Source organism: Clostridium sp. HCS.1, from assembly GCF_047900555.1.
Taxonomy (GTDB): Bacteria; Bacillota; Clostridia; order Clostridiales; family Clostridiaceae; genus Clostridium.
The window spans coordinates 480,686-596,028 of record NZ_CP170704.1 but is presented as its reverse complement, the minus strand read 5'-3'; the positions used below and the strand labels follow the sequence as shown (position 1 = coordinate 596,028).

Here is a 115,343-nt window from a genome sequence, read left to right as displayed (position 1 = left end):
TATAGATATTCTAAGTATGGTATACTTTTCAAGTTATATTTCATAATGAAATTTCTCTAAGATAAACTTATTGTATCTGCAACCTATTATGTAATTAACTATTTTTATAAGAATTTGATTTTATGATATCAATTATAATATAAAAAGTTCACTTTCTTGTTACTTTCTTTGTTAGTATAACAGGAGTGAACTTTTATTAATTTTAATTTAATTATAATATTTAAAGATATATTAAGTATGTAAATATTACTGCAGTTCCTATAAGAATAATAAAATCAATAATTACTAATTTATATTCTTTCTTTATAGCTGATATTATAAGTGTAATAATGCTTAATCCCATATTTATTAAAGCTAAATAAACATTAGTGAATAATCCTCTAATAAATATAGATTCTAATATATACATTGCTGTAACTATAAATAGGATACTATGTGTTATCTTAATGCTATTACTTTTACTAAAAAAACTGTTTTCACTCATGATATTTCACCACCTTATATAAATTACTTAGTTTATATTATAAATAAATATAAAGTTCTGTTATATTTATCTTTCTGTAATTATACAATAAAAAACAATATTTTTATTAATTATATACTATTCCTTATCTACCAAATGTATTTAGTAATGCATGTGCTAACATTGAAGAATACACATTTTTATTTTTATATCTAAAAAAGCCTAAAGCAGCTCCAAATAATAGACCAGTTATTACCTTCCAAAACATTATATTTAATATATTGGCATTTGGTGATATTATACTAGCTCTCCACATTACTGTATCAATATATCCTAGATGCCATATTCCAAATATAATAGTTGAAATTATATATGCCCACAAATCATTTTTTATAATGCTAATTTTCTTATAAATATAGCCTCTAAATATTATTTCTTCAAATATAACAGTAATAATTGATCCATATATTAAGCTTAATATATCATATAATGAATAACTTTTTGTAATTATTGGCGTTGTAAAAATAATTGTAAATAATATTATTGAAGTTACTATATACTTCCAATTAAAATTCTTAGGAAAAATATCTAATTTAAGTTGTTTCTTCTTTATGACAATAATGCTAAATATAATTATTATAATCATATATATTGATGAAACTATAACATCTATCATTAAGTTTCTATCTAAGAAAAGAAAGACTAAAGATTTAAACCCTATTCTTGTTATCTGTAGTATAGTTAGCCATAATATTATATTTATTATTTTTTTCATATATAACATCCCCAATTTTATCTATATATACCATTTTACTCTTGTTTTTATCTTTTTTAGTGTAAAATTAAATTAAAGATTAATAATTTTTTTTAATCTCTTATAAGTGAAGACAACCTATAGTAATAAAAGAATGTTGAGGTGGAGATAAAATGAATAAAAAAGATTTAGTTGAAAATTGGTTAAAAGAAGAACAGGTAGCCCATATAAAAGGATGGGATTTCTCACACATCCATGGCAAATATGAAGAAGAAAATGATCTTCCATGGGATTACAAAGAAATAGTCGAAAGTTATATAAAGCCAGAAACTTATTTACTTGATATAGATACTGGTGGTGGTGAATTTCTTCTATCCTTAAACCATTCAAATAAAAGAACAAGTGCAACAGAGGGATATGCTCCAAATGTGCAACTTTGTAAAGAAACATTATTACCATTAGGAATAGATTTTCGAGAAGCAGATGGTAGCAGCATTTTACCCTTTGAAGATGAGCAATTTGATGTGGTAATTAATCGACATGGAGACTTTAATCCGAATGATATTTATCGTGTTTTGAAATCAGGTGGAATATTTATTACAGAACAAGTAGGTGCAGAAAACGATAGAGAATTGGTAGAATTACTTCTTACTAATGTTCCTGAATTACCTTTTCCAGAGCAATACCTTAATATTACAACTGAGAAATTTAAAAAATCTGGATTTACAATAATTGATGGACAAGAAGCTTATAGACCTATTAAGTTTTTTGATGTTGGTGCAATTGTTTGGTTTGCTCATATTATAGAATGGGAATTCCCAAATTTCACAGTAAAGGATAGCTTAGAAAATTTATTTAATGCACAAAAGTTATTAGAAAAGGATGGAGTAATTCAAGGAAATATCCATAGATTTTTACTTATTGCAAAGAAAAAATAATTATCTAAATACTATGGAGATCTTATTATAAAAGAAATAAATTTAATACTATGGAGAATATAATATGGAGTTTAATGAAAAATTAAAGGAATTAAGAAAACAACATAATATGACTCAAGAACAACTAGCAGAAAGGCTATATGTTTCAAGAACAGCTATTTCAAAATGGGAAAGTGGCAAAGGTTATCCAAGCATTGAGTCTCTAAAAAATATCTCTAAGATTTTTTCAGTTTCAATAGATGAATTACTTTCAAATAATGAATTAATTCAAGTTGCTGAAAGTGAAAATAAATCAAATATAAGCAAGCTATCTAGCCTTATATTTGGAATATTAGATTTAATGGCTCTTGCCTATATCTTTTTACCCTTCTATGGACAAGAGATTGATGGGTATATTTATTCTGTAAACTTACTTCAATATACTAAATCCCCTACCTCAATTCGTATTATTTATTATACTTTAATTATTGTAATGTCTTTGATAGGTACTACAGAAATAATATTACAATTTTTTGATGATAAAAAGAAGTTTAGCATATTGAAATCTATATCAATTACATGGCACTCATTATCCATAATTTTTTTTGCAGCTTCTCGTCAGCCCTATGTAACAATATTTCTCTTTCTATTCTTAATGCCTAAGATGGCACTATTAATTAAAAATAGTAAATAGTAATTACCTTCTAAAGCCTTTAAAAAAGCCATTGACACTATAAGTGTCATGGCTTTTTTCTTGTTGTGATAATAGGTTTCTTGTGCTTTTTATACTGTGCTCTAATAATTAAATTATAACTTGTACTGAAGTTAAAAAAAAATTGAAAGGAAGTATAGATATGGAATATGTTATTGAAACAAAAAATCTAACAAAAAAATATGGCAATTCTACTGTTGTTGATAATATAAATCTTCATGTTCCCAAGGGTAAAATTTATGGATTACTTGGTAGAAATGGAGCTGGAAAAACAACAACAATGAAAATGATGCTAAAACTTATTAAAGTTACAAATGGAAATATTAATTTATTTGGAGAGGATTTTAGAAATAACAATCTTTATAAAAAAATAGGCTCAATTATTGAAACTCCTGGTTTTTATCAAAATCTTACTGCTAGGGATAATTTAAATATATTAGCTAAATTACATGGTAATATTTCTAAAAAAGAAGTTCAAGAAGCCCTTGAAATTGTTGGACTCCACACAGAAGAAAAAAAGACCTTCTCTAATTTTTCTTTAGGGATGAAGCAAAGACTTGGTATTGCTGCTGCTATTATGCATAACCCAGAGCTTCTTATTTTAGATGAACCAATAAATGGACTTGATCCAATAGGAATATCAGAAATCCGTTCCTTTTTATTAAAGCTAAGTCATGAAAAAGGGATTACTATTTTTATATCAAGTCATGTTTTAAGTGAAATAGAACAAATTGCAGATGTTATTGGTGTTATGAATAATGGAAAATTAATTGAAGAAGTTAATATCTTAGAATTACAAGATAAACTAAAACATTATATTGAAATAACAGTATCAGATACTAAATCAGCAGAAAAGATATTGAAAGATAACTTTTCTATTAAGGATTACTCTATTATTGATAATAATATCTATATTTATGATAGCAATAAAAGTATAAGTGATATAAATAGGTCCTTAGTTCAAAATGGTATCTCTGTTACTAAGCTTAATCCTTGCAAAGAAACCTTAGAAGCTTATTTTGAAAACTTAATTGGAGGTGGGGGTATTGCTTAACCTTATATCTTGTGAAATGAAAAAGCTAAAGAATTCAAAAATTATTATTTTATGCATTATTGGAGCCTTTGCTGTACCAGCTATGATGCTAATAGAAGCTATTCAAACTCATTTTGAATATCCTGAGCGTATTTTTACTCTTAGTGATATTTATGATAATAGTCTTTTATATGCCATGCTACTTATGAATATGATGATTTGTGTTGCTATAATTAGTTATATCTTTAGCCGAGAGTACTTAGATAACACTTTAAAAACAGTATTACCTATTCCTATTTCAAGAGTAAAGCTAATTATAGGTAAATATGCTGTTACATTACTTTTAACCTTACTTATTAATATAATTACTTGGGCTGGAATTTTATTATTCTCTGGAATTTATCATAGTATATTTACTATTAGTGAGTTTAGCCTTACTGTATCCCTTAATTGGTTAATGAAATTCCTATATAGTGGTGTTTTAGTATTTTTCACAGCTACTCCCTTTTCCTATTTAGCAATGAAAACAAAGGGCTTTGTTGCTCCTATGGTTATTTCAGCAGCTATAGTAATGGGAAGTGCTGCAATAAGTAACCAAAATCTTGCTGCTCTTTATCCTTGGACTGCTACATTCTTTCTTGTTAAAGGCTCTCTTGCTTCCAAAGGATATCCCATTTTATTATCAATTATAATTATCCTTTTTATTTCGCTATTAGGATTTTTAGCAACCTTTAAATATTTTTCTAATGAGGATTTAAAATAAAATAAATTCCAACAAGAAAGCTTGTTGGAATTTATTTTATATCTTATTAATTTACGCTTCAGATTGTTCTTCTTTAATAAGCTTATTATCATACATTTTCATAAATGGATAATAAATTATCATTGAAATTATTATACATACTATACTTAAAATTACTGCTCTCCAATCACCAGCTGTGGCTAAATATGCTCCTATAGGCCCTGGTAAAGTCCAAGGTGCAAGTATTTGAACTCTTGAAACTAAATTTAGTGATGTAGCAATCCATGCTATAGATGCATTAACTAATGGAATTATTAAAAATGGGATTATTAAAGTTGGATTTAATACAAGTGGTGCACCAAATACAATTGGTTCATTTATATTAAATATACTAGGCACAATAGCTGTTCTAGCTAATTGTTTCCCATAAGTAGACTTTGCAAATAATAATAGTACTAACACTAAGCCTAATCCTGATCCTCCAATATATACAAACCATTGAAAGAAAGGTTCTGCTGCTATTGTTGGTAAAGCTTCTCCTGCTGTTGCAGCTACTTGATTCTTATCCAATAGCATTAACCATACTGGTCTTGCTACTGATCCAACTATAGAGGCTCCATGAATTCCAAAGCACCAAAAGAAATTATTTAAAAATGATAATATACAAACACTTAATAGTGTATCACTAGCTGATACTAGAGGACTTGCTAATTTTAATATGACTCCATGCCAATCAAATTTTAAATAATAAGTTATTGATCCAACTAATAGCACTAAAATTATTGCAGGTGTTAATGCTTCAAAGCTTCTAGCAACTGAAGCTGGTACTTGTTCTGGCATTGAAATTTTAAATCCACTTCTATTTGTAAATCTAAATATTTCAACAGCTAATATGGATACAATTATACCAACAAACATTCCCCCGCCTCCCATATTAGCCATTGGCATTTGGAAGCCTTGTGGTATACCTTGATACCATTTTAATAAATCTGCATTACCTTTAACTATTTCCATAAGTTCTGGTGCTAATGCACTTACACTCTTTGGAACAAGTGTCAATAAGAATGCTGATGCTGATAAAGTTGCACCTGTTATCCCATCAAGATTATAAGATTTAGCTAAGCTATAACCTATTCCCCAGCAAGCATATAAGGTCATAATATACATTGTCATTCTAAAAGGTAATACTATATTTGCAGCATTAGCCTTTAAAAATTTATAAAGTCCCCAACTTTCTGGTAATGGAGGGTTTGCAATTATTAAGAAAAATGATCCAACAATAATTAATGGTAATGTAGCAATAATACCATCCCGTATTGCGCGTAAATGCCTTTGTTCTGCTAGTTTAGCCATAGGTGTAGATAATTTTTTGTCTAAAAAATCTGTAAAAGTACCCATATTATTTCCCCCTAATAAAAATAATTTTATGTAAATACTTACAATTTTATGAAAAATCATTTCTTTATTTTTATAGTAACTTTGAAACGATTATTCTTAATTATTTATATTATATCTCCATAAATATTATGCTTATTTTTAATAAAGAAATTTATGTAATATGTATCTGTCCTTTCAAAGAATATACTATTTATCATGAATTTTTATAGTTGTTGAATATAAATTTTTATTTACCTATAATGAAGTTAGAGGTATAGAGATAAACTATTATGAATGGGAGAGGATAATATATGTATCATGGAAGATTTAAAGGAACCCATTATGATGCAGGCTATAAGTGGGGTGCATTACTTAATAAGAATGGAAAGAAGTTAGATAATTGCCCTACATATCATGTTGGTGAAGAAAGAATTCAATTTGGCCGAGACTGCATGGCAATATTTGAAGAATTATATCCTGAAATAGTTGATGAAGTTAGAGGAATTGCTGAAGGAAATGAAATTTCCTTTGAGTACTTATGTGGAATGCTATTTAGTATGTATTGCTTTAAATTTGATAATAAGTGTACTTCCTTTGCCATCAGTAATGGGGATGAAATTTTATTTGCAAGAAATAGTGATTTTTTAGTACATTTAGAGAAGCTATATATGAACTGTCTTTATAATTTAGATAATTGTTATTCCTTTAATGGAAATACTACCGCCTTCGTTCAAATGGAGGATGGTGTTAATGAAGAAGGACTTGCTGTAGGCTTAACCTTTATATATCCTAAGGTCTGGAAGCCAGGCTTTAATGCTGGAATCCTTGTTAGATATCTTCTTGAAAAATGTAAAACTACTACTGAGGCAATTGAAGCTCTTAAGACTATTCCAATTGCATCACAACAAACTATTACCCTTGCAGATAAAACTGGTGATATAGCTGTAGTAGAATGTAATTGTGAAAAGGTTGTTGTAATAACTCCAAGAGATGGAGAAGACTTTGTTGCTACTGCAAATAGCTTTAATAGTAGTGAAATGTATGAATATAGGAATACAGAAATAGATGATTGGCGTTCACAGGATAGATATGAAACTGCTAGATATGCTTTAGTAAATAACCCTGAGAAATATTCAGTAGATTTTGCTATGGATATATTAAGTGGTAAATATGGATTTATGTGTCAGTATAATAGAAAGACTAATGCTGATACTGTTTGGTCTGTTGTGTATGACTTAACCCGCAATAAAATTTGGAGAGTTGAAGGCAATCCAAGCCGTAAAAAATTCAAAGAAGATATACGTTTTAAAATTAAATAAAATATAGGAGCTGTCGCAACAGCTCCTATATTTTATTTAATTTTATTAATTATTGTTTACTATTGTATTGTAAAATTCTTTATTAACTTCATATCCTGCATTTATATATGCAAGAAGGCATGCTCCAAGGTCTGGAGATAGTATAGGTTCTATTAATTGAACATTTAAGTTCTCTAACATGCTTCTTAAAGGATTAAGTATTAATTCCCCACTTTTAAAAACCCCACCTGTATAGGATACTTTTACTTGTTCTTTACCAAAGTTTCTTAATAATGTTTTTATCATTTCAGTAATTTCAACAGCAGCTTCATTAAATATTGACATTGCTGCCTCATCACCTAATTTAGCTGCTTCTGAACAGATTCTAGACAGCTTTGCTATTTCACTTCTATCACCTTTTATCTTATCATTTACATAAGATATTATTTCAGCATCTTTACTTAGAGATAAGTTATTTTTTATTAATTCGTATAAGGCTGCTTTTTCTACACGTCCATCGCTTTCTTTACTAAATAAGGCTATAGTCTTTTTCCCTATCCAATATGCTGAAGCTTCATCACCTACTGTATATCCCCAGCCTCCACATCTTATAATTTTATTATTTTTTAAGGCTAAAGCTATAGAGCCAGTTCCAGCTACTATATTAATTCCATCTTCACCAGCTAAAGCACCTGCTATTGCAACTCTTACATCACTTACTAAATCATATTTAATATCCTTAAATACTCTCTCTACTATTTCTGCTATTTTTTCTGCAATTTCTTTTACAATCCCATACCCAGCTAAACCTAAAGTTACTCTTTCAATATCTTCATAAGAAATATTATTATTAGTTATGATTTCTTCTAATCCTTCTCTAAGAAGCTTTTCTAAATTATCAAAGCCTATTTGAGTAGGATGTGAAGGTCCTTTAATAACTCTACTAATAACATTTCCATCTTTATTTATTAAAGTGAAACAAGTCTTAGTTCCTCCACCATCAACACCTAAAAAATACATAAACTTCACCTTACTTAATTAAATTAAAATTGAATTTTTGCCATGGTCTAATATAATCTAAAATAAATATTTCTTCTTCCTTAATATGTCCAATTACATTTGACTTACCACTATTTATCATATCACTTAAAGCTATTTGTAATTCTCCAGCATAGTGACCATATTCACTACTTTCAATTACTACATCTCCTCTTTTTATTATTTCAGGAGCATTAAATAATTTGAAATTATGTCCTTTAAATTTAACTCTGCTTTGAGTTGATCTAATTAAATTATCTGAGAAATCTCCTCTATTAAAATGCATTTCTTCAAATAATATCTTTTGTTCAATTTCAGGAACTCCATCTACAAGTTGTAAATCAAAAGTTACCATATCTTTTCTCATAGATCCTAGCTTTTTCATTTCATCTTCACTTGGATAGCAATTAGAAATTATAATATCATTTATATTTCCTAATGCTATTAAATGTTTAGCTTGTACCTCAACTGGTAAGTTTCTATGAAGCTCTAAAGTTGGTAACCCATCTGTTACTGGCCATGGTCCAAAGGTATTTTCATTTTGGCTAGTTATGAAGGCTGCTGTTCTAAGTCCATACTTATTAAATCTTTCAGTACACTTCATAAAATGATCAAAATTTAAACCACTATATCTATGTGGATAGAAATTATGACAAGCTATAAGATTATCTTTATTTGGCATATAATCTATTATTGTATCTATATAATTAGTATTGCTACTCATATTAATTTCAATTTTAAGACCATATTCATTAAAAGTCATTAAAGATTCTTCTGAACCTGTAAATCCCATATCTAATCTTAGGCCATCTGCTCCTATTTCTTTAAAGAAGCTTAAATCTTTATAACTAATGCCTAATTCATCAAAGACTCTAGGGCTTACATCTACTATAATTTCAAAGCCTTTTTCTTTAGCATAATCATTTATCTTCTTAAATTTATTTTTTATATTTTCTCTTGTATCATCTACAGAAAGTAAACAAGAAAATATTCTACTAAAGCCATATTTACTTGCTAAATCTATATAATTATAAATTAATTCATCACTTGTCTTTTCTGGATATATTGATATTCCTAACTTTCCCATTGAAATCACCTCATACTTTAAAATAAAATCCTTATCTGAAATAAAAAATATAAACTTAATGAAAAAACTCCTTGCGGAGTTTCTAAATTAATTTATTGGTGTAATTTAAATTACACCAATAAATCTTTATTTTATATATACATTATTAGTTGTTATTTCCAACTAAGCTTTCTTCTAAAGCTTCGCCTTGTTCTTCTGCTAATAATTTCTTATCATACATTTTAACAAATGGATAGTATATTACTATTGATATTAAAATACAAACTATATTTAATACCGTTGCTCTCCAGTCTCCACCAGTTGCTAAGTAAGCTCCTATAGGTCCTGGTAATGTCCAAGGTGCTACGAGTATAACCCTATCTACTAAACCTGCTAGTGTAGCAAACCATGCTAATGTTCCTGTAACTAACGGAGTAATAATAAATGGTATAATTAATGTTGGATTTAATACTATTGGAGCACCAAATACTATTGGTTCATTAATATTAAATATTCCAGGTACTAATGAAACTCTTCCTATTTGCTTACCATAAGTTGATTTAGCAAAGAATGTTAAAGCTATAACTAAACCTATAGTACATCCTGATCCACCAATATATAAGAACCATTGATAGAACGGTTCTGCAGCTATTGCTGGTAAAGAAGCTCCTACAGCTGCTGCAGCTGAGTTTTGTTCTAATAATATTAACCATACTGGTCTTGCAATAGATCCAACTACTGATGCACCATGAATACCAAAGGACCAGAAGAAGTCTTGTAGTATAGCTAATATCCAAACACTTGGTAAGCTATCACTTGCAGATACAAGTGGTGCAACTAACTTTCCAATAAATCCATGCCAGTCAAAGCCTACATAATATGTTATTGAACCAATTAATAAAACTATAATTGCAGCTGGTGTTAATGCTTCAAAACTTCTAGCAACAGATGCTGGAACTTGTTCAGGCATTGAAATCTTAAATCCACTCTTATTAGTAAATCTAAATATTTCAACTGCTAATATTGATACTATAATACCAACGAACATTCCGCCTCCACCCATATTTGCCATAGGCATTTGGAAGCCTTGTGGTACACCTTGATACCATTTTAATAAATCTGGATTTCCTTTTACTATTTCCATAAGTTCAGGAGCTAAAGCTGCTGCACTCTTTGGAACTAAAGTTAATAAGAATGCTGCTGCAGATAATGTACCTCCAGTAACTCCATCTAGTTTATAAGATTTAGCTAAGCTATAACCTATACCCCAGCAAGCATATAATGTCATAATGTACATTGTCATTCTAAATGGTAATACTATAGTTGCAGCATTAGTCTTTAAAAATTGGTAAAGCCCCCAGCTTTCTGGTAGTGGTGGGTTTCCAAGTATTAAGAAAAATGACCCAACAATGATTAATGGTAAAGTAGCTATAATACCGTCACGCACAGCACGTAAATGACGTTGCTCTGCTAGTTTTGCCATAGGCGTAGATAATTTTTTGTCTAAAAAATCGGCAAAATTACCCATAATTTAAAATTCCCCCTTAAAAATATATTTATTATATCGAAACTTATATCAGCTTATTTGCTTTCCATAAGTTCTTTAACTTGTTTAAATAGCTTTGGTCCACCTAATGGGCTATATGCTTGTGGTTGAATTAATGTACATGGTACATTAGCTTCATCAGCAAAAGCTTTTAAATATTCATAACGGTGTCTAATTTGTGGTGCTACCATAGCAGCATCATAACCAGCCTTAATTTCCTCTTCGAATTCTTGAGTACTTACGGCCTTAACATCCATTTCCACTCCATTTTTTTGTGCTTCTTTCTTTAAAGCATTTACTGCTATAGCACTTGACATCCCTTGTGAACAAACAAATAAAATTTTCATAAATAATACCTCCATTTTTTATTTAATTTTCAAACGTTTACTTAAGACTTATACGAGACTTATACGAAAAAATTTAAGTACTTCCATAAGTAAGATATAATTCCAAATGAGATTCCGAAAAATAAATAACTTAGCCAAAAGCCCTTACAAAATCCCTTTTTACTTTCAATAAAATATCTTACAAAAACTAGTGTCAAACTAGTTATAAAAGTATTCCCAATCATTACACTAAAATTAGTGCTTGCACCAAAACTTGTTAACAACATTGGGAAAAAAATATTCCCAACTATTGCTCCTAATAAAATAATTATTGCACTTTTAAAACTAAAGGTTGGTATATCATAGTCCGTTTTCTTTCCTTGTAACTGACTTACTGGAGAAACCTTCTTCATAAACCCAAATACCTCCTTTTATTAAATTTATTATCTTTCTGCTAACTTCTTATGAAGCTTAATTATGTGTTCAATTAATGTTTTTGCTTCTATTGCTGTCATTAAATGATCTTGGGCATGTACAAATAATACGGATACTTCTGTTTTTTCTCCTCTTGCTTCTGCTTGTATTATTCCAGTTTGTATTTTATGAGCTTCTTTTAAACATTCATCAGCTTCCTTTAATAATTCTTCTGATTTTTCAAAGTCTCCATTTTCAGCAGCTTCTAAAGCTTCATACGCTAGTCCCTTTGCTGTCCCACCTTGACTTATTATTTCAAATATTATTACTTCCATATTATCTTCCATAATTGATCCTCCTGATTCATTTGTAAATTTCCTTTTAGATACTCTTTATATTATATTATACACGTTTATAATTTTATTTCAATATTTTTTGTAATTTTTGAAATAAAATTTTAACATTATTTGCTTTATTGATAATTCCTTATATTTTGACTTGTTTATTTTATAATTTAATATAAAAATCTGCTATTATTAACAAATAAATTAAATTCATATATTTATATATTGTAATAAACTTTCAGTTCTTTAAACTTATTCAAATTAATTCTTCCTTCTATACTTTTATCCCTTGAATAAAGCTTTATTAAATCATTTATACCTTCATATACCCCCTTATATACACTTTCTACTAAGAGATTAGTCCCTTCACATACTAGGTCTTCTTCTTTAGTTTTTCTTCCTGTATTAATTTTACTCATTCCCAAAACATATTTACTCTTAGGGTTTTCTAACCTTCTATCATCCTCCTTTAATTCATATTCCTTTATATCTCTTCCTATTCTATATAAGTAATATTCTAAATTGGAATACCCATTTAATTCTCCTAAAGAAATTGCTTTTAAATAATATTCTATAGCTTTTTCTTTATTTTCAAGTAAACCCTCTTCGCATAATTCTCCTAAGATAACATATGCCTTTCCTTCATCTAATTTAAGAAGTTCATTTATATATTTATTACCTTCATCTATTGATGCCTCCACACCTATACCTTTGTAATAATAAGATATTAGCTTTAAGTTACCTTCAACTATATCTATTTTTCTTAAAAATAATGCTCCTTCAAAAGCTTTTAAATGATCCTCCTTTCCTCCAATACCCCTTTCATATATTTCAATAAGTGATAGGATTCCTATTACACTTACTTTTTCTACTGCTTTTTCATACCACCTAATTGCTGCTTCTATATCCCTAGCTAAGAATACTCCATTCTTGTACATATTTGCTATACATAAAGTAGCTTCATTACATTCATGCTCTGCTGCATCTATGAAATGAATAAAAGCCATTTCATAATTTTTATCCATGGCAATTCCATAAAGATTTAGTAATCCATAATAATATGTTCCAATAGGCAATCCATTTTCCATAGCTTTATTTACATAAGCTAAAATTTCTGTTTCATTTACTTCTTTCTTTTCTAAATAATTCTTGATACCTTCTCTAGCTAAAATACTAGCTGCTTGAGATGAACCTTTTCTATAAGCTTCAATTAGGTATTTTTCACTTTTTTCTCTGTCCTTATTTAAAAGTGCTACACCTAATATAAATAAACTGTTAGAGTTACCAAATTGAACTGCCTTTTTAAGATACTCTAGCCCCTTTTCCCTATTTTCCTTAACCCCTTCCCCATTTAAATGCATAACACCTAATCTTTGAGTACAATTAATATCTCCATTTTCATGACCTTTTTTATAATTTAATAGTGCTTCTTCTATATTACCTTCATCCTCATATAACTTTCCAAGTTTATAATAAAGATTTATATTACCTTCATCTATACTTTCTTTATAAAGTGAAAATGCCTTTTCCTTATCTTCATTCACATATAAGCCCCAATAGTACATATCTCCAAGACTTTCTAAGCAATTCATCTCCTTCTTATTTGCTCCCTTAGATAAATAAAAGAAGGCCTTCTTATAGTTTGTATCTATAATACTATTACCTTCTAAATAGGATTGTCCCAAAATATAATAAGAATCCTCAAAATCATTATCAGCTGATTCTTCTAACCAATAATATGCTTTAATATTATCCTTCTCACAACCCTCTCCATTTTTATATAAATAAGATAAAGCATATTGAGCTGGCGCAAAACCCTTTTCAGCTGCTTCCTTATACCATTTAAAAGCATAATCTAAATTTTGTTCAACTTCTTCACCTTCATAATAAATAAAACCTAAAGAATACTCCGAAAAAATATTTCCCTTTAAAGCAGCTTTCTTATACCAATATAATGCTTTATTAATATCTTTTTCCCCACCATATCCCTTTTCAAAAAATAGTCCTAAGTAGCTTTCTGCATGTTCATTTCCATCCTTAGCAGCCTTTTCAAAGTATTCCTTAGCCTTATAATAATCCTTGTCTACATTTTTACCTAAATAATATAATTCTCCAGAAAGCAAATTTTCTTCTGCAGATGTATCTTCTTTTTCTGTATCTTCACCGTCAAAATCCCCTAAGCCATCTATTTCAAAAGAATTAACTAAGTTATCTTCTTCATCATCCTTTTCAAGATTTAAATTAATATATTTATTAAACATCTCCTGTTCTTCATCACTTAGCTTATTTATAAATAAAGAGTAATCTTCTTCCCCAGACTTTGTAACTAACCATACACAAAGTTCATAAATGAAATCTTGATTTTTTATAAGCTCGTAATATTCCTCTATGTCACGATTTGATACACTTAAAGATTCCTTAAAATAATCTAATTCATCTAAATAATTTATAATATATCTCTTTAAATCATAGGTAAGTAGATTTTTCTTATATAATAAATCTATATTTTCTTCTATGGTATTTTCTGTATTATAAAAAATATTATTCTTTAAATGAGCTGTAATAATTACTTCCTTTATTAGTTTTATTAGCATTGAATTAATTACTCTAACATCTTCCTCCTTCCATATCTTATTTAAAAGGTAGTATATATCTCTAAACTCTAATAATAAAAAATCGAATTTGTACTTCATCTTTTAATGTACACCCCTCTTTAATTTCTTATTATTATTTTATTTTGATATTTATTTAGTAGAACAAGATATACATAATTAATAATGTATAATTGATGTAAAAATTCCTGCTGAGTTTCGGAAAATGAAAGAATGAAGAGCTTCTTTGCTGAAGCAAAATCAGCATGAAAAAATGAAACAATTAAGTTTTTTAATTTAATGGTAAATATCATTTATAATTTCCCATTATTTGTATATAATTTAAATATAAGATTATTTGTAACTATATTTTACGGAAAAATATATAATTAAGGAGGATATTGAATTGAAAATAATTTTGTTAGGTATTGCTACTATCTTATTGGGAATTTCATTAATATTAGTTTCTTCTGGTAGTGCCTCTGCTTTAGGATTAATAATATCATTCATAGGATTTATATTATGTGTTTTTGGAACTTTTATTAATGAAAGAAAATAAATATTTTTTAATATAAAAAATATTATCAATTAATTAGTTCATATAAAGTGAGTGTTTGTATTATTTCTAATATTTATATTAATACCTTCAATGTAAGTATGATAATGAAGATGCCTACACTTATACTTATAAGTATTATGATAATAATGGGGATTTAGTTAAAGAACATCCTTAATAAAGAAATGAGTTTAATTGAAACTATTCTTTTTGCAAATCCAGGATACTATTGATACAATCCAATTTTTCTCTTTCATTATTTCAACTCCTTTTCTATATTCTATAAACTCCGAAAGGAGTTTATTCCTTAATTATTCATTATCAATTATGCATTATGCATTAAAAAAAGGTTGCCCTTAGGCAACCCATTTTATCTTATTCTTCTTCCCATCTTAGAGATCTCTTAACAGCTTTTTTCCATCCATTATAGTACTTGCTAACCTTATCTGCATCTAGCTTTGGCTCAAATTCATCTGACATATGCCAGAACTTTTTAACTTCTTCTTTGTCCTTCCAGAAGCCTACTGCAAGTCCTGCTAAGCATGCAGCTCCTAAAGCTGTAGTTTCTGATATTATAGGTCTTATTACATTTGTTCCTAATATATCAGCTTGGAATTGCATTAAGAATTTATTTCTACTTGCTCCTCCATCTACTTTTATTCCCTTAAGTTCTGTTCCTACATCTTCTTTCATAGCATCAATAAGGTCTTTTGTTTGATATGCTATTGATTCTAATGCAGCTCTAATTAAATGATTCCTATTTGCTCCCCTAGTTAAACCAAAAATGGCCCCTCTTGCATACATATCCCAATGTGGTGCTCCTAGTCCAACGAAAGCTGGAACTATATAAACTCCTCCATTATCATCAACTTTTGTTGCAAAGTATTCAGTATCTGCTGAATCATTAACTAATTTTAATTCATCTCTAAGCCATTGAACTACTGCTCCCCCAACGAAAACAGAACCTTCTAAAGCATATTGAACCTTTCCATCTAAGCCTATTGCTATAGTAGTTAAAAGTCCATTTTTACTTTCAACCATCTCATCCCCAGTATTCATTAGTAAGAAACATCCAGTACCATAAGTGTTTTTAGCTTCTCCCTTTTCAAAACAAGTTTGTCCAAATAAGGCTGATTGTTGGTCTCCTGCTATTCCAGCTATAGGAACATTTACATCTGTTTTTCCTCCAAGATTAGCATATCCATAAACTTCTGATGAATTTCTTACTTCTGGTAACATAGATTTTGGAATATTTAATTCTTCTAAAATCTTATCATCCCATCTTAAATCTTTTATATTATAAAGCATTGTTCTAGAAGCATTTGTATAATCTGTAACATGAACCTTTCCATTTGTTAACTTCCATACAAGCCATGTATCTACAGTTCCAAATAATAATTCTCCTCTTTCAGCTTTTTCTCTTGCTCCTTCTACATTGTCTAATATCCATTTAATCTTAGTTCCTGAAAAATACGCATCAACAACTAAGCCTGTATTTTCTTTTATATATCCCTCTAACCCCTTAGCCTTTAAATTATCACATATTTCTGCTGTTCTTCTACATTGCCAAACTATAGCATTATATACTGGAACCCCAGTGTTTTTATCCCATACTATTGTTGTTTCTCTTTGATTTGTAATTCCTATTGCTGCTACTTCATCTTGGCTAATATTAGTTTTTGCTATAACTTCTTGAAGAACTCCATATTGAGTTGCCCAAATTTCTAATGGATCATGTTCTACCCATCCTTCTTTAGGATATATTTGAGTAAACTCTTTTTGACTTACTCCTAATATATTTTGTTCCTTATCAAAAACTATTGCTCTTGAACTAGTAGTACCTTGGTCTAAAGCTATAATATATTTTTTCATAAATCCCAACTCCTTCATCTATTATAATTATAATTTTAAAATAAAATCGAAAACTAAGCTACCAAATACTCCTCCTAATATAGGTGCTATTACTGGTATCCATGCATATCCCCAATCTGAATCAATTTTATTTTTCATTGGTAAAAATGCATGTACTATTCTAGGTCCTAAATCTCTAGCAGGATTTATAGCATAACCAGTAGTTCCTCCTAATGATAAACCTATTCCCCATACTAAAATACCAACTAAGAAAGATCCCATTATTCCTACTGTTCCTACTATTTCTCCTCCAGATCCTTGAAGTATTACTTTAGACACTTCACTGTAAGTTATTCCTCTTATACCTATAAGTAGTATAAAAGTTCCAGTAAATTCACAAATAAAATTGTACAAGTTACTTCTTATTGCTGGAGCTGTACAGAAAGTACCTCTAACATCTTCTCCAACTTCTGTTTCATCATAATGTAATTTGTAGTTAACATAAACTATAAGCATACCTACCATAGCACCTAGCATTTGGCAAACAATATACATTAAAACTTTATCCCATAGGAATAATCCTGAGGCTGCAAGACCAATAGTTACTGCTGGATTTAAATGAGCGCCACCCATCCATCCTGTAATATAAGCTGCTACTGCTACAGCGAACCCCCATCCTGCTGTAATAACAATCCATCCTGATGAATTACCCTTTGTCTTTCTTAAGACAACGTTTGCAACAACACCATTACCAAGTAGAATTAAAATAAGAGTACCAATGAATTCAGAAAAATAAGCTTGCATGTTTTTTCTCCCCTTTAAATAATTTTTATATTTTAATTAAAATATAATCATAATAAAAAACTACATAAAACTGCCTTAACAGTTCTATGTAGTTTATCTCCAAATCTCTTCTACATATACCATATTTCTTTTTTAGTGGTGGAGATTCCCGTTGCTCCACTTTTTAATGATTCTAATACATCTACTTTTTCAGATATTAATCCCCCTGATATTAAAGGTTTGTCCAAAGTAGACGAAATCTCTTTAATTATCTTAAATAATAGTCCTGGAAGAATTTCTATAGCATCACATTCCTTAACCAAGTGATTTTTCATATTTTCCTTAGATAAGCTATCTATCATAAAAATCCTTTGAATAACTATAAACCCAAGTTTTTTTGCACTTCTTAATACCTGTGGCTTTGTACTTATTATCCCCTTAAAGCTTGTATTTTCTTTTAGGAACTTTAAAGCATATTCATTACTAGAAAGACCCTCTACTAAATCCACATGTATAATACCTATTTTTTTGCTACTTGATATTTTGTCACTTATTGACTTCATATTAAGTATATTCCCATATAAAACGAATATAACCTTTAGATCACTTTCTAATGCTACTTCAAGATCCTTTTCATCTTTTATAGCAGCTACAACTGGATTTTCTTCTAATACATCTTTAAAACTACTCATTGAATCACTATCCTTAAAGTTATATTTTGTAATCATTTACAGAACAATATTATTCTAACACCCCTAAAACTTACTGTCAATTATATCTATAATGTATTTTTCTACATTTTCTATGTATTGTTAAATTATAAACATTTAAATAATATATACATTTAACCTTTTTTATATTTATATTTAATATAATGCGTATATTATTTAAAAGCACCTCTTTTTTAAAGAAATATTTTAAGAAAAAAGATGTATTAAATTTAACTTTAATACATCTTTAACAAAGCTTATAAAACCTTAGATAAGAAATCTTGTGTTCTTGGATTCTTAGGATTATCAAATATTTCCTTTGGAGTTCCTTGTTCTACAATCTTTCCTCCATCCATAAATAAAATCCTATCACCAACTTCTCTTGCAAATCCCATTTCGTGAGTTACAACTACCATAGTCATACCTTCTCTTGCAAGATCCTTCATAACATTTAAAACTTCTCCAACCATTTCTGGATCTAATGCTGATGTTGGTTCATCAAATAGCATAACATCAGGCTCCATAGCTAAAGCTCTTGCTATTGCTATTCTTTGCTTTTGGCCTCCTGATAATGATGATGGATAAGAATCTGCCTTATCTAATAAACCTACTTTATTTAATAAATCATTTGCTTTTATTACTGCATCATTTTTAGATTTATTTTTTACATTTATAGGGGCAATAGTTAGATTTTCTAAAACTGTCTTATGAGGAAATAAGTTAAATTGTTGGAATACCATTCCCATCTTTTCTCTTATCTCATTTATGTTAGTATTTTTATCTGTTATATTCTTTCCTTCAAAAATAATTTCTCCATCAGTAGGAACTTCTAATAAATTTAAACATCTTAAAAAAGTACTTTTCCCAGATCCTGAAGGACCAATAACTACTACCACTTCACCTTGGTTAATAGTTTCATCTATACCTTTTAAAACTTCATTTTCCCCAAAATATTTGTGTAAATTATTAACGTTGATCACCGGCCTTCATTCTCCTTTCTATATAATTCATTAATCTTCCTAATGTAAATGTAATTACAAAATAGAATACTGCTGCAACTATTAATGGCTCAAATCCTCTAAAGGTCTTACCTCTAATAACCTTAGCTGCATACATAATTTCTCCAACTCCAATTACTGATGCCATTGAAGATTCCTTAATTACAGTAACAAATTCATTACCTATTGCAGGTAAAATATTACTAATTGCTTGTGGCATTACAATAAGTCTCATAGCCATAAATCGACTCATCCCTAAACTTCTTGCTGCTTCATATTGACCTTTATCTACAGCCTCTATACCAGCTCTTATTATTTCAGATACATAAGCAGCTGAATTTAAAGAAACAGCTATAATACCTGCTGGTAATGGTGCCATGTTTATTCCTAATAATTCATCAAAAGCATAATATACTATCATAATTTGAAGAAGCATTGGTGTTCCTCTAATTATTTCAATATAGGCAGTTGCAATTGCCTTTAATGGATTTATTTTTAATATTGTAAATTTTGATCTTTTCATAAATGTTAAAATAGATCCAAGAAGTACACCACACAATACACTTATTGCTGATATAATTAATGTCCACTTAACACCATCAAAGAAATATGGCATATATCCAGATAAAAAACTAAAATCTAATGTCAAACCTTACACCCCTTATCTATATTTTTCACAAATTAAAAAATGAATAATTAAAAATGTAAAATTAAAGAAGAAACTCCTGGAGGAGTTTCTAAAATATATATTTTTTAGTAATTCATTTGGAATTACATCAATAATTCTACATCTTACATTCTAAATTTTTAATTAGGGAGCTGCTTTAACAGCTCCATTTCACTTTTGTTTTTTAATTTGCTTATTAATTTTCAACTTGCTTTTCAGCTAATGCATTAGCATCTATAATAAATTGATCTAATAACTTTTCATCTTTAATTCTCTTAATTGTACCGTTAACTGAATCTAATAGTTCTTTTTCATCCTTCTTTAGTCCTATAGCAGAACCACCTTCTGAATCCTTAACTGTTTCTTCACCAACAACTAATTCTTTATTATTCTTAACTATCATTTCAGCAACTGGTAATTCAACTACTACAGCTTCAATTTTTCCAGATTTTAATCCAAGAACTAAATCATTAACATTTGATAATAATTGAATATCAGCTTCTGGAATATTATCCTTAGCTATATCTGCTTGAATTGCACCCATTTGTGCTCCAACTTTTTGTCCCTTTAAATCTGCAAAAGTCTTATACTTGTCCTTATCTTCAGCTCTAACTACTAATCCTTGTTCAGCTACATAGTAAATATCTGAAAAGTCTATAGCTTCTTTTCTTTCTGGAGTAGGAGTCATACCTGATATAACTAAATCAATTTTACCAGATGGCACACCTGCTACTAATGAATCAAAATCCATGTCTTGAATTTCTAATTCAACTCCCATGTCCTTTGCTATTTCTTTAGCGATATTAATATCAAATCCTACTATCTCATCTTTTCCTTCATCATTTATTATATGAAACTCATATGGAGCATAATCTGCACTTAAACCTACAACTAATTTACCATTTGCTTTTATTTGAGATAGCTTGTCTCCTTCATCAGCTTTCTTTCCACAACTAATTAATCCTATACTCATTACTCCAATAGTAGCTATTGCAAATATCTTCTTTAACATTCCTTTTTTCATATCTAAATCCCCCTAATTATTAACTTCCTACCTTCTGTATTTACGATAGCATAATTATACACCTAGTTTTCATTTTTATGCAATACCTTTTTATTAATTTTTTATAATTTTTTTATAATTATAATTTTTCATGATATTCACTATAAAAACTTATATTTTTTTATAGAAACATCTTATCTTATATCTAATAAGTCGAATTTTATTATTCATTTTTTTAAATTATTAATACATAATGGTTAAGTAGCATTGAAAATTTATGCATAAAATAAAGTTGTCAGATTACATTTATATTAATTTTTTTCTATAGTTACACTTTTCTTATAAATACATATATTATTATTGAATATTAGTACAGCAATAATTAGGAGTGATATTTTTTGACTTATAACAAAGAAAGGCATATTTTCCTAGGAGGTAATACTTATAAAGGCTTTCATTCATTTTTTAACTATATAATTAATAAAGAAGATGCTAATAGAATTATTTGTATTAAGGGAGGCCCAGGAACAGGAAAATCTTATTTAATGAAAAAGGTAGCAGCTTTCTTTCTTGATAATGGCTATTCAGTTGAATATAATCATTGTTCTTCTGATGAGAAATCTCTAGATGGAATTGTAATACCAGAATTAAAAATTGCTATGCTTGATGGTACTGCCCCCCATATGGTGGATCCAATATATCCTGGTGCTATTGATGAAACAGTAAATATGGGAATTGCCCTAGATAATGATGCTCTTTCTTTAAATAAAAAAGAATTAATTAATGTATATAAAGAAATAAGCAACAACTTTCAAAGAGCTTACAAATTTCTTTCTTCAGCTAAACCTATCCATGATGATTGGAGTAGATTAAATTCTGAGGCTCTAGCTTATAGTAAAATTATTACTATATCTGATAGCCTTAAGGAAGAAGTTTTCAATAAGCAAAAATCTGGATTTGGTGATGAAAGACATATATTTGCAACGGCATTTACACCTAGTGGTATAATCACCTTTACTGAGGATTTAGTTGCTATGTTTAAACACAAATTTGTATTAAAGGGAGGTCCTGGCTTAAGTAAGACTAAAATCCTTATAGAATTAGGAAAGCTTGCTCAAAAGAAGGGCTACTTCGTAGAATATCTCCATGATCCATTTAATCCTGAAAGAGTTGAGCATATTTTAATTCCTGAAATATCAGTTTCAATAGTTACTGAAAATGAAATTAGTAAATGCTCCTTTGATGGTAAAATCTATAATATTGAAGATTTTTGTGATCCTTCTGTTTTAAAAAAGAATAAAGAAGAAATAGAATATGATAAGTATATTTTTAATGAATTAACTGATAAAGCATTAAAATTAATATCTAATGCTCATATAATTCATGATGAATTAGAAGCTTATTATATAAAATCTTTAAATTTTGATATATTAAATGGTATTTATGTAGACACAATTAACAAACTAAAGAAATATATATAATATATAGATTTAAATCCTTCTTAATACTCCTTAAAAAGTGCTGTGGCACAATATAAAGTTAATAATAAAAAAGCAAAGGAAATGCTGTGTTAGCATAACCTTTGCTTTTTTATTATTTAACTAAATTTATTATGAATAATAAAGAAATAATGGAAATAGCTATACATAGTAATGAATAAATATATTTTTCTCTACCAAAACTATTTAATAGAAATCTAAATCCCCATAATGCCATAGTAATACATATACCTATTTGTAATGGGAAATATGAATTAAATATTGGCATAATATTTATGAAATGATATGTTGTTAAAAAAGTAAGTATAATAATTACACTAGTTAAAATTGCTGCTATTGTACATATAAGTGTAAATAAATCCTTAACATCAAACTTCTTCATACCCCTCTACTCCTTTATTAAATCTTCAAACCCCTCTTCATTTAATACATTAACTCCAAGGTCAATAGCTTTTGTAAGTTTAGAGCCTGCCTCTTCTCCAGCTATTACATAGTCAGTTTTCTTGCTGACACTACCAGCTACCTTAGCTCCTAAAAGTTCTAATTTAGCCTTTATTTCTCCTCTTGAATAATTCTTTAATGTACCAGTAACTACTACAGTTTTACCTTCAAAAGGACTAGCAATTATTTCTTTTTCCTTAAAGATTGGATTAACTCCAAGTTCTAAAAGTTCATTAATAGTGTTTATAGCTTTTTCTTCTTTAAAGAATTCCATCACACCTCTAGCTACTATATCTCCAACATCTTGAACAGATACTAAATCCTCAAAACTTGCATTTTTTAAACCATCTATAGATTTAAACTTATTAACTAAGTCCTTCGCAGTTTTAACTCCTACATTAGGAATTCCTAAGGCATATATAAATCTATATAATTCACAATCCTTACTTCTTTCAACTGCATTTAAAAGATTTTCTGCCTTCTTTGGTCCAAACTTATCTAATTGTAATAATTCTTCCTTATTAAGCTTATATAAATCTGCTATAGATTTGATATCTAGCTTTTCAAATAATTGTTCAGCAGTTTTTTCAGAAAATCCTTCAATATTCATGGCATCTCTAGATGCAAAATGAACTATACTCTTTACCATTTGTGGTTTACAGGATAATGTATTTTCACAGAAATAATGAACTCCATTTTGTACTAAATGTGCTCCACAAGCTGGGCAAGTTTCAGGAACATTTATTTCTTCTGTTCCTTCTAATGAAGAATCTACTACTCCCATAATTTCCGGAATAACATCATTAGATCTTCTTACAAATACCTCTGCACCAATTCTAACACCTTTTCTTCTAATATCATCTATATTATTTAAAGTAGCTCTTCTAACAGTTACACCTGCAAGATCAATTGGTTCTAATATAGCAGTTGGTCCAACTCTACCACTTCTTCCAACATTCCATTCAACTTCTAATAGTTTTGTTGTAGCTTCCTGAGCTTCAAATTTATATGCTATTGCCCACTTAGGAAATTTAACTGTATATCCCAAAAGTTCTCTAGTTCTCATATCATCAATAGCTATAACTACACCATCAATATCATAATTTAAATCAAATCTTATATCTCTAATATAATCAATTTCTTTTTCTATTTCCTCTATAGATGTACAGTATCTAACATAATCATCCATTGGGAAACCTTTTTCCTTTATAAACTTTAGCATTTCCTCATAAGTCTTAAAAGGTACTCCTTCTTTATATCCTACATCATAGAAAAATGCAGATAAATTTCTCTTTGCCGTTTCCTTTAAATTTAGATTTCTTAAAGCTCCTGCTGCACCATTTCTTAAATTCTTAAGAGGAACTGTTGCAGTTTTATTATAATTTTCAAAGGCTTCAGTAGTCATTATAGCCTCACCATGTATCTCAAATAAATCGCTATTATCTATTCGTAAAGGAATAGATTTTATAGTTTTAACCTGTGCTGATACCTCTTCACCAACTTCTCCATTACCTCTTGTAGCTGCAGAAGATAATATCCCATTTTCATCATAAGTTAAATTAACTGTTAGTCCATCAAACTTTTTAGTAAGAACATACCTTGGAGCTGGTAAATTCTCTCCCCTAAGATTCATTTCGCTAATAAACTTAAGATTTCTATTATGCCACGCCTTTAATTCATCAACACTTTGAGCCTTATCCAAACTCCAAAGTCTAGCTCTATGAGGATACTTAACAAAACCCTCTAAAATCCTATCTCCAACTCTAACTGTAGGAGAATAAGGAAGAACATAATTAATTTCCTCCTCCAAAGCCTTAAGCTCATAATACTTTTGGTCATACTCCTTATCAGTAACAGAAGGATTATCCAAAGCGTAATATTCATAAGCATATCTATTTAATTCATCAACTAACTCTTCTATTCTTTTCTTTTTATCCAAATAAAAACACCCCGATCTTATAATGGGAAAAATGAAAGAATTAAAGAATTAAAATTTAAAAATTCAATTGCAACTTAAAGCAATACACTTAAAATAATGCATAATTGATAATTTATAATTTCTGAACTCCGAAGGAATTTATTCCCTAATTATACATTGTGCCTTTTGCGTGAGCAATAAGTTCTTTCATTCTTTCATTTCGATTTTGCGAATGCAAAAGAGAATCTTCATTCTTCCATTTTCCTAAATTCCCAAGGAATTTATACATTTATTCTTTCATTTTTTCATGCCACCTTTGCGTTAGCAAATAGGCTTTTCATTCTTTCATTTTTTCATTTCGATTTTGCGGTAGCAAAAGAGAAACTTCATTCTTTCATTCCATAAAACTCCGAAGGAGTTTTCACCTTAATTATGCATTACGCATTATGCATTAATTATAGTAGTTCTAGGTTTGCTAATGAAAGCATAAGTATCTTTATCCCTTGGCTATCAAAAGCTATAGTCAGCTTCTTATCGCTTCCTGTATCTGCAATTGCTACCACTGTTCCAACTCCAAACTTGCTATGTTTTACCTTTCTTCCCATAGTAACCTCATCTCCTGAAACTGTAGATGTAGGTCTTTGTGGCTCAGGCTTTGGTCTATTCATAGAGCTACCTCTTAAGCTATGAGGATTATTAAAGCTGCTTTCTGGTTTGAACATAGCTTTTCTTGTTTCTTGTGCTCCACCAGTTGCTGATACATATTCCTTTAAATCTGGTTTAATTTCTGCTATGAAATCAGATTGAGGATAGGCTACAGTTCTTCCAAATTGTCTCCTAACTTCAGCAGATGTCATAAATAATTGTTCTTTAGCTCTAGTTATTCCAACATAGCAAAGTCTTCTTGACTCTTCCATTTCTGATTCACTATCAAAGGAGGCAACTCCTGGGAAGATACCATTTTCCATTCCTACCATAAATACTACTGGGAACTCTAACCCCTTAGCACTATGAACAGTCATTAACACTATTGTATCATCTTCCTCTTCAAGCTTATCAGTATCTTGAACTAAGGATACCTTTTCTAAGTAAGCAGACAAACTCTTATCTTCATTACCCTTTTCAAAATCAACAGCATCAGATACTAATTCTTTTAAGTTTTCTATTCTACTCTTATCTTCTATTTCATCTGACTTTTCTAACTCAGCTATATATCCTGTTTCCTTTAATATAGTTTCTATTAAAACAGATACAGGTAAAACTTCGCTCATATCTACGAATCTTTCCATCATTTCCATAAATACTTCTATTCCTGAGCAATTTCTTGCAGTAAGAGTTGGAATATTTCTAACTGTATTTAAAGCATCCCATAATGGAAGCTCATAATCATCAGCAAAATCAACAACTTTATTAACAGTTGCATCTCCAATTCCTCTCTTTGGAACATTTATAATTCTTCTTAAGCTTATGCTATCTGTAGGATTTACTAATACCTTTAAATATGAAAGCATATCTTTAATTTCTTTTCTATCGTAGAATCTAGTTCCACCTAAAATTTTATATGGAATATCATTTCTTCTTAGACTCTCTTCAAATATACGTGATTGAGCATTAGTTCTATACAGAATTGCAAAATCCTTAAAGCTTTTATTTTCTTCCTTCTTTATTTTATTTATTTGACTTGCAACAAAGTTTCCTTCATCTGAGTCTGAGTATGCTCTATATACTTTAATTTTATTTCCTGATTCTTGTTCAGTTCTTAAAACCTTGCTTTTTCTATTAGCATTATTAACTATAACTACATTAGCTGCATCTAAAATATTTCCCTTTGAACGATAATTTTGTTCAAGTTTTATTACTTTTGCATTAGGATAATCTTTTTCAAAGTCTAGAATATTCCTAATGTCAGCACCTCTCCATTGATATATACAGTTATGAACAACAATGTCATTTGCTATATAATTTCTTGCATAATCTACATTTAAATCATAAACATTTCCACTATATTCTTCAAATTCTATAGAAATTATTTTATCTTCAATTATAATGTCATCCTTTAATATAGGTAATGCCATTCCTTCTCTTAAGCTTCCCATTGGCATAAACTTAAAAGTATTATCAGCAGTTATTTTTGCCTTTTTAACTATTTCAAAATCATCACAAGTTGCTTCAAGCTTTTTAGCAAATTCCTCTGCATCGTCATATAAAGCTCTTTCTGTTTCTATTCTAAAAGTTTTTCTTTGCCCATCTCTAACATTAAATCCAGCACTTATGAATTTATTTTTATCTTCTTCTCCTGAAGTATTTAATCCTATTCTATGTGAATGAATTCCTCTTTCTTCAGGCTTACGTCCACTGAAAAAGCTTAAGTTAATTAACTTTCTTACACTTTCTCCCCTAATTACTGCAGAGCTTATATGATGAGGATAATCTTTATATAAAAATTCTTCATCCATTAATCTATCTGCTGCATCAAAAGTATTTATTTCTTTAAATAAATTATTTATTTGCTCTTGTTTTAAAGATATATTTCTTCCTCTAGCATTAAATACCACTTTAGGAATACCATATTTAACAGAATAAAATTCTTCGTAATAAGTTGCTTCTCCCTTAGACTCGCAAGCCTTTATTATCCACATCTTATCTGCTTGTTCTCCATTTAATCTAACTGCTAATCCACTAGCTTTTCTATTTTCTCTACTTCTAATTGAAGAAGTTTGACCTATTCTATAGCCAAAGCCTTTTTTATACATAAGATAAATATAGTATTTTCCTTCTTCATTTAAAACTCTAGTAAATGTTAAATGGTTTGGTGTAGATTTTATGATTTTTCCACTTTCAGTAATTACTTTTACTATAGTTCCTTCATAATTTCTTTTAGAAATATTTTTAACTTCTAGTAATTTGCTTTCACCATTACCTACTGCAACTCTAATCTTATCACTTTCATTTAATTCTTCTATTTTAATTTTTCCATTTTCACCCTCAATTAAAGTGCCTTCAATTAAACATTGATCATCATCACCAACTACACAGATATTCTTATGACTTTCTGCCAGTAATCTAATTAATTCATATTGAACTTTATTTGTATCTTGGTACTCATCTACCATAATATATTGGAATTTTCTTTGATAGAATTCTAAAGTTTCTTTATTACTTTTAAATAGTTCTACTGTCTTAAATATTAGATCATCAAAGTCTAAGGCATTATTTTCCTTTAATCTCTTTTGATACATCTCATAAACATCTGCTATTTTCTTTTCTCTAAAATTTCTTTCATGTTCTCTCATAAAGCTTGTAGGACTTTGCATATTATCCTTAGCTTTACCTATCTTACCCATTATTTCTTGTAAGGTTATATCTTTATCATTTATATTTAAAGACTTCATACACTCTTTTATAAGAGTCTTTTGATCTGAAGTATCATAAATTGTAAAATTCTTTTTATATCCTATTTTATCTATTTCTCTTCTAAGTATCTTTACGCAAGTAGAGTGGAAGGTTGATATCCACATATCTTCTGCTCTTTCTCCTATTAAAGCTTTAACTCTGTCCTTCATTTCTTTAGCAGCTTTATTAGTAAAAGTTATCGCCAAGATTTTATATGGTAAAACCCCTAAATCATCTATCATATGAGCCATTCTATATGTCAAAACTCTAGTTTTCCCTGAACCAGCTCCTGCTAGTATTAATACTTGACCGTCTACAGTAGTGGCCCCTTCATATTGTTCTTTGTTAAGTAATGACTTTAAATCCATCTATACAGCTCCTTTCCTATTACTAACATATTATATCATACATATCTTTTATATTGTTGCCAAAATAATATCAAAATAGCTATATTATATATAAAATAAACATGAATAAAATTAAAAGAAAAAAGGATATAGATATTATATTCTTTGCGACCTCGCAAGCTCCAAGTCGCCAGAATATAATATCTATATCCTCATATACGGAAGGAAAGGAATTTATAGTTTTGTACGAAATATTTATTTCATAATTTATCAACAATGAATTTTATTATTCATAAATATATTCATTTTTCACTATTTTTGAATTATATCACAATAATAGCCATCATTTTCTATTCAAAATTAAAATTAATCATTTTTATAAATCATTTTGTAAAAGTTTACTTTATGTATATTACTAGTTTTCATTCATAAGAAAACCTTTGCATTTTAGACAAACAAAAAACGCAACCCTTGGGGCTAGGCTGCGCTTTAGCAATAAGCAATAAATAAAAAGGGGGCTATTTATTCCTTTTATTTATCCTTGCAAAGATATTATATTGCATAGACTTTAAAAATGCAAGTTATTTCGAAATAATTATGCAAAAAAAATACCTTTATGAATGATTTTACTTCATTTTTTTATAACATTCGTTAAAAACCTTTTAATATGTTAATTTCCTCTTCTGTAAGCTCTCTATATTCGCCTTCTTCTAGGTCTTCATCTAGTTTTAAGGTTCCAAACTCTACTCTTTGTAAATACACTACTGTCTTTCCTACAGCTTCAAACATTCTCTTAACTTGATGATACTTTCCTTCTTGAATTGTAACCATAACTTCTGATCCATCTTCTGTAGCTTCTAATATTTCAAGTTTAGCTTCCTTACATACATATCCATCATCTAATGTTATACCATCTTTGAATTTCTTAATATCAGCTTCTGTAACCTTCTTGTCTATTTTTGCATAATAAACCTTATCTACCTTCCACTTAGGAGATATTAATCTATGATTTAATTCTCCATCATTAGTTAGTAATAAAAGTCCTACAGTATCTTTATCTAATCTTCCAACTGGAAATGGATTAAATACTTGATGTTCAACTTCTAATAAATCTATTACTGTTTCATCTCTATTATCAACAGTAGCTGAAACTACTCCATCTGGTTTATTCATCATTAAATAAATATATTTTCTATAAAAAATTTCTTCACCATTAACCACTATTTTGTCAACTTCAGGATCTACCTGCATACCATTATCTTTAACTAATTCACCATTTACTTCTATAAGCCCTTTTTTTATAGCTTGCTTAATTTCTTTTCTACTTCCATAACCTAAATTAGCTAAAACCTTATCCAGTCTTTCCATAAAGGCACCTTCCTTCTTAGTATATTTTTAACTACTATGAATTATTTTATTACTTAAAGTGAAAAGACACAAGCAGAAAAATGAAGAATGAAAAATGAAAAATGAAGAATTATGGAAGTAATTTGTTCCAAATTGCTAGAAATATATATTTTATTATAAACTTATGAATAAGTTTATTCCCTTATTTTACATTTCCCATTGTGAGATAGCACATTCATTTATATTTATTTTCCCATTCTTCTTGCCATTCCTTAAAGGTTAGTCCAGTAACTTCTTCTAGAGTTTTTCCTTCTAAAGAGCTAAAACTACCTACAACATCTAAATTAGGATATGAGTATCCACCTATTACCTTATTATCAGACAACATAATATATAGCCGAACTCCATTACTATAATTTTTATCAGTTTTTTCTAAGGGATGGTTCTTTACAGTAAATTCATATGTCTCTATTTCTTTTCCAATGTATAGTTCTGGCTCTACTTCTTGAACAGCCCATATTTGTCTATATGGCATTGATTCTGTTCCACCTATAAGTTTACTTTTTTCTAAAATATATTCTTCTAATTTACCTTTGAACTCTATTATTTTATATCCTTTTAACTTAATAAACTCCTCTGCAACCTTTTCATTATCATTAGATATTTCATTATTAATGGATTTTTCAGTACAACCTGATAAAAATACTATTATTAAACTAATAGCAATAAGTAATATTTTTTTCATAGACTTTATTTCCCCTCATTATTAATCCAGTATCGTTGTATTATCTCGTCCTCATCTTTTATTTCATTTTCTAAAATTCCATTTGCTGAAAGAATTGTATTTCTTGATGGAAAATTATCCTTATCACATGTTATTAAAACCTTATTTATATCAAGATTCTTAGCTTCTAATAAAGCTAACCTTAATTGTTCTTTTGCATATCCTTTTCTTCGTTCTGATTTACGAATAGAATACCCTATATGGCCTCCAAAGTTTAATAAATGTTCATTTAATCTATGACGTATATTTACCATTCCTACTACTTTATTATCTAATTTTCTTATAGTTAAAAATTGAGAGCTTGGAACAAAGTCATTAGCACAAGTTTCATCATTTTCATTTTTATCTACCCATTGAAGCCACTCTTCTATCTTTTCAAATCTTCTTAAACTAGAAGTTCCGTCCATGCTATCATCATTATCTAAAAATTCCTGACGATATTCATATATTTGTTCTAAATAATCCTCTGAAGGCTTAACTAAAACTAACTCTTCTCTCATACACTCACTCTCACTTCACAATATATTCTTTATTTTATATATTACTTAACCTTTTTCTCTAAAATATAGCTGCTCTCATATTGATCCATTGGGTTTTCTATTTTTACAACATGAAATCCACACTTATTTACATAAAAATTATGGTTTCTTCTTGAAAATCCTGGGGTTTCTGTTCTCCAAGTAATAGTATTAGGATACTCTTTTTCAATGAATTCCCAAATCTTTTTACCTATACCTTTGTTTTGGAGGTTTGTATCTATAAATATTGTTCCTAGAAAATTAACATTTGTTTCTTTATTTATCCATAAAATTATGCCTCCAATAGGTTTATCCCCTAAGCTTATCTTATATGCAGTTGAATTTTCATGTAGTGCAAATCTTCTAAGGAAATCCCCATTATCATAGCCTTCTGGCCCACCTTTAGGTTCATTTAAGTGAATCCTTGTATCCTCATCAAAGGCTCTCTCCATTATTGGTGTTAATATATCTATATCTTTCTCTTCCAAAATTTCAAAGCCCAAATCACCATATCTTTTCATACTATTTTAATCTCCTTTTATAACTTTCTTATAGGAAAAAACATATATAATTGTCCATTTTCTTCTGGACAATTAAAGTCATTAACAGCGCCTACTAATTGTAGATTATTATCTTTTAAATATTTTATTACTTTAGAGAAAATATCATCTTCATCACATTTTACATAAATATATTCATATGATGGTATTACCCACTTAGTCCAACCTTTTGGAGGTATTGCATCATCATTAACTTCTACACCAGCTAAATATAAGCCTTTAGTAAAATTATCTTCCCAAGGCTTAAAGGAACCACTTAAATCTGACATAGCACCCCATATACCTAATATATTTCCCTCATTATCCCTTTTAGCTAAATGTGATACTTCTTCAAAATTTTCATTGGCATCTCGCCATAACTTTTGAATAAATCCATTTCCATCATTAGTTGAACCTTCTTTTCCAATTACAGAAAATGATTCTTTTATGCACTTATTAAATTCCATATTAACACTCCTATATTATAGATTTTCATATTTCTAATAATAAAATATCTGCTATCATCAATATTCCCCTAATTTTATCTTCTCTTTCTCCTATTTCCCTTTTATTTCTTTCTGCTATTTCTGTTACTTTTTCTATTCTTGAATTAATAAAATCTTCTGGAATTAAACCAGAATATGTTGTTTTCCAAGTATAAACATTCACTATAGATATTCCTAATGCATCTTCTGGAGTAGCTTTTCTAATTGTAATCATAAAATCACCCTCCCTTAAACAATATCTTAATAATATAATTATAAACCTTTTATCCATAATTTTACATATGTTTCACATAAAAAATGGAATGTTATAAACACCCCACTTAAATGCACTTTATATTTAATTTCTATACTATTTGAGACATAATTTTAGGTACATAATTTTGTGTTTCCTCTGGCATCTTATACAAGTCACTTGGAGAATTTACTCCTCTTCTTGCTATTGTTCCTGGACCTGCATTATATGCCATAAGTGCCATTTCAACATTTCCATTATACTTATCTAAATAAGATTTAATGTGTTTAACTCCAGCCTCTATATTTTCATCAATATCGAAAGGATTTTTAACTCCATAAGCTTCACTATTAAAATCCATTAATTGCATAAGCCCCTTTGCTCCTGCACTTGAAACTGCATTAGGATTAAAATTTGATTCTTGCTTTATAATAGCTAATATTAAATTTTTATCAACACCATATTTACTAGCATATTTATCAACAGAATTATAAATTTTATCCATATCAACTGATGTATTTTCAGCAGAATATATTTTAGTATCATTATTATTTATATTACTATCTATTATATTATTAACTTCTAATATTAACTCTCCAGTTTGTATTGGTTCTGTTCTTATTCTTAATGGAATATTCTCTAATCTTTGTCCTGCAGCTGAAGCTGTATAAGCATATGAACTACTTTCATTACTATTTGAATTATCCTTGGAATTCATATTCTCCATTTTATCATTTAACATAGTTTCATAAACTAAATCAAATTCTGGACCATCACCTATTGATTGTTTTAAAATATCTTTACTTATAGTTAAGCCTAAAAAATCTTCCACCTTAGGTATATTCACAGTTTTCCCTCACTCTCAATATTATACTATTATTAATTTCGTATATAATATATTATTCTTGAGTCTTTACCTGAAATTCTAAATCACAATAATCCTCATAATTTAACTTTTTATAAAAGCTCTTACTTAATACTAAAATTCTATATTTCCCAGAAGTGAATGGAAGGAAGGTATAATAATTTTTCTTACTATAGGGTTGCACCCTTACCCAATTTCCTTTTTCCATAATATAAAATTCATAGCATACATCTTTTCCACCTTCACTAGTTGCCTCAAAGGTTATTTCCTTACCTACTAAAATATTAGAAGTATCTAAATTAATTTTAGTATTGGTTATTGGTACTGCTTCATTTACATAAATTGATACTTCTTTTTTTACATCATATTCTTCTTTACATTGTACATTTTTAGCATAAATTTCAAAGGTATATTTCCCAGGACATTTAGGTTTAACCTTAATATATTTACTAGCTATAAAACCTGTATCTTCTACTTCATGTCCATTAATTTTAGTTTTATATCTCAACAATACATTCTTTGTATTTTGAGTTATTATTTCAATTTCTATTTTATCTCCTACTAAATAAGATTCCTTACCTTCTAAAAGAATATAATCAATTTCTGCTTCTTGATAATCCTTCACTTGGAAGAATATATAATCATGAGCATCATATTCTCTAGAGGAATACTTATCAATTACTCTAACTTCAACTTCATATTCTCCACTTTCCTCTGGAGTAAAGTTAACCCAATTAGTAACTCCATAATTACTTCTTTCTTTTTCAATTCCGTCTTTATAGACTACAAAGGAATATTGAAGAAATGCTCCACCTTCAGCCTTTACCTTTAAATTTATAGGGTAGCCCTTAATGCAACCTCTAGTTTTACTTGCACTAATATCTATAATTTTTACAGGCTTTTCACCCTTTTTATCAATTTTAAAAAGCATTTCTTTTTTATCTTCATAATCTCCATCAAAGGAAATATCTTTAACTTTTAATATAATTTTATATTCTCCATCTACTTTACTTTCCCAATTAAAGTTTTTAGATCTAATATACCCACTATCTTCAGCAACTGGCCCTTCTACTATATACCTATATAATAGTTCTTTTCCTCCCACTACTGAAGCTTTAAATAAAATATTATTTCCACATAATTGTGGTGAACTTAATTCTGAAGTAAAACTTTTAATTTTTACTTCTTCATAAGGTTCTATTGAGTAAATCATAGCAGCTCTATCATCATAAGACTTATTAGAAAAAATATCCCTTACATAGCATAATAATTTATATTCTCCTGCTTCTCTTTCAGAGAAAGATATCAAATTCTTTGTAGAATAATCTTGAATACAGTTAATTCTTCCATTTAAATCTACCCTTAAAAATTTATATAAAATAGTTCTAGACTTTTCATAATTCACTCCAACCTTAAAAATAAGTTCTTCACCAACTAGAAGGTTATTGGATAAGCATTTAAATGATGTAACTTCAATAACTGGTTGTTCATTAACCTTAAATTTAACCGTTGTAAAGTCATCTAAATTATTGTCTGAAGAGGGTCTCTTACATTCTATTAATATTTCTCCATCTCCAATTCTTGTAGTAGTAAAGGTTAACTTATTTTCTGTACTGTAGTCTCTTAAAGGCTCCCATCCCTGAATACCTTTTATCCAAAATCTATATAATAAAACTTCCTCATCCCCTGGGGAAAGAATATCTAAATTAAGCTTTTCTCCAAGAATTAAGCTTGTCTTATCAATTATTACTTCTTGTATTAATTTATTATTATTCTTCTCTTCAATAATTTCCTTTTCATTTATACCATTAACCTTGTACTTGGTTCTTAGACTATTAGTAACTCCTGAGTCTTTATCTATAGTTTGTATCATTATCATATAATTCCCTGGCTTTTTGGGCTTCCATTTACACTCCTGATTGTTAGAATAGTCTTGTATTTGTTTCCAAGTAAAACTTCTTTCATTAGGTGTTCCTTCTAAAAACTTGTATTCTAGATTTCCTTCACCTTCTGAAATTATCTTTATATTAATTTCTTCATTTACAGTAGATGGACTATCTTTATCGAAAGCTATATTTATATCACTCATATTCTCTCACCTGTTTTTCTCAATATTACATAATATTATTATACATTTATTCCATAAAAATACAAAACGAAATTTGTCACCTATATATAAAAATAAGGATAAACCGTACTTTATATTTCTACAGTTTATCCTTTAATATTACTTTCTATTAACTTTATTAGGTTTCTTTCTAATCTTAAATCGTCTTCTTTTGTCCTTTTTTTAGGATTATTGGTTCTTCCACCTGCACGTCTTATTTTTTGAGATATATGTCTTTCTTCTAATAATCTATCAATATTTTCTTCATTATAATAATATCCCTTAGGATTTATTACATAAGCTTTTTTCCCTAAAGCAATAGCTGCCACTCCATAATCTTGACTAATTACTATATCTTTTTCTTTGCATATATTTATAACATACATATCTACACTTTGAAATCCACTATCTACTACTTTTACTTCGCCATATTCTAAATGTATATAATGGTTAATATCACAAAAAACTATTAATTCCAGCTTATATTTTTTTGCTATATTTTCAATAATGGAGATGCCTGGACAAGCATCTCCATCTACAATAATTCTCATTATTTTAATTTAGCTTCTAATTCAGCTTTTAATTCTTCGAATCCTGGTTTTCCAAGTAAAGCAAACATGTTCTTCTTGTATGCTTCAACTCCTGGTTGGTCAAATGGATTAACTCCTAATAAGTATCCACTTATTCCAACAGCTTTTTCGAAGAAGTAAACCATATATCCAAAGTAATATGGGCTAAGTTCTGGAATATTTAACACCATATTTGGAACTCCACCATCATTATGAGCTAATAAAGTTCCATTGAATGCTTGCTTATTAACAAAATCAATAGTTTTTCCAGCTAAGAAGTTTAATCCATCTAAGTTACCTTCAACTTCTTCAATAGAAACTTCTCTCTTAGCTTTTTCTACATTTAGAACAGTTTCAAACATTATTCTACTACCCTCTTGGATGAATTGTCCCATTGAGTGTAGATCTGTTGAGAAATCAACTGCTGCTGGGAAAATTCCTTTTTGATCTTTTCCTTCTGATTCTCCAAATAATTGCTTCCACCATTCATTGAAATAGTGTAAACCTGGTTCATAGTTAACTAAGATTTCTGTATTCTTTCCTTTATTATATAGAATATTTCTCATTGCTGCGTATTTGTAGCAATCGTTGTTCATGAAATCATCAGTTGCATATGCTTCTCTAGCATCTGCTGCACCTTGCATCATTTCATCTATGCTAATTCCAGCTACTGCTATTGGTAATAATCCAACGGCTGTTAATACTGAGAATCTTCCACCTACATCATCTGGAATTACAAATGTTTCATATCCCATTTCATCAGCTAATGATTTTAAAGCTCCCTTGCTCTTGTCAGTTGTAGCAAATATTCTTTCCTTTGCTCCATCAACACCATATTTCTTTTCCATATAATCTTTAAATACTCTAAATGCTATTGCAGGTTCAGTTGTAGTACCTGATTTAGAAATAACATTTACGCTTATGTCTAAACCTTCTATTGCATCTAAAAGGTCAGCTAAGTATGTTGAACTAATGTTGTTTCCAACAAAGAATACTTGTGGTGTTTCTCTCTTATTTTTTCCTAAAACATTATAAAAATTACTATTTAACATTTCTATAGCAGCTCTTGGGCCTAAGTATGAGCCACCTATTCCTATTACTATTAAAGCATCTGAATTTTTCTTTATTTTTTCAGCTGCATTCTTTATTCTTTCAAATTCATTTTTGTCGTAGTTTATCGGTAAATCTAACCACCCTAAAAAGTCATTTCCTGCACCTGTTCCATTCATAAGAGTGTTATGTGCACTTTTAACCATTGCCTCCATATTAGCTAACTCTTGTTCTAATTTTACATATGGTTCTACTTTAGATAAATCTAGTCTTAAACCTTTATTCATATTTCTACCTCCGAATCTTTCTAGGAATTTCTGTCGACTAATTCTACGCTGATTAATTCTACTATATTATATCATAATTTATTTTATATATATAAAAAAATTATTTAAATATAGTTTTTTGTAAGTTTATATAAAATACTCCAAAAATTTTTAACTTTTTTTCTTTTTATTATGCTTTTTTTATTTATAAAAACAAAAAGTAGAATACATATCTTCTTTCTTATAGCTTAGTAAAAACTACTCTATAATATGTACTCTACTTCAAATTTAATAAATATTTATTAATCTTTATTTTTTATGCTATTATTGTTCTAATTTAATATTGTCTATATCTCTTTTCCCAAATTCCCCAGCCCATTCAAATCCTTTTTTCGCAACTATAACAGCAATTACTTCATTTACTACAGCTGCAGCAGCAATAGTTCCTTGAATAATTTCTGCAGACTTAGGATCTGCTCCTGATAACACAGATACTGCAATCCCTGTAAACACGAGAGATACTCCAGAGTGTGGAAGTAATGTTAATCCTAAATAATTCCTCACAGTCTTAGGAGACTTTGTAATGCTTGCCCCAAAGAAGGCACCAAAATATTTACCAAAAGCTCTAGTAACAATATATATAAAAGTAAACAATCCTGCTCCAAGAATCAAATGATAGTCCAATGGTGCTCCAAGATTTAAAATAACAATAATCATTGAAATACCTAAAATAGGGTTAAAATCATGCATTATCTTCTCCAGTCTATCTTCTGTTATCATATTAGAGAATGTAGCTGAAAAAGACATACCCATCAACATAAAATTTAATATTGGCTTAGGCATAATATGATTATTAAAAATAAATCCTATTCCTGAAGTAATTAAAATCATTCCAATAAGAATTACTAAAGTGTCTAATGTTTTGCGTTCCTTTTTTAATAATAAGCCTGCTAAAAATCCAGTAGCTAGTCCAATGACTAATGGAAGTAACACAACCATAGGAATCATATATGCTGGTAGCTTCTGTTCAGATATTTTTCCTGCAACAATAGCAATTGTTGTAAAAATACAACTACCCCAACCATATCATCTAACGCAGCCATTGGAATTAATGTTTTTGTAACAGGTCCATCTGTTTTAAATTCCCTAACAACAGATAATGCTGGTGCTGGAGCTGTAGCAAGTGCAATTCCTCCAAAAATGAAAGCAAGATAAATAGGAATTCCTGAAAAATAAAATACAATTCCAAATACAAGTGATACAAAAATAAAAGTTCCTAAAGATTGTGTTAGCGTCGTTATGATAATTGCTTTCCCAGACTTCTTAATTTTTTTCCATACAAGCTCTGTTCCAATCATAAGTCCTACTACACACTCTAAAATATGAACAATATTTTCATACCACCCCGCCTCAAGAATTGAATTATCAAGAATTGAAATAGCATGAGGTCCTAAAATCATACCAGCAATAAGCCATCCTAAAATTGATGGCAATTTCAACTTTGATACTAATTTTCCAATAAAAAAAGCAATAACTATAGCAATAATCCATCTAAGAATAAATAAAACCATATTTATTCAACCTCCTTCGCTATACCATAAAGCATAAAGTTCAGTATCTTTTTAAGCTTTTGTTCGTGATCAGAAATAATAATTGAAAAGTCAGTATTAGCATAGGCTGAACTGCTAAAATAGCCATTAAACATTTCTAGCATGAGCTCATAATATTCTAATGCATCCTTCTCCGTTACTCCATTCCTTAAATTCAAAGTCTTTAATGCTGACTGGTAAATTTTCTTATTTAATTCATCAAAATCTTTTTTTATCTCCTTTATTTCATCTGCAAGCTTTACTGGTGGTTCTAAAACTGCTTCAAAAAAAAGACGTGCATAAAGTGGATATTTTGAAAAGAAAATAAATCTCAATTCCATATATCTATGCAAATCACCTTCTATATTCTCACTTTCTAAATATTTAATAACTTCTAAAAAGCATTTACTTATGCAAGTAAGATAAAGCTTATCTTTATTCTCAAAGTTATGATAAACTAGGCCCTTGGAAATCTTAAAATTTTTGCAGATACTATTAAGAGAAGAAGCAGCATAACCTTTTGTTCCAAATTCTTCAATAGCTGCAGCAATAATTTTTTCTTTTGTAAGTTCTGTTTTTTCTTCTTTCCTCATAGATACCTCCCAAACAATAATAGACCATATGGTCTATTATAGTATATCAATTATAGACCGACTAGTAAATAACTTATGATAAATATAAGAAAATATAAAAAATCTGATGGGTAGCTATCTGCCCATCAGATTTTTTCATTTTTATTTTTCTAATATTCACTTTATTATTTAATATTAAGCTAATACTAAATCCTTTAAATAAACCCAGCTACTTATTTCTTTTAATAAGGCTTTATTATCTGTTATTTTACTAACTGTATAAGTTTCTTTTTTAACCCAATCTGGAATTGTTTCACCTGTTGCATAGTTAGTTCCAACTACCTTTACTTTAGAACCGACTACTATAGTGTCTGTTGGATATACCTTTACTCCTGTACTATTAAAAACACTATAACCAGGATTTGCATCTGCACAATCTATTGCATTTTGTAGGTTACTAAAAGCTCCTATTTGTGAAGCTGCATCTTCCCAAGTTTTTCTTACCCTGTATATCTCTGTTGATGGTGGATTTAGATTATCTATTTCCACTTGTATAATGTTTAAAAACCTTTGCCATCCCATATCTAAGGTTCTATGAGGACAATATTTACCACTAAAGTCTTGGTGTTTTTTCACATTATTTATTGTCCATCCATATTGTTTTAGTAATGATGCAACTTCCTTTGCTGCTCTTTTTTCTGCATTAATAAATCTATCCCCTCCTGATTTTGAATAACAAATTTCTACTCCTATATAATATCTGTTACCTTCACCAGTTCCTCCGTCTCCAGCATGCCAACCATTTCTATTTAGTGGTAGACCTAAAATCGCTTCATTATCATCTACAGCAATATGAAAAGATGTAGAACTAGTATTGGTTTGCATGTAAGAAATCTCATTTGATGCAGTAGCATCATTTGCAGTGTTGTGAATGCATATCCCCCTTGGTGTCATTGAATAAGGGCATTTTAAGCTATACTTGTCTGATGAAATAAGTCTTTGAATTAAAGCCATTTAAAAATCCTCTCCTTTTTTTATTTTTATTATTTTGAAAGTACCTTCTCATCTCTTACATACGTAATAAAAGAAACTTTTTAAAAGTTTTTAAATAAAATTTTTGAATTAAATATTTATGTTAAAATCATATTAATTTAAAGTTTTGAAAGGGAGAGAAGTTTATGAATATAATAATAAAAAAAGACTGTTCTAATATTAATTGGAAGGAAGTTAGAAATATTATAAAAACAGTAGGAATGTCATATGTAGATGAAGAAATTCATAAAAAGTCCTTTGAAAATAGTTATACTGTTGTTTTTATTTTTGATAATGAAAAGTTAATAGGTTTTGGTAGAGCAATTTCAGATGGTGTCCGTCAATCTTCTATATACGATGTTGCTATTTTACCAGAATATCAAGGTTTTGGTGTAGGCAAATTAATTATTGAGAATATAATAAATAATACCCCTACTTGTAACTTTATTCTTTATGCTTCCCCAGGCAAGGAAGGTTTCTATGAATCACTTGGTTTTAGAAAATTAAAAACTGGTATGGGCTTATTTATCGCTATGGAAAGAATGAAATCTAGAAACTTTATTGAATAAAGAAATTTATTCTTACATTAATATAATCATAGTAACAATTATTATAAAGTCTACATAGTATAGAATATGTGCATTACATTTATGAATGTACAAATCTAATTATTTTATGGAGATGGGTTAACATGACTTATAGTTATACAAATGATAATTGGTTTTTCTATACTGATGACAAAAAGGAAGATAAAAAAGATCGCTGCTGTAGAGAAAGAGAAGAGGATCGCTGTAAAGATAGAGAAGAAGATAAAAAGAAAAAAGACGAATATTTCTGTAAATGCTATAGAAAAGAAGAAGAAAAAAAAGACGAGTGTGAATGTCCTAAAAAACACCACGAAGATAAATGTGATAAAGATGATAGAAAAAAAGATTCTATAGAACTTTATTGTAAATGCTACAAAAAAGAAGAAGAGAAGAAAGATAAAGACTGTGATGAAGATAGAAAAGATCATCATGACTACTGTAAGTGTCCTCCAAGACCTAGAAAAGAAAAAGAATGTCATGAAGATAAAAAGAAAGATGATGAATATTTCTGCAAATGCTATAGAAAAGAAGAAGAGAAAAAAGACAGAGATGAAAAAGATAACTGTTGCAGAAAGCATGATGAATATAAAGAAGATAGATGTTGTAGAAAAGATTATGATGATAAGAAAGATGACTATTCTTATGAAGATTACTTCAAATGGTGCAAACGTAACTATGAAGGAAGAAATAAATAGTAATTTATATTTTTAATATTATTTAATCTAAAATTTCTTAGCTGTATCTTATAAGGTTATGCCTTATTAGGTACAGCCTTTTTATACTAATTTCTAATTAAATATAAAAATATAGAGCTGCCTAAGCAGCTCCTAATTAATTTTATATTGTGGGATAAATACATTTAATATAAATACTTTATAATGTTTCTAAAAATATATAATTATCCTATTTCATTATATAAATTATTTTAACAATATTCACTATCACCTATAGGATTTTCAATTAAAGTAGCAATTCTAAACATATGCTTATGGCCATCACTTTCCCTTGTGCAAGCAAATACATAATGAACATGTCTTTGTCCATTGCCTACTGGTATTGCCGGGCCTGTACATATATCAATTACATGATAATGGTCATTAAAATTATCTGTTCTAGTTACTATTCTATGAATATGACTGCCACCTTTACAAGGTATTGCATCTCCACTAACTCCTGCAAAACGATGGTTATGATACTCACCATTTTCGCCCTCTCTTACTATCTCTGTACTACCAAGAAATTCGTGAACGTGATTTCTTACCTCTTCTTCACATCTTATAGTAGTTACTTCTTCTTCACACTTCATGGTTTGACCCCTTTCTCATTTGTGACTTAATCTTTTGTTACATAATATATAATATTTATGTACCATTGATTTTGTTACTACTTTATAAATTAAAAATCCTATGGCACAATGTAAAATTAATATTCTTATTCTTCATCTTGTAAAGCATCATATCCATGTTCCTTAGTACGAATCTTAATTACATCTTCTACATCGTAAATAAAAATTTTTCCATCACCAATTTTTCCAGTGTAAAGTACCTTTTGTACAGTTTCAACAATAGTTTCAGTTGGTATTTTGCATACAACAACATCAATCTTAACCTTAGGGAGAAGTCTAGTATCCATAGGTGCTCCTCTGAAGAAGGTTGGATTTCCTTTTTGCATACCATGTCCTAAAACATTTGTCACTGTAAGTCCTGTTACCCCAAGCTTTTCAAGAGCATTCTGTAACTCTGAAAGCTTATTTTGATTTGTAATAATAGTTACTTTTGTCATCTTTTCACTAGAAGTAGATTTATTAATTACAGGAACTGCCTCCCTAGCTACTACATTATTATCACTTGGAATATCTATAATAATATCTTCTGAAGTATTAACATACTCTCCTCCAACTGTAGCAAGGGCAAAATCTGGATAAGCTATATTCCCATGCTCTCCAATATCAAGTCCTGCTATTTCTTCTTCTTCAGATACACGAATTCCTATTGTCTTCTTAATTAAATACCAAACAAGTAAAGATGATGTAAATACAAAGGCTCCTACTGCAACTATACCTATTAATTGAACTCCAAGTAATTGGAATCCCCCACCATAGAATAAACCATTTTGTGTAGATAAAGTTGTAATTCCTTCTTTAGCAAATAATCCAACACAAATTGTTCCAAATACACCACAGGCTAAATGTACAGCTGTTGCACCAACTGGATCATCCACTTTCATTCTATCAAAGAACATTACTGCAAATACAACTAAAACTCCTGCTATGGCTCCAATTAATAAAGATGCTTCAATACTAACATAGGCACAGCTACCAGTAATCCCTACTAAGCCTGCAAGACATCCATTTATAGTCATACCTAAGTCTGGTTTACCAATTATAATCCAAGATGTGGCTGTAGATGTTATTATAGCTGCAATGGCAGCAGTATTAGTTGTCATTAAAATATGCATTACATCAGCTGGATTTTGGAAACTCATAGTAGATCCAGGATTAAATCCAAACCATCCAAGCCAAAGAATAAAAAGACCAATAACAGCTAATGACATATTATGACCTGGAATAGCTTTTACTTTGCCATCCTTACCGTATTTTCCAATACGAGGTCCAAGAATTAATGCTCCAGCAAGGGCTGCCCAACCTCCAACTGAATGAACAACAGTATCACCTGCAAAATCCATAAACCCTAGAGATGCAAGAAAGCCGCCTCCCCATACCCAGTGGCCAACTATTGGATAAATAATAAGAGTTAACACAAAAGAGAAAATAATAAATGATAAATATTTTACACGTTCAGCCACAGCCCCTGAAACTATAGTGGCTGCAGTACCACAGAAAACTAATTGGAAAAAGAACTTGCCCCAGAAAGGAACATTTGCTGTTAGTGTTTCATTATAAAAAGAAAGATCTGCATTACCTAAAATAAATAATTTTTTTGTACCTATAAATGGGTTATCCCCACCAAACATTAAACCCCATCCTAGCAACATAAATCCTAAGGATGAAACTGCAAATACTATAAAGTTTTTTGACAGAATATTAACAGTATTTTTTGATCTTGCAAAACCTGCTTCCACAGATGCAAACCCTAGATTCATAAAAAATACTAAAATCCCTGCGAGAAATACCCAAATAGTGTCAATAATCATTGTAGTCTCCATAAATAATACCCCCTATAAATTAAATTAATATATATAAAAAGAGGGCAAGGACATTCTATTTTTATAGAACGTCCTTGCCCTCTTTTTATATTGTTATCATGTTATCATAGCAAAAAAACCTTGTCAATATATAAAATTTTTGATTTTCAATATTTTTTTTGTAACCATTATTTCTATTATTCTATAGATTTTATGAATATTTTTTTGAAAGTATATTCCAATTTTTCTATTATATGTTGAAGGTTTTCAGTTAATATTTTATAATAAATTTGTACAGTTTTAATATTATTGAGGTGATAATATGAGGAAATTTACAAGTTTTTTATTATCTTTTGTAATGATCTTTACTTTAATTGGTTGTGCTAGGGAATCCCATGAAGAAGAAATCAAGAATGCTGTTGGTGATTACTTTACATTAATTAAATCAGGTGATTACACTAAATCTATGGAAATGACTACTAAAGACAAAGGAAATTTTAATGATAGTTTTGGTTTTTCTGACCTTGATGCCTCATTATTAAATAAATTTATTAATGATAGTATGGGTGAAATATTTAATGAGGAAGCTAAAAGTTTCATCTCTTATGTAATGAGTAAATCAATTGGCGACTACTCAATTGATGAAGTTAAAGAAAAAGATGGAGAAGCAATAGTTTCATTAAGTGGAAAGTGTCTAAACTTTGAAAAGTTCGATCCTTCAAGTCTTGAGCTTGATGTTCAAAATCTATCTACAGAATATCTAAATGAACATATAGATGAATTAAATAAAATTTATGAAAAGCAAGGCCAAGATGCAATGACTCAAAAGATTTTTGATGATATCTCACCAGAAGTATTTGACAGGATGAAAAAAGTTGTAGATAATACTGAAAAAGTAGAATTTAAAATGGAGATTATATTAAAGAACATAGATGGACAATGGTTGATTTCTAGTATTGAGGAAATTCAATAACAAATATAATTTTGAATTAATTCAGTAATCGGAAATTTTTAATTTAGGGCTGTTCCAACAGCCCATTTTTTATATATTTTATTTTTCTATTTTCTATTTTTATGTGTAACTGGAACTTGTAATTTATACTTCATATATTTCTTTTCTTTTTTATTATAAGGAGTATATAAAATAACTTCACAAAGATACTCACCTGCTATTTCGTATCCTACTTTTTTAATTTCGGAGTATATTTCCTTTGCATATTGATACTCTTTAGAAGTATCATCTGCATAAATTGTAATATACATATTTTCTGGTAGAATCCTCTGAGTTTTACTTTCAGGATAATCATCATCTACAAATATAAATACTGTATTGGATTTTAGTTTTTGTTTACTAAAATCATCTTTTTCAATAAGAGTTCCTGCATTAAAAAAATATGAAAGTGGTAATTCATTTTCAATCATATAGCTTTTAAATTCTCTTATCATTTCCTCATATCCTGAATAACCTTTTTCAAAAAAATCAATATTTGATGTAAAAGTATCTATTCTTCTTTCTGGTAAATATTCATAAATTATTTTTCCTATAGGTGGAAGAGAGTTTAAAAGATTCAGATTTGATGTAAATCGTCTTATTGTATATAAGCTTCTAGTAAGCTTATAAATTTCTTTACTTAGTTTTTTCTCTTGTTCAATAAGAGATTCATAAAGTTCTTTTTGAGAGGATTCAGTAAGTTGCTTTTGAATTTCTTCTAAAGTCATTCCACATATTTTCATAGTATGAATTAAATCTAATTCATCACTTTGAGCAATATGATAATAACGATATCCATTTTGTGGATCTTGATACTCAGGTTTTAGCAGTCCTTTCCTATCATAAAGACGCAATGTCTGAGTTGATACATGATTTAATTCTGCCATTTGGCCAATTGTTAAATAATTCTCACCCATATATACCTCACAACCTTATACCTTAGTATAATCTTTTACCATTCATTTACTTATATTATAAATTATATAGAAATATATCATCAAGCCACTATACTCATAAATTTGTTAATTACTTGATTGTAAATAATTTAACAATTTTATTGACTTTATACTTAATATAAGCTTTATAATAAAATCAGAAAATTCAAAATACTCGTTTTAGGAGGGAAAATTCAATGGAAAATAAAGTGAAAGTAGTGCAATATGGCTGTGGAAAAATGAGTCTATATCTTATGAGATATGTCTTAGAACATGGTGGAGAGCTTGTTGGAGCGGTAGATTTAAATCCAAAGGTTATTGGCAAAGATATTGGAGAGCTAATTGGTATTGAACCAATGGGTATAAAAGTAACTAGTGCTGAAAAAGCTGATGAATTGTTAAAGACATCACAACCTGATGTTTGTGTTATTGCCACAAGATCAACTATGGAGGATTTAAAACCTGCATTTACTGTTTGTGCTGAAAATGGTGTAAATGCTATCAGTACCTGCGAAGAAGCCTTATATCCTTGGAACTCATCTTATGATATTACAAAAGAACTAGATGAACTAGCAAAGAAAAACGGTTGTACATTATGTGGAAGTGGATATCCTGATATGTATTGGGGAAGCTTAATTACAACTTTAGCAGGATCAATGCATAAAATTACTAAAATAAAAGGTATTAGTAGCTATAATGTAGAAGATTATGGAATCGCTCTTGCAGAAGGTCATGGAGCTGGTCTTTCCATTGAAGAATTTGAAAAAGAAATTGGTAATTATAATGGGCTAAATTATGAAGAAACTGTGCAAGCAATTAAAGATGGTAAAGTTGTTCCTTCATATATGTGGAACCAAAATGGATGGTTATGTAGTCAATTAGGATTAACCATAACATCTCAAACTCAAAAATGTGTTCCAATGACACATAAAGAAGATTTATATTCTTCAACATTAGATATGACTGTTAAAGCTGGATATGCTACTGGAATGTCTGCTATTGTTACTACTGAAACTGAAGAAGGAATAACCTTAGAAACCCAATGTCAAGGCTATGTTTATGGACCTGAGGATTTTGATAAAAATGATTGGACATTTGAAGGTGAACCTGAAACAACAATTAAAGTTGATAGACCTGCAACAGTAGAATTAACTTGTGCTACTCTTGTTAATAGAATTCCTATGTTAATTGATGCAGAAGCTGGATATATTACTACTGAAAAGCTTCCTATAAATCATTATCTTGTTAAACCAATGAATGAATATGTTAAAAGCAAATAATTAACATAAGGTGCTATGGCACCAATGTAAAATGTATAATGAAAAATGTAAAATTATGGATAAAACTCCTTTAGGAGTTTCTAAAATAAATATAATTTTGTAATTTATTTAAAATTACTCAAATAACTCTACACTCAAAATTTTTAATTCGGGGCTGCCTAAGTGAAGTACACCCCAAATGTTATAGATATTTTGTCTAACATTTGGGGTGTACTTCAAAGCAGCCCCTTTATTAATATCCTTTTTAAGGTAGAATTCATTAACTACCTATCCTTTATATCATTGACTTTTCCCTTAGGGAAAGGTGTAAGATAAAGATAGAAAGAATTACTAGACTGAAAGGAGGATACTATATGTTATCCATAGGAGACTTTTCTAATATATGTAAGGTATCAACAAAAACTCTTCGCTATTATGCTGAAATAGGATTAATACTACCAGAAGAAATTAATCCTGAAAATGGCTATAGGTATTATTCCATTAATCAATTGCAAACTATGTTATTAATTAAGCGTTTAAAAGCATATAACTTTTCTTTAGAAGAAATCAAATCAATCCTCCAGTCAGAAGATTTAAAGGAAGAAAATCTTTATTTATTACTTATTAATAAGAAAAAGGAAATTGAAAGACAAGTAAAAGAATTTCAAGATAAATTAAAACAATTAAATAATGATATTTTAAATTTGAAGGAAGGTAAATCAATTATGTCCTATCTAACAGATATTAATATTAATCTTGTAGAAGTTCCTTCCATGAATCTTCTATATATTAGAAAAATGGTTCAAGAGCATGAATTTCCTGAGGAATATAATAATTCCTTTGGTAAATTACTAGAGGAAATTAAAAAGGATAAATTAACTATAGAAGCTCCACCAATGGTACTATTTCATAGTTCAGAATATAGCCCCTTTGGCCTAGACACAGAATTTGCTATTCCAGTAAAGGAGTATGTTAAAGGTACAAGAGATTTCATCCCAGGCTTATGCTTAAAAACAGTTGTACACGGTTCTTATTCTGACCTATCTTCTGTTTACGCTAAGCAGATTCAATGGGCAGAAAAGGAAGGATATGAGTGCACTAGTGCCCTTTTTGAAGTATATGTCACTGATCCTAGTGAAGTTAAAAATGAAAATGAATTAATAACTGAAGTTTATTATCCTGTTAAAAAGAAAATTTAATGATAAGGAGAAATTTATATGGATGAAGAAAAAATATTAGAGTTAGAAAAAATAATAAACAATGACTATAAAAATATTGCTGGAATGGTTGTTCTAAGAGACGGTAAGACTCTATATGAGAATTACTTTAATGACTGTAATGCTAATAGCAAAATTCATGTTTATTCAGTAACAAAAAGTATTATTTCTATATTAATTGGAATTGCAATAGATAAAGGATACATTAAAAGTGTTGACGAAAAAGTACTTAGTTTTTTCCCCGATTATACAGTTAAAAGAAGGGAAAAAGTAATACAAAAGATTACCCTTAAGGATTTACTTACAATGACAGCTCCATATAAATATAAGTTTAACCCCTATATTAAATATTTCACCAGTGACGACTTTGTAAAATTCAGTCTTGATTTATTAGGTGGAAAGGAGGATATAGGCCAATTTAGATATGCTCCTCTTATAGGTCCAGATATTTTCTCTGGAATCCTTGTAAAAGCAACTGGACAACCTGTTCTTGATTTTGCTAGAGCAAATTTATTTACTCCACTTGGAATTACAGTTGAAGGTAATATCACCTTTCATAGTAAGGAAGAACAACTAGCCTTTAATAAGTCTATAGATATTAGCGGTTGGGTTACTGATCCCACTGGAATAAATACTGGTGGATGGGGTCTTACTTTATCTGCTACTGATATGGCAAAGATAGGTGAATTATATTTAAATGATGGAATATGGAATGGAAAACAAATAGTCTCAAAAGCCTGGATAGAAGAAAGTACAAAGGAACATAGTAGATGGGAAAAGCTTAATCTTCCATATGGATATTTATGGTGGATTATTAATGATAAGGATTATGGTTATGCAGCTATGGGTGATGGAGGAAATACTATCTTTGTTAATAAGGATAAAAAAATGGTAGTTTCTATTGCTTCCCTCTTTGTGCCACGTGTTAAGGATAGACTAGACTTTATTAAAAAGTATATTGAGCCAATATTTGATAATTATTAATAAAATATAGAAAGGAGCTGTAACAACAACTCCTAAATTATAGATTGTGCTACAGCCCCTTCATTTATCTTATAATATTGTATTAGTCCAAGATAATAATTTCTCCTTAGTTTGTCTTCCATTAAGAAGCTTTCCTTTCTTCCAATCTATATTGGGATATTGTTTCTGTAGAATTACTTCACAATTTTCAATTCCACTTCCCCCAGAAGTTGCAAAAGGTATAACTGTCTTTCCTTTAAAATCATACCTTTCAATAAATGTATTTATAATTGTTGGAGCAATATACCACCATACAGGAAATCCTATAAAAATTACATCATAATCTTCAATTTTAGCATCCCTATCTGCAATTTTCGGACGTGAGTTAATATTCTTCATTTCTATACTACTACGACTCTTCTTATTACTCCAATCTAAATCTTCCTTAGTATAAGGCACTTCAGGATTTATTTTATAAATATCTGAATTTATTGCCTCTGCAAGTAATTTGGCTATGCTTTCAGTTACACCACTTGCACTGAAATATGCTACTAAAACTTTATTACTCATTCCTCTTCCCCCCAAATATTATTTAAAGTAATCATAATATCAAAACCCTTGTAAACATTTACTTTATATTTAAATTATACCAATTGTTACTTTTACATTCAACCTTACTGTTATTTGACCACAGTTTTTACCATTGTTATAATATATGTAAACAATTAAATTATATAGTTATAGAGAGTTTTAAATAAATTTACTATAAAATAATTACGTAACTACTTAACTTTAAATCTCTATAAATAGGGGGGATTACTATGAAAATTAATCATATCACTGCTATATTTTATAGTGCTACTGGAAATACAAGAAAAGTAATTACAAGAATTGCAAAAAATATACAAGAAGTTTTACAAGTACCTATTAATTATGTAGATTATACTAGGCCTCAAAATAGACAAGCCTTTCATTCTTTCGGTCCACAAGATTTAGTTCTTTTTGCATCGCCTACTTATGCTGGAAGAATCCCCAATAAAATGGTACCTTATATTGAAAGTTCTTTTTCTGGTAAAAACACTCCTGTGATTCCTATTGTTGTTTATGGAAATAGGAGTTTTGATAATTCCCTTTCTGAACTTACTGATATTCTATCTTCTAATGGATTTATTCCTTTTTCAGCTGCTGCAATTGCAACAGTTCATGCTTTCTCATCCAAAATAGGTACTGGTCGTCCAGACGAAAAAGACTTAATTCAAATTGACTCCTTCTGCAAGACTGCTTCAAATTATATTTTAAATAATGAAAATCCATTACCAATTGAAGTTCCTGGAGAACATCCTGCAGTTACTTATTATACACCCCTTGGTGTAGATAATACTCCTGTAAATTTCCTAAGAGCAAAACCTAAAACTCATAAGGAACTTTGTGATAATTGTGGTATTTGTGCAAAAGCTTGCCCAATGGCAGCCATTGATTTTACTGATGCTTCTCTTGTACCTGGTACATGTATTAAGTGTCAACGTTGCATTAAAATATGTCCTACAAAGGCAAAATACTTTGATGATGAGAATTTTCTTTCTCATGTTCAAATGTTAGAAGAGCATTATGTTAGAAGAAGTGAACCTTTATTTTTTATTTCGCTTACTTAATTAATTTGTAAATAGAAAAATGCTAGTAATAAATAATTGTTTATACTAGCATTTTTTTATTATACTATTTTATTAATTTTTTATATAAATATTTTTATGTGATTACTTAAACTCAATAGTTTCTGATGTTTTTTCCTATACAATCATAAAATACAGATTTATCACCTTTATCTTTATTTATAATTCTGCCTGATACTGAAACTTATCTTTTTATTCTCTATGTAGCATACTTGCTTAAATTATTTTTTTAAAAACTTTTTTACATTTGCTTCATCCCATGAAATTTCTGTATAATATACTTCTGTAGTTGCTTTAGAAATAGTATCTAAGTTTTCTATAACAGTTTCACTTTCTTCTCTAATCAAGCCATCATTGATAATATCATGCCCAATCAATATCTTTCTTAATATTTTCTAAAATATTATCTAAATTGTAACCTTCAATCTCTGCAATCGTAATTATTAATCCTGCACAAATCTTTGAAATGACTATAATGTTTACAGTTCCTAATGTTTTCCTTCTTTCTGGAAAGTATTTCGTTATATTAAAATAATCAGAATATTTCTTAATATCATAGCTAATCTGATTTCTCAGAGTCATATTTAATTCTTGATTTTTCTCCTCTAAATACTTTCTTACAAGCTCATATAATTTTTTCTTTTGGTAATAATCCGATAAATCAAATTCTTTTTTAAAAACAAAGCTATCAATTCCTATATTGACCATTTGTTCAGCTACTCCAAGAATATTTATATTATTGTTGGAATCATCCTCACGTTCTATTTCAGTAAAATAATAGATTAGCACTAATTTGACCAAATATGGCATCTGAACTATAGTTAAATCTGGAAAACTTTCCTTAATCATACTTACCACATTAGTCAACTTTTTCTCATCTGCTTTAATTTGAATAAAATCAGGAAAATCAGCAGCAATACGCATCCCATTAATTTTAATTTTCGATAAATGTTTTAAATCAGGCTTATTCTTAATTACCATGTCTAATCCCCTATCAAAAATAGAACTTCTATCAGAAAGTGGATGTGAATCTTTCTCTTGAATTTTTTCATATAATATCATTATAGGTATATTTTTTCTGATTGATATTATCTTCATTTTTCTATTCCCTTCTATTCTTTATTTTTTGTATATTTTTATGTTATTCATTGTATATATTACTCACATTTTTTATTTTTTATTCTATCACTCCCAAATAAAAAAACGCCCATTAATATAGGCGTTCCTTAAAAGAGTATATATTTAAAGATTTTTAAATTAGTTTGTATTATTTACTAATTGTTTTCCCTCTTCTAGCTTTTCTTGTTCTAACAATTGATTATCATATTTCTTAACTAAAGGAATACTTAGGATTGTATAAATAACACCTAATATAATTTGCCAAACTACGGCTGATATTTGTCCACCAGTTCCAATAAATGCATATATTCCAGGTGGAGCAGTCCAAGGAACTCCAGTACCATTTAATCTAGCAACTAGTCCAATACTAGTAACAAAATACGTTAAAATAATCCCAATAACCGGTAATACAATATATAATGAGCCCAAATAAATATTATACATAATCGGATATCCAAATACTAATGGTTCATGGATTCCAAAAACAGCTGGAAGTAGACCTAACTTAGAGATTTCTTTTCCTTGTCTACTTTTCCCAACAATTAAGAAGGCAATACACATATACAGTCCAGTTCCAGTTGCATAAGTTAAAAACTCATTAGTAATAATATTAGGTAATGCTTCTCCAGCTTGGAAGGCAAGTCTATTTTGGTCACTTAACATCAATAATGCTGGTGATAATGCTCCCATTACAATAGATGTACCATGAATTCCAAAGAACCAAAGTACCATAGCAAAAAATATAGCAAAAGAAAATCCCAATAAGCTTCCGGATAAACTTTGAAGTGGTTTTGATAAAAGAACATTTAAGAAATCATGAATATTTCCAAATGGTGATATTTCAAGTAATATTTTAATAATAAACATTCCAACAAAAATAATTGCTATTGGTATTAGAGATGAAAAAGAATTTGCAACTTCTGGTGGAACTGCATCTGGTAATTTTATTGTTAATTTTTTTTCTATAAGATATTTATATAATGTTGGAACAATAAGGCCTAAAACAATAGCTACAATTAAACTTGAAGCACCCAATCTTGAAAGAGCAATTGCTGTTGAGCCATCTTCTAATGTACTTATTGGCGTCATAAAATAGAATACACCTAAAGTAATTACAGAAGCATAAATTGGTTTTACTTTTGGATTTTTATATTGCTCTGCTAAATTATATGAAATGAATAACAAGCAGATAATCCCACCTAAATTCATAGTCCCATTCATAAAACTATTGACTTGATTTTGCCATACTGATGCTTCAGATACACCCAATAAATTGGTAACAAAATTTATATAAGCTTCAGACGGAAAATTAGTAATTAACAAAGCAATTGATGCAACAATCGTAAATGGTGCATATGCAATAACACCATTTTTTATAGCAGTAACATATTTATTGGTACTAAACTTACTTACCCAAATTAACATTTTATCTTTCATATTTTATCTCCCTTCATTATTTAATAAAAACTAATTATTTACTTAAAGAATACAATAGCTGCTTCTTTTGTTTTATTATCAATCTTAATTGAAACATTTTCTTCATCTACAAATTCAACTACTGCATTACCAAATACCTTTATATTTTTAGTTGTTTTATTTTTTAATTTATACGTATACTCTCCTAATGAATTTGTAAATAAAACAACTGCTCCACGTCCAGTATTTTCACTAATTTTTTCGTGAACTTCAAATGTTTCACCAGGTCTTCCAAACATAATTGGATACGCTTCAGTTATATCATCTCTCACTTCTTTATAGGTTGATAAACTATCATTAAATAAACTAACTCCCTCTTTAGAAATGTTTAATAAATCTCCCCAAATTCCATTTTGACCTAGAATAAGAGAAGCAATATTTAATAATTGAGAGTCATATCCATCGTCAGGTAAATAATGAGTTAAAAATAAAACTGATGGAATCCATTTATCATAATCTAAAATTCTTCTTGATATCCAAGTTCTAGCAGGGCCAGGATTAACAAAAATATTAGACCAAGTATCAGGCTCTCTTTTTATATTATAATCATCAAAGTATGGACCATTATTAATAGCAAAATACTTACCTGATGAAAGGAATCCTAAGCCTGTACAACGTCCTGGTTCAGTTATATCAAAATCAAATATAACTTCAGGATGTTTTTCGCATACATAATCAATAATTTTTACTAAATATCTTACAACATTAAATGAATAATTCTCTTCGCACTCTTGAGATGAATTATCACTTGTTCCATGATAATGATTTCCTTGTTGACATCCTTCCATCCCTACAGCATCCCATTTAATGTATGAAACACCTAAATCTTCAATTATTTCACATAAACGTGAAGCATATCTTTTCCAATAACCTGAAACTAAGCACATTTCATAACTTTCTTCTGTTTCCCAAATTTCATGTGGTTCTTTCACAGAATCTCTCTTATTAATAATATTATCTTTTTGTGATAAATACATTTCACTTGTTTTTCCTGCTGCAATTGGATTAAACCAAATTCCTAGTTTCATACCATAGGAATCTAATTTTTTCTTAATAAGCTTTAATTTATCTGGAAATTTCTCTTCGTTAATTAACCAATCTCCAGTTTGCTTATACCATCCTGTATCAATTACAAATACTTCTATTCCCATTTGATTAGCAGCATCAATTTCTTTATCCATTCTTTCAAATGTCATATCAGTTAAATATTTATTACCATTCCATCTTTTATTTCTTTCTTGAAAATTCCATGTATTATAGAAAATATATGGTTTTCTACTTTCCATATTTAAAGTACAATATTTTAACTGAAATGTTCTATACTGCTTAGCTAAAGACTCTTTCCCACCTTTAACTGCACCAAATTGAAACCAAATTGTTTCAAAATTATTATTACTATCTATTAATTGATTAGAAACATAATTTCCTTTTATGGACTTAACTGAAATTTTATTCCCCTCTTGTTCAAATTCTAAAAACTTATTTGGATATTGTGAACCATGCTCATAAGCTAAAAGTAAAGATAAATCTTCTCTTTCCTCAACAAGAATTGGTCCCATAATTTGATTTTCGTTATTAAATGCTTCATTTTCTGTTATTACATGAGTATGATACATATAGTCATAATCTGAAATTCTTAATTCAATTTTTTTGCTTTCTTTCAAAGTTTCATATCCACAATAAACAATATTATCTAGACCATTATGCTTTGTTAAACATCTAGCATCATTTGAATATAAAACATATTTGAATCTAATAATTGGACTTTTATCACTAACACGAATAACAAAATCAATATTCATATTATTAGTAAGTATCGAAGAATAGGTTAATTCTTCAATATTTTCATTGAGTTTATTTCTTTCTTTATAAATAAATTTTTGAGCAGGAACAACATTTTCATTATCTACTTCAAAAGATGGACTTTGAATTGAGACTTGTAAATTCTCATCTATAAGATACCTAAATAAATAATCTTGTCCCATTTCAATTTCAAAATAATTGTTTTTATACATTTTTCCCTCCATCATATACAATCTCTATTTTTATCTTCTACAACTTAATACAATTCTATAAACTAATAGAAGGTATTACCATTAAATAATTAACAATGAATCGACTCATAAATATATAGTTAAACATTTTTCTTAAATTAGCTAAAACTTGACTTTTTTCTATTGAAATAAATTTATTTGTACAAATAAAATAAACGCTTACATTATTAGTTTATCACGCTATTTTTTCTTTTAGTATAGAATTATTTGTTTTATATATGTCTTTTTTTTACTTTTTCATTGAAATAAAAATAATTATATATTAAAATTCATATCATGAAACAATATAAAGAAACAAGTACTTCATTACTTTATAAATCTCTATCTGATTTTGTCATTTTTAATGCTGGTTATGAGGCATGTGATCCAAATCATATATTTGGTCCTGCTTTTCGTGAATTTAATTTAATCCATTTTGTTATGGATGGAAAGGGAGAACTTACAATAGACAATCATACATTTCAATTATCGAAAGGAGATGCATTTATTATTCCTGCTAATAAAATATCTACTTATAAAGCTAACCAAAATACTCCCTGGACTTATGTTTGGTTAGGTTATTTAGGTATTAATTCGCAAAAATATACTTCACAGTTATTAAGGGCAAATGAAGAAATATATGTTTTTAAGAATCTTAATAATGAGTATTATTACAATGAAATCAATAAAATTCTAAATATGCATAATAACCACAATAGTATGTTTTTTAGAGCTAATAGTATTTTGCTAGAGATTTTTGCTAATCTCTTCGATGAAATAGGAATTAATGATAATTTAGATTCAAAAACTACAGCAATGGAAGAAATAAAATATTATATTGATTTAAATTATCCACTTAATTTAACTGTTACTCAAATTGCTGAGAAATTTGGTTTTAACTCTAGCTATTTATCTAGAACCTTTTCTAATAAATTTGGAATTTCGCCTAAACAATATATTTTGAAAAAGAAAATAAATAAAGCTTGTGAATTATTAATTACTACTGATTTACCTATTTCAATAATAGCTAACTCATTATCTTTTGATGATCAACTTGCTTTCTCTAAAATATTTAAAAAGAATAAAGGTTGTTCACCACTACAATTTAGAAAGAAGAATACAATATCTAAATTATAGTATATTGTAATTTATTACTTTATAGTGTTGTGTTATAAGCAATGAATTTTAAAAATAATAATTATACTACCTAATTGATTTATACTTAAAGATAACTTAGCAAATATTAAGCACTAGTATGTATATAATTAATCATTTATATGTATATAAATGGTATAATATATATAGTAGTATTTTATAATAAAAGGAGGAGTAAATTTATGAGTATAAATCAGTTAGTGGATTTACACAACCATACTATATGGTCAGATGGTAAAAATAAAGTAGATGAACTAATAGAAAATGCCATTAAGCATAATATAAGTTCAATTGGCATTACCGATCATTATAATACTTCTAAGTGTACATCTATTTCCCCCTCAAAATTAAATAGGTATATAAATAACCTTACAAAATCTAAAATTCAATACGAAAACAAAATTAACATATTAAGAGGTATTGAAATTAATTGTTTACCATTTAATGACTTACAAAAAGTCCAATATAAAGATATTAATAAATTGGATTATGTGCTTTTAGAGTATCTTGAGTGTTTAAATTCCTCTATCTCCTTAGAAGATATAGCTAAGCTTATAAGCAATTTTAAAATTAAAGTTGGCTTAGCTCATACTGATTTAATTAAATTTGCAAGTAGATATAACAATTTAGAAGAAGGTCTAAGAGAAATATTAAAATTTCTAAAAAACAATAATATCTTTTGGGAACTTAACATAAATTCCTATTCTGATCATTACTATAATTTTATAGTAGACTCAAATGATGATATAAAATTATTAAAAAAGTTGCTTAAAGAATATTATATAGAGGTAACAGTAGGTTCAGATACTCATGACTTATTGGACTACGAATTCAAAATAATAGAAAAAGCCAATATTTTTTTAAAGGAATATAATTTTTTAAATGTAGAAAATCTATAACTTCCTATAAGTATAAATAGACACTAATAAGGGTTTTAACTATATATAGAAAGGAGTATTTTATGAAAATTAATCACATCACTGCTATATTCTATAGTGCTACTGGAAATACAAGAAAAGTAATTACAAGAATTTCAAAAAATCTACAAGAAGTTTTACAAGTACCTATTAATTATGTTGATTATACTAGGCCTCAAAATAGACAAGCATTTCATTCTTTCGGTCCACAAGATTTAGTTCTTTTTGCATCGCCTACTTATGCTGGAAGAATCCCCAATAAAATGGTACCTTATATTGAAAGTTCTTTTTCGGGTAAAAATACTCCTGTGATTCCTATTGTTGTTTATGGAAATAGGAGCTTTGATAATGCCCTTTCTGAACTTACTGACATTCTTTCTTCCAATGGATTTATTCCTTTTTCAGCTGCTGCAATTGCAACAGTTCATGCTTTCTCATCCAAAATAGGTACTGGTCGTCCAGATGAAAAAGACTTAATTCAAATTGACTCCTTCTGCAAGACTGCTTCAAATTATATTTTAAATAATGAAAATATCTTACCAATTGAAGTTCCAGGAGAACATCCTGCAGTTACTTATTATACACCCCTTGGTGTAGATAATACTCCTGTAAATTTCCTAAGGGCAAAACCTAAAACCCATAAGGAACTTTGTGATAATTGTGGTATTTGTGCAAAAGCTTGCCCAATGGCAGCCATTGATTTTACTGATGCTTCTCTTGTACCTGGTACATGTATTAAGTGTCAACGTTGCATTAAAATATGTCCTACAAAGGCAAAATACTTTGATGATGAGAATTTTCTTTCTCACGTTCATATGTTAGAAGATCAGTATGTCAGAAGAAGTGAACCAGCTTTCTTTCTTCCTATTACATAATTAATTTGAATTTAATCTGAAAATTATTATAGGATAAAAGGAGAGATTTTAATTTATTTGTATAAATTAATATAAATAAAGGTTTTAATTCTATATAAAATCAAGTGTTATTTGAAAATTATACACATTATTAGACATTAGTTAGTTTTATATTTAATTAAAAATAACTAATGTCCAATCCCACTTGCTTAAAACATCTTTTCATTTTCTTTAATAATTTTTTGTTTCTATATATAATTAACTAGTAGTTTTATATTATAAAATATTTAACAGTTTCTTGAAAATTATCTAATGTATGAGTTCACATGACTATATTTTTTTTCAAATTCCGCTATAGTTGAAGCTGTACTAAGCAAAGTTATTTTAATATCTGTTTAAACTTCTTTATTTATTTCTTTTCACCTTATGAATTTTTGTAATAACTTATAAATATTATATTTTAAACATCACATTCTTTAACTTCTAATTCTTTATAAAAATTGGGATCAGACAAGTTAAGTTCTTTAAAATCATTTTTTAATTTATTTGCACAACTTTTAAATGTTACATATGTTAATCCTCCGCTAACTGCCCCACCTACAATTGGCACTACCTTAGATATTCCCTTAGCAAAAACATCCTTAGTCATTTTAAACCCTAGAGTTGTAGCTACTTTTTTTTGCTATAGGATATACAGCTCCTTTAGTAAGTGCTTTTTGTGCTAAAGATTTAGACACCTTACGAGTAGCTGTTTCTGCAACAATCTTTACTCCTTGTGCAGCACCTTGAACTCCAAACATAACTCCTAAGAATAAAAGAATATTATTCATTGTTGAGTCACTAATATTATCCCCATCTAATTCAAAATCACTGAAGCCATATAAATAAGCTAGTTTTTGCATAACTTTAAGTATAAATCCAAAATATTGCACTAAGTCTGCTGGTAAAGCTACAGCCATCGCTACTCCACCTGGAATTCCAGCTGCAAAAGAAATTGCAGAAACCCTATTAGTTTCATAGTCTATAACTTGCTTAGCAATAATATTTATTTTTTCTCGTTCAATACCAGCAAACGCTGGATTTCTCTCAATTGCTAAATTAATCTCTTTTTCAGAATAATACTTTATAAGTTCCTTTTTTAAAAATTGAGTTCTATCAATCTTTACTCCAGGTAATTTAATTGATTGTAACAGTACATCTTCAGGTGTTATTTCAGGTATTTCTATCTTTTTCACTGCTTTGACTGTACCATTGGCAATATCTTTTGCAACATCAACAGATTTATTTGCCATTTCCCCAGCTGCATTTAGAGCATTACCTGTAATTATACCTGCTTTATTCTTTACTTCGTTAACATCAATATCAGATACAACCTCTCCTACTTTAGAGAGTGCTTTTTTAAACAAACCATTTGGCATATTATGCCCTCCTTTAAAAGTAGATTAATCTACTTTTTATTATGTTAATAATAATTATAATATTTTCCCAATCTGAAATATACCTTTTTTTTCAAAAATATTACAAAATTATAAAGAGCTAAATATGAATATTTACTAAAATATTATCTTTCTTTTCTATATAAAACAAAAAAGCCCCTAAAATAAAGGCTTTTTTATATTGTTTCTTATAATGTCAACTTTCCATTCTATGATAGTAGCTTAATTAACTGTCTAACTCGTTTCGTATCATGTTCAGTTAGTCTGCAAATTGCACTAACCAACACAGCTTTCATAAATAATTCCTCAGAATAACCTTCAAGAACTAATACCCTTTTCATGTAATTTCTCTTTAGTCCTGCAGCATATTCATAAAAAATTACATAAGTTCGAGCATAATCCCAAATTGGTTTCCCATTCTTGGCATTTACCCAATCTATAATTCTGATGTTGTCATTTTCGTACATGACATTCAATGTATGATAATCCATGTGACAGAGTCCTTCATCTTCCACATCTTCTTTTTCTACTTCTAATAGACATTGTTTTGTATATATTTTTTCTTCTTCAGATATTGATGCTGAATCAATTTGCTTACCTAAATACTTGGTAACATGATGAAGTTTGAGATGCTTTATTTCATGAATTTTCTTAAACCATGTAATAAAATCATCCATTACAACATCCTTCCCCAAGGATTTTATTTTTTCAAACATTGAGCAACCACAAATTAAATCCATCTTTATGGTACCCTGGAACTCAGATTCATAATAATGCGGTATGGGAAGTCCACTTTTGCATACTTCATTTTGTTGGCTATATTCATAATCGATCCATTCTTTTGGATATCCATCATGAAAGCATTTATAAGCAAATCCATTCCATGAATATACCTTTGCCACCATTCCTTCGCCAATTTCAGCTCTTTCCTTAATGAAACTGTTTATCATGCCAATGCCAACACCTTTCTTTTGAAAATGAATCTATTTATATTATATTCTTTTGTATACTGTAAAAAAAGAGGGCTATAAGCCCTCTATAACTAATCAACTCTTTATTATGGTAAAAATTTTCCAGAAGAAAGATATAAACGATACCACTCCTCATGGGTAAGACTAACTTTACAAGCCTCTGCCATTTCAGTCAGATGAACTGGATTCATTGTACCTGCGATTACCTGCATTTTTGCTGGATGGCGAAGAATCCACGCGATTGCGATTGCTGCCTTTGTAACATTATACTGATCAGCTAACTCGCCAAGTACCTTATTCATTTCAGGGAAATCTGGATTATCTATAAACACGCCCTTAAACATTCCATATTGAAGTGGGGACCATGCCTGAATTGTAATATCATTTAGACGACAATAATCAAGTGCTCCGCCATCACGCATAACTGACATATCAGTTGTTTTGTTATTCATATATAGATCCTGATCAATTAATTGTGACTGCTCCAAAGAAAGCTGTAACTGATTAATCTTAAGGGGCTGCTTTACATATTTCTTTAAAAGTTCTATCTGCATAGGCATGGTATTGCTGATACCAAAATGACGAACCTTTCCTGAAGCCTCAAGTTCATCAAATGCCTCTGCAACTTGTTCTGGATCATAGAGTAAATCTGGTCTATGCAGTAATAGAATATCTAGATACTCGATTTTTAGTCTCTTCAGTATTCCATCAACACTTTCAATAATATTAGACTTTCTCCAGTCAAATATCTGTTTATCAAATCTTAATCCACACTTAGACTGAATGATTAAATCTTCACGTTTTACCCCTGTAAGGGCCATTGCATCACCAAATCGCTTTTCTGCTTCTCCATAACCATAGCAGGTAGCATGATCAATAAAATTGATTCCCAAATCATGTGCTGTCTGAATCATCTTAGCTGCATCTTCTATAGAAAGTGCAGGCATACGCATACAGCCAAGGATTAGTCTTGATGCATGATCAGGTCCATTTGTTATATTAATTGTTTGCATAATTATCCATCTCCTTATTATTTTCTAAAGCATAAGTCTGTAAATTGCTTCTACATCCCTTTGTTTCAATGATACAAAACCACCAATTTGACCACCCTCATTACCGTTACCGTAACAACAGGTATATGCAAGTTTTTCAATATCATTTTCCTCAGCTCCAAGTTCCTCAAAATTCTTTGGCATTCCTATAGATATTAAGAAACTGCGAAGAGCTTCAATTCCTTCTTTTGCTGTTCTTTCAGGATGAGAAAAATCCATTTGGCAGCCCCATACTCTGACAGCTATCTGTGCAAATCTCATAACATCGTGAGACATATTATAAGTAAATACTGCTGGCATTGTAACTGCAAGTCCAGCACCATGTGCACAATCATATAATGCAGATAACTCATGCTCAATCTGATGACTAGTCCAGTCTTGAGAACGACCAACTCCAACGATATTATTATGAGCAACCATTCCTGCCCACATAATGTTGGCTCTTGCCTCATAATCTTCAAGATTAGCCATTACCTTAGGAGCCTCTGTTTTCATAGTAAGAATAAGTGATTCAATCAAACGATCTGTAACCTCTACATCTTTAGAATTTGTCAAATAACGCTCATATAAATGTGCAATAATATCTGTAATACCACAGGCAGTCTGATATGCAGGAAGTGTCTCCGTAAGCTCTGGATTTAGTATTGAAAACTTTGGACGAATTGCATCTCCTGATGCACCTCTTTTAATCATTCCATCTTCCTTAGTAATTACTGAATCTGGTGATCCTTCAGAACCTGCTGCTGCTATTGTAAGAATTGTTCCAACAGGAAGTGCTTCTTCAATCCTCTTGCCCTGATAGAAATCCCAAAAATCCCCATCATATACTACACCTGCAGCAATTGCTTTGGATGAATCAATGGTGCTTCCACCTCCAACTGCAAGAATAAAATCTACATTCTCTTTTTTGCTAAGTTCTATTCCTTCATAAACAAGCCCACTTCTTGGATTAGGCATAACCCCCCCAAGCTCTACAAATTCAATAGAAGCTTTTTTAAGGGATTCCTTTACCCTATCAAGCAAGCCCGAACGCACAACAGAACCTCCACCATAATGAATTAATACCTTACTGCCACCAAATCTCTTTACTAATTCTCCACAATCGTTTTCACGACCCTTGCCAAATGCAAAAAATGTTGGTGCAAAAAAATTAAAACTTTCCATTATACCCCTCCATAGTTATATTGTAGTATAATTATATTATACAACTTGAAGTTAACTTCAACTCAAGTTTTTTTTGGAGTATTAAAAATTATATGTCTTATTCGATTACAGAAATATCAAAAATGTTTCATTTACCAGCATCAACAATACGTTATTATGAAAAAATTGGATTATTAGAAAATGTAGAACATATAAATGACTATAGAAGAGTTTACAACAATTCACATATTGATCGTTTGTATGCCATAGATTGTTTCAAAAAATCATTACTTCCATTATCTGAAATAAAAGCTTTTTTTGCTTATGAAAAAGATATCCTATCTAATTCAGATAAAATCCTCTTAATGATGAAATCTCAGGAAGAAAAAACAAAAGCGGCAATAAAAGATTTAGAGGATGGACTTGAACATATCCAAAGAAAAGTACATTACTATTCTTTAGTAAATGAGGCAATCAAAAATAATATGCCACTACCAAGTTGGAATGATATATACCATTGTTAAAATACAGGAAGGCTTAGACTCTAGTTTATCTATGCCTTCCTTCAAATGACTGGAAAATTCCTAAAAAGAACGGGAGTCCGCTATTTAAACGTGCTCCCGTTTTTTATACATTATTCGAATTCTATAGTTGCCGGTGGTTTTCCTGTGCAATCATAGAATACTCTATTTACACCCTTAACTTCATTTACTATTCTAGTTGTTACTTTTCCAAGTACTTCCCATGGAAGGTCAGCTGATTCTGCTGTCATGAAATCACTAGTAGTTACAGCTCTAAGTGCTACTGCATAATCATAAGTTCTTTCATCTCCCATTACACCTACTGATCTCATATTAGTAAGTGCTGCAAAGTATTGACCTATTTCTTTATCAATACCAGCCTTTGCAATTTCTTCTCTATAAATTGCATCTGCTTCTTGAACTATCTTAACTTTTTCTGCTGTTACTTCTCCAATTATACGTATTCCAAGTCCTGGACCTGGGAATGGTTGTCTGAAAACTAATTTTTCAGGTATTCCAAGTTCTAAACCTGCCTTACGCACTTCATCTTTAAATAATAATCTTAATGGTTCTATTATTTCTTTAAAATCAACATAGTCTGGAAGTCCTCCAACATTATGATGTGATTTTATAACTGCTGATTTTCCAAGACCACTTTCAATTACATCTGGATAAATAGTTCCTTGTACCAAGAAATCTACAGTTCCGATTTTCTTAGCTTCTTCTTCAAATACTCTAATAAACTCTTCACCAATTATTTTTCTCTTTTCTTCTGGTTCTTCTATACCTTTTAATTTTTCATAGAATCTTTCTTGAGCATTTACTCTAATAAAGTTTAAGTCATATTGTCCATTTGGTCCAAATACTTCTTCAACTTCATCACCTTCATTTTTACGAAGAAGGCCATGATCAACAAATACACATGTTAATTGGCTTCCAACTGCCTTTGAAAGTAATACTGCTGCAACTGATGAATCAACACCACCTGATAATGCACATAATACCTTACCATTACCAACCTTTTTACGAACTTCTTCAATTGTCTTTTCAACAAATGAGTCCATTTTCCAATCTCCAGAGCATTTACAAACATTATATAAGAAGTTTGAAATCATCTTAGTTCCTTCTTGTGTATGCATAACTTCTGGATGATATTGAACTGCATAAAGATTCTTTTCTTCATTTTCCATAGCAGCCACTGGACATACTGGCGTATTAGCTATTACTTTAAAGCCTTCTGGTGCTTTTTCTATGTAATCTGTATGACTCATCCAACAAATTGTAGATGGTGATACACCTTCAAATAACTTAGAATCTACATTTATGTCTACTTTAGTTTTACCATATTCACTTACTGGAGCAGTTGCAACCTTTCCACCAAGCATATGAGCCATTAATTGAGAACCATAGCATATTCCAAGGATAGGAATTCCAGCTTCAAATAATGATTTTTCACATAAAGGAGAATCTTCTCCATAAACACTATTTGGTCCACCAGTAAATATTATTCCCTTTGGATTCATTTCCTTTATTTCATCAACACTTAAAGTATGTGGGTGAACTTCACAATAAACTCCACACTCTCTAACTCTTCTAGCAATTAATTGATTATATTGACCACCAAAGTCAATAACTAAAACTAACTCTTTATTCATAGGTTACCTCCAACCCAAATTCTATTTATTATCTACTTTATTGTAACACTTATTAATATTGAAATGAAAAAATGAAAGAATTAAAAGAATGAAAAAATTATTGTAATTATTCAGCTATAACTGAATAATAAAATATAAAATCTTTATGCATTCATTAACTAAGCTTGCTTAGTTATTTCCTTAATTTTTCATTCTACATTTTACATTCTTCATTACTATAGTAAATAACCCTAGTTATTTACTATAGTTTGGTGCTTCTTTAGTTATATTTACATCATGTGGATGACTTTCTCTTATTCCTGATGCAGTTTGAACTACGAATTTAGCATTTTCATATAGGCTATCTAAATTAGGTGCTCCTAAATATCCCATTCCTGATCTAATCCCACCTAATAATTGATATATAGTATCTGATAGATATCCTCTATATGCAACTCTTCCTTCAACACCTTCTGGTACAAATTTCTTAGTTCCATTTTGGAAGTATCTATCACTTGATCCCTTTTCCATAGCTCCAAGAGAACCCATTCCTCTATATACTTTATATCTTCTTCCTTCATATATTTCTGTTTCTCCTGGTGCTTCATCACAACCTGCAAACATTGAACCCATCATAGCAGCAGATGCTCCAGCAGCTAAAGCCTTAACTATATCTCCTGAATATTTTAAACCACCATCTGCAATTACTGGAACTCCATATTTTCTTCCTTCTTCAGCACAATCCATAACTGCTGTTAATTGTGGCACACCTACTCCTGCAACTATTCTAGTTGTACAAATTGATCCAGGCCCTATACCAACCTTAACACAATCTGCACCAGCTTCTATTAAATCTCTAGTTGCTTCTGCAGTTGCAATATTACCTGCTATTATTTGAAGTTCTGGATACTTAGCTTTTATAGTTCTAACTGCATCCATAACTCCCTTTGAATGACCATGAGCAGTATCTAATGTAATAACATCAACATTAGCCTTAACTAAGGCATCTACTCTTTCCATCATATCCTTAGTAATTCCAACTGATGCTCCACATAATAATCTTCCTTTAGAATCCTTTGCTGCATTTGGATATGCCTTTGCTTTTTCTATATCCTTAATAGTTATTAACCCCTTTAGGTTATCTTCATCATCTACTAATGGTAATTTTTCTATTTTATGTTTCTTTAATATTTCAAGGGCTTCTTGTAAAGTTGTTCCTTCCTTTGAAGTAACAAGTGGGCTCTTAGTCATAACTTCTGAAACTGGTCTATCAAAGTCTGTTTCAAAAACTATATCTCTATTAGTAATTATTCCAACTAGCTTAGTTCCTCTTGTTATTGGTACACCAGAAATTCTATATTGAGCCATAAGTTCTTGAGCATCTCTTATTATATGATCTTCTGATAAGAATATTGGATCTGTAATAACTCCATTTTCTTGTCTCTTAACTTTGTCAACTTCTTTTGCTTGTTCTGCTATAGTCATGTTTTTGTGAATAATTCCGATTCCACCTTCTCTAGCCATAGCAATTGCCATTTTTGATTCTGTTACTGTATCCATACTTGCACTCATTAAAGGAATGTTTAATGTTATTTTCTTTGTTAACTTAGTTTTTAAGCTAACTTCATTAGGTAAAACCTCAGATTTATTTGGTACTAGTAATACGTCATCAAAAGTATAAGCAGTTTTAATAATTGTTGCCATAGTTTTTCCCCCTTAAAATAATTTTTTTCTTTCATTTTCAAAATAATATGAAATATTTTATTCTTTTAAATTTCTATTTTTATGTACAAAAAAAGACATACTAATCTTCTAAGTGAAGTTAATATGCCTAAAAATCTATATAACAAATATAGATTTAGTATATCAAAATCACTCATAGTCGGAAATTTAAGGTTTCCGGTAGATACTCTCTGCCATATTCAGAGGATATACGAGTAAACTATCTGTTCTTTTTCTAAATTTATAGATATTATATATCTCTACTATGTTATTGTCAACAAGTTTGCAATTTACATTTCAATTATTTTATTTGTTGGATATTATATTATCATATTCTTCTTAAAATATTAATTAAAATATAAATGTAAAAAAAGGATTGCTTTTAGTTAAAAATATATAATTAACCTAAAAACTCATAAAATAAAGCCTATATCTTAATTGACTAAGTAATTTAAGATATAGGCTAATTTCTTATTTTGGCTCTGTTTTATTTAGATGTTGATAATTATTATTTTTTAAACAAGAGCATATTTCTTCTATTTGCTGTGGAATTATATTCCAATTAAATGTATAATAGAAATAATTATTATTACGCAATTGTATTCAATTATTCTTTAAAATAATTATGTGGGGGTAAGTATAATGTTTAAATATTTCGCTATGTTAAAGATATATGTTGATATTTGATTAAATTTTCCGAAGTAGGTTATAATATAAATATAATGTAAACGATGGAGGCTTATACTATGTCTGGAGCAAGTTCTGTAATAAAATTTCTTTCAACTTTAACTAAATCTGAACAAGAAAGAGTATATAACTATCTTGAAAAAGAGTTAATTTTAGGCTCTATGACAAATGAAATTCAAGATGAAATAAAAGAAAATAGGTTCTCTTCAGGTAGAGTATGCCCATATTGTAAAAAAGATAAGGTATTAAGAAATGGGAAGTACAACAAGAAGCAAAGATATATCTGTAAAGATTGTCATAAGACATTTACAGATTTCACATACTCCCCATGTTATAATAGCAAAAAAGATTTTACAGCATGGTTATCTTACATCAAATGTATGATTGAAGGCTATTCGATTAGAAAATGTGCAGAAATAGTCGAAATTAGTGTACCTACATCATTCTTATGGAGGCATAAAATTTTAGATGCTATAAGAGTATATATAGGTATTGGTACTGTATCTGGAGTAGTTGAAGCCGATGAAACATTTTTTAGACTTTCTTACAAAGGTAATCATAGCAAAAGCAGTATTTTTACTATGCCCCGTAAACCATATAAGAGGGGTCCTAAAAGTAAGCCTTCAAATCAAGAAGACAAGAAAAAGAGGGGTATTTCTAAAAATCAAGTATCTGTAATGTGCGTTACTGATAGATTGGGAAATGTTATATCTGAGTTAGTTTGTAATGGCAGAATGCGTTATACAGATGTAGAAAGACTTTTCAAAGATAGAATAGAAGATAAATCAATCCTATGTGTAGATTCTCATAAGAGTTACATCAAATTCAAAAATAACTTTAATGTTGAAATGCAACAAATAGGAACTGGTAAATATAAAAAAGGGATTTACCATATTCAACACATCAATGCCTACCACAGTAGATTAAAGGAATTTATGCTTGGATTTCATGGAGTAGCAACCAAATATCTTGCAAATTATATGTATTGGTTCAAGTGGATAGAATTGTTTAAAACTGAAAAAGATACAATAAGGTGCAAAAGATTATTTGTTCAATCTCACAGCTCTTATTCCAAAACTAAAATAAAGGATTTTAAAGAGAGAAAAGCAATTTATATTTAAATGGTAAATAATGTTTAATATTTACCATTATTTGTGTATAATTAAATGAGAAAGTATTACGTAATTGTATTATGTTATTCATTAATATAATTATTGTAGGAGGGTTTTGAATGGGGAAAAAGATTTTTATTACTATTGTAATGTTGGTATTGTTTATGAGTAGAAATGTTTACGCAGGGGATATACCAGAGTCAATTATGTCAGGCAATCAAAAGGCACTCTTCATAGCAAAAATAACTACTATCAATAAAGACTCATATAGTATCCTTCCTTCTACTGTTATGATGGGGAGCATACAGCAATCAGAAATTTCAATACAGAAATTTGATAAATATTATGGAACAAACGATAAACCTAAAGTGGGAGATTTTATTGTAGTAGTATTGTTAGATGAAAATAAGGTTGATGATACTTGGGTATTTAAAAGTACATCTGATAATTATAGAACATTGAAACTTGTGAGTGAACCACATGATATGGTAGTTCGTTATGAAAAATACATCAATGAAGGAAAATACTTTGAAGCACAAAAGAGTATAAATGAAGAGGATAAAACATCAAGTATTTCAACTAATATCAATTTAGATAGTACAGAAAAAGTTAACAGTAATAAAAGACAATCTTATTTAATTAATAAACCGTTGATACTACTATTAACTATGGTTACTTTGGGGCTAATATATTTTTATATAGTTAGATTAAAAAAAAGCCACATTAAATGAGATAAAATAATTCATCATTTGAGTTGGCTTGATTGCGATGTTGAGTTAAAAAAATAGCATATAAATAAGCATTTACAAGTGGTTTAAACTTGGTTAAAGTTAAATATATGCATCTCAATATCGCAATCAATTACTAGAACGAAGTCGCTAAAAGCTACCGCCCCGTATGGGGATTCAAAAATTCACGACCATGTTTTAAATTTATAATTTATATAATTGACTTAATATTCTGCTGTTCCTATTTGGAAAATTAAGGTTATATCTTATTTTAGTATATAGCATCCCCCTCCCCATAATCAAGTACTTATTTACTTTTACTTTTATTTATGGTGGGGAAGTACTTCTGGGCATGATTTTCTCTATTTTTATTAAATTTCCATTCTCACATTTACTACACTTACCTATATTTATTCCTGTTAATTTAAAAAATAGCTCCGCTGACGATAGATTCTCAAAATCTTTTGGTTTAATCCTAAAGATCTCTATGCAGCGCTTAAATTTTAGTTTTTTATTTCTATTTCCTAGAATACCATAATGTCTTATTTTTATAAATCTATCAGGTAATACATGCATTGAAAATCTTCTAATAAATTCTTCTGGTTTTAAGGTCATTACTTTTTCTTTATTTTTATCTCTATAATCTCTCCACTTAAATATAACTTTTTCTTTATCAACTTTAATAATTCTATTATCCGATATTGCTACTCTATGAGTGTATCTACCTAAATATTGCAATACATATTCTGCACTACTGAAAGGTGCTTTACTATAAACAATCCATTCTTTTTTGTATAAATTGTCTTTAAATACATTAAAGACTTCTTTAAATTGAAATTCCTTAATACTACTTGGAAATTTCAGCTTATTATTTTTATAAAGTTCATTTAGGTAAAATAAATATTTACCTCTAAATTTTCTTGAAAGCACCTTCACAGGAATAAAGAATTTCTTTTTTGATTTTATCCATTTACTGTTGTCAGTGCTTAATCCACCACCAGGAACTATGCAGTGTATATGTGGATGATACATTAAGTTTTGACCCCAAGTGTGCAAAATAGTTGTAAAACCGATATTTGCATTTAAGTATTTTTTATTCTTTGCTAATTCTAGCAAAGTTTCGGAAACAGCAGTAAAAAGAATAGAGTACATTTCTTTTTGATTAAATAAAGTTAAAGAATTTAATTGTTCTGGTATAGTAAAAACAATATGAAAATAGTGAGTTGGCAATAAAGATTTACTTCTTTCATAAATCCATATTTCTTTAGCATAAGCCTGACATTTAGGACAATGACGGTTTCTACATGAATTATATGAAATCTTTTTTTCTCCACACTCATCACACTCATATACATGGCCGCCAAGCGCAGCAGTTCTACAATCTTTAATAGAATATAATGCTTTTAGAATATTAGGTGGTAACTTTTTTGATTTAGTATAGGATTCCCCGTGTAATTCCATAATATGTTGAAGTGAATTCATGAAACTACTCCAATGTATCTAATGGACTCTTTATATTTAATGTTTTATAATCTCTTACATGTAAATATATTGAGGTTGTTTTCATATTTGAATGTCCCATTAATGCTTGAATAGTTACTAAATCAACACCATCATTCATTAGATGGGTAGCGAAAGAATGTCTTAAAGTATGCGGAGTAGCTTTTTTACTTATCCCTGCATTTTCCACAGCTTTTTCAATAGCACTTTGAACTCCACGACTAGTTAACTTTTTCTTTGTTTGTCTTGATATAAATAAGTAATCATCAGGAGAGTAATTTTTATATCCAAACTTCTTCCAATACAGCCTTAATAACTCTAAGTTTTTCTCTGATAATAAAGTATATCTTTCTTTGTTTCTTTTACCATTTCTAACTCTAATTTTCATTTCAGCACTTATAATATCAGAGATTCTTAAGTTTATAACTTCGCTAACGCGTAAGCCGGCAGAATACATAGTTGAAAATATTACTTTATGCTTTAAATAAGTGGTGGATTCCAATAAATGTTTTAACTCTTCCTTAGTTAAATATTGGGGTAAGGTTTTATCATATCTAAGTTTAGGAATTCTTAAATCACTCCATGATCTTTCAAGTGTTACGACATAAAAGAATTTTAGAGTACTATTAATATAATTTACAGTTCCTCTGCATAATTTTCTATCATTAATGCAATAATTTAGATATTGTATAATTTCTGTTTCACCCAATGTTTCGGGTGCTTGATTATAGTATCTAGAAAATCTGTTCATAGCACAAACCATATTTTTGATAGTATCTTTGCTACGACCACGAAGTTCTAGATCCTTAATCATTTTTTCAATTTTTTTATACATTTTATCACTCCTTAAAAAGTGCATAAAATGTGAGAAGTGAAGCTTCCTTGAGAAAGAAACTTCACTTCTTATTTTTTCCATATATAATTAAGTTTAATCACTAACCCCAGCCGTCGCTTTTAGCGATTTAGTTCTATTAAACTATTACGAACTAAAAGGACCAAAAAAATATTTTTGGTCCTTTTTAAATATATTATTTTCAACATTATTATTAAACATAGCGAAATATTTATATGTGGAGTGTAGAGTTAAAGGATTGTTTGCAGATGCAAATCATAGAGAATTAATTGATAAGTATGCATCAGAAGGCTGGAGATATATAAATGCAATACCGTCTTCTTTCTATGGGAATAATGGTCAGCCAAAAACTTTTGATTTAGTATTTGAAAAGAGAAATGATGAGCAATCTGAGTTAGTTTGATTGCGATGTTGAGTTAAAAAAAGGGGGACAATCATGAAAATATTAGGAGTAGTTTATGGACTTTATGGGGGCATATTATCTTATAGTGCATTCGTCATTTTACAAAACTTGACCAGAGGTACAGATGCTCAAAGCTTTATATTTATAGGAACTATAATACTTTCTGCTGTAATCTGCTTCTGCACTGGTATGCTTATAGAAACCTATCAAAGTAAGAATGGAAATAGAAAAGATTTATAGTACAAGTATTACATAATATGAGTTGGCTTGATTGCGATGTTGAGTTAAAAAAATAGCATATAAATAAGCATTTACAAGTGGTTTAAACTTGGTTAAAGTTAAATATATGCATCTCAATATCGCAATCAATTACTAGAACGAAGTCGCTAAAAGCTACCGCCCCGTATGGGGATTCAAAAATTCACGACCATGTTTTAAATTTATAATTTATATAATTGACTTAATATTCTGCTGTTCCTATTTGGAAAATTAAGGTTATATCTTATTTTAGTATATAGCATCCCCCTCCCCATAATCAAGTACTTATTTACTTTTACTTTTATTTATGGTGGGGAAGTACTTCTGGGCATGATTTTCTCTATTTTTATTAAATTTCCATTCTCACATTTACTACACTTACCTATATTTATTCCTGTTAATTTAAAAAATAGCTCCGCTGACGATAGATTCTCAAAATCTTTTGGTTTAATCCTAAAGATCTCTATGCAGCGCTTAAATTTTAGTTTTTTATTTCTATTTCCTAGAATACCATAATGTCTTATTTTTATAAATCTATCAGGTAATACATGCATTGAAAATCTTCTAATAAATTCTTCTGGTTTTAAGGTCATTACTTTTTCTTTATTTTTATCTCTATAATCTCTCCACTTAAATATAACTTTTTCTTTATCAACTTTAATAATTCTATTATCCGATATTGCTACTCTATGAGTGTATCTACCTAAATATTGCAATACATATTCTGCACTACTGAAAGGTGCTTTACTATAAACAATCCATTCTTTTTTGTATAAATTGTCTTTAAATACATTAAAGACTTCTTTAAATTGAAATTCCTTAATACTACTTGGAAATTTCAGCTTATTATTTTTATAAAGTTCATTTAGGTAAAATAAATATTTACCTCTAAATTTTCTTGAAAGCACCTTCACAGGAATAAAGAATTTCTTTTTTGATTTTATCCATTTACTGTTGTCAGTGCTTAATCCACCACCAGGAACTATGCAGTGTATATGTGGATGATACATTAAGTTTTGACCCCAAGTGTGCAAAATAGTTGTAAAACCGATATTTGCATTTAAGTATTTTTTATTCTTTGCTAATTCTAGCAAAGTTTCGGAAACAGCAGTAAAAAGAATAGAGTACATTTCTTTTTGATTAAATAAAGTTAAAGAATTTAATTGTTCTGGTATAGTAAAAACAATATGAAAATAGTGAGTTGGCAATAAAGATTTACTTCTTTCATAAATCCATATTTCTTTAGCATAAGCCTGACATTTAGGACAATGACGGTTTCTACATGAATTATATGAAATCTTTTTTTCTCCACACTCATCACACTCATATACATGGCCGCCAAGCGCAGCAGTTCTACAATCTTTAATAGAATATAATGCTTTTAGAATATTAGGTGGTAACTTTTTTGATTTAGTATAGGATTCCCCGTGTAATTCCATAATATGTTGAAGTGAATTCATGAAACTACTCCAATGTATCTAATGGACTCTTTATATTTAATGTTTTATAATCTCTTACATGTAAATATATTGAGGTTGTTTTCATATTTGAATGTCCCATTAATGCTTGAATAGTTACTAAATCAACACCATCATTCATTAGATGGGTAGCGAAAGAATGTCTTAAAGTATGCGGAGTAGCTTTTTTACTTATCCCTGCATTTTCCACAGCTTTTTCAATAGCACTTTGAACTCCACGACTAGTTAACTTTTTCTTTGTTTGTCTTGATATAAATAAGTAATCATCAGGAGAGTAATTTTTATATCCAAACTTCTTCCAATACAGCCTTAATAACTCTAAGTTTTTCTCTGATAATAAAGTATATCTTTCTTTGTTTCTTTTACCATTTCTAACTCTAATTTTCATTTCAGCACTTATAATATCAGAGATTCTTAAGTTTATAACTTCGCTAACGCGTAAGCCGGCAGAATACATAGTTGAAAATATTACTTTATGCTTTAAATAAGTGGTGGATTCCAATAAATGTTTTAACTCTTCCTTAGTTAAATATTGGGGTAAGGTTTTATCATATCTAAGTTTAGGAATTCTTAAATCACTCCATGATCTTTCAAGTGTTACGACATAAAAGAATTTTAGAGTACTATTAATATAATTTACAGTTCCTCTGCATAATTTTCTATCATTAATGCAATAATTTAGATATTGTATAATTTCTGTTTCACCCAATGTTTCGGGTGCTTGATTATAGTATCTAGAAAATCTGTTCATAGCACAAACCATATTTTTGATAGTATCTTTGCTACGACCACGAAGTTCTAGATCCTTAATCATTTTTTCAATTTTTTTATACATTTTATCACTCCTTAAAAAGTGCATAAAATGTGAGAAGTGAAGCTTCCTTGAGAAAGAAACTTCACTTCTTATTTTTTCCATATATAATTAAGTTTAATCACTAACCCCAGCCGTCGCTTTTAGCGATTTAGTTCTATTAGACTATTGCGAATTAAAAGTGGATAAGTAAATTTATCCACTTTTATACTTTCCATTATGAACATCAGTTTAAAACAGAGCCTAATTAATTTTATTCTTCATTAATTAATTTATGAATCAACCCAGTAGAGCACTTGAACATATAAGCAATATCCTTTATTGTTTGACCTTGAATTCTATACATCTTTATAGTTTCTTTTTCTTGCTGAGTAAATCTTTGCTTACGTCCTGCTCCACAAGAATTATGCTTTTCGATTTTTTCATTTTTTAATTTTTGTATTTCTTTCTTTAACAGATTTGTATCTTTTTCATACATTTCTTTTAGATGTATATTTTCATTTATTAATTCTTGAACTTTTTCTTCTAGTTCATCTATTATCATTTGCTTAGTTTTCCTTGCCATATATAAATCGCCTTTCACAAATTAATTTATGAATGCAATTAGTTATCTAACAATCTGTTTTTTTCATTATTTAATTTATGAATAAAATTTAACTTCAAAGTGACTTGTTATTCAATAATTAATTTATGAAACAACATTGAATCGATATATTGCATTAACTATAATTGTTTATATATTTCAGATATCTATAATTTAGAAGGTATTTCACCATCATATTCTTCTTTTAATTTATCGTCTTAATCAAGACTAAATAGACTTTCATTAACTGCCATTCAAATAAAACAGAGCATTTATTTTTGAGCAAGTTTCCCTAATAAAATAGCAGTATCATTTTTAAGTTTTTTATTTTCTTCTTCTAATGATTGTATTCTTCTTTTAAGAGATTCTATAACTCTGTCCTTTGAAGTTTCTGTAAAAGTTTGTTTTTGAGATATTATTCTCATTTTTTTATTTTGCTTGTTTATAGCCTTGTTTATTGGTTCTATAAGTTCATCCTTGTATGTATATAAAAATGTCTTACTTACACCTGCTCTACGGCATATTTCAGCTTTTGAAATAGGATTATTTATAGGGTCATCCAATAATTCTAATTCTTTTAATACAGATAAAACTGCTTGTTTTTTAAACTCACTTTCTTGCTTTTTCAGTCTAATTATTTCTTCTGTATTAGGATTTTTATTACCCATTATTGTACCCCCTTAACATAAAAGTGCTTTGATGCCTCAAATGTTTCGCCCTTATTAATTATCTCCAAAGCAACTGTATAGAATTTAACTATTTTATCAAATTCTTCTGCTTTTTCATTCAATCCCATTCGTAAAGCATTATCTTTGTGTATAGTTTCGCTTTCTATCGTGTCTTTAACAGCCTGTAAATGTCTTGGATATATCTTTTTCTTAACACATGTCTTACAAGCCATGTGAGGGCAAGAAGCCATTTTATATGGATGTTCGCAACAACCATCACCAAGTTCAAACACCCCTATAATTTTATTCTTAACCCATTTATTATCATACAAATCTTCTTGTTCCGATAAGTTAGCCTTTATATCCGTAGCGTCAGATTTACTTAGTTTTTCTTTAAATTCTTTTTTTAACCTTTCCTGATATACCTTAATATATTTTTCGGTCATAGCAACTGTTTCGTGTCCTAAAAACTCTTTAACAGCATAAATATCAACTCCTGCGTCAATCATTTCAGTTGCTACTGTATGTCTAAATTGATGTGCTGATATTTGATATATACTACCATCAATATTTTTTAGTGGTATTCCTTTAGATATTGATGGCAATACTACATTTGTATTAAACATATCATAGTTGATAATATCAATTACAGGAACTCCGTTTTTATCCAAAACAACTTTTCCTTTCCTTGAACCTCTATTATCCATCTTAATTTCTCTAAATAGATATTTATATCCGTCAGGAGTAGGAGCAAGTTCCTTAATCCTTTCCATTTGTCTTAATATAGCCTTTTCAACCATATTGTTACCTTTAGAATCTTTTAAGTGTGCTAATGGTATTCTTAAATCATTTTTAATTTTAGCAATACGGTGGTCTAAATAAAGCATAGGGTCTCCATCTAAATCATATTGCAAACATTCTTTACTTTTATCTTTATGTTCAGCAATTAAATGGCATATATCTTCAAATCTTCTACCTGTATTTCTAATAACAATAAGTAAATCCCAATATTGAGGCTCTATTATTGGAGTAGGTTGCTTATCTTCTAATAATGGAATAATAATATTTTCAATATAGTCATCTAATTGAATTTTTATATTAGGTGGTATAGGTCTTGGTAATGTTTCTTCTCGTTTTGGAACATCATATTTATTTAATAATCCAATTGGAGGAGCGTTATCCCATTTATTATAATACATATAATCAAACATATACCTTATTGCCTTTAAACCTTCTCTTTTGTATGTATTAGACCAATTTGTTCTTTTTAAAATTGGCTCTATATGTATCTCTCTATTAAGTTTATCAAATGAATTAATATTGGGAAATAGTTCATGCATTGTTATAAAAAAAGGTGATATGATGTTTATATAAAACACAAAAGTCACAGGTTCCCAGTTGTTAAGCATATTTATAAAGTATCTTTTTATTATATTGCGAATTGATTTATTTTCTATTTTATTAAAATTCACTATAAATCGAGAAGGTCTAATGTGTCGAGGATATTCTTCAAAAATTCTTCTCATATCCCATACATCATTCTTGAGGTATTCTTCTCTTTCTTTAGGATTTTTAATATATTCAACTTCATTGTGAGGAGAATAATGCTCATTTTTTAATCTTACATTAACTCCCATACTTTCAAGTAAATCAGAAAATCTTTCATCTTTAATGGCTTTATACCAAGCTGTAGTACCCTTATATCCTGCTAACTCACATATTTCATTATATTTTTTATTCCTGTTCTCCTCATTTTTTAAAACTTCAAAGATTTTCTTTTGAGTCTTTGTCATCCACGAAATATCAATGTTACCTATAGGAAAAGATATAACTTCTTTTTCTTTTGTATTATTAACTAAAACTTTATTTGATAATTCCATAGTTGCTACTCCTTTCTCTTTTGTTTTTTATATTCCTGTAATCTTTGATACTCTTTCTTATAATCTTCTGGTCTTAGATGAGCATATATTTCCATAGTAGTTGTTACACTTGAATGTCCAAGTCTTTTAGATATATACTCCCAATTAATTTGTTCACCTTTGTTTATGTATTCCCTTGCAAGTTCTGTTGCGTGAGTATGCCTTAACATATGAGGTGTAATATGATATTTAGGTACCTTTTTACCATTTTTAACTTCAAATCCAAATACCTTTAAACTATAATATTTAAACATAGAGTCAAGAGTTGATTTAGTCATTGCTTGTCCATTATCGGATGGTTTATTACTGTTTACTAAAACAAATAAAAAATCATTATCAGCATTACTTTCTAACCATTCAGAACTTATGTATCTATCTATTAAAGTTATTAAATCGGTTGGTAAATGAACAAATCTATCTCTACCGTAACCTGCTTTCGCTCTCGAACAATTGATATTATCTGGTCTAAATTTAACCCATAGACCTTGTTCAGCGAAGTCTATATCATCTAAATGAACTCCAAGTAATTCATTTGACCTAAAACCACCTTCTTTTAGGCATAGTAGTATTATTTTATCTCTCAAAAGATTTACTCTATCTAAAAACTTTTTAAAATCTTTTTGTTCTACAGTTTTAGGGATTTTTTTAGGAACTTTTGATTTTAAAGTGTTTACTTGTATAGTTCTACTATGTCTTGTGTGTGCCAACATATCTTTATCTCTCATAGATTTAGACACCATAACACTTCTATAAACAACAGGATTCTCTTTAATTCTATTACTTGCTTTAAGCCATAAGTATAAAGAACTAACCCTACTTATTATTCCATTTATAGTAGTTGTCTCTAAAGAATCATCAATATAGTCAAATTCTATATCATAATTTAACACTTCTATATTTTCATAAAACCTATATGGATTCTTTAACCACAACTTAAATTGTGCCAACAAATCTGGCTTTCCATCAAGGTCGAGTATACCTAAATCTTTAATTTTTAAAAAGACGACAAAATACCAAAGTTGATAGCAATATGCTTTTACCGTATTAGGGGATACTTCTCTTTCTGCCCTTGCTTGTATCATATTTAAGTATTCTTTAACTAACTCTATAAAATTATAGTTATCATCAATCAAATAATACATTAATCCAAAATCTGTTTGTGCTTTTGCTATTCTAATTATTTCATGCCATTTATCCTTAGGACTTTTATCTTTAGTTTCTCTCATCCATTATTAGCTCCTTTCAACTCCTATTGTATTTTACTATGATTACTTAAATGATTCTATAATTACTATATTCTATATATGTATAATTTTAGATATAAAAATAAGGTAAATAATATCTAATATTACTTACCTTACTCTTATTACTTATATACTTTTAACATCTAGCAACCCTCTTAAAACTTATTTATATATAACTTTTAAAATAAATCTGGTAGGCTTGGACTTCCATCAGTTGTATTTGGAGTAACTATAATAACATCCTTTGAAATATTACTAAACTTAATTTCATTTTTTAATACTTCTGCACTTCCAAGTCCTTCTTTAACCCTTCCTTGATATACAACTAATATATCTGTATCTGATAGTTGATTATTTTCTCTAACATTATTAATAGAAATTTTGAATTTATTGTCTACATTACTTTCTATAGTTCTTGCTATTTCTGTTAGCGTATTATTGCCTGAAGAGTCCCTTAAAACTTTGTATACTTTAATGTTGTTAGTATTAACAGTATTAAAATTACTATCTATATTTAGGTCAAAAGCAATACTACTTCCCCCTATAGTAAACTCAGCTCCAAAGGTTACAGTTGAGCCTTGAGCTATTTCAAAAGCTTTATTATCATTTTCTTGAATACTTACTTCCTTGTCTATAATACCATTGTATAATCCATGAATAAGATTTTTCACTTCTTCTTTTACTGTAAATATTGGAGTTAACACATTTACACTTACATCATTGTTAATAATGCTTTTATACATCATTTTGTTATCTGATGTTGCTCCAAAGTTATAAATTCCAGGATTAAGATTATTAGCTTTTAACTTAATTTCTATGGTCTTACCTTCTGCACGATAAGTATTATTTCCAATTAAATTATAAACTATCGTTGGAACCTCTATTATCCCTAAGTTTTCTTTACCAACTTCTTTAGATCTAACAACTCCAGAAATCGGAATAAAATTATTTCCTATATTTAAGTTTATAACTGGTTTAAACTCATAAGGTTTTGGCTTAGATAATAACACTAATTTTTCTTTTGCTAAATTCATTAAATTATTATAAAAATAATTTGTGTCAGGCTTTGATTCATTATTTTTAGGAGTATATATAATATCTTCATCTTTTCCTCCTAAATAGCCTTGAAGCTTATATAAATTACTAACTTTCTCCATTTCACTAAAAGATAAAGAAATTATATTATAGTTTTTATTTTTTAAATTATTATAATCAGTTTCACTATATGTGACATTTTTATCTGATATTATAACTAGGTTTTTACTTGCTGTGGTACGTGATGTTGAAAGTACATTAGGAACTAATGCTAACGCTTTTCCAATATTTCTTTGACTTCCTATTGGATTAAGATTAGAACTTTTTAAATAAACCTCATTTATACTATTAACATAATCGCCTTTATCTTTTGTTCCAGAATAGTTAAAGTCAAATACTATATTGGCATTATCACTAAAAGTAATCAATGAATACTTTGTATCCGCACCTTTAAGCTCGTTAGTATTCATAATTTTATCATAAATACCTTTAACAGTTTCTGCCATCATAGTATCATTTCTAGTTGATATATCTACTAAGAAAACTATATCTCTTAAGTTACTATTATTACTATTATTATAAATAAAATCTTGAGGACTTATTTCATACTTTATAGTTATTTCTTCATCCTTATTAATTTCTTTATTATTCTCACTTATAAGTGTAGCCGAAATATTAGGTAATTCATTTGTTACTATATCTACTTTTACATCAACACTACCTTTCTCAATTAAATTTGTATTTTCAAATAAAAAATTAATATCAATAGAATTTAATATTGATTGTGATTGCCCAACTTGACTACCCTTTACAATAAAGCTAAAGCTAACAGGATCAGCATGATACCTAGTTTTCCCAGTACTAGTATTATCAGAAACCTTATTATAAATTATATTTCCAACTTTAACTTTATTATTTCCAATATTAAGGTTAAAGGATTGGTTTAATTTTATATCTAAGGAAACATCTTTTATTTCATAGCTATTCTTTATTTTTTCTGCTATTTGATTAAATATTTCTGTTATTGAACCCTCACTTTTTGAGAAAAAACCATCTTTTTCAATTATGTCAGTATTATCTGGTAAGTTTTTCATAGATGCATGTATCTGTTTAAGATATTTGGTACCATCACTATTTAGTCCATATCCAATGGAATATGCATTATATTGCTTAGCTCCTATTTTATCTTTAGCTAAATTTTTAGTATAAGTCATTGTAGCAGTATTAGTAGAACTACCAGTTCCTTCTCTTTTTGGATTAGTATTATCTAGAATATCATAAGTAGAATAATAAGTTGGATTTCCATCTGTCATTAATACTACTGTTTTATTAGCATTACTATTTACATTATTAAGTAAAAATGCAGCTTTTCTTAGTCCTTCTCTTATATTAGTACCACCATTTGCACTTAAGTTATTAATAGAAGTAACTAAAGATGTATCGGTAGCATTTTTTAATTCTGATACTATAGTGGCATCTGATGCATACTTTACTATACCGATTTTTAGATTAGGAACATTTCTCATAGTTTCAACAAATGCCTTTGCTGCCTTTTTAAGTTCTTCTATTTTAGTGCTTGTTCCATTATGCTCTCCAAATGTTTTATGAGTTGCACAATAACCCTCTTCATAATGCCCCTTAAAAGGCCAAATATCCCAAACCCATTTTCGTTCTCTTTCTTCAGCACACCCTTGCTCTAAAGTTACTAAATCACTCATACTTCCGGAAACATCCAAGACTAAAATTATTTCCTTTGCTTGTGCAGTTGTTTCAAAATCTAAAGGATTTATTTTACCTGAAACTAATATATCTTCACCAACCTTTGCAGGATTTGGGGTAGCCTTTAAATCTGTAATTGTAAAGCTAGGTTTTGAAGCTATCCCATTTGCTTTTGCATTTAAACTTCTAAGGGATATTAAAGATTCTATAACAAATAAAGTTGTTATAATACTTATTATCTTAACCTTCTTTTTATTAATCATTTTATCCCCTCCCCTTAATTTTTATTTCTAAACTTAACTATAACACTAACTGGCATAGTTACATTTGAATAACCTTTTTCTTTATTTAAAACTAAAGAAATTTCTAACCCTGTGGTTTCTCTAAAGTTTCCCTTTGGATTCATTCTATAATCTAAGGGCCTAACCTTAAACTCTGTAACATTTTTTGATAAATCCCTTGGAAGTCCTAAACTTGTATCTGAAATTACTGTTCCAAACTCATTTACCTTATTTAAGGTTAATGTTTTGTTTGCAGCATTATATACAAAGGAAAAATATTCCACACCTATTTTAAATGTTACTTCAGTTACATCTAACTTCCCATCTTCAGGTAATCCTTCATAATTATATTTATTGGAATCTGTTATTTGTATATTATTAATTTTCTTTATAGCTTCAGATTGTGTACCATATTGTAATAGCTCCATATAAATTCCTTCTGATTCCATTTGAAGATCTGAATTTATTTCTGTTGTTGCTAAGGTTTTACTATTACTAAAGAAAAATGTATAAATTACCCCAAGGACTATAACCATTAGGCTAATAGAAATTATTAGTTCTAATACAGTAAAACCTCTTGTCTTTCTTTTCAATAAATTCACCTCTTTTATTTAACAATTCTCCATAAGGATTTTTTTAGGAACTTATCCACACTATATAGTTCTGAAGCTGATGTAACTTTTATTTCTTCTCTGCTACTTTCTGACTTTATAAATACATCTTTTAAATCATTATAATTTAAGGATAATATATTTCTTATAACTTGAGGATTATAAGTAATTTCTCTTTTACCTTCACCTTTTAAAAATATATTTCCTGTTGTAATTATATTTCCTTCAAAGATAAAATCACCTTCTATTGTTATATCGCCATTAGTTATAATTAATCCTCTTTTCATATCTTGTCCATTATATTTATTATCTTTTATTGATATGGTATCATTCTCTTTTCCTTTTAAAACAACTATTCCCTCACTGTTATTAAAGGTTTTATTTTCAACTTCCTTAACTTTATTAAAATCAACTTGATTTCTAACTGTTCTTTGAACTTGTTGTCCAGAATATAAATTGTTGTAGCCTGTGGCATCTCCCATAGCAAATACGTTTCTAGCAAATTCATTTCTTTGCTCTTTTACTAAATCTAAATCTACATCTGTTATATTAGCTTTTTGTATCTGGCCAGTAATATCTTTTACGCTAGTACCAACTGATTTAACAGCTCCTTCAAGCTTTACTCCACCATCATTAAACTTATAATAATTAGTATTTTTAGAGTAATATTCTGAGAAATAATCAGCCTTCATAGTAGCATTAGAATTTCCATTTTTACTTTCTAATAATTGTAGTGGTGAATAATATTTTAAAGTAAAATTAATTGCTGGATTAAAAATATCTTTAACATCTGTATAGGCTAAATAGTTTCCTTTTACTGCTACTGATTCTCCTGTTTGATACTTATTGCCATCTTCATCTGTTGCATTTAAGTATGCAATACCCATAATATAAGAATTCTTATTTACTGTAATTGTAGAAGTTTTACTTATATCATTTACAATAATACTACTTGAATTTAAGGCTCTTTCTGCTGTTGAAACTTCTGTTGTCTTTTCATTTATTCCATAGAAATTGTTTTTAACTACTATATTACTATTGGTAGAATTTAAAGCTAAATCATTATTTACAATAACATTATTTTCAAAGGTTACATTATTTGATTTTGAAATATTTGAATTTATAGATTTTCCTACATAGATATTTTTAGCAAATATATCTCCATTTACTGTACTTTGGGTATTATTACTTAAATGATAAGTATTTGCTGTATATATATTTCCATTAACATTAAAGCTTGTATTATCTAGCTTTATTCCACCTATATATTTATCAAAAGTGTACTCTGGTTTTTTTCCTAATTTATTATTTCCTTGTATCCATATATCCCCAACTATATTTGCAGAACTTTTATTTTCTACACCTTCTATATTTAAATTTCCATCTGCAGTAATAGCTTTTCCATCAAAAACAGGATTAATATTTATTGATGTTATTTCTGAATTATACTCTGGTGCTGTTACTATATATTCAGTAGAAACAGTTTTCTTATTCCTTAATTGCCCTTCAATGTTTTCAAAGGTTGAATTAAGTTTTATATAAATTCCATCATCTTCAATTTTATATCCATTCTCTGGTATTTCTATGGAAAAGCTATTTTCTTCACTTTTTACAGCTAATTCAAGCTCTAATGCCCCACTTTCAAGAATAGATTTTATATATTTCTTTTCTAAAATTAAATATTGTAGAAGATCTACTTCTTCTTCATTAATCAACTGTTTATTTTTTATAGTTAAAAATTGATAAAACTTTTCTTTAAAAACTTTATTTAAGTTTTCTTTGCTTCTATCTTTATCTTCTAATTTTGTAAATTCCTTTTTTACTTCTTTATCTGCATACTTTATGGCTTCTTGTGAGGTTTTTATTATTATATTTTCAACTACATCTAATCCTGAATCTGCCTCATAAAGATTTTGAAGCTTCTTACTTTGATTAATTCTCATTTTATAATCATTTGCTGTAACTGCTAATATTGTTGTTCCTGTTGTAAAAATAATTGCCATTACTACAATTACTATTACAAAGGTAGAACCCTTTTTCTTTCTCCTTCTCTTCACCTTTATCACCCCTATAAGCCTATTTTTTATTCTATATTCACATTATTATTAGACATTCCTTGAAATAAAATATTATTTTTCTTATCCATAACAGTAACTGTGTAATTGTACATATCACCAATTTTATTTTCCTCTTCTGCATTTTCTTCATAGAGAATAGTATTACCGCTACTTGAATATATTTTCATTCCTAGAAAATTACTATTTTCCTTTATCATATGAATTTCTATAGTTTCTTCAGTTTTATTTTTAAATTCTATATTTACATCTTTAGAAAATTTATCTTCAATATAAAATATAATATTATTATTTGTATTGGCTTTACTTATAGTTAACTTATTAGTAGGATTACTTTCATTGTACAAAGTTAAAATCTTGGAATCCTTCTCTATTTCCATTATTAATTTATTGGAAATTGAATAACTAAAACCTAATGGATCTTTAATATTATTATCATTAGTAAAATTCAGCTTAAAGCTTGCACTATTATTTTTATCTCGGTTATTAATATTTTCATACTGAAAATTTGCATCCTTTTCTACTTTTACATCTACTCTATAAGTATCTTTATCCTTTCCATTTGATGGATTCCCATAAATATTTCTATCAAAGCTTCCTAAAAATTCTTCATCCTTTTGTACTATTTTATCCCCATCTAAAAGTTCAAAATACTTTTCATTAGACTCCTCTTCTAGCTTAATTTCATCATATGCCTTTAATTCTTCTAAGACCTTTTGTCCTATGTAGCTTGCTTTTTGCATATCTTCTGCATTTATATTATTTTTCAAACTAGACATTACTAAAGATGATAAAGGGATTATTAATATGGCTAAAAGGGCAACACTAATTATTACCTCAATTAATGTCATCCCTTTCTTTGCTCTTACCTTACTATTTTTCATATTAACACCTACTTCTTAGTAACATTAACAGTATAACCTTCACTTGTTACTGTCACTCTAGGATTTGAATTATCGTCATCTTTAACTATTATTTCAACCTTCTTAGATGTATTGTTAACTACTTTTAATTTTATACCTGAATTATCAGTGACTTCAGATCTTTTTTCGCTTATTATTTCAAGAACTATATTTTCTGATTTTGGAGTAAACTCTTTCCCCTCTATAGAATTATCTTTAGGATAATAGGAATTAGAAGTATTATATTTATAATATATTTTTCCTGATACCTCTTCTAAGGATATTTCTATATTTTCAATTTTATCATTATCAGAATAAATATAACTTTCCCTAGTATCATCCTTTGCTCTACCAATAGTTACTGTAGGTAATTCTGATAAAGAAGATTTTACCATCATAACAAAATCATTTATATCTTCCTGATTATTTCTCTCCTCTATAGTAGATGCATAAGCTCCACTGGCTGCTCCATTACTAAATAAAACTTCTTTTCCATATACATTATTTAGTGTCCAATTTAAATATTCCATATCTTCATCTGCTAATTTAGGCACTGCATGGAATTCTAAATTCATAACTCCAGCTAATTCTTCTTGAGATTTTGAGGATATTGATATATTTGTAATAACTATTTTTCTTTCATAATTTTCAATTGAAGAAATAAACTTTTTTAAGGCTTCATAGCTTCCTGAAAAATTAATTGCCACTTTAAGTTGTTCTGATGTTGCTGCATTTGATGATGATTGCTCTTGAGATGTTTGTCCTTCATCACCTTCTGTAGCTGTATTAGCGCTTTCATTATTAGCTACTTCATCACTAGTTTTTTCTATATCTCCTAAATATTCATTGGCTATAGCTTTTAATGAACTTTCTGGTTTTGTTACTTCTGGTAATGTAAATTTTTCTACTGGTGAGGCTTCTATTGGACTAAAGGCAATATTTCCTTTAACACCACTATCATTTAGTAATTTATCTAATTCAATTATTATTTTTTCTTGCATTATTACTGGGTATAATTTTTTAGATTTATCAAGAACTGTTGATTTTAGTATTTTTAGATTTTCTTCTTTAGAATCTAGACTGTTTATAGCCTGGGTAACTTCATTATATCTTTCTTCTACTTTACTTTTTTCATCTCTTTTTGCAGATAGTTTCTCAACTTGAGTTTTATAAATAAATTGATAATAACCAAAGCATATTAATACAGTACCTAAAATTCCTATTAAATATTTTTCTCTCTTACTTATATTCATTTTACTCAACATCCTTTAATACACATTTTATATCAAAGGTATAATTTTCATCCCCTGATATCCCGCAAATATACACATCTTGTATATTGTTTAGCTTCTTTAAATTATGTTCTATTTCCCCAATTGCAACTCTACTTGTTGAAACTGCTTGAATAGAAATATCTGTATTAGTTATGCTTATACTATTAAATGTTACTTCTGTTGGCAATGTTGAGCTTAATTTGTCTAAAAGCCCTGTTGTTACAACTTCTCTGGTTTTTAATCCATCTACAATATTGCTTAATTCCTTATCATATCTCTTTAAAATATCATCTTTTTTACTTATTTCATCCCATTTTTCTATTTTGACTTTTATATCTTCTTTTTCTAATTTTTCATTATAGTCTTTAATTTTATTATCTAATAAAAATATATTAGTACTATTCCATGCTAAAGTTCCAACTATAAATACTGATAAAAAACCTACTAAGGAGTAGACATAAATATTTTTATTTTTTTGTTCTTTTTTCTGACCTTGATATGCGGCGAAAAAGTTCATATCTCTTATCATAAAATGTCCTCCTTATAACCTTATAATTGCGCCTATGGCATTTAAATACTGTCCAATATTTTCATTTAGTAAATCAGTTGATGTTATATCTATATTACTTACCCTATCTATTCTAGCTATATCCATTGATAATTTATTTTTTATATATAAATTAATATTATTTAAGTTTGATAATCCACCATAAATATAAACTTTATCAATATTTGTATTAGATTTGTTTATATAGAATTGTAATATTCTTTCTAGCTCTTCTAATATATCATCAACAGCCTTTCTTATAGTTTCATTTTTAGCATCTTCTTTATTACTTAAAAGATCTGCTTCCTTTATCTTTATAGATTCTGTTGATTTTATTGACATATTCAAGCTTTGGCTTAGAGCATAATCTATATTATCTCCACCAGACTTTATCATTCTTGTAAAATCTAATTTACCATTTTTAAATATTGCCACATTAATAGAGGTTGCTCCCATATCAACAAAAGCAACAGTACCTCCTATAACTTGTCCATCCTTTGATGTGTACTGTGAATAATTAGCTATTTTATTTACTGAATTATAAGTAACATCTAATGCATAAGGATTTAAATCCAAGGAATTTATTACACTGTAATATGAAAAAGCCATTTTTTCTGGGAAAGATGTTACATTTACCTTTAATTTTGCTCCTACATCATCAACAATTTCATCTAAAACTACAAATTGAATTATGTAATCATCTAAATTTATAGGTAAATATTGTTGTATTTCATATCTAATTACAGTTTCCATTTCATCATCTTCAACTATAGGTATTGTAATATCTCTATTAATTATTGAAGACGAATTAGTTGTAAATATTACATCCTTAGCCTTTATATTATTTTCCTTTATTGAAAAATCCAATATATCTATAATAGCTTGAAGATTAAGTATTCTTCCATCAGATATAGAATCCTCTGGAGTAGGTATTTGAATTAGTTTATTTAAACTAAGTTTATTCTTATTAAATTTTCCCTCTACTAACTTTATTGAATTACTTCCAAGATCAATAGATAAAACACTTTTTGATTTTTCCCTAGTCTTCTTTTTATTTTCAGCTTTATTTACTTCATAAGAAGAATTTAAGTCCTCTGATTTTTCCTTCTTAAAAAGTTTTCCTATATCTTTTACGTCCATACTGCTTATTTCTTTTAATTTGGATAGATTGATTGGCATTGAATCACCCCCGACTTACAATTAATAATGGATAATGCATAATGCATAATTAAGGTATAAACTCCTAAGGGAGTTTAAATGAATGAAAGAATGAAGTTTCTCTTTTGCTTACGCAAAATCGAAATGAAAAAATGAAATAATTGAGGATTACAGAGCTTCTAAATATCAAAACTTCCGTAATTTAGCTATACTAAAAATATTTTTTATATTGGCAAAATGCAGATTTTATCTGCATTTTGCTTATGGATTATATAAATTTATTATAGAGTTCCTGTTGCTATTGGGAATAATTTGTAAGTACTAGTGTTTGAACCTGCTGTCTTAGTCATTGAAACAGTAACAGTATCTCCACTTATTTCCACTACAAATTGTGCATAACCCTTAGTTTTTGGTTTAGGCGGATTTTGTAAATATTCCTCAATTTTATTACCTGAAGTAATTTCCTCATCAACATAAATTAGTTCTGTTAATGTTTGGTCTGCTAAAAGTGTTGTTGCTGCATTTGCTATAGTTTTAGCATTTGCTATGTCAGATTTATATGCAGCGTCCTTTCTAATATCTCCGAACTTTGGAATTGCTATTGCTGCTAGGATAGCTATAATTGCTATAACTATAATAAGTTCGATAAGTGTAAATCCTTTCTTTTTTTTCTTGTTTTTTAAATTTTTAACCATAATAAATTCCTCCTTGATTTTTGTTATTTATTTTCTTTATATTAATTTTTTAAAATATAAACTAATTACTTTGCTACACAAAATGATAAAGAAGTAAGAGAGGATAATGAAATAGTGAAGTTAAAATCTCGGGAATTCTTAATTTCATTCCTTCATTTTTTCATTCTTTCATTACTAATCCATTCTTTCATTTTTCTCTGCAATTTATTACATTTCTGTGTACATATTAAACATTGGTAGCATTATTGAGATTACTATTGTTCCTATAACTACTCCCATAACTACTATTAGTAGTGGTTCTATCATAGAGGTTGTTGTTTGTATTGCTTGTTCTACTTCATCGTCATAGAAGTCTGCTGTTTTGTTTAGGATGTCTTCTAGGGAGCCTGATTCTTCTCCTATTTTTATCATTGAGGATAGCATTTTAGGGAAGATATCATTTTCTCTTATAGGTGAACTTAATCCATCTCCTCTTACTACTCTGTCTCTTATTTTCATTATTGCATCTTCTGCTATTTTGTTTTCTAGGACTCCCGCTACTGTTGGTAGTGCTTGAACTAGTGATACTCCTGATGCTAATAGGGTTGAAAGTGTTCTTGTAAATCTTGATACTATTATTTTTTTATTTAAATCCCCTATTATGGGTAGTTTTAGCTTTAATTTACTCATATTGACTATTCCATTTGGACTTTTTTTGTATATATTAAATAATACAATTACAATTCCTATAGCTATTAATATGAGAATTAAGTTATTACTTAAGAATTTACTTGTACCAAGTAAGATTTTTGTTATTAATGGAAGATCTATTCCTTCTCCTTCAAACATTTCTACAAAGGTTGGCATTACAAAGGTCATAATAAAGAAAACTGCCACTACAGCTACTATGCTTAGCATACTTGGATAGGTCATAGCTGATTTAACTTTATTATTAAGCTTGTTTTCTTTTTCAAAATGCACAGACATCCTAAGCATCATTTCATCTATATTTCCACTAACTTCTCCTGACTCTACCATACTTATTAAAAGCTGTGGAAAGTATTTTTTATGCTTTGCCATAGATTCTGATAATAGTTCTCCTTTTTTAACATCATCTTCTATTGTAGATAGTAGTTCTCTTAACTTTTTATTTGGAATTTCATTCGATAATATATTTAGGCAATTAGTTATTGTAACTCCAGCATCTAGCATAGTGTAAAACTGTCTACAGAAAATTGCTAAATCCTTTGTTGTTACTCTTTGAAATAATTTAATTTCAATTTGCTTACTTTCAATTATTTCTTCTATCATTAGAGGATAATATCCACTAGAAGTTATCATATTTATTACATCATCTCTTGAGCTACCTTCAAAAGTTCCTTCTTTCTTAGTTCCATCCTTTGTCATAGCTCTATATTTAAATTTTTTCATAACTTCTTATCCCCCCTTATATATCTCTTAATAAAGTTATAGTTGCAAGTTCTTCTAGGGTAGTTACACCCTTTAAAACTAATTCCTTACATTCATCTGCAAGAGTTGTCATTCCATTTTTAATTGAGATATCCTTTAAAACATTTGAATCTCTAGTTTTATTTATTGCATCCCTATGTTCTCTTGTTATCTCCATTATTTCATAGACACCTATTCTTCCACTATAGCCACTATTATTACAATGGCCACAGCCTCTGCCTCTGTACAATTTCAGAGTTTCATTTTCTTTTATATTAAATACACTTTTTTCGTAATCTGAAGCTATATATTCTTCCTTACAATTAGAGCATATTTTCTTTACTAATCTTTGAGCTATTATTCCAGAAATAGAGGTTGCAACTAAATAGGGTTCAACTCCCATATCTACTAATCTAGTCATAGTTGATGGTGCATCATTTGTATGTAGAGTACTTAAAACTAAATGCCCTGTAATAGCTGCTTTTATTGCTATTTGTGCAGTTTCTTCATCTCTTATTTCCCCTATCATAACTATATCTGGATCTTGTCTTAGTATACTTCTAAGACCACTTGCAAAGGTTAATCCTGCCTTATTATTTACATTAACTTGATTAATGCCATTTAAGGTATATTCAACGGGATCTTCTACTGTAACTATATTTACATTGCTAGAATTAAGTTCACTTAAAACAGTATAAAGAGTTGTGGATTTACCACTTCCTGTAGGACCAGTAACTAGTACTATTCCATGAGGGCTTGAAATTATACTATCTAATTTTTCAAGATTCTTTTTAGTTAATCCAAGACTTTCCTTACCTAGCTTATAATTTTCTCTGCTTAATATTCTTATTACTATCTTTTCACCATTTACAGTTGGTAAAATAGAAATTCTAAGGTCTATATCTGTATTACCAACCTTAGTTATTATTCTTCCATCTTGAGGTATCCTTTTTTCGGCTATATTCAGATTTGCAAGTATTTTTATCCTTGTTACTAATGGTGCTAAGCTTTCTATTCCAAGAGTATTTACTGTTGTAAGCTCACCATCAATTCTATATCTTATCCTTATTTCTTTTTCATAAGGCTCAATATGTATATCTGAAGCTCTCATTTCAACTGAATTTTTAAATAAGTACTCTATCATCTTTACAACTGGCGCATTTTTTACATCATCAATTTCTTCCACATCTAAAGATATACTTCTTGATTCTAAGGTTTCTTTTAAGAGTTCCTGTGCTGCTTTATTAACTTCTTCACTGCTATAATTAATTTGAACAAATTTATTAATATCCTTCTTTGGTGCAATAAATGTCTTAACCTCTAATCCTGTTGATATAGAAATATCATCTATTGCAAAAATATTTAATGGGTCTGAAAGGGCCACCATTATTTTGTCTTCCTCAAAACCAAAGGCTATTAAATTGTATTTAATACAAAGATTTTGTGGTATTATCTTAATGGCTTTTTTATCAAAATTAACATTGTTTAAATCCACTTTCTTTATTCCAGTTTGTTCTTCTATAGCATCTATAATATCCCCTTCTGAAACTATTCCGCTATCAATTAAAACTTCCCCTAATTTTTTTCCTAAAAGCTTTTGTGTTCTTAAAGCATTTTGTAATTGAAATGGAGTTATTTTTTCTGCCATTACTAAGATATCTCCAAGCCTTTTCTTTTGAACTATAGCCATAAAATTCACTCCTATGTTAAATTTTGATTTTAAATTATATTTTTAAAAAAAATTCCTTTTTTAACCATTTAACTATTCATTCATCATCATAATATAGACTTTAGTCTTTTTCAAGCATAATTTATATTTAAATTAAATTCACATTTTAAAAGAAAAAATTTAGATAAAGTGACAATAATTGTTCTCCTATCATAATATAAATGATAGTTCCAATTGATATATATGGTCCAAAAGCAATTTCAGACTTTTTATCTTTTAATTTAAATAGTAATATTATTGATGCTACTAATCCTCCTAGTACTATAGCTATAAATAAACTAACTGAAATTCCTTTAATCCCTATAAATAATCCACATATTCCTGCTATTTCAGCATCACCTTGTCCCATGCCTTTTGTAATTACTACTATTAGATATATAATTAAATATCCAATAATTCCACCTAAAAGATTATTAATTAGAGTTGTATCTTTTGTATACAATCCTATTAATATGTACACACAACCTAAAACTAGTCCTAATATAGTTGTGGATGAATATATATCCTTAGTTTCTAAATCTATATAAGAAATTACTATTAATAATGAAGCTAAAATACTATAGGCAATAAAATTAAAAGTTAATCCAAATTTTAAATATATTAATAAATATAATATTCCATTTAGCACTTCAACTAATGGATATTTTATGGATATTTTTTCTCCACATTTTCTACATCTTCCTTTTAAAAATATATAACTTATAACTGGAATAAGATCTAAGACTTTAAGCTCATACCCACAAGTTGTACAATGAGATGCTGGAAAAGCTATAGATTCCTCCCTAGGTATTCTATAAATACATACATTCAAAAAACTTCCTATACACAGTCCAATTATTAATACTAAAAATCCCATAATATCCTCCTAAAATTTTCAAACTAAACTATTCACTTGAAATATTATCCATTATTTATAATAACTAGTCAATTAATCTTTATATTTTTTATTTATATAACAAAAAAAGTATCAATTATAACAACTTTTTTATAATTGATACTTCTTAATTTAATTTTTTTCCTCTATATTTAAAAATTCTCCATTTTTATTAATAACAAAATCCACTTCATCATTTAATATTTTTCTTGCATCTTCTAAAGTCAAAATTTCTATTTTATTATAATCCTCTATATTTCTATACTTAACTATGGTTTTTAATTTTTCACCATTTTCATTTTTTATCTCCCTTATTGTATCTAAATCTTCAAATTTTATTGAATCATTAATCTCTACTGCATTAATAGTTATAATTAAATCTCTAATTGATTCTTTAACTTCTATTTTTTTAATTGTTTCTTTATAATTATTGAAACTTATTAATAATGTAGTTCCTAATATTACTGAAACAATTACTAATATAGTTATCCTTATGTTCCTAATCTTCTTTCTTTTGCTTTTTGCTCCCATAATACTCCTCTATTTAACTAATAAGATATTTACTATAATTATAAATTATAGATATAATTCTATCAATATTACTAACGGTATTATAGAGCTTATATAAAATATATTTATATATTATTTGTATAAATAATATTTCTTACATTTTTCAAAAAAATCCTTTTCTTCTTTAGCTATACTATTTAAAAATTCACTTGAAGTTATTCCTCTTCCTAGCTCTTTTCTTATAATGTCCGTTCCAAGTAATGCATCTAAGAAATAGCCATATTCATTATAATAATTAAACTCTAATTTATTATTCATATCAAGCTTGATAATTTCTTCTAAAAGATTTATTCCAATTTCATAAGAATTTATTATTTTCTTATTCAGTATATGAATTTGAATTCCTGAACAAAGCTCTTTCTCATATTTTGAAAACATAGGAGTGAAAAACACTGGTCTAAATTTTACTCCTGATAAATTTTTATTATTCATTATATCTGCTAATTTATATCCATCTATCCAGGGTGCTCCTACTAGTTCAAATGGTTTTGTAGTTCCTCTTCCTTCTGATATATTTGTACCTTCTATTAAACATAATCCACTATATAGAATAGCTGTATCAAGGGTTGGCATATTAGGTGATGGGGGAATCCATATAATATCTGTATCATCTTGATACATCCATCTTTTCCACCCCTTTATTTTAACTACTTCTAAGTCGCAATAAATTCCTTTTATACTATTAATATAATTTGCTAATTCACCTATAGTCAAAGCATATCTTGCTGGTATTTGATACATTCCAACAATTGTATTATATTCTTCTCCAAGCAAGTTGCCTTCAATCTTTTCTCCACCTAAAATATTTATTCTATCTAATATAACCATCTTTTTATTATTTTCTTTGCAAGCTTCTAAGCAATATCCCATTGTATTAATATAGGTATAATATCTTATCCCTACATCAGCAATATCAAATAATAAGATATCAATATCTTTCATCATTTCTGATGATGGTTTTTTGTTGTTCCCATATAGACTATATACCTTAACTCCAGTTCTTTCATCTATATAATTTTCTACTTCTTCTCCGGCTTGAAGATTACCTCTAAGTCCATGTTCAGGAGAGAAAAGGGAGATTAAATTGAAATTTTCATTTATTATATCAACAGTATATTTTAAGGATTTATTTACTCCGCTTGTTGATGTTACTAATCCAATCTTCTTATTTCCTACTATACTCTTTATTTCTTCTAAATTATCAATACCATTAAAAACTTCATTTTTCATTATAATCTCCTTTTTTAATATGTAATATCTTGCTTATATTAAAAGTGAAAGATTAATACTAACCTTTCACTTTAAGTTTTACATTGTTATACTATTTTCAACTTGTTGATTTTCTTCCTTAAGTAAGTTCTTCTCATACATCTTAAAGAATGGATAGAAAATAATTATAGAAATTGCAAAATTAATCATAACTAATATAGCTGCTCTCCAATCATTAGTAGCCATAACTGCTTTAATTGGTGCTGGTAATACCCATGGTGCCATTACTGATACCTTATTTACAAGCCCTAAACTCATAACAATGTAAGTAATTGTTGTATTTATTACAGGACCAACTACAAATGGTATTGCAAGTATAGGATTAAGAACAATTGGTGCTCCAAACATTATTGGTTCATTTATATTAAATAACCCTGGAATTATTGAGAATTTTCCAACCTGCTTTAAATACGCTGATTTTGAAAATAAGAATAATATACAAAGTGCTAATGTACCACCAGATCCTCCAATCCATACAAATAAATCAAAGAAACCTTCTGTACCTATGTTATTAGCAATTCCACCTGCTGCCGCTGCAGCCATATTTTCATCAAGTAAAACTAACCATATTGGTCTTAATAATGATCCTATAACGGAAACTCCATGAATTCCTGATGCCCATAATAAACATATAAATAAAGTTGGTAATAATACTCCAAGATAAGTATTTCCAGCTATATTTACTAAAGGGCTAAATAACTTAGTAATAAATATGTTAACATCAAAATCCAACATTACTCTTACTATCCAGAAAAGAGTAATTATTATTGCTGCTGGTATTAGTGCTTCAAAACTTCTTGATACTGATTCTGGAACTTGCTCTGGCATTTTAACAGTTAATTTTCTAGTTTTACAAAATCTTAATATTTCAACTGCTATAATCATACTAATAATTGCAGTAAACATTCCTGCTCCACCAAGATACTCCATTTTTAAAACCCATCCTAATGCTGTATCTGTAGCTTTATCAGTAACATTTAATGGTATATTTAAGCTTAATAATCCTGCCATAGATAGAACTCCACCTGACACTCCATCTAATTTATAAGATCTCGCTAGTGAATATCCCATACCATAACTAGCATATAAACACATAAGTCCCATTGTAACTCTAAATGGTAATACTATTTTAGCTGCATAAGGAGCTATAAAGTCCTTCCATGGAGTTATAGGTATATTAATTATTAATAAGAAAAAGCATCCTATTAATATTAATGATAATGTAGATATAATACCATCTCTTACAGCCTTTAAATGCTTTTGTTCTGATAGTCTCGCCATTGGCGGCATCATTTTTTCATCCATAAATTTCATAATTGCTTCCATTTTCTAATACCCCTTACCTTATTTTATTTATTAAATAGTAAAATTACTTTACTAAGAAATATCTTTCATTTTCAATTAATTCTATTTTATTACTTTCAATTTTTTCTACTTTAAAAAATCCATTTCCTGTATATAATACTTCTTTAAATTTTTCTATATTTCCTGGTTCTCCTTGTGCTTCTATATAGATTGTTCTATCTCCACTTTTCTTAGAAAACCCTGTTATTTTTAATGGTGCTGCTTTCATCTGTGAAAAATATCTTATTCCTCCATCATTAATATCTCCAGTTACTATAAACCTTTCTCTTACTATCATAAAAACCTCCTTCTACTTCCAGCTTCTTGATTTATTAAATTCAATATAGTAAGCTCCTTTTGCTGCTTTCACATTAGGTTTAATAATTTTATAATTATTAATAACCTTATTAATTTCATTAATAAAGAATTGTTTAACTATTGGTACTTTATTTATTAAGTCTCCTTTTATAGCTATTGGTATCTCTTCTTGATTTTCTAAAAGCTTATATGCTCTACAAGTTAACTTTCCTAAGTATCTTCCTGCTTCTGCAAAAATTTTTATAATTTTTTCATTTCCATTTTTATATTCATTTACTATAACAAGGAAAACTCTTAATATTTCTTCTTGTTTTAAAGAATACACCTTCTCAACAAACTCACTAATAGTCTTACATTCTAATGAATTCATTATATTTATTGATAAATTACTAAAACTATTTTCTAATTCTTTTTCTTCAATTACTATTTCAAATGATTTTAATACCACATAATATATACTCCCTTTATCACCAAGAATGGGACCATATCCTCCATATCTAAGTTTAGATTCATTATTTTTTGAGTATATTATTGAACCAAGTTCTGATATTACAAGTATTCCATTTCTCCCCTTTAAAACTGAATTTAAAGTAAGCTCAGCATCATTCATAACAGTTATACTTATAGGAAATCTTTCTTCTAAATATTTTTTTATAATAAATTTATTATTTCCAGTATCTACTCCTGGCAATCCACAGTAAAGATGAATACATCTTTTTTCATCTAAATTAGATATACATTTTAATATAGAAAATTCTATATTCTTTAATGCTTCTTCTTTGTTTATAACTAAATTACCTAAACCAGCTTCCCCTGATGATATTTCATTTCCATACTTATCATAGGCTATTGCAATTGTCTTATTAGAATTACTTTCAACTCCAACTACATATTCTTTATCAAGTATTATATTTTCTTCGCTTTTACCTCTATTTTCTGTTGCTTCAAGAAACCCTTTTATGTAATCATTTACCTCTCTGGTTATTTTTCTCCTAATCTCTTCCTTATTAAAACCTTTCTTGATTAAATTCTTACTTTTGTGTTCTAGATATTTATCTATATTAAAAAAGTCTACTTCTTCTTGACTCTTTATTTCATATTCTACAATACTTGAGTCAACATAATATAAAACCGGTCTTCCATTACTTTTATATATCAACTTCATATCTATTAGTTTCTTAAACTGATTCACTACATTTGATCTCTGCATATTAACATTTACTGCAACTGTATTAGCATCAACACCTTTTATTCCTCCAGATAGATATTGCTTTCTACACTCTTCTTTTACAAAATCATAAATTATTTCTTGCTTTAACATTTTATCAAAAGTTATTTATTAAGATATTTAGTATAATCAATTTTTCCTTTATAATTGTTTTCCATAAAATTCATTCTAGAAATTTCAAAAAACATAACTATAAAAGAAATAAAGATAACTTTTACAATATTATCTATAAAAGATGGTACTTCATCCAAAAAAACTTTAAATAATGTATAGAAAGTAAAGGAGCTTGTCCCAATAATCCATCTATTAAGTTTGACTTTTTTTATATTTATTAAATAGTTAGTTATTTTAACAGGTATTAATATAATTGCAGTAAATATTATTATATTTAAAATATTTTTTAAATATATTTCCACTTTTACTCCTCCTTTATTTTATAAACTATATAAAAGTATATATAAATTATACAAATCAAGTCTTCTAAAGTCTATATGCTTTGAAATAATATTCCATATTTTGATATTTTAAGTGAATTAATATATCATTTGTTATTTTTCCCTAATTCTTATTTATTTAAATTAATTATCTAGTTATAATTTATGAATTTTTATTATACACTAATATACACTTTTATCTAAATAATAAATAAAAAAAGATACTAGTAGGAAAAAATCCCATTAGTATCTTTTCTATTTGAATTTTAGTACATTCCGTCCATTCCCATTCCTGGTGCTCCTGGCATTGGAGTTTCTTTTTGAGGAATATCTACTACAGCAGCTTCTGTAGTTAAGAATGTTGATGCTACTGAAGCAGCATTTTGAAGTGCTGATCTTGTAACCTTAGTTGGGTCAACGATACCAGCTTTAATCATATTTACATATTCATTTCTTAAAGCATCATATCCCATTCCAGCTTCACAACCCTTAACATGTTCAATGATAACTGAACCTTCAAGACCTGCGTTAGTAGCTATTTGTCTCATCGGTTCTTCTAATGCTCTTACTATGATATTAATACCAACTTGAGTGTCTGGAATATCTGAAGTTACTGTATTTACTTCATTTATAATATTAGCATAAGCAGCTCCACCACCTGGAACTATTCCTTCTTCCACAGCTGCCTTTGTAGCTGCTAAAGCATCTTCTATTCTTAATTTCTTTTCTTTTAATTCTGTTTCTGTAGCAGCACCAACTTTAATTACTGCAACTCCACCAGCAAGTTTTGCTAATCTTTCTGTTAATTTTTCTTTATCGAATTCAGAAGTAGTTTCTTCTATTTGAGCTCTTATTTGAGAAACTCTTTCTTTAATAGCTTCACTATTTCCTTTTCCATTAACTATAGTAGTATTTTCCTTTGTAACTTTTATACTTTCACATTGTCCAAGCATATCTAAAGTTACTTCCTTTATGTCTATGCCAAGTTCTTCTGATATAACTGTACCACCTGTTAATATAGCTATATCTTGAAGCATTTCTTTTCTTCTATCTCCAAAACCTGGTGCTTTTACAGCTACACATGTGAAAGTTCCTCTTAATTTATTAACTACTAATGTAGTCATAGCATCGCCTTCAACATCTTCAGCTATAATAAGTAATTTCTTACCTTGTTGAACTATTTGCTCTAATATTGGAAGTAATTCTTGAATATTTGAGATTTTCTTATCAGCAATTAATATTAGTGGATTATCTAAAACTGCTTCCATTTTTTCTGTATCTGTTACCATGTAAGCTGATACATATCCTCTATCAAATTGCATACCTTCAACTACATCAAGTTCAGTACCCATTGATTTTGATTCTTCAACAGTTATAACTCCTTCATTTCCTACCTTTTCCATAGCATCAGATATTAATTTACCTACTTCTTCATCTGCTGCTGAAATAGCTGCAACTCTTGCAATATCTTCTTTTCCATCAACAGGTTTAGAAATTTTCTTAATTTCATCAACAGCCTTATCAACAGCCATTCTAATACCATTTCTAATTAAAATAGGATTTGCTCCTGCTGTAACATTCTTTAAACCTTCTCTAATTATTGCTTGTGCTAAAAGTGTTGCTGTAGTAGTACCATCTCCTGCTACATCATTAGTTTTAGTAGCAACTTCTTTAACTAATTGAGCTCCCATATTTTCATATGGATCTTCTAATTCGATTTCTCTTGCAATTGAAACACCATCATTAGTTATTAAAGGTGCTCCAAATTTCTTATCTAATACAACATTTCTTCCCTTTGGTCCTAATGTAACTTTTACAGTATCTGCTAATGTATCAACGCCTACTTGCATTGCTCTTCTAGCTTCTTCGCTAAATTTAATCATCTTTGCCATAATTTATTCCTCCCTTACTCAACTATTGCTAAAATATCGTCTTGTTTTAAAATAGTGTACTCTTCGCCTTCAACTTTCACTTCAGTTCCAGCGTATTTTGAATAAAGTACCTTATCCCCAACTTTTACTTCCATATCTACTCTTTTTCCATCTACTATAGCTCCAGGTCCAACAGCTACAACTTTTGCTTCCTGTGGTCTTTCTTTTGCTGCACCTGTTAAAACTATTCCACTTTTAGTAGTTTCTTCTGCTTCTAGTTTCTTAATTACTACTCTATCTGCTAGTGGTTTGATATTCATAAAAAAATCCCTCCTAATTATATATATAAAATTATTATTATTATTATATCTATATTAGCACTCATCTTTCTTAAGTGCTAACAATTTTATAATAATATTTTGATTTTTTTTTTTCAAATTGGAATCCTTATATTTTTTCACTAAAATTAATAAATATTACCATTTCTCATTGATTAGTTTCTATTTCCTTATTTTTATATCTATTTTCTTTATTTTATAGCATCTTTTACTTTTTCACTCTTTTATTATATGTACTCCTGCATTATTTAAGACTAATCTAATAAATATATGGAAGATAATAAGACTAATAATGTAGATAATATTTCTTTATTATAGTTTAATCCCTTATTGAATATAAAAAATTTAAAAATATCAATATTAATCTTTCCAATTAATTCATAAATTATTACCAATATTATTTATAAAACTAATAATACTATAAAAGAAAAAACTCCATGTTTGGAGTTTACAAAATAAATATATTTTTAGTAATTTGGTACAAATTACTTCATTAATTCTACATTTTACATTCTAAATTTTAAATTTGGGGCTACTTAAGTAGCCCCATAACCTATTTTCTTTCTAAATCAATATTTTCAAAATCTTTTATTTTTTCATTATCTATAACTGATTTTCTAGAAGCTTGTGCATTTATCTTATTGAAAGTTGATTTAGATTTAAATGGAGTAGCTATAGTTCCAGCACCGTTTATACATCCACCTTCACACATCATTCCTTCGATAAAGTTTCCCTGTAACTTTCCTACCTTACCCATAGTCATAGCTTTTTTAATTTCTATTCCACCTGAAGCTTTTACTGGATTAAAATTCACTTCTAAGCCCTGGCTTCTAATATAATTTTCAATAGCTGCTGTTAAACCACCATGAGCACCAAAGCCTCTTCCATAAATTGATGCTTCATCAACTAATTCCTCTTCACATTCTTCAACTTCTATATCAAAGGCATTAAATAATGCTAATATTTCTTCAAAAGTTAGAACATAATCTACTGCTCCCTTTACAGATTTTTTGGCTGCTTCATTTTTCTTAGCAGTACAAGGTCCTATAAATACAACCTTTGCTTCTGGATCAATGCTTTTAATATATCTAGCTGTTGCTATCATAGGTGATACTGTTCCAGAAATTCTTTCAACTTCTGAAGGCATAGTTTTTTCTATATAATTTAAAAAGCCTGGACAACAAGAGTTAGTCATATATTTATCTCCCTTTTCCATTCTTTCTACAAATTCATTACTTTCATGAACTGTTACTGCATCAGCTCCACAGGCAGCCTCTAACATATCAGTAAAGCCTAATTTCTTAATGGCATTTTTAATTTGTCCATAGCTAACCTTAGGTCCAAATTGTCCTGCAATTGCTGGAGCTACTATAGCATACATTTTTCTTCCTCTTGCAAGTCTCTTTGCTACTGGAACTATTAAACTCTTATCTGAAATAGCCCCAAATGGACACGCAGTCATACAGCTACCACAGTTAACACATGATTCTTCCTTTATAATTGCTCTTCTATCTTCTTGACTTATATCTAAAGCTCCTGTAGGGCAAACTCTCTTACATGGTCTCATTACTTCTGCTATTGCATCATAAGGACATGCTTTCTTACACATTCCACATTCTTTACAAAGCTCTTGATTAATATAAGCTCTACCACCTACATAATGAATTGCTCCAAAATTACATGCTTCATGACATTTATGAGCTAAGCACCCTCTACAAGAATCTGTAACACTATATTTATTAATTGGACATCTATCACATGCCGCTTCAATAACGTAAATGATTTGGTCTTCTTCTCTGATATCTACAAACTCATCATCAATATTATCCCCATTAGCTAAGTAACCTGCAGCAAGTTTTGCTCTTTCTAATACAATAGCTCTTTCCTTATAAACGCAGCATCTATACATTGCCTTGTCCCCTTTTATGATTTCATAAGGAATTTTTTCTATTGATTCAGTGGATAAATCTCCATTCTTAGCTAATCTAGCAACTTCTGTTAAAACTTCGTGCTTTAATTTCTTCAACTGAGTCTCAAATTGAAACATACCAAAATCCTCCTATATAAATATTTTTAAACATTGTTCCCCAATATTTATTATAACAGTTAATTTATCCCTATATTAATAATTTAGAATTTTCTGATAACTTGTAGGAATATTAACAATCTTAAAGAATCAAAAAAATTATATGTTTTTTTATAATTTAATAAGAGGAAATAATATTAAGTTATAGTCTAATATTATTTCCTCTAAAATATTATTATATCTTATTAAATGTTAAGATCTTCTTATGCTCGTCCACTGCTTCCACAAACCATAATCTTGTGTTCAACTACCTTTTTCATAGCTTCTTTTCCTGGTGTCATATACTTTCTTGGATCATTAGCATCTGGATTTTCTATAAAGTATTTCTTTACTGCATCTGAAAATGGAATCTTTAAATCTGTTGCCACATTTACTTTGCATACTCCTAGGGATATTGCCCTTTTCACTAATTCATCTGGTATATCTGATGCTCCATGTAATACTAATGGCACATCTACCATATCCCTTATTTCTTTTAGTCTATCAAAATCTATCTTTGCTTCTCCCTTATATAATCCATGAGCTGTTCCAATTGCTACTGCTAATGAATCTATTCCAGTCTTTTCTACATATTCCCTTGCTTGCTTTGGATTAGTATATTTGCTATCCTTTTCATCTACTATTAAATCATCTTCTTGTCCACCTAATCTACCAAGTTCTGCTTCAACTGTTACATCATATTTATGTGCATATTCAACTACTTCTTTAACTATTTCTATATTTTTTTCAAATTCTTCATGGGAAGCATCTATCATAACTGATCTAAAGCCTAAATTAATAAAATGTTTTATTTCTTCTACTGCTTCAAAATGATCTAAATGTATTGCTATTGGAATATTATATTTTTCTGCTGCTGTTTCTGCCATAGCAACTATAAATTCTCCTCCTGCATATGCAATTGTTGATGGAGTTCCAGCTAATATTACTGGTGATTTTAATTCTGCTGCTGTTTCTACAACTACTTCTAGGGTTTCTAAGTTATGAATATTAAAGGCTGGTACAGCATATCCTTCTCTTTGAGCTTTTTTTAGCATTTCTCTTGTTGATAATATCTTCATAATCCTTCACTCCTTTTATTTCTTTTTCTATATTTATTTATATAAAATTATTTTATTAAATACTTTTTTAAAATGAATATTTAAATTTAAGTTTTCATAACTTGTAATGTTGTCATTACCAGTTCTTTTAAAAAAATTTTATTTTTTAGTTGTTATTTAATTTTACCCTATATTTAAACTTATCTCCTCTAGCAACACTTACTGTATATTCTATTACTTTTGAATTTTCATATGTAAGCCTTTCTATTTTTAAACTAGGGCTCCCCTCCTTAATCTCTAAATAGACACTTTCAAGCTTGTTAGTTAATATAGGCATAAAGTACTCTTCTGCTGATGTAATTCTTGCATTAAAGGATTTTGTTAAAATATCATACATAGGATTATTTTCTAATTGCTCTCTTGTTAATCCTTTAAATCTATCAAAAGGTAAATAAGTAGTTTCATACATCATAGGTAATCCATCAGCTTTTCTTATTCTAGATATTTTGTATAGTAAATCTTTTATATTAATTTTAAATATATCAGCTATTTTTTCATTTGCTTCAACTATTTCAAATCCAGTTACTTCTGAGCTAGGGGTTTTATTTAATTTCTTCATTTCTTCAGTGAATGAATAAAAAGAAATTAAATCTTGATTCATTCTTCTAGGTGATACAAAGGTTCCTTTACCATGAAGTTTATATATGTATCCTTCCTTCTCAAGCTCATCCATAGCTTGCCTTACTGTAGTTCTACTAACATCATATTTTTCACAAATTTCTCTTTCGGAAAGTATCTGTTCATTTTCTTGTAGGTTATTTTCTATCATGTCTATAAGAATATTCATAAGTTGTAAATATAGGGGCGTTCTAGAGCTTTTATCTACTATTGCACTCATTAAATTCACCTCATTAATTTTCTATTTCGATTATAACATAAAATATAATTAAAAAGAAAATTTTTCTAATTAAATCTTTTTTAACAAAAAAAATAGAAACTCATATTTTTAAGTTTCTTAAAATAAAATAAATATTTAGTTCTTATTTGCTATTTGCAAATAATTTTACTGAAATAAACCAATAACATATGGTACTAAAGAAAGCAGTAATTAAGGTATCTTCTATTTTATATTCCTTAAATATAAATTCACTTATAATACTATATATAATTCCACATATTATAAACATCAATATATAACCCCATAAGTTGAAGCTTAATTCTTTACTATTATTTATGTAGTCTATTTCTTTCTTTGTTAGCTCCTTACCTCCATATTTAGTAGATAGGGCTTTATTTCTTATAAATGAAATTATACTTCTACTTATTTGCGCTGATAATAACATTTCTATGGATGCTAAAAAAGAAATATTTATTATATCTTTAAAATATATTTGTATCCCTTTAGTTTTAGTCATAAATTTTAAATATATAACTAATATCAAGCATAATATAGAAATTGTATATAAAGAATATTTAATTTTGTCTATTAATTTTCCATAAGGCTTTTCTCTTTCATTTTTCCACGCAAAAAAAACTAATAGTCCACATGCTAAAGTCATTAGTAAATATAACTTCAAATCAATAATCCTCATACCATCACCAATTTGTATTATATCATTATTATAAACTATTAAAAATGAATAAACTGTTAAATATTTCAAGCAGAATCATATATAACAGTTCATCACTTTTTAATCAAAATTTTATTTTAATATTTCCATTACATTATCAGGAACTGTATTACCACCTAAGTTATATGCAAGTAATGCTGCACCATTCCATGGATCTAAAGCTGGTTCTTGTAAATAGCATTTCAATGCTGACTCCTTAATCATTTCCTTTAATGGGTTTAAAACATATTTTCCTGCTTTAAATACTCCACCAGTATATGAAACTACAAACTCATCAGTAAAATTTAACTCTTTAGCTATAGCTTTTATATGTTCAAATATTGATTCCGCTGCATCTTTAAATATTTTCTTACATGCTGGACATCCTGCCTCTGCTGATAAGAAACATATAGTTGAAAACTTTGCTAATTCTGTTCTATTAAACTTTAATTTATTAAAGACTATCTCAACGATTTCATACTTATAAGTAACTCCATACTCTTTTTCTAAAATATCAACTAATACAGTTTTTTCTTTTCTTCCATCCTTTTGCTTGGTGTATTCATTAATAGTTTTTAGAGCTATCCAATAAGCACTTCCATCATCACCTATCCCAGGTCCAAATCCTCCGCACCTAGCTAATTTCCCTTCTGAATTTCTTCCATATGCTATACTTCCTGTTCCTGCAACCACATTAACTCCTGGCCTGCAAGCAGTACCTCCTGCCCATCCATTAACAGCATCATTGTCTATTGAATATGGAACTTTGATAATATCTTCAAAAGCTTTGTCGATTTTCTCCATATCATCTATACTTTCTCCATAACCAGGAACACCAGCAAATATATATCCAATATCCTTTAATTCTATATTAGCATCATTACATATCTTTGAAATATTTTCTGTTACTTGAATTTTTATTCCTTCAACCCCAACTTGATGGATATGAATAGTTGAGCCTTCCCTTTCTGCTACTTTTTGTAAGTTTTCATTAATTAATAGATATTTAGTCTTAGTTCCGCCTCCATCGATTCCTAAATAATACATTTTTCTTCCCCCTGTATTTATAGTATTACAGATCTTCTCCTAATGTATTTGTTACTATATAAAAGCTATGATTATTTATTACTTATTATTGAAAATCCAATAAGATAATTATATATTTATTACAATTACTTTCCAATAATATTATTGCTTATTTTATAGAAATATTTGCTATTCTTATTAAAAGCTACGATATAATAAAATACTCTCTCTATAGCTACAGTTTTATTATTTAACTTCCCACCATAAAGAGAGTATAATTCCGCCTTATTCAAGCCTCAAATTAATATATTTTACAGAAACTCCATGATAGTTTCTTCATTAATTCTACATTTTTTTCATTTCTTCACTTTTTAATTCTTTAACTCTTTAACTTATTCATTCTTTCATTTCTTCATTTCTTCATTTCTTCATTCTTTAATTTTCCCATTGTGCGTCATCACTCTTTATACTTCTATCTTATTTTCTCTAGCATAGTAGAAAAGATATTGTTGAGCCATGCCTGATAATACTCCAAACTTATCTCTTGCGAAAACTCTCATTTTATTTAATGATACATCAGGTGCTACATAGAAATGAATCATAGCTCTTTTAACCCATACATCTACTGGGAATGAGGAATGCTTAGCCATTGAAAATAGCATTATACAATCTGCTACCTTTGCTCCAACTCCCATAAACTTTTGAAGAGCTATATGGCAATCATCATCATTTAAACTCATTATATAATCTAAATCAAAATCAAGAATTTCTGGTCTTTCTGGATACTTATCTGGATTAAGTGCCATATCTTCTTTAACTTCTATTGCATCATTAACCTTTTTTATTGTATCAACTATGTACTTACTTCTAAAAGATGCTCCTGTTCCTTGAATTTCTTCTAATGTGGCATTCTTTATAGCCTTAGGAGTTGGGAAAGTATGATAGATTTCACCTTTGTACTCTATTCTTTCTCCCCAGTTTTCACATATTTTCTTAACTGTTTTCTTTATTGAAGGAATACTATTTCTTGCAGATATTATGAAGCTTATAAGCATTTCAAAAGGATCTTGATTTAATATTCTAATACCATAACCAAATTCAACACTTTTCCTTAGTATTTCATCCTGTGCTAATACAGCTTTAATTTCATCGTAGTTTCTTTCTAAATCAAAATAATATAACCAAATATTATTGAAGTCTTCTTCATTAGAATTATATATTATTACTTCATCATCCTTTTGAAGTATTTCTATTACTCTTCCAAAGGCAACGACTATATAATTTTCATCTGTTATCTTATCCCATCTAAAACATTGCCCACACTCTAATATTTGCTTTATATTAAAATTTCGTACTCCTTCAATTATAACTTTATCATCTTCAAATTTTACATTTCTATAATCCATGTTTTCACCTCATATTATATACTACCTTAGGTTTCCCCTAAATTTTTACAAAATATTCTCTTAATATCTAAAATTAATTATATCATATAGTTAAATAATATCTAACTAATAATTTATATTAATAAAAATAAATTATTTAATATACAAAAAAACTGTTGCATTTTACTGCAACAGCTTTTCTCGGTAATATATATCTTAATTTTAGTAAGTGTAAAAACCTCTGCCTGTCTTTCTTCCAAGGTATCCAGCTCTAACGTACTTTCTTAAAAGATTACTTGCTCTGTACTTAGTATCACCTGTTTCATTATATAAAACATCCATAATAGCTAAGCATACATCTAATCCTATAAGGTCTCCTAAAGCTAAAGGTCCCATTGGGTGATTTGCACCATACTTCATTGAAGTATCTATGTCTTCTACTGAAGCTATTCCTTCTTGTAGAATGAATGAAGCTTCATTAATCATAGGAATAAGTATTCTATTAACTACAAATCCTGGAGCTTCTGCAACTTCTACTGGTTCCTTACCAATAGCAACTGATAATTCTTTTACAGCATCAAAAGTTTCTTGAGATGTAGCCATACCTCTTATAATTTCAACTAGCTTCATTACTGGAGCTGGATTAAAGAAGTGCATTCCTATAACCTTATCTGGTCTCTTTGTTGCTGATGCAACTTCTGTTATTGATAAAGATGAAGTGTTAGAAGCTAATATTGTAGATTCCTTACATATTTCATCTAATTCAGCAAATATAGTTTTCTTAATTGCCATATTTTCAACAGCAGCTTCAATTACTAAATCACAATCTTCAGCTAGAGCTAAATCTGTTGTTCCAGATATTCTTCCAAGGATTGCTTCCTTATCTTCTTCAGTCATCTTTCCCTTTGCAACTAATTTAGATAATCCTTTGTTGATACCATTAATTCCTCTTTCAACAAATTCATCCTTTATGTCTCTAACTATAACTTCATATCCCTTTTGAGCAAAAGCTTGAACAATTCCTGCTCCCATAGTTCCTGCGCCAATTACAAAAATCTTTTCCATCTTAAAAAACCTCCTAATTTAAATGTGAAGAATTAAAAAATTAATAATGAAATAATTATAGATTAATTTCTGAATTACTTCAGAAATTCTAAGTATTTCATATCTAATTCTTATACTTATTAAACTCCGTGGGAGTTTACACATTCATTTTTTCATTTTTTCATTCTTTTATTTTTTCATTATCTATTAATCTTCTTTTAGTGCTTTTATTTGAGCTGTCATTTCAGGGACAACTTTAAATAAATCACCAACTATTGCATAGTCTGCTGTTTGCATTATTGGAGCTGTAGCATCTTTGTTAATTGCTATTATCATATCTGATTCTTGCATACCTGCTACGTGTTGAATAGCTCCTGAAATACCACAAGCTATATATATATTAGGTCTTACAGTCTTACCTGTTTGTCCAACTTGGTAATCTCTTTCTATCCAGCCATTTTCAACAGCTGCTCTTGATCCAGCTACTGTTCCACCTAAAGCTTCTGCTAATTTTTCTAAAATAGCAAAGTTTTCTTTAGCTCCAACACCTCTACCACCTGAAACTATAAAGTTTGCTTCACTTATGTCTACAATTTCTTTAGTTTCTTTTACTATTTCTACTATTTTAGTTCTTATATCTGAATCTTCTAATTTCACTTCTACTTCTTCCACTGTGAAACTTCTTTCTTCATCAGGAAGTTTTGAGAATACTCCAGGTCTTACTGTTGCCATTTGTGGTCTATGATCTGGGCAAGCAATTGTTGCCATTAAGTTTCCACCAAAAGCTGGTCTTGTAGCAAGTAAATCTGCTTTTTCTACATCAACATCTAAAACTGTACAGTCTGCTGTTAACCCTGTAGATAATCTTGCTGCTACTCTAGGACCTAAATCTCTTCCTATAAATGTTGCACCAATGAATATTATTCCTGGCTTTTTATCATTTGCTAAATCGCAAATAACCTTAGTATATCCATCAGTAGTATAGTGCTCTAATAATTTGCTTTCTGCAAGGATTACTTCATCTGCACCATGTCTACCTAATGTATCTGCTAATGATTTTACATTATCACCTAATAATAAAGCTGTTAACTTTACGCCTAATTTATCTGCAATCTTTCTACCTTCACCAAGTAATTCAAGAGAAACCTTTTGAAGTTCTCCTTCTCTTTGCTCAGCAAATACCCAAACGCCTTTGTAATCTGCCATATTCATCTTTTTTACCTCCCATATATCTTAGATGTAGTGTTTTTCTTTTAATTTTCCTAATACATATTTTACAGCTTCTTGAGGAGTTTCTTTTATTAACTCTCCAGCTCCCTTAGTTTCCTTAGTCATTGTTTTCTTAACCTTAGTAGGTGAACCTTTAAGTCCTAACTCTTCTTTATTTATTTCTATATCATCCGCTGACCATACTTGAATTTCTTTATTTGCTGTATCAAATATATATCCAACATTCATATATCTTGGTTCATTTAATTCTTTAATCGCTGTTAAAAGAACTGGAGCTTGAACTTTAATTAATTCATACCCATCTTCTAAAGCTCTATTAACTAACAATCCATCTTCTTCTATTTTTACATCTTGAACATATGTTATTTGAGGTATATTTAAATGTTCTGCAATTTCTGGTCCAACTTGAGCTGTATCTCCATCAATGGCTTGTCTACCCGCAAATACTATATCATATTCTAATTTCTTTAAAGCACCTGCTAATGTCTTTGATGTTGCTAAAGTGTCAGCACCAGCAAAAGCTCTATCAGTTATAAGTATAGCTTCATCAGCACCCATACATAATGCTTCTCTTAAAGCTTCCTTTGCTTGTGGAGGTCCCATACTTATTATAGTAACTTTTCCTCCAACTTTATCTTTTATTGTTAATGCAGCTTCTAATGCATGCTTATCTTCTGGATTTATAATTGATGGCACACCATCTCTTATAAGTGTTCCTGTTTTTGGATCAATCTTAACAGCTGTTGTATCTGGAACTTGTTTTAAACAAACTACTATATTCATTTATAAATCCTCCCCTTATCTTAAAGCGCTTCCTGAAATAACCATCTTTTGAACTTCTGAAGTTCCTTCATAGATTTCAGTAATTTTAGCATCTCTCATCATTCTTTCAACAGGATATTCTTTAGTGTAACCATATCCACCAAAGATTTGTACAGCCTTAGTAGTAACATCCATAGCTACTTCAGCTGCATAAAGCTTAGCTCTTGCTGCATCTACTGAATATGGAAGTTTATTTTCCTTAAGCCATGCTGCCTTATATACTAAATGTCTAGCAGCTTCAATTTTAGTATCCATTTCTGCTATCATCCATTGTAATCCTTGGAAAGCAGCTAATGGTTTATTAAATTGCTTTCTTTCCTTCATATAATTAACAGCTTCTTCAAAAGCTCCTTCAGCTATTCCTAATGCTTGAGCTGCTATACCAATTCTTCCTCCATCTAAAGTCTTCATTGCTATACCAAAACCTCTGCCTTCTTGTCCAATTAGGTTTTCTTTAGGAACTACACAATTACTCATTACTAATTCTGTAGTTGAAGAGCCTCTAATACCAAGTTTGTCTTCTTTCTTTCCAATTGAGAATCCTTCGAAACTCTTTTCAACTATAAATGCAGATATTCCTTTTGTACCTTTGCTCTTATCAGTCATGGCAAATATAATAAATGTTTCAGCAACTCCACCATTTGTGATAAATATCTTTGATCCATTTAATATATAATTATCACCATCTAATACAGCTACAGTTTGTTGACCAGCTGCATCTGTTCCGGCACCTGGTTCAGTTAAACCAAAAGCGCCTATTTTTTTACCAGTTGCTAAATCTTTTAAATACTTGTCTTTTTGTTCTTTAGTCCCAAACTGATCTATTAAAGACGCACATAAAGATGTATGTGCAGAAAGTATAACCCCTGTAGTTGCACATACCTTTGATAATTCTTCTACAGCTAATATATATGAAAGAGTATCTCCACCAGCTCCACCATATTCTTTTGAAAATGGAATTCCCATCATTCCGATTTTAGCCATTTTTTCAACATTTTCCATAGGGAATCTTTCTGTTTCATCAATTTCAGCAGCTATTGGTTTAACTTCCTTCAAAGCGAATTCTCTAACCATTTTTTTTACTAGTTCTTGTTCCTTAGTCAATTGAAAATTCATTAAATATACCTCCTTGATATTGTACCCTTTTCCTTAAAATAAGTTGTGTTTAAATTTAGAACTATTTTTTATATTTTTTTTATTCTGACTATTTATTAGAAAAATTTTTAGCTCTCTTATCAATGAAAGCTGTCATTCCTTCTTTTTGATCTTCAGTTGCGAAACATTTTCCAAAATCCTCTGCTTCAATTTCAATTGCAGTATCTATATCTACTTGCATACCTCTGTTTATAGCATCTTTGCATAACTTAACAGCTATAGGAGCATTAGCCATAATTGTATTTGCCATCGCTTTAGCTTCTTCCATTAAGCTTTCTAGAGGTACAACTTTATTTACTAAACCAATTCTTAAAGCTTCATCTGCTTTAACCATTGCACATGTGTAAATAAGCTCTTTTGCTTTTCCTTCTCCAACTAATCTTGGCAACCTTTGTGTTCCACCAAATCCTGGTGTTATTCCAAGTCCTGCTTCTGGTTGAGCAAATCTTGCCTTTTCTGAAGCTATTCTAATATCACAAGCCATAGCTAATTCGCATCCGCCACCAAGTGCAAATCCTGAAATAGCTGCAATAACAGGCTTGTCTAGTTTTTCTAATCTTCTGAAAACTTTATTTCCTAAAAGGCCAAAGTTTTTTCCTTCTTCTTCTGAAAGGTCCTTCATTTCTGAAATATCTGCACCAGCTACGAAGGCTTTTTCTCCAGCACCTGTTAAGATAACAGAATATATGTTACTGTCTTGTTCTAAATCTTCTAAAACCGCATCTAAATCTTTTAATGTGTCTGAATTTAGAGCATTTAAAGCTTTAGGTCTATTAATAGTTACAATTGCTAAGTGTTCTTCTTTTTCAAGAATTAAATTTTTCAATTCCATTCAAAGTCCTCCTTCTAAACTATATATACGATATTTTTGAATACTTATAATATATATTTCCCCCCAGAAATATTGTTATAAGATTAACAATATACCCAAAAAATAATTGAAGCTTAAGCTTCAATTATAATTATAAACTTATAAAATTTCTTTTTCAATAGTATTTGTGAAATAAGACAAATTAATAATGTAATCACTTACATTGTTCTTTATCATTTAATAAGTATATAAGTGTTAATAAACTCTCAGACAAATGTACATTTTCTACTATTACTTCATCTGGAACTGATAAATCAACAGGTGCAAAGTTCCATATTCCTGTAACTCCATTTTCAACTAGTATATCACTTACCTTTTGTGCATTTATTCTAGGTACACATATAATACCAATATCTATAGAATTTTCTAATAAGTAGTTTTTCAAAACATCAATATCTTGGATTTCTATATCTCTTATTCTAATTCCTATTAACTTTGGATTTGCATCAAATATTCCTACAATATTTAAACCACTTTGTGCAAATCTACTATAGTTTGCAATTGCCTGCCCTATATTACCTGCTCCAACGATTATAGCATTATATTCTTTATTTAAACCTAATATAATGCTAATTTGGTTATAAAGATCCTTAACATTATACCCATATCCTTGTTGACCAAAGTCTCCAAAACAATTTAAATCTTGTCTAATTTGTGATGCAGTAAAACCAATTTTTTCACCTAATTCTTTTGAAGATATTCTATCTACATCATTTCTTAGTAATTCTTGTAAATATCTATGATACTTTGGCAGTCTCTTAATTACTGCCATTGAAATATTTTTTTTCTTCTCCATATTATTTCTCCTATTTTTATTTTTTTTATTTAAAGCACGATTTTTCATATATATTAATTATTTTAACACTTTTATTTGTATTTTAAAACAATTTAAGTTATCTATTTAACAAGGCATCTCAAATATATTATTATCTTTATAATTTATTTTTATTTGTCAAAAGGAAATATCTTTAATTATATTAAATAAATGCACAAAAAATTAGACTTATGTATAACGTAGCAGATGCGTTATACATAAGTCTTAACTTTACAAAATTAAACTGTGTAAACAAAAGTAATCTTGTATGCTTCCCTTATGCCTGAATGTTCTCAACTCAAATAATTATATTTAATTTGATGAAATTTGTCAATAAAAAAAGAAAAAATATAATGCTAGCTACGACCTCGCAAGCTCCAAGTCGCCCTAGCATTATATTGTTTTCTTTTAATACTGAAGGAAATAATTCCTCATTTCATTTCGGAATTATAAAAAATATTTATAACGTAAACCTTCTACTTATAATTAAAGATTTATATATTTATCTCCTATTTATTTTAAGCATCTTGTGGAGTTTATTACTGCAAGAACTGTAACTCCAACATCTGCAAATACTGCTTCCCACATAGTAGCTATTCCAAAGGCTCCTAAAATTAAAACTAATACTTTTATTCCTAATGCAAATATTATATTTTGCCATAAGATTTTGTTAGTTTTTCTAGCAACTTTTATTGCTGAAACTAAAGCTTCTGGGTTGTCATTCATAAGAACTACATCTGCTGCTTCAATGGCTGCA

At 28.7% G+C, this 115,343-nt stretch carries 108 protein-coding genes, 1 pseudogene and 1 riboswitch (1 of these 110 cut by a window edge); of the genes and pseudogenes, 22 read left to right on the top strand and 87 right to left on the bottom strand.

Annotated elements, in window-relative coordinates; genetic code table 11:
- Positions 1-220: 220 nt before the first annotated feature.
- Together ACFYH6_RS02900 and ACFYH6_RS02895 are read right to left on the bottom strand one after the other, a co-directional pair.
- Positions 221-484, bottom strand: a complete 264-nt coding sequence (locus tag ACFYH6_RS02900) for a hypothetical protein (RefSeq protein WP_416179179.1) — start codon at positions 482-484, stop codon at positions 221-223.
- Positions 485-608: 124 nt separating this feature from the next.
- Positions 609-1,238, bottom strand: a complete 630-nt coding sequence (locus ACFYH6_RS02895) for a lysostaphin resistance A-like protein (RefSeq protein WP_416179180.1) — start codon at positions 1,236-1,238, stop codon at positions 609-611.
- Positions 1,239-1,390: 152 nt separating this feature from the next.
- Here ACFYH6_RS02895 and ACFYH6_RS02890 point away from each other — a divergent pair, with 152 nt between their 5' ends.
- From ACFYH6_RS02890 to ACFYH6_RS02875, 4 genes are all read left to right on the top strand, one after another.
- Entirely contained in the window at positions 1,391-2,155 is a 765-nt protein-coding gene (locus ACFYH6_RS02890) for a class I SAM-dependent methyltransferase (RefSeq protein ID WP_416179181.1), read from the top strand.
- A 64-nt stretch (positions 2,156-2,219) separates the two neighbouring features.
- Entirely contained in the window at positions 2,220-2,828 is a 609-nt protein-coding gene (locus ACFYH6_RS02885; RefSeq protein WP_416179182.1) for a helix-turn-helix domain-containing protein, read from the top strand.
- A 160-nt stretch (positions 2,829-2,988) separates the two neighbouring features.
- On the top strand, positions 2,989-3,900 hold the full coding sequence (locus tag ACFYH6_RS02880) for an ABC transporter ATP-binding protein (protein ID WP_416179183.1): 912 nt from the start codon (positions 2,989-2,991) through the stop codon (positions 3,898-3,900).
- Complete coding sequence (locus tag ACFYH6_RS02875) at positions 3,893-4,642, top strand: ABC transporter permease (RefSeq protein WP_416179184.1); 750 nt, start codon at positions 3,893-3,895, stop codon at positions 4,640-4,642. Before ACFYH6_RS02880 ends, ACFYH6_RS02875 begins: the two co-directional genes overlap by 8 nt.
- A gap of 51 nt (positions 4,643-4,693) precedes the next feature.
- Here the strand turns inward: ACFYH6_RS02875 and ACFYH6_RS02870 are convergent, their stop codons facing one another.
- Positions 4,694-6,019, bottom strand: a complete 1,326-nt coding sequence (locus ACFYH6_RS02870) for a PTS sugar transporter subunit IIC (protein ID WP_416179185.1) — start codon at positions 6,017-6,019, stop codon at positions 4,694-4,696.
- A 290-nt stretch (positions 6,020-6,309) separates the two neighbouring features.
- Between ACFYH6_RS02870 and ACFYH6_RS02865 the strand changes: the two genes are divergently transcribed.
- Entirely contained in the window at positions 6,310-7,317 is a 1,008-nt protein-coding gene (locus ACFYH6_RS02865) for a C45 family autoproteolytic acyltransferase/hydolase (protein WP_416179186.1), read from the top strand.
- A gap of 45 nt (positions 7,318-7,362) precedes the next feature.
- On the opposite strand, the gene ACFYH6_RS02860 is transcribed toward ACFYH6_RS02865, so the two are convergent.
- From ACFYH6_RS02860 to ACFYH6_RS02830, 7 genes are all read right to left on the bottom strand, one after another.
- Positions 7,363-8,316, bottom strand: a complete 954-nt coding sequence (locus ACFYH6_RS02860; RefSeq protein WP_416179187.1) for an N-acetylglucosamine kinase — start codon at positions 8,314-8,316, stop codon at positions 7,363-7,365.
- A gap of 10 nt (positions 8,317-8,326) precedes the next feature.
- Positions 8,327-9,421, bottom strand: coding sequence for a DUF871 domain-containing protein (locus ACFYH6_RS02855; RefSeq protein WP_416179188.1), 1,095 nt, complete (start codon positions 9,419-9,421; stop codon positions 8,327-8,329).
- Between the two features lie 145 nt (positions 9,422-9,566).
- Positions 9,567-10,928 carry a PTS sugar transporter subunit IIC gene (locus ACFYH6_RS02850; protein WP_416179189.1) on the bottom strand — a complete coding sequence of 454 codons (1,362 nt, stop codon included), beginning with the start codon at positions 10,926-10,928 and terminating at the stop codon, positions 9,567-9,569.
- 53 nt (positions 10,929-10,981) lie between these two features.
- Positions 10,982-11,293, bottom strand: a complete 312-nt coding sequence (locus tag ACFYH6_RS02845; RefSeq protein ID WP_416179190.1) for a PTS sugar transporter subunit IIB — start codon at positions 11,291-11,293, stop codon at positions 10,982-10,984.
- A gap of 59 nt (positions 11,294-11,352) precedes the next feature.
- Positions 11,353-11,685, bottom strand: a complete 333-nt coding sequence (locus ACFYH6_RS02840) for a hypothetical protein (RefSeq protein ID WP_316342961.1) — start codon at positions 11,683-11,685, stop codon at positions 11,353-11,355.
- Between the two features lie 30 nt (positions 11,686-11,715).
- Complete coding sequence (locus ACFYH6_RS02835; RefSeq protein WP_316342960.1) at positions 11,716-12,033, bottom strand: PTS lactose/cellobiose transporter subunit IIA; 318 nt, start codon at positions 12,031-12,033, stop codon at positions 11,716-11,718.
- A gap of 215 nt (positions 12,034-12,248) precedes the next feature.
- Positions 12,249-14,723 carry an SEL1-like repeat protein gene (locus tag ACFYH6_RS02830; protein WP_416179191.1) on the bottom strand — a complete coding sequence of 825 codons (2,475 nt, stop codon included), beginning with the start codon at positions 14,721-14,723 and terminating at the stop codon, positions 12,249-12,251.
- 304 nt (positions 14,724-15,027) lie between these two features.
- Between ACFYH6_RS02830 and ACFYH6_RS02825 the strand changes: the two genes are divergently transcribed.
- Positions 15,028-15,180, top strand: coding sequence for a hypothetical protein (locus ACFYH6_RS02825; RefSeq protein ID WP_416179192.1), 153 nt, complete (start codon positions 15,028-15,030; stop codon positions 15,178-15,180).
- A gap of 372 nt (positions 15,181-15,552) precedes the next feature.
- Here ACFYH6_RS02825 and glpK read toward each other — a convergent pair whose 3' ends face one another.
- The 6 genes from glpK to ACFYH6_RS02795 form a co-directional block, all read right to left on the bottom strand.
- Positions 15,553-17,049 carry a glycerol kinase GlpK gene (gene glpK, locus ACFYH6_RS02820; RefSeq protein ID WP_416179193.1) on the bottom strand — a complete coding sequence of 499 codons (1,497 nt, stop codon included), beginning with the start codon at positions 17,047-17,049 and terminating at the stop codon, positions 15,553-15,555.
- A 27-nt stretch (positions 17,050-17,076) separates the two neighbouring features.
- Positions 17,077-17,832 carry an MIP/aquaporin family protein gene (locus ACFYH6_RS02815; protein WP_416179194.1) on the bottom strand — a complete coding sequence of 252 codons (756 nt, stop codon included), beginning with the start codon at positions 17,830-17,832 and terminating at the stop codon, positions 17,077-17,079.
- 110 nt (positions 17,833-17,942) lie between these two features.
- Positions 17,943-18,503 carry a glycerol-3-phosphate responsive antiterminator gene (locus ACFYH6_RS02810; RefSeq protein ID WP_316342974.1) on the bottom strand — a complete coding sequence of 187 codons (561 nt, stop codon included), beginning with the start codon at positions 18,501-18,503 and terminating at the stop codon, positions 17,943-17,945.
- A gap of 275 nt (positions 18,504-18,778) precedes the next feature.
- Positions 18,779-19,501: an amino acid ABC transporter ATP-binding protein gene (locus ACFYH6_RS02805; RefSeq protein WP_416179195.1), complete on the bottom strand. Its 723-nt coding sequence runs from the start codon at positions 19,499-19,501 to the stop codon at positions 18,779-18,781.
- Positions 19,488-20,135, bottom strand: a complete 648-nt coding sequence (locus ACFYH6_RS02800) for an amino acid ABC transporter permease (RefSeq protein WP_316342973.1) — start codon at positions 20,133-20,135, stop codon at positions 19,488-19,490. Before ACFYH6_RS02800 ends, ACFYH6_RS02805 begins: the two co-directional genes overlap by 14 nt.
- 247 nt (positions 20,136-20,382) lie before the next feature.
- Positions 20,383-21,210, bottom strand: coding sequence for a transporter substrate-binding domain-containing protein (locus ACFYH6_RS02795; RefSeq protein WP_416179196.1), 828 nt, complete (start codon positions 21,208-21,210; stop codon positions 20,383-20,385).
- 377 nt (positions 21,211-21,587) lie between these two features.
- On the opposite strand from ACFYH6_RS02795, the gene ACFYH6_RS02790 reads away from it, so the two are divergent.
- The gene (locus ACFYH6_RS02790) at positions 21,588-22,670 is read left to right on the top strand and encodes an ATPase (RefSeq protein WP_416179197.1); all 1,083 of its coding nucleotides are present in this window, start codon (positions 21,588-21,590) and stop codon (positions 22,668-22,670) included.
- A 112-nt stretch (positions 22,671-22,782) separates the two neighbouring features.
- Here ACFYH6_RS02790 and ACFYH6_RS02785 read toward each other — a convergent pair whose 3' ends face one another.
- From ACFYH6_RS02785 to ACFYH6_RS02710, 16 genes and pseudogenes are all read right to left on the bottom strand, one after another.
- Entirely contained in the window at positions 22,783-23,070 is a 288-nt protein-coding gene (locus tag ACFYH6_RS02785) for a hypothetical protein (RefSeq protein WP_316342951.1), read from the bottom strand.
- A 6-nt stretch (positions 23,071-23,076) separates the two neighbouring features.
- On the bottom strand, positions 23,077-25,068 hold the full coding sequence (gene ligA, locus ACFYH6_RS02780; RefSeq protein WP_316342950.1) for an NAD-dependent DNA ligase LigA: 1,992 nt from the start codon (positions 25,066-25,068) through the stop codon (positions 23,077-23,079).
- A gap of 434 nt (positions 25,069-25,502) precedes the next feature.
- Positions 25,503-28,808 carry a UvrD-helicase domain-containing protein gene (locus ACFYH6_RS02775; protein WP_416179198.1) on the bottom strand — a complete coding sequence of 1,102 codons (3,306 nt, stop codon included), beginning with the start codon at positions 28,806-28,808 and terminating at the stop codon, positions 25,503-25,505.
- Positions 28,809-29,438: 630 nt separating this feature from the next.
- Positions 29,439-30,155, bottom strand: a complete 717-nt coding sequence (locus ACFYH6_RS02770) for a pseudouridine synthase (RefSeq protein WP_316342948.1) — start codon at positions 30,153-30,155, stop codon at positions 29,439-29,441.
- A gap of 214 nt (positions 30,156-30,369) precedes the next feature.
- Complete coding sequence (locus tag ACFYH6_RS02765) at positions 30,370-30,879, bottom strand: hypothetical protein (protein ID WP_316342947.1); 510 nt, start codon at positions 30,877-30,879, stop codon at positions 30,370-30,372.
- A gap of 5 nt (positions 30,880-30,884) precedes the next feature.
- Positions 30,885-31,418, bottom strand: coding sequence for a GNAT family N-acetyltransferase (locus ACFYH6_RS02760; RefSeq protein WP_416179199.1), 534 nt, complete (start codon positions 31,416-31,418; stop codon positions 30,885-30,887).
- Positions 31,419-31,459: 41 nt separating this feature from the next.
- Entirely contained in the window at positions 31,460-31,957 is a 498-nt protein-coding gene (locus tag ACFYH6_RS02755; RefSeq protein ID WP_416179200.1) for a GNAT family N-acetyltransferase, read from the bottom strand.
- Between the two features lie 17 nt (positions 31,958-31,974).
- Positions 31,975-32,442: a GyrI-like domain-containing protein gene (locus ACFYH6_RS02750; RefSeq protein ID WP_416179201.1), complete on the bottom strand. Its 468-nt coding sequence runs from the start codon at positions 32,440-32,442 to the stop codon at positions 31,975-31,977.
- Positions 32,443-32,467: 25 nt separating this feature from the next.
- Complete coding sequence (locus ACFYH6_RS02745) at positions 32,468-32,695, bottom strand: hypothetical protein (protein ID WP_316342943.1); 228 nt, start codon at positions 32,693-32,695, stop codon at positions 32,468-32,470.
- A gap of 130 nt (positions 32,696-32,825) precedes the next feature.
- Positions 32,826-33,560, bottom strand: coding sequence for a lytic transglycosylase domain-containing protein (locus tag ACFYH6_RS02740; protein WP_416179202.1), 735 nt, complete (start codon positions 33,558-33,560; stop codon positions 32,826-32,828).
- Positions 33,561-33,612: 52 nt separating this feature from the next.
- The gene (locus ACFYH6_RS02735) at positions 33,613-35,667 is read right to left on the bottom strand and encodes a triple tyrosine motif-containing protein (protein ID WP_416179203.1); all 2,055 of its coding nucleotides are present in this window, start codon (positions 35,665-35,667) and stop codon (positions 33,613-33,615) included.
- A gap of 125 nt (positions 35,668-35,792) precedes the next feature.
- Entirely contained in the window at positions 35,793-36,236 is a 444-nt protein-coding gene (locus tag ACFYH6_RS02730) for a YaiI/YqxD family protein (RefSeq protein WP_416179204.1), read from the bottom strand.
- Complete coding sequence (locus tag ACFYH6_RS02725) at positions 36,236-37,591, bottom strand: glucose-6-phosphate isomerase (protein WP_416179205.1); 1,356 nt, start codon at positions 37,589-37,591, stop codon at positions 36,236-36,238. The genes ACFYH6_RS02730 and ACFYH6_RS02725 overlap by 1 nt, the downstream gene beginning before the upstream one ends.
- A 303-nt stretch (positions 37,592-37,894) precedes the next feature.
- A pseudogene (locus ACFYH6_RS02720) lies at positions 37,895-39,141 on the bottom strand (cation:proton antiporter).
- 2 nt (positions 39,142-39,143) lie between these two features.
- Positions 39,144-39,752, bottom strand: coding sequence for a TetR/AcrR family transcriptional regulator (locus ACFYH6_RS02715; RefSeq protein WP_416179206.1), 609 nt, complete (start codon positions 39,750-39,752; stop codon positions 39,144-39,146).
- Between the two features lie 174 nt (positions 39,753-39,926).
- Positions 39,927-40,745 carry an N-acetylmuramoyl-L-alanine amidase family protein gene (locus ACFYH6_RS02710; RefSeq protein WP_416179207.1) on the bottom strand — a complete coding sequence of 273 codons (819 nt, stop codon included), beginning with the start codon at positions 40,743-40,745 and terminating at the stop codon, positions 39,927-39,929.
- A gap of 164 nt (positions 40,746-40,909) precedes the next feature.
- On the opposite strand from ACFYH6_RS02710, the gene ACFYH6_RS02705 reads away from it, so the two are divergent.
- Both ACFYH6_RS02705 and ACFYH6_RS02700 read left to right on the top strand, forming a co-directional pair.
- Positions 40,910-41,332 (top strand): GNAT family N-acetyltransferase, encoded by a 423-nt coding sequence (locus tag ACFYH6_RS02705; RefSeq protein WP_316343780.1) that lies wholly within the window; start codon positions 40,910-40,912, stop codon positions 41,330-41,332.
- 122 nt (positions 41,333-41,454) lie between these two features.
- Positions 41,455-42,045, top strand: coding sequence for a hypothetical protein (locus ACFYH6_RS02700; protein WP_316343779.1), 591 nt, complete (start codon positions 41,455-41,457; stop codon positions 42,043-42,045).
- 230 nt (positions 42,046-42,275) lie between these two features.
- Here ACFYH6_RS02700 and ACFYH6_RS02695 read toward each other — a convergent pair whose 3' ends face one another.
- Together ACFYH6_RS02695 and ACFYH6_RS02690 are read right to left on the bottom strand one after the other, a co-directional pair.
- Positions 42,276-42,656 (bottom strand): YmaF family protein, encoded by a 381-nt coding sequence (locus ACFYH6_RS02695; protein ID WP_316343778.1) that lies wholly within the window; start codon positions 42,654-42,656, stop codon positions 42,276-42,278.
- A 125-nt stretch (positions 42,657-42,781) separates the two neighbouring features.
- Complete coding sequence (locus ACFYH6_RS02690; protein WP_416179208.1) at positions 42,782-44,515, bottom strand: ammonium transporter; 1,734 nt, start codon at positions 44,513-44,515, stop codon at positions 42,782-42,784.
- 301 nt (positions 44,516-44,816) lie between these two features.
- On the opposite strand from ACFYH6_RS02690, the gene ACFYH6_RS02685 reads away from it, so the two are divergent.
- Positions 44,817-45,467 (top strand): hypothetical protein, encoded by a 651-nt coding sequence (locus ACFYH6_RS02685; RefSeq protein WP_416179209.1) that lies wholly within the window; start codon positions 44,817-44,819, stop codon positions 45,465-45,467.
- Between the two features lie 86 nt (positions 45,468-45,553).
- Here ACFYH6_RS02685 and ACFYH6_RS02680 read toward each other — a convergent pair whose 3' ends face one another.
- The gene (locus tag ACFYH6_RS02680; RefSeq protein WP_416179210.1) at positions 45,554-46,402 is read right to left on the bottom strand and encodes a MerR family transcriptional regulator; all 849 of its coding nucleotides are present in this window, start codon (positions 46,400-46,402) and stop codon (positions 45,554-45,556) included.
- Positions 46,403-46,617: 215 nt separating this feature from the next.
- On the opposite strand from ACFYH6_RS02680, the gene ACFYH6_RS02675 reads away from it, so the two are divergent.
- From ACFYH6_RS02675 to ACFYH6_RS02665, 3 genes are all read left to right on the top strand, one after another.
- Positions 46,618-47,700, top strand: a complete 1,083-nt coding sequence (locus tag ACFYH6_RS02675; RefSeq protein ID WP_416179211.1) for a dihydrodipicolinate reductase — start codon at positions 46,618-46,620, stop codon at positions 47,698-47,700.
- Positions 47,701-48,053: 353 nt separating this feature from the next.
- Positions 48,054-48,878: a MerR family transcriptional regulator gene (locus ACFYH6_RS02670; RefSeq protein WP_416179212.1), complete on the top strand. Its 825-nt coding sequence runs from the start codon at positions 48,054-48,056 to the stop codon at positions 48,876-48,878.
- Between the two features lie 18 nt (positions 48,879-48,896).
- Complete coding sequence (locus ACFYH6_RS02665) at positions 48,897-49,880, top strand: serine hydrolase domain-containing protein (RefSeq protein WP_416179213.1); 984 nt, start codon at positions 48,897-48,899, stop codon at positions 49,878-49,880.
- Positions 49,881-49,949: 69 nt separating this feature from the next.
- Here ACFYH6_RS02665 and ACFYH6_RS02660 read toward each other — a convergent pair whose 3' ends face one another.
- Positions 49,950-50,429 carry a flavodoxin gene (locus tag ACFYH6_RS02660; RefSeq protein ID WP_416179214.1) on the bottom strand — a complete coding sequence of 160 codons (480 nt, stop codon included), beginning with the start codon at positions 50,427-50,429 and terminating at the stop codon, positions 49,950-49,952.
- Between the two features lie 251 nt (positions 50,430-50,680).
- On the opposite strand from ACFYH6_RS02660, the gene ACFYH6_RS02655 reads away from it, so the two are divergent.
- Positions 50,681-51,511 carry an EFR1 family ferrodoxin gene (locus ACFYH6_RS02655; protein ID WP_416179215.1) on the top strand — a complete coding sequence of 277 codons (831 nt, stop codon included), beginning with the start codon at positions 50,681-50,683 and terminating at the stop codon, positions 51,509-51,511.
- Between the two features lie 239 nt (positions 51,512-51,750).
- Here the strand turns inward: ACFYH6_RS02655 and ACFYH6_RS02650 are convergent, their stop codons facing one another.
- From ACFYH6_RS02650 to ACFYH6_RS02635, 4 genes are all read right to left on the bottom strand, one after another.
- Positions 51,751-51,906 (bottom strand): hypothetical protein, encoded by a 156-nt coding sequence (locus tag ACFYH6_RS02650; protein WP_416179216.1) that lies wholly within the window; start codon positions 51,904-51,906, stop codon positions 51,751-51,753.
- Complete coding sequence (locus ACFYH6_RS02645) at positions 51,893-52,627, bottom strand: hypothetical protein (protein ID WP_416179217.1); 735 nt, start codon at positions 52,625-52,627, stop codon at positions 51,893-51,895. Before ACFYH6_RS02645 ends, ACFYH6_RS02650 begins: the two co-directional genes overlap by 14 nt.
- 159 nt (positions 52,628-52,786) lie before the next feature.
- A complete protein-coding gene (locus tag ACFYH6_RS02640) occupies positions 52,787-54,085 on the bottom strand; it encodes a PTS sugar transporter subunit IIC (RefSeq protein ID WP_416179218.1) in 1,299 nt (432 codons plus the stop codon).
- Between the two features lie 38 nt (positions 54,086-54,123).
- Positions 54,124-56,139, bottom strand: a complete 2,016-nt coding sequence (locus ACFYH6_RS02635) for an alpha-galactosidase (protein WP_416179219.1) — start codon at positions 56,137-56,139, stop codon at positions 54,124-54,126.
- A 315-nt stretch (positions 56,140-56,454) separates the two neighbouring features.
- Here ACFYH6_RS02635 and ACFYH6_RS02630 point away from each other — a divergent pair, with 315 nt between their 5' ends.
- The 3 genes from ACFYH6_RS02630 (at position 56,455) to ACFYH6_RS02620 (ending at position 59,104) form a co-directional block, all read left to right on the top strand.
- A complete protein-coding gene (locus tag ACFYH6_RS02630; RefSeq protein WP_416179220.1) occupies positions 56,455-57,294 on the top strand; it encodes an AraC family transcriptional regulator in 840 nt (279 codons plus the stop codon).
- Between the two features lie 200 nt (positions 57,295-57,494).
- Positions 57,495-58,211: a CpsB/CapC family capsule biosynthesis tyrosine phosphatase gene (locus tag ACFYH6_RS02625; RefSeq protein WP_416179221.1), complete on the top strand. Its 717-nt coding sequence runs from the start codon at positions 57,495-57,497 to the stop codon at positions 58,209-58,211.
- Positions 58,212-58,273: 62 nt separating this feature from the next.
- On the top strand, positions 58,274-59,104 hold the full coding sequence (locus ACFYH6_RS02620) for an EFR1 family ferrodoxin (RefSeq protein ID WP_416179222.1): 831 nt from the start codon (positions 58,274-58,276) through the stop codon (positions 59,102-59,104).
- 439 nt (positions 59,105-59,543) lie between these two features.
- Here ACFYH6_RS02620 and ACFYH6_RS02615 read toward each other — a convergent pair whose 3' ends face one another.
- The 5 genes from ACFYH6_RS02615 to ACFYH6_RS02595 all read right to left on the bottom strand — a co-directional run bounded on the left by ACFYH6_RS02615 (position 59,544) and on the right by ACFYH6_RS02595 (position 63,706).
- The gene (locus tag ACFYH6_RS02615; RefSeq protein WP_416179223.1) at positions 59,544-59,732 is read right to left on the bottom strand and encodes a hypothetical protein; all 189 of its coding nucleotides are present in this window, start codon (positions 59,730-59,732) and stop codon (positions 59,544-59,546) included.
- A 1-nt stretch (position 59,733) separates the two neighbouring features.
- Complete coding sequence (locus tag ACFYH6_RS02610) at positions 59,734-60,501, bottom strand: hypothetical protein (RefSeq protein WP_416179224.1); 768 nt, start codon at positions 60,499-60,501, stop codon at positions 59,734-59,736.
- 227 nt (positions 60,502-60,728) lie between these two features.
- A complete protein-coding gene (locus ACFYH6_RS02605; protein ID WP_416179225.1) occupies positions 60,729-61,469 on the bottom strand; it encodes a phosphotransferase in 741 nt (246 codons plus the stop codon).
- Positions 61,470-61,576: 107 nt separating this feature from the next.
- Positions 61,577-62,503 carry an aldo/keto reductase gene (locus ACFYH6_RS02600; RefSeq protein ID WP_416179226.1) on the bottom strand — a complete coding sequence of 309 codons (927 nt, stop codon included), beginning with the start codon at positions 62,501-62,503 and terminating at the stop codon, positions 61,577-61,579.
- Positions 62,504-62,527: 24 nt separating this feature from the next.
- Complete coding sequence (locus ACFYH6_RS02595; RefSeq protein WP_416179227.1) at positions 62,528-63,706, bottom strand: iron-containing alcohol dehydrogenase; 1,179 nt, start codon at positions 63,704-63,706, stop codon at positions 62,528-62,530.
- Positions 63,707-63,798: 92 nt separating this feature from the next.
- Between ACFYH6_RS02595 and ACFYH6_RS02590 the strand changes: the two genes are divergently transcribed.
- Positions 63,799-64,209, top strand: a complete 411-nt coding sequence (locus ACFYH6_RS02590) for a MerR family transcriptional regulator (protein WP_416179228.1) — start codon at positions 63,799-63,801, stop codon at positions 64,207-64,209.
- Between the two features lie 110 nt (positions 64,210-64,319).
- On the opposite strand, the gene guaA is transcribed toward ACFYH6_RS02590, so the two are convergent.
- Positions 64,320-65,861, bottom strand: a complete 1,542-nt coding sequence (guaA, locus tag ACFYH6_RS02585) for a glutamine-hydrolyzing GMP synthase (RefSeq protein WP_416179229.1) — start codon at positions 65,859-65,861, stop codon at positions 64,320-64,322.
- A 234-nt stretch (positions 65,862-66,095) separates the two neighbouring features.
- Complete coding sequence (guaB, locus tag ACFYH6_RS02580; protein ID WP_416179230.1) at positions 66,096-67,544, bottom strand: IMP dehydrogenase; 1,449 nt, start codon at positions 67,542-67,544, stop codon at positions 66,096-66,098.
- A 155-nt stretch (positions 67,545-67,699) separates the two neighbouring features.
- Positions 67,700-67,797: riboswitch (purine riboswitch) on the bottom strand.
- A gap of 511 nt (positions 67,798-68,308) precedes the next feature.
- Between guaB and ACFYH6_RS02575 the strand changes: the two genes are divergently transcribed.
- Positions 68,309-69,370 (top strand): IS1595 family transposase, encoded by a 1,062-nt coding sequence (locus ACFYH6_RS02575; protein ID WP_416179231.1) that lies wholly within the window; start codon positions 68,309-68,311, stop codon positions 69,368-69,370.
- A gap of 110 nt (positions 69,371-69,480) precedes the next feature.
- A complete protein-coding gene (locus ACFYH6_RS02570; RefSeq protein ID WP_416179232.1) occupies positions 69,481-70,092 on the top strand; it encodes a hypothetical protein in 612 nt (203 codons plus the stop codon).
- Positions 70,093-70,416: 324 nt separating this feature from the next.
- Here the strand turns inward: ACFYH6_RS02570 and ACFYH6_RS02565 are convergent, their stop codons facing one another.
- Positions 70,417-71,571: an IS91 family transposase gene (locus tag ACFYH6_RS02565; protein WP_416180556.1), complete on the bottom strand. Its 1,155-nt coding sequence runs from the start codon at positions 71,569-71,571 to the stop codon at positions 70,417-70,419.
- Positions 71,572-71,575: 4 nt separating this feature from the next.
- Positions 71,576-72,424 carry a tyrosine-type recombinase/integrase gene (locus tag ACFYH6_RS02560; protein WP_416180557.1) on the bottom strand — a complete coding sequence of 283 codons (849 nt, stop codon included), beginning with the start codon at positions 72,422-72,424 and terminating at the stop codon, positions 71,576-71,578.
- A gap of 235 nt (positions 72,425-72,659) precedes the next feature.
- Here ACFYH6_RS02560 and ACFYH6_RS02555 point away from each other — a divergent pair, with 235 nt between their 5' ends.
- Positions 72,660-72,845, top strand: a complete 186-nt coding sequence (locus tag ACFYH6_RS02555) for a DUF4177 domain-containing protein (RefSeq protein WP_416180565.1) — start codon at positions 72,660-72,662, stop codon at positions 72,843-72,845.
- 33 nt (positions 72,846-72,878) lie between these two features.
- Entirely contained in the window at positions 72,879-73,085 is a 207-nt protein-coding gene (locus tag ACFYH6_RS02550; protein ID WP_416180566.1) for a hypothetical protein, read from the top strand.
- Positions 73,086-73,408: 323 nt separating this feature from the next.
- On the opposite strand, the gene ACFYH6_RS02545 is transcribed toward ACFYH6_RS02550, so the two are convergent.
- From ACFYH6_RS02545 to ACFYH6_RS02360, 38 genes are all read right to left on the bottom strand, one after another.
- Positions 73,409-74,563 carry an IS91 family transposase gene (locus tag ACFYH6_RS02545; protein ID WP_416180556.1) on the bottom strand — a complete coding sequence of 385 codons (1,155 nt, stop codon included), beginning with the start codon at positions 74,561-74,563 and terminating at the stop codon, positions 73,409-73,411.
- 4 nt (positions 74,564-74,567) lie between these two features.
- Positions 74,568-75,416 (bottom strand): tyrosine-type recombinase/integrase, encoded by an 849-nt coding sequence (locus ACFYH6_RS02540; RefSeq protein ID WP_416180557.1) that lies wholly within the window; start codon positions 75,414-75,416, stop codon positions 74,568-74,570.
- Between the two features lie 229 nt (positions 75,417-75,645).
- Positions 75,646-75,957, bottom strand: a complete 312-nt coding sequence (locus tag ACFYH6_RS02535; protein ID WP_416179238.1) for a hypothetical protein — start codon at positions 75,955-75,957, stop codon at positions 75,646-75,648.
- Between the two features lie 290 nt (positions 75,958-76,247).
- Positions 76,248-76,643 carry a DUF6262 family protein gene (locus tag ACFYH6_RS02530; RefSeq protein ID WP_416179239.1) on the bottom strand — a complete coding sequence of 132 codons (396 nt, stop codon included), beginning with the start codon at positions 76,641-76,643 and terminating at the stop codon, positions 76,248-76,250.
- Positions 76,643-78,523: a tyrosine-type recombinase/integrase gene (locus ACFYH6_RS02525; RefSeq protein WP_416179240.1), complete on the bottom strand. Its 1,881-nt coding sequence runs from the start codon at positions 78,521-78,523 to the stop codon at positions 76,643-76,645. Before ACFYH6_RS02525 ends, ACFYH6_RS02530 begins: the two co-directional genes overlap by 1 nt.
- 5 nt (positions 78,524-78,528) lie before the next feature.
- Positions 78,529-79,788 carry a tyrosine-type recombinase/integrase gene (locus tag ACFYH6_RS02520; protein WP_416179241.1) on the bottom strand — a complete coding sequence of 420 codons (1,260 nt, stop codon included), beginning with the start codon at positions 79,786-79,788 and terminating at the stop codon, positions 78,529-78,531.
- Positions 79,789-79,985: 197 nt separating this feature from the next.
- Complete coding sequence (locus ACFYH6_RS02515; RefSeq protein WP_416179242.1) at positions 79,986-82,823, bottom strand: VWA domain-containing protein; 2,838 nt, start codon at positions 82,821-82,823, stop codon at positions 79,986-79,988.
- Positions 82,824-82,837: 14 nt separating this feature from the next.
- Complete coding sequence (locus tag ACFYH6_RS02510) at positions 82,838-83,434, bottom strand: pilus assembly FimT family protein (protein ID WP_416179243.1); 597 nt, start codon at positions 83,432-83,434, stop codon at positions 82,838-82,840.
- A 14-nt stretch (positions 83,435-83,448) separates the two neighbouring features.
- Complete coding sequence (locus tag ACFYH6_RS02505) at positions 83,449-85,509, bottom strand: hypothetical protein (protein WP_416179244.1); 2,061 nt, start codon at positions 85,507-85,509, stop codon at positions 83,449-83,451.
- A gap of 26 nt (positions 85,510-85,535) precedes the next feature.
- Positions 85,536-86,411, bottom strand: a complete 876-nt coding sequence (locus tag ACFYH6_RS02500; RefSeq protein WP_416179245.1) for a type IV pilus modification PilV family protein — start codon at positions 86,409-86,411, stop codon at positions 85,536-85,538.
- A gap of 8 nt (positions 86,412-86,419) precedes the next feature.
- A complete protein-coding gene (locus ACFYH6_RS02495) occupies positions 86,420-87,682 on the bottom strand; it encodes a GspMb/PilO family protein (protein ID WP_416179246.1) in 1,263 nt (420 codons plus the stop codon).
- Position 87,683: 1 nt separating this feature from the next.
- Positions 87,684-88,232 carry a PilN domain-containing protein gene (locus ACFYH6_RS02490; RefSeq protein ID WP_416179247.1) on the bottom strand — a complete coding sequence of 183 codons (549 nt, stop codon included), beginning with the start codon at positions 88,230-88,232 and terminating at the stop codon, positions 87,684-87,686.
- Positions 88,233-88,244: 12 nt separating this feature from the next.
- Entirely contained in the window at positions 88,245-89,429 is a 1,185-nt protein-coding gene (pilM, locus tag ACFYH6_RS02485) for a type IV pilus assembly protein PilM (protein ID WP_416179248.1), read from the bottom strand.
- A 260-nt stretch (positions 89,430-89,689) separates the two neighbouring features.
- Positions 89,690-90,103 carry a prepilin-type N-terminal cleavage/methylation domain-containing protein gene (locus ACFYH6_RS02480; RefSeq protein WP_416179249.1) on the bottom strand — a complete coding sequence of 138 codons (414 nt, stop codon included), beginning with the start codon at positions 90,101-90,103 and terminating at the stop codon, positions 89,690-89,692.
- Between the two features lie 207 nt (positions 90,104-90,310).
- Positions 90,311-91,513, bottom strand: coding sequence for a type II secretion system F family protein (locus ACFYH6_RS02475; RefSeq protein ID WP_416179250.1), 1,203 nt, complete (start codon positions 91,511-91,513; stop codon positions 90,311-90,313).
- 16 nt (positions 91,514-91,529) lie between these two features.
- Positions 91,530-93,221: a GspE/PulE family protein gene (locus ACFYH6_RS02470; RefSeq protein WP_416179251.1), complete on the bottom strand. Its 1,692-nt coding sequence runs from the start codon at positions 93,219-93,221 to the stop codon at positions 91,530-91,532.
- Between the two features lie 145 nt (positions 93,222-93,366).
- The gene (locus tag ACFYH6_RS02465; protein WP_416179252.1) at positions 93,367-94,116 is read right to left on the bottom strand and encodes a prepilin peptidase; all 750 of its coding nucleotides are present in this window, start codon (positions 94,114-94,116) and stop codon (positions 93,367-93,369) included.
- A gap of 150 nt (positions 94,117-94,266) precedes the next feature.
- Positions 94,267-94,665: a hypothetical protein gene (locus tag ACFYH6_RS02460; RefSeq protein ID WP_416179253.1), complete on the bottom strand. Its 399-nt coding sequence runs from the start codon at positions 94,663-94,665 to the stop codon at positions 94,267-94,269.
- 111 nt (positions 94,666-94,776) lie between these two features.
- Positions 94,777-95,934: an exo-beta-N-acetylmuramidase NamZ domain-containing protein gene (locus ACFYH6_RS02455; protein ID WP_416179254.1), complete on the bottom strand. Its 1,158-nt coding sequence runs from the start codon at positions 95,932-95,934 to the stop codon at positions 94,777-94,779.
- A 78-nt stretch (positions 95,935-96,012) separates the two neighbouring features.
- The gene (locus ACFYH6_RS02450) at positions 96,013-97,299 is read right to left on the bottom strand and encodes a PTS sugar transporter subunit IIC (RefSeq protein WP_416179255.1); all 1,287 of its coding nucleotides are present in this window, start codon (positions 97,297-97,299) and stop codon (positions 96,013-96,015) included.
- Positions 97,300-97,342: 43 nt separating this feature from the next.
- On the bottom strand, positions 97,343-97,615 hold the full coding sequence (locus ACFYH6_RS02445; RefSeq protein ID WP_416179256.1) for an acylphosphatase: 273 nt from the start codon (positions 97,613-97,615) through the stop codon (positions 97,343-97,345).
- A gap of 12 nt (positions 97,616-97,627) precedes the next feature.
- Complete coding sequence (locus ACFYH6_RS02440; RefSeq protein WP_416179257.1) at positions 97,628-98,956, bottom strand: BadF/BadG/BcrA/BcrD ATPase family protein; 1,329 nt, start codon at positions 98,954-98,956, stop codon at positions 97,628-97,630.
- 11 nt (positions 98,957-98,967) lie between these two features.
- Positions 98,968-99,279: a hypothetical protein gene (locus ACFYH6_RS02435; RefSeq protein WP_416179258.1), complete on the bottom strand. Its 312-nt coding sequence runs from the start codon at positions 99,277-99,279 to the stop codon at positions 98,968-98,970.
- Positions 99,280-99,563: 284 nt separating this feature from the next.
- Positions 99,564-101,189, bottom strand: coding sequence for a chaperonin GroEL (gene groL, locus ACFYH6_RS02430; RefSeq protein ID WP_416179259.1), 1,626 nt, complete (start codon positions 101,187-101,189; stop codon positions 99,564-99,566).
- 14 nt (positions 101,190-101,203) lie between these two features.
- Positions 101,204-101,488, bottom strand: coding sequence for a co-chaperone GroES (gene groES / locus ACFYH6_RS02425; RefSeq protein ID WP_416179260.1), 285 nt, complete (start codon positions 101,486-101,488; stop codon positions 101,204-101,206).
- 571 nt (positions 101,489-102,059) lie between these two features.
- Positions 102,060-103,553 carry a 4Fe-4S dicluster domain-containing protein gene (locus ACFYH6_RS02420; RefSeq protein ID WP_416179261.1) on the bottom strand — a complete coding sequence of 498 codons (1,494 nt, stop codon included), beginning with the start codon at positions 103,551-103,553 and terminating at the stop codon, positions 102,060-102,062.
- 242 nt (positions 103,554-103,795) lie between these two features.
- Positions 103,796-104,653, bottom strand: coding sequence for a tagatose bisphosphate family class II aldolase (locus ACFYH6_RS02415; protein WP_416179385.1), 858 nt, complete (start codon positions 104,651-104,653; stop codon positions 103,796-103,798).
- A 142-nt stretch (positions 104,654-104,795) separates the two neighbouring features.
- Complete coding sequence (locus ACFYH6_RS02410) at positions 104,796-105,527, bottom strand: GntR family transcriptional regulator (protein WP_416179262.1); 732 nt, start codon at positions 105,525-105,527, stop codon at positions 104,796-104,798.
- Positions 105,528-105,669: 142 nt separating this feature from the next.
- Positions 105,670-106,206: a hypothetical protein gene (locus ACFYH6_RS02405; protein WP_416179263.1), complete on the bottom strand. Its 537-nt coding sequence runs from the start codon at positions 106,204-106,206 to the stop codon at positions 105,670-105,672.
- Positions 106,207-106,332: 126 nt separating this feature from the next.
- Entirely contained in the window at positions 106,333-107,286 is a 954-nt protein-coding gene (locus ACFYH6_RS02400; RefSeq protein WP_416179264.1) for an N-acetylglucosamine kinase, read from the bottom strand.
- Between the two features lie 443 nt (positions 107,287-107,729).
- The gene (locus ACFYH6_RS02395; RefSeq protein WP_316345401.1) at positions 107,730-108,671 is read right to left on the bottom strand and encodes a DNA-3-methyladenine glycosylase family protein; all 942 of its coding nucleotides are present in this window, start codon (positions 108,669-108,671) and stop codon (positions 107,730-107,732) included.
- Positions 108,672-108,872: 201 nt separating this feature from the next.
- Positions 108,873-109,715, bottom strand: coding sequence for a 3-hydroxybutyryl-CoA dehydrogenase (locus tag ACFYH6_RS02390; protein ID WP_316344866.1), 843 nt, complete (start codon positions 109,713-109,715; stop codon positions 108,873-108,875).
- Positions 109,716-109,901: 186 nt separating this feature from the next.
- A complete protein-coding gene (locus tag ACFYH6_RS02385) occupies positions 109,902-110,906 on the bottom strand; it encodes an electron transfer flavoprotein subunit alpha/FixB family protein (RefSeq protein WP_416179265.1) in 1,005 nt (334 codons plus the stop codon).
- Between the two features lie 21 nt (positions 110,907-110,927).
- Entirely contained in the window at positions 110,928-111,707 is a 780-nt protein-coding gene (locus tag ACFYH6_RS02380; protein ID WP_316344863.1) for an electron transfer flavoprotein subunit beta/FixA family protein, read from the bottom strand.
- Positions 111,708-111,722: 15 nt separating this feature from the next.
- Positions 111,723-112,862 carry an acyl-CoA dehydrogenase gene (locus ACFYH6_RS02375; RefSeq protein ID WP_316344861.1) on the bottom strand — a complete coding sequence of 380 codons (1,140 nt, stop codon included), beginning with the start codon at positions 112,860-112,862 and terminating at the stop codon, positions 111,723-111,725.
- A gap of 88 nt (positions 112,863-112,950) precedes the next feature.
- Positions 112,951-113,733, bottom strand: coding sequence for a short-chain-enoyl-CoA hydratase (locus ACFYH6_RS02370; protein ID WP_316344860.1), 783 nt, complete (start codon positions 113,731-113,733; stop codon positions 112,951-112,953).
- 193 nt (positions 113,734-113,926) lie between these two features.
- Positions 113,927-114,568 carry a redox-sensing transcriptional repressor Rex gene (locus tag ACFYH6_RS02365; protein WP_316344859.1) on the bottom strand — a complete coding sequence of 214 codons (642 nt, stop codon included), beginning with the start codon at positions 114,566-114,568 and terminating at the stop codon, positions 113,927-113,929.
- Positions 114,569-115,099: 531 nt separating this feature from the next.
- Positions 115,100-115,343 carry the end of a heavy metal translocating P-type ATPase gene (locus ACFYH6_RS02360; RefSeq protein ID WP_416179266.1) on the bottom strand. It continues 2,012 nt past the right edge of the window, so 244 of the gene's 2,256 nt are visible here — the last part of the coding sequence; its start codon lies off the right edge, out of view; it ends in the stop codon at positions 115,100-115,102.

Coding starts and splice junctions, on each gene's coding strand:
- ACFYH6_RS02635 (WP_416179219.1), bottom strand. CDS start 56,139: ATGTATAAAAACAATTATTTTGAAATTGAAATGGGACAAGATTATTTA.
- pilM (WP_416179248.1), bottom strand. CDS start 89,429: ATGCCAATCAATCTATCCAAATTAAAAGAAATAAGCAGTATGGACGTA.
- ACFYH6_RS02610 (WP_416179224.1), bottom strand. CDS start 60,501: ATGCCAAATGGTTTGTTTAAAAAAGCACTCTCTAAAGTAGGAGAGGTT.
- ACFYH6_RS02890 (WP_416179181.1), top strand. CDS start 1,391: ATGAATAAAAAAGATTTAGTTGAAAATTGGTTAAAAGAAGAACAGGTA.
- ACFYH6_RS02615 (WP_416179223.1), bottom strand. CDS start 59,732: ATGACTAAGGATGTTTTTGCTAAGGGAATATCTAAGGTAGTGCCAATT.
- ACFYH6_RS02490 (WP_416179247.1), bottom strand. CDS start 88,232: ATGATAAGAGATATGAACTTTTTCGCCGCATATCAAGGTCAGAAAAAA.
- ACFYH6_RS02365 (WP_316344859.1), bottom strand. CDS start 114,568: ATGGAGAAGAAAAAAAATATTTCAATGGCAGTAATTAAGAGACTGCCA.
- ACFYH6_RS02575 (WP_416179231.1), top strand. CDS start 68,309: ATGTCTGGAGCAAGTTCTGTAATAAAATTTCTTTCAACTTTAACTAAA.
- ACFYH6_RS02420 (WP_416179261.1), bottom strand. CDS start 103,553: ATGTTTCAATTTGAGACTCAGTTGAAGAAATTAAAGCACGAAGTTTTA.
- ACFYH6_RS02800 (WP_316342973.1), bottom strand. CDS start 20,135: ATGCCATATTTCTTTGATGGTGTTAAGTGGACATTAATTATATCAGCA.
- ACFYH6_RS02600 (WP_416179226.1), bottom strand. CDS start 62,503: ATGCAAACAATTAATATAACAAATGGACCTGATCATGCATCAAGACTA.
- ACFYH6_RS02870 (WP_416179185.1), bottom strand. CDS start 6,019: ATGGGTACTTTTACAGATTTTTTAGACAAAAAATTATCTACACCTATG.
- ACFYH6_RS02655 (WP_416179215.1), top strand. CDS start 50,681: ATGAAAATTAATCATATCACTGCTATATTTTATAGTGCTACTGGAAAT.
- ACFYH6_RS02745 (WP_316342943.1), bottom strand. CDS start 32,695: ATGATTACAATTAGAAAAGCTACTCCAGAAGATGCATTAGGAATATCT.
- ACFYH6_RS02680 (WP_416179210.1), bottom strand. CDS start 46,402: ATGGGTGAGAATTATTTAACAATTGGCCAAATGGCAGAATTAAATCAT.
- ACFYH6_RS02770 (WP_316342948.1), bottom strand. CDS start 30,155: ATGGAAAGACTGGATAAGGTTTTAGCTAATTTAGGTTATGGAAGTAGA.
- ACFYH6_RS02550 (WP_416180566.1), top strand. CDS start 72,879: ATGAAAATATTAGGAGTAGTTTATGGACTTTATGGGGGCATATTATCT.
- groL (WP_416179259.1), bottom strand. CDS start 101,189: ATGGCAAAGATGATTAAATTTAGCGAAGAAGCTAGAAGAGCAATGCAA.
- ACFYH6_RS02630 (WP_416179220.1), top strand. CDS start 56,455: ATGAAACAATATAAAGAAACAAGTACTTCATTACTTTATAAATCTCTA.
- ACFYH6_RS02620 (WP_416179222.1), top strand. CDS start 58,274: ATGAAAATTAATCACATCACTGCTATATTCTATAGTGCTACTGGAAAT.
- ACFYH6_RS02725 (WP_416179205.1), bottom strand. CDS start 37,591: ATGAATAAAGGTTTAAGACTAGATTTATCTAAAGTAGAACCATATGTA.
- ACFYH6_RS02665 (WP_416179213.1), top strand. CDS start 48,897: ATGGATGAAGAAAAAATATTAGAGTTAGAAAAAATAATAAACAATGAC.
- ACFYH6_RS02400 (WP_416179264.1), bottom strand. CDS start 107,286: ATGTATTATTTAGGAATCGATGGAGGCGGAACTAAGACTAAATATCTA.
- ACFYH6_RS02560 (WP_416180557.1), bottom strand. CDS start 72,424: ATGTATAAAAAAATTGAAAAAATGATTAAGGATCTAGAACTTCGTGGT.
- ACFYH6_RS02520 (WP_416179241.1), bottom strand. CDS start 79,788: ATGAGAGAAACTAAAGATAAAAGTCCTAAGGATAAATGGCATGAAATA.
- ACFYH6_RS02855 (WP_416179188.1), bottom strand. CDS start 9,421: ATGGGAAAGTTAGGAATATCAATATATCCAGAAAAGACAAGTGATGAA.
- ACFYH6_RS02440 (WP_416179257.1), bottom strand. CDS start 98,956: ATGTTAAAGCAAGAAATAATTTATGATTTTGTAAAAGAAGAGTGTAGA.
- ACFYH6_RS02895 (WP_416179180.1), bottom strand. CDS start 1,238: ATGAAAAAAATAATAAATATAATATTATGGCTAACTATACTACAGATA.
- ACFYH6_RS02815 (WP_416179194.1), bottom strand. CDS start 17,832: ATGCAAGCTTATTTTTCTGAATTCATTGGTACTCTTATTTTAATTCTA.
- guaA (WP_416179229.1), bottom strand. CDS start 65,861: ATGAATAAAGAGTTAGTTTTAGTTATTGACTTTGGTGGTCAATATAAT.
- ACFYH6_RS02385 (WP_416179265.1), bottom strand. CDS start 110,906: ATGAATATGGCAGATTACAAAGGCGTTTGGGTATTTGCTGAGCAAAGA.
- ACFYH6_RS02545 (WP_416180556.1), bottom strand. CDS start 74,563: ATGAATTCACTTCAACATATTATGGAATTACACGGGGAATCCTATACT.
- ACFYH6_RS02475 (WP_416179250.1), bottom strand. CDS start 91,513: ATGAAAAAATTTAAATATAGAGCTATGACAAAGGATGGAACTAAGAAA.
- ACFYH6_RS02480 (WP_416179249.1), bottom strand. CDS start 90,103: ATGGTTAAAAATTTAAAAAACAAGAAAAAAAAGAAAGGATTTACACTT.
- ACFYH6_RS02750 (WP_416179201.1), bottom strand. CDS start 32,442: ATGGAATTTAATAAGTGCATAAAAGAATCATTTTCTGTAATTGGAAAA.
- ACFYH6_RS02690 (WP_416179208.1), bottom strand. CDS start 44,515: ATGGAGACTACAATGATTATTGACACTATTTGGGTATTTCTCGCAGGG.
- guaB (WP_416179230.1), bottom strand. CDS start 67,544: ATGGCAACAATTATTAAAACTGCTTATACTTTTGATGACGTATTACTA.
- ACFYH6_RS02565 (WP_416180556.1), bottom strand. CDS start 71,571: ATGAATTCACTTCAACATATTATGGAATTACACGGGGAATCCTATACT.
- ACFYH6_RS02760 (WP_416179199.1), bottom strand. CDS start 31,418: ATGAGAGAAGAGTTAGTTTTAGTTAAGCCTTCAGAGGATTATTTAGAA.
- ACFYH6_RS02845 (WP_416179190.1), bottom strand. CDS start 11,293: ATGAAAATTTTATTTGTTTGTTCACAAGGGATGTCAAGTGCTATAGCA.
- ACFYH6_RS02370 (WP_316344860.1), bottom strand. CDS start 113,733: ATGGAATTGAAAAATTTAATTCTTGAAAAAGAAGAACACTTAGCAATT.
- ACFYH6_RS02590 (WP_416179228.1), top strand. CDS start 63,799: ATGTCTTATTCGATTACAGAAATATCAAAAATGTTTCATTTACCAGCA.
- ACFYH6_RS02830 (WP_416179191.1), bottom strand. CDS start 14,723: ATGAAGTACAAATTCGATTTTTTATTATTAGAGTTTAGAGATATATAC.
- ACFYH6_RS02460 (WP_416179253.1), bottom strand. CDS start 94,665: ATGGGAGCAAAAAGCAAAAGAAAGAAGATTAGGAACATAAGGATAACT.
- ACFYH6_RS02900 (WP_416179179.1), bottom strand. CDS start 484: ATGAGTGAAAACAGTTTTTTTAGTAAAAGTAATAGCATTAAGATAACA.
- ACFYH6_RS02645 (WP_416179217.1), bottom strand. CDS start 52,627: ATGAAGATAATATCAATCAGAAAAAATATACCTATAATGATATTATAT.
- ACFYH6_RS02390 (WP_316344866.1), bottom strand. CDS start 109,715: ATGGAAAAGATTTTTGTAATTGGCGCAGGAACTATGGGAGCAGGAATT.
- ACFYH6_RS02730 (WP_416179204.1), bottom strand. CDS start 36,236: ATGAGAATTATTGTAGATGGAGATGCTTGTCCAGGCATCTCCATTATT.
- ACFYH6_RS02540 (WP_416180557.1), bottom strand. CDS start 75,416: ATGTATAAAAAAATTGAAAAAATGATTAAGGATCTAGAACTTCGTGGT.
- ACFYH6_RS02835 (WP_316342960.1), bottom strand. CDS start 12,033: ATGGAAGATAATATGGAAGTAATAATATTTGAAATAATAAGTCAAGGT.
- ACFYH6_RS02535 (WP_416179238.1), bottom strand. CDS start 75,957: ATGGCAAGGAAAACTAAGCAAATGATAATAGATGAACTAGAAGAAAAA.
- ACFYH6_RS02735 (WP_416179203.1), bottom strand. CDS start 35,667: ATGAGTGATATAAATATAGCTTTCGATAAAGATAGTCCATCTACTGTA.
- ACFYH6_RS02685 (WP_416179209.1), top strand. CDS start 44,817: ATGAGGAAATTTACAAGTTTTTTATTATCTTTTGTAATGATCTTTACT.
- ACFYH6_RS02595 (WP_416179227.1), bottom strand. CDS start 63,706: ATGGAAAGTTTTAATTTTTTTGCACCAACATTTTTTGCATTTGGCAAG.
- ACFYH6_RS02495 (WP_416179246.1), bottom strand. CDS start 87,682: ATGAATATAAGTAAGAGAGAAAAATATTTAATAGGAATTTTAGGTACT.
- ACFYH6_RS02395 (WP_316345401.1), bottom strand. CDS start 108,671: ATGGATTATAGAAATGTAAAATTTGAAGATGATAAAGTTATAATTGAA.
- ACFYH6_RS02530 (WP_416179239.1), bottom strand. CDS start 76,643: ATGGGTAATAAAAATCCTAATACAGAAGAAATAATTAGACTGAAAAAG.
- ACFYH6_RS02705 (WP_316343780.1), top strand. CDS start 40,910: ATGAATATAATAATAAAAAAAGACTGTTCTAATATTAATTGGAAGGAA.
- ACFYH6_RS02810 (WP_316342974.1), bottom strand. CDS start 18,503: ATGAGTAGTTTTAAAGATGTATTAGAAGAAAATCCAGTTGTAGCTGCT.
- ACFYH6_RS02765 (WP_316342947.1), bottom strand. CDS start 30,879: ATGAAAAAAATATTACTTATTGCTATTAGTTTAATAATAGTATTTTTA.
- ACFYH6_RS02605 (WP_416179225.1), bottom strand. CDS start 61,469: ATGATAAACAGTTTCATTAAGGAAAGAGCTGAAATTGGCGAAGGAATG.
- ACFYH6_RS02755 (WP_416179200.1), bottom strand. CDS start 31,957: ATGAAAAGATATGGTGATTTGGGCTTTGAAATTTTGGAAGAGAAAGAT.
- glpK (WP_416179193.1), bottom strand. CDS start 17,049: ATGAAAAAATATATTATAGCTTTAGACCAAGGTACTACTAGTTCAAGA.
- ACFYH6_RS02700 (WP_316343779.1), top strand. CDS start 41,455: ATGACTTATAGTTATACAAATGATAATTGGTTTTTCTATACTGATGAC.
- ACFYH6_RS02880 (WP_416179183.1), top strand. CDS start 2,989: ATGGAATATGTTATTGAAACAAAAAATCTAACAAAAAAATATGGCAAT.
- ACFYH6_RS02445 (WP_416179256.1), bottom strand. CDS start 97,615: ATGATAGTAAGAGAAAGGTTTATAGTAACTGGAGATATTAATGATGGA.
- ACFYH6_RS02775 (WP_416179198.1), bottom strand. CDS start 28,808: ATGGATTTAAAGTCATTACTTAACAAAGAACAATATGAAGGGGCCACT.
- ACFYH6_RS02455 (WP_416179254.1), bottom strand. CDS start 95,934: ATGAAAAATGAAGTTTTTAATGGTATTGATAATTTAGAAGAAATAAAG.
- groES (WP_416179260.1), bottom strand. CDS start 101,488: ATGAATATCAAACCACTAGCAGATAGAGTAGTAATTAAGAAACTAGAA.
- ACFYH6_RS02675 (WP_416179211.1), top strand. CDS start 46,618: ATGGAAAATAAAGTGAAAGTAGTGCAATATGGCTGTGGAAAAATGAGT.
- ACFYH6_RS02465 (WP_416179252.1), bottom strand. CDS start 94,116: ATGGGATTTTTAGTATTAATAATTGGACTGTGTATAGGAAGTTTTTTG.
- ACFYH6_RS02850 (WP_416179189.1), bottom strand. CDS start 10,928: ATGGGTAATTTTGCCGATTTTTTAGACAAAAAATTATCTACGCCTATG.
- ACFYH6_RS02715 (WP_416179206.1), bottom strand. CDS start 39,752: ATGAGGAAAGAAGAAAAAACAGAACTTACAAAAGAAAAAATTATTGCT.
- ACFYH6_RS02795 (WP_416179196.1), bottom strand. CDS start 21,210: ATGAAAAAAGGAATGTTAAAGAAGATATTTGCAATAGCTACTATTGGA.
- ACFYH6_RS02710 (WP_416179207.1), bottom strand. CDS start 40,745: ATGGCTTTAATTCAAAGACTTATTTCATCAGACAAGTATAGCTTAAAA.
- ACFYH6_RS02500 (WP_416179245.1), bottom strand. CDS start 86,411: ATGAAAAATAGTAAGGTAAGAGCAAAGAAAGGGATGACATTAATTGAG.
- ACFYH6_RS02885 (WP_416179182.1), top strand. CDS start 2,220: ATGGAGTTTAATGAAAAATTAAAGGAATTAAGAAAACAACATAATATG.
- ACFYH6_RS02380 (WP_316344863.1), bottom strand. CDS start 111,707: ATGAATATAGTAGTTTGTTTAAAACAAGTTCCAGATACAACAGCTGTT.
- ACFYH6_RS02375 (WP_316344861.1), bottom strand. CDS start 112,862: ATGAATTTTCAATTGACTAAGGAACAAGAACTAGTAAAAAAAATGGTT.
- ACFYH6_RS02470 (WP_416179251.1), bottom strand. CDS start 93,221: ATGGCTATAGTTCAAAAGAAAAGGCTTGGAGATATCTTAGTAATGGCA.
- ACFYH6_RS02525 (WP_416179240.1), bottom strand. CDS start 78,523: ATGGAATTATCAAATAAAGTTTTAGTTAATAATACAAAAGAAAAAGAA.
- ACFYH6_RS02785 (WP_316342951.1), bottom strand. CDS start 23,070: ATGAAGAAGTTTGATGTTAAGGATTTATTTACACTTATATGTACAATA.
- ACFYH6_RS02640 (WP_416179218.1), bottom strand. CDS start 54,085: ATGAAAGATAAAATGTTAATTTGGGTAAGTAAGTTTAGTACCAATAAA.
- ACFYH6_RS02865 (WP_416179186.1), top strand. CDS start 6,310: ATGTATCATGGAAGATTTAAAGGAACCCATTATGATGCAGGCTATAAG.
- ACFYH6_RS02625 (WP_416179221.1), top strand. CDS start 57,495: ATGAGTATAAATCAGTTAGTGGATTTACACAACCATACTATATGGTCA.
- ACFYH6_RS02515 (WP_416179242.1), bottom strand. CDS start 82,823: ATGATTAATAAAAAGAAGGTTAAGATAATAAGTATTATAACAACTTTA.
- ACFYH6_RS02410 (WP_416179262.1), bottom strand. CDS start 105,527: ATGAGTGCAATAGTAGATAAAAGCTCTAGAACGCCCCTATATTTACAA.
- ACFYH6_RS02660 (WP_416179214.1), bottom strand. CDS start 50,429: ATGAGTAATAAAGTTTTAGTAGCATATTTCAGTGCAAGTGGTGTAACT.
- ACFYH6_RS02450 (WP_416179255.1), bottom strand. CDS start 97,299: ATGGAAGCAATTATGAAATTTATGGATGAAAAAATGATGCCGCCAATG.
- ACFYH6_RS02840 (WP_316342961.1), bottom strand. CDS start 11,685: ATGAAGAAGGTTTCTCCAGTAAGTCAGTTACAAGGAAAGAAAACGGAC.
- ACFYH6_RS02860 (WP_416179187.1), bottom strand. CDS start 8,316: ATGTATTTTTTAGGTGTTGATGGTGGAGGAACTAAGACTTGTTTCACT.
- ACFYH6_RS02695 (WP_316343778.1), bottom strand. CDS start 42,656: ATGAAGTGTGAAGAAGAAGTAACTACTATAAGATGTGAAGAAGAGGTA.
- ACFYH6_RS02670 (WP_416179212.1), top strand. CDS start 48,054: ATGTTATCCATAGGAGACTTTTCTAATATATGTAAGGTATCAACAAAA.
- ACFYH6_RS02570 (WP_416179232.1), top strand. CDS start 69,481: ATGGGGAAAAAGATTTTTATTACTATTGTAATGTTGGTATTGTTTATG.